The organism is Brevundimonas sp. (assembly GCF_013912065.1).
Taxonomy (GTDB): domain Bacteria; phylum Pseudomonadota; class Alphaproteobacteria; order Caulobacterales; family Caulobacteraceae; genus Brevundimonas.
Genome location: NZ_JACESA010000004.1, coordinates 1 through 112,604 on the forward strand (window position 1 = coordinate 1; position 112,604 = coordinate 112,604).

The 112,604-nt window shown below is 66.8% G+C and carries 108 protein-coding genes and 4 tRNA genes (1 of these 112 running past the window's edge); 37 read left to right on the forward strand and 75 right to left on the reverse strand.

The annotated features are described in order from the left end of the window. Positions 1–81: 81 nt before the first annotated feature. Positions 82–1,401 carry a hypothetical protein gene (locus tag H2037_RS04410; protein WP_292118245.1) on the forward strand — a complete coding sequence of 440 codons (1,320 nt, stop codon included), beginning with the start codon at positions 82–84 and terminating at the stop codon, positions 1,399–1,401. Between the two features lie 4 nt (positions 1,402–1,405). Here H2037_RS04410 and H2037_RS04415 read toward each other — a convergent pair whose 3' ends face one another. The 4 genes from H2037_RS04415 to tpiA all read right to left on the reverse strand — a co-directional run bounded on the left by H2037_RS04415 (position 1,406) and on the right by tpiA (position 4,688). Beyond that, positions 1,406–1,564: a hypothetical protein gene (locus H2037_RS04415; protein WP_292118248.1), complete on the reverse strand. Its 159-nt coding sequence runs from the start codon at positions 1,562–1,564 to the stop codon at positions 1,406–1,408. A gap of 101 nt (positions 1,565–1,665) precedes the next feature. Further along, positions 1,666–3,318: a CTP synthase gene (locus H2037_RS04420; RefSeq protein ID WP_292118250.1), complete on the reverse strand. Its 1,653-nt coding sequence runs from the start codon at positions 3,316–3,318 to the stop codon at positions 1,666–1,668. Positions 3,319–3,440: 122 nt separating this feature from the next. After that, positions 3,441–3,863: a preprotein translocase subunit SecG gene (gene secG, locus H2037_RS04425; protein WP_292118252.1), complete on the reverse strand. Its 423-nt coding sequence runs from the start codon at positions 3,861–3,863 to the stop codon at positions 3,441–3,443. 78 nt (positions 3,864–3,941) lie between these two features. Continuing rightward, entirely contained in the window at positions 3,942–4,688 is a 747-nt protein-coding gene (tpiA, locus tag H2037_RS04430; protein WP_292118255.1) for a triose-phosphate isomerase, read from the reverse strand. 139 nt (positions 4,689–4,827) lie between these two features. Here tpiA and H2037_RS04435 point away from each other — a divergent pair, with 139 nt between their 5' ends. Continuing rightward, complete coding sequence (locus H2037_RS04435) at positions 4,828–6,735, forward strand: peptidylprolyl isomerase (protein WP_292118258.1); 1,908 nt, start codon at positions 4,828–4,830, stop codon at positions 6,733–6,735. Next, positions 6,732–8,249, forward strand: coding sequence for an anthranilate synthase component I (gene trpE / locus H2037_RS04440; protein ID WP_292118261.1), 1,518 nt, complete (start codon positions 6,732–6,734; stop codon positions 8,247–8,249). Before H2037_RS04435 ends, trpE begins: the two co-directional genes overlap by 4 nt. A gap of 8 nt (positions 8,250–8,257) precedes the next feature. Here the strand turns inward: trpE and H2037_RS04445 are convergent, their stop codons facing one another. Next, positions 8,258–8,464 (reverse strand): peptidoglycan-binding protein, encoded by a 207-nt coding sequence (locus H2037_RS04445; RefSeq protein WP_292118265.1) that lies wholly within the window; start codon positions 8,462–8,464, stop codon positions 8,258–8,260. 87 nt (positions 8,465–8,551) lie between these two features. Here H2037_RS04445 and H2037_RS04450 point away from each other — a divergent pair, with 87 nt between their 5' ends. The 4 genes from H2037_RS04450 (at position 8,552) to lexA (ending at position 11,801) form a co-directional block, all read left to right on the forward strand. Continuing rightward, positions 8,552–9,142, forward strand: a complete 591-nt coding sequence (locus H2037_RS04450) for an aminodeoxychorismate/anthranilate synthase component II (protein ID WP_292118269.1) — start codon at positions 8,552–8,554, stop codon at positions 9,140–9,142. A gap of 2 nt (positions 9,143–9,144) precedes the next feature. After that, positions 9,145–10,182: an anthranilate phosphoribosyltransferase gene (gene trpD / locus H2037_RS04455; protein WP_292118272.1), complete on the forward strand. Its 1,038-nt coding sequence runs from the start codon at positions 9,145–9,147 to the stop codon at positions 10,180–10,182. Next, on the forward strand, positions 10,179–10,985 hold the full coding sequence (trpC, locus tag H2037_RS04460; protein WP_292118274.1) for an indole-3-glycerol phosphate synthase TrpC: 807 nt from the start codon (positions 10,179–10,181) through the stop codon (positions 10,983–10,985). Before trpD ends, trpC begins: the two co-directional genes overlap by 4 nt. A 120-nt stretch (positions 10,986–11,105) precedes the next feature. Next, complete coding sequence (gene lexA, locus H2037_RS04465) at positions 11,106–11,801, forward strand: transcriptional repressor LexA (protein ID WP_292118277.1); 696 nt, start codon at positions 11,106–11,108, stop codon at positions 11,799–11,801. Here the strand turns inward: lexA and H2037_RS04470 are convergent. Beyond that, positions 11,782–13,899, reverse strand: a complete 2,118-nt coding sequence (locus H2037_RS04470) for a ComEC/Rec2 family competence protein (protein WP_292118282.1) — start codon at positions 13,897–13,899, stop codon at positions 11,782–11,784. The genes lexA and H2037_RS04470 overlap by 20 nt on opposite strands. 67 nt (positions 13,900–13,966) lie before the next feature. On the opposite strand from H2037_RS04470, the gene gltX reads away from it, so the two are divergent. Then, positions 13,967–15,382 carry a glutamate--tRNA ligase gene (gene gltX, locus H2037_RS04475; protein WP_292118285.1) on the forward strand — a complete coding sequence of 472 codons (1,416 nt, stop codon included), beginning with the start codon at positions 13,967–13,969 and terminating at the stop codon, positions 15,380–15,382. 66 nt (positions 15,383–15,448) lie between these two features. After that, positions 15,449–16,750, forward strand: a complete 1,302-nt coding sequence (gene gltA / locus H2037_RS04480) for a citrate synthase (RefSeq protein ID WP_292118287.1) — start codon at positions 15,449–15,451, stop codon at positions 16,748–16,750. Positions 16,751–16,815: 65 nt separating this feature from the next. Here gltA and H2037_RS04485 read toward each other — a convergent pair whose 3' ends face one another. The 18 genes from H2037_RS04485 to H2037_RS04570 form a co-directional block, all read right to left on the reverse strand. Further along, positions 16,816–17,886: an FUSC family protein gene (locus H2037_RS04485; protein ID WP_292118291.1), complete on the reverse strand. Its 1,071-nt coding sequence runs from the start codon at positions 17,884–17,886 to the stop codon at positions 16,816–16,818. Beyond that, positions 17,811–18,509 carry an alpha/beta hydrolase gene (locus tag H2037_RS04490; protein WP_292118294.1) on the reverse strand — a complete coding sequence of 233 codons (699 nt, stop codon included), beginning with the start codon at positions 18,507–18,509 and terminating at the stop codon, positions 17,811–17,813. Before H2037_RS04490 ends, H2037_RS04485 begins: the two co-directional genes overlap by 76 nt. 3 nt (positions 18,510–18,512) lie before the next feature. Further along, positions 18,513–19,694 (reverse strand): lipid-A-disaccharide synthase, encoded by a 1,182-nt coding sequence (gene lpxB, locus H2037_RS04495; RefSeq protein ID WP_292118297.1) that lies wholly within the window; start codon positions 19,692–19,694, stop codon positions 18,513–18,515. Beyond that, positions 19,691–20,542: a UDP-2,3-diacylglucosamine diphosphatase LpxI gene (gene lpxI, locus H2037_RS04500; protein ID WP_292118298.1), complete on the reverse strand. Its 852-nt coding sequence runs from the start codon at positions 20,540–20,542 to the stop codon at positions 19,691–19,693. Before lpxI ends, lpxB begins: the two co-directional genes overlap by 4 nt. Continuing rightward, on the reverse strand, positions 20,539–21,327 hold the full coding sequence (gene lpxA / locus H2037_RS04505; protein WP_292118300.1) for an acyl-ACP--UDP-N-acetylglucosamine O-acyltransferase: 789 nt from the start codon (positions 21,325–21,327) through the stop codon (positions 20,539–20,541). The genes lpxI and lpxA overlap by 4 nt, the downstream gene beginning before the upstream one ends. Continuing rightward, entirely contained in the window at positions 21,327–21,791 is a 465-nt protein-coding gene (fabZ, locus tag H2037_RS04510; RefSeq protein ID WP_292118303.1) for a 3-hydroxyacyl-ACP dehydratase FabZ, read from the reverse strand. Before fabZ ends, lpxA begins: the two co-directional genes overlap by 1 nt. Before the next feature lie 2 nt (positions 21,792–21,793). After that, the gene (gene lpxD, locus H2037_RS04515; RefSeq protein ID WP_292118306.1) at positions 21,794–22,807 is read right to left on the reverse strand and encodes a UDP-3-O-(3-hydroxymyristoyl)glucosamine N-acyltransferase; all 1,014 of its coding nucleotides are present in this window, start codon (positions 22,805–22,807) and stop codon (positions 21,794–21,796) included. Positions 22,808–22,814: 7 nt separating this feature from the next. After that, positions 22,815–23,420 carry an OmpH family outer membrane protein gene (locus H2037_RS04520; protein WP_292118307.1) on the reverse strand — a complete coding sequence of 202 codons (606 nt, stop codon included), beginning with the start codon at positions 23,418–23,420 and terminating at the stop codon, positions 22,815–22,817. A 36-nt stretch (positions 23,421–23,456) separates the two neighbouring features. After that, on the reverse strand, positions 23,457–25,862 hold the full coding sequence (gene bamA, locus H2037_RS04525) for an outer membrane protein assembly factor BamA (protein ID WP_292118310.1): 2,406 nt from the start codon (positions 25,860–25,862) through the stop codon (positions 23,457–23,459). A gap of 29 nt (positions 25,863–25,891) precedes the next feature. After that, on the reverse strand, positions 25,892–27,109 hold the full coding sequence (locus H2037_RS04530; RefSeq protein ID WP_292118747.1) for a M50 family metallopeptidase: 1,218 nt from the start codon (positions 27,107–27,109) through the stop codon (positions 25,892–25,894). A gap of 23 nt (positions 27,110–27,132) precedes the next feature. Next, on the reverse strand, positions 27,133–28,329 hold the full coding sequence (gene dxr, locus H2037_RS04535; protein ID WP_292118312.1) for a 1-deoxy-D-xylulose-5-phosphate reductoisomerase: 1,197 nt from the start codon (positions 28,327–28,329) through the stop codon (positions 27,133–27,135). After that, positions 28,326–29,147 (reverse strand): phosphatidate cytidylyltransferase, encoded by an 822-nt coding sequence (locus H2037_RS04540; RefSeq protein WP_292118314.1) that lies wholly within the window; start codon positions 29,145–29,147, stop codon positions 28,326–28,328. Before H2037_RS04540 ends, dxr begins: the two co-directional genes overlap by 4 nt. Next, on the reverse strand, positions 29,147–29,905 hold the full coding sequence (uppS, locus tag H2037_RS04545) for a polyprenyl diphosphate synthase (RefSeq protein WP_292118317.1): 759 nt from the start codon (positions 29,903–29,905) through the stop codon (positions 29,147–29,149). The genes H2037_RS04540 and uppS overlap by 1 nt, the downstream gene beginning before the upstream one ends. A 38-nt stretch (positions 29,906–29,943) precedes the next feature. Then, positions 29,944–30,501: a ribosome recycling factor gene (frr, locus tag H2037_RS04550; RefSeq protein ID WP_292118319.1), complete on the reverse strand. Its 558-nt coding sequence runs from the start codon at positions 30,499–30,501 to the stop codon at positions 29,944–29,946. 40 nt (positions 30,502–30,541) lie between these two features. Beyond that, positions 30,542–31,276: a UMP kinase gene (gene pyrH, locus H2037_RS04555; protein WP_292118320.1), complete on the reverse strand. Its 735-nt coding sequence runs from the start codon at positions 31,274–31,276 to the stop codon at positions 30,542–30,544. Between the two features lie 125 nt (positions 31,277–31,401). Then, a complete protein-coding gene (gene tsf, locus H2037_RS04560) occupies positions 31,402–32,343 on the reverse strand; it encodes a translation elongation factor Ts (RefSeq protein WP_292118322.1) in 942 nt (313 codons plus the stop codon). 148 nt (positions 32,344–32,491) lie between these two features. Next, complete coding sequence (gene rpsB, locus H2037_RS04565; protein ID WP_292118323.1) at positions 32,492–33,376, reverse strand: 30S ribosomal protein S2; 885 nt, start codon at positions 33,374–33,376, stop codon at positions 32,492–32,494. A gap of 225 nt (positions 33,377–33,601) precedes the next feature. Next, positions 33,602–34,195: a DUF4142 domain-containing protein gene (locus H2037_RS04570; RefSeq protein WP_292118325.1), complete on the reverse strand. Its 594-nt coding sequence runs from the start codon at positions 34,193–34,195 to the stop codon at positions 33,602–33,604. A 151-nt stretch (positions 34,196–34,346) separates the two neighbouring features. Between H2037_RS04570 and H2037_RS04575 the strand changes: the two genes are divergently transcribed. Both H2037_RS04575 and H2037_RS04580 read left to right on the forward strand, forming a co-directional pair. Continuing rightward, positions 34,347–35,051, forward strand: coding sequence for a hypothetical protein (locus H2037_RS04575; protein WP_292118327.1), 705 nt, complete (start codon positions 34,347–34,349; stop codon positions 35,049–35,051). After that, positions 35,048–35,866, forward strand: a complete 819-nt coding sequence (locus H2037_RS04580; RefSeq protein WP_292118329.1) for a M23 family metallopeptidase — start codon at positions 35,048–35,050, stop codon at positions 35,864–35,866. Before H2037_RS04575 ends, H2037_RS04580 begins: the two co-directional genes overlap by 4 nt. A 10-nt stretch (positions 35,867–35,876) precedes the next feature. Here H2037_RS04580 and H2037_RS04585 read toward each other — a convergent pair whose 3' ends face one another. Next, the gene (locus H2037_RS04585) at positions 35,877–36,392 is read right to left on the reverse strand and encodes a DUF3224 domain-containing protein (protein WP_292118330.1); all 516 of its coding nucleotides are present in this window, start codon (positions 36,390–36,392) and stop codon (positions 35,877–35,879) included. After that, on the reverse strand, positions 36,392–39,850 hold the full coding sequence (gene dnaE, locus H2037_RS04590) for a DNA polymerase III subunit alpha (RefSeq protein ID WP_292118332.1): 3,459 nt from the start codon (positions 39,848–39,850) through the stop codon (positions 36,392–36,394). Before dnaE ends, H2037_RS04585 begins: the two co-directional genes overlap by 1 nt. A gap of 372 nt (positions 39,851–40,222) precedes the next feature. Between dnaE and msrA the strand changes: the two genes are divergently transcribed. Then, complete coding sequence (msrA, locus tag H2037_RS04595; protein WP_292118334.1) at positions 40,223–40,840, forward strand: peptide-methionine (S)-S-oxide reductase MsrA; 618 nt, start codon at positions 40,223–40,225, stop codon at positions 40,838–40,840. 37 nt (positions 40,841–40,877) lie between these two features. On the opposite strand, the gene H2037_RS04600 is transcribed toward msrA, so the two are convergent. From H2037_RS04600 to H2037_RS04615, 4 genes are all read right to left on the reverse strand, one after another. Next, positions 40,878–41,579, reverse strand: a complete 702-nt coding sequence (locus tag H2037_RS04600) for an ABC transporter ATP-binding protein (RefSeq protein WP_292118335.1) — start codon at positions 41,577–41,579, stop codon at positions 40,878–40,880. After that, complete coding sequence (locus H2037_RS04605) at positions 41,572–42,858, reverse strand: lipoprotein-releasing ABC transporter permease subunit (RefSeq protein ID WP_292118357.1); 1,287 nt, start codon at positions 42,856–42,858, stop codon at positions 41,572–41,574. The genes H2037_RS04600 and H2037_RS04605 overlap by 8 nt, the downstream gene beginning before the upstream one ends. Beyond that, positions 42,855–44,171 carry a proline--tRNA ligase gene (proS, locus tag H2037_RS04610; RefSeq protein ID WP_292118359.1) on the reverse strand — a complete coding sequence of 439 codons (1,317 nt, stop codon included), beginning with the start codon at positions 44,169–44,171 and terminating at the stop codon, positions 42,855–42,857. Before proS ends, H2037_RS04605 begins: the two co-directional genes overlap by 4 nt. Positions 44,172–44,247: 76 nt before the next feature. Then, entirely contained in the window at positions 44,248–44,514 is a 267-nt protein-coding gene (locus H2037_RS04615; RefSeq protein ID WP_292118362.1) for a DUF1467 family protein, read from the reverse strand. A gap of 76 nt (positions 44,515–44,590) precedes the next feature. On the opposite strand from H2037_RS04615, the gene H2037_RS04620 reads away from it, so the two are divergent. After that, entirely contained in the window at positions 44,591–44,944 is a 354-nt protein-coding gene (locus tag H2037_RS04620) for an isomerase (protein WP_292118365.1), read from the forward strand. A 25-nt stretch (positions 44,945–44,969) separates the two neighbouring features. Here the strand turns inward: H2037_RS04620 and H2037_RS04625 are convergent, their stop codons facing one another. The 21 genes from H2037_RS04625 to H2037_RS04725 form a co-directional block, all read right to left on the reverse strand. Beyond that, positions 44,970–45,308, reverse strand: coding sequence for a DUF3088 family protein (locus H2037_RS04625; protein ID WP_292118367.1), 339 nt, complete (start codon positions 45,306–45,308; stop codon positions 44,970–44,972). Positions 45,309–45,418: 110 nt separating this feature from the next. Beyond that, complete coding sequence (locus H2037_RS04630) at positions 45,419–47,092, reverse strand: ribonuclease J (RefSeq protein WP_292118368.1); 1,674 nt, start codon at positions 47,090–47,092, stop codon at positions 45,419–45,421. Further along, positions 47,093–47,872: a type III pantothenate kinase gene (locus H2037_RS04635; RefSeq protein WP_292118749.1), complete on the reverse strand. Its 780-nt coding sequence runs from the start codon at positions 47,870–47,872 to the stop codon at positions 47,093–47,095. Then, the gene (locus tag H2037_RS04640) at positions 47,869–48,633 is read right to left on the reverse strand and encodes a biotin--[acetyl-CoA-carboxylase] ligase (RefSeq protein WP_292118371.1); all 765 of its coding nucleotides are present in this window, start codon (positions 48,631–48,633) and stop codon (positions 47,869–47,871) included. The genes H2037_RS04635 and H2037_RS04640 overlap by 4 nt, the downstream gene beginning before the upstream one ends. A gap of 4 nt (positions 48,634–48,637) precedes the next feature. Continuing rightward, positions 48,638–50,080 (reverse strand): NADH-quinone oxidoreductase subunit NuoN, encoded by a 1,443-nt coding sequence (nuoN, locus tag H2037_RS04645; protein ID WP_292118374.1) that lies wholly within the window; start codon positions 50,078–50,080, stop codon positions 48,638–48,640. Positions 50,081–50,088: 8 nt separating this feature from the next. Next, positions 50,089–51,573, reverse strand: coding sequence for an NADH-quinone oxidoreductase subunit M (locus tag H2037_RS04650; protein ID WP_292118376.1), 1,485 nt, complete (start codon positions 51,571–51,573; stop codon positions 50,089–50,091). 4 nt (positions 51,574–51,577) lie between these two features. Continuing rightward, positions 51,578–53,704: an NADH-quinone oxidoreductase subunit L gene (gene nuoL / locus H2037_RS04655; protein ID WP_292118377.1), complete on the reverse strand. Its 2,127-nt coding sequence runs from the start codon at positions 53,702–53,704 to the stop codon at positions 51,578–51,580. A 2-nt stretch (positions 53,705–53,706) separates the two neighbouring features. Beyond that, positions 53,707–54,015, reverse strand: coding sequence for an NADH-quinone oxidoreductase subunit NuoK (nuoK, locus tag H2037_RS04660; RefSeq protein ID WP_292118378.1), 309 nt, complete (start codon positions 54,013–54,015; stop codon positions 53,707–53,709). Then, positions 54,015–54,641 carry an NADH-quinone oxidoreductase subunit J gene (locus H2037_RS04665; RefSeq protein WP_292118380.1) on the reverse strand — a complete coding sequence of 209 codons (627 nt, stop codon included), beginning with the start codon at positions 54,639–54,641 and terminating at the stop codon, positions 54,015–54,017. The genes nuoK and H2037_RS04665 overlap by 1 nt, the downstream gene beginning before the upstream one ends. A gap of 74 nt (positions 54,642–54,715) precedes the next feature. Further along, a complete protein-coding gene (nuoI, locus tag H2037_RS04670) occupies positions 54,716–55,207 on the reverse strand; it encodes an NADH-quinone oxidoreductase subunit NuoI (RefSeq protein WP_292118382.1) in 492 nt (163 codons plus the stop codon). Beyond that, positions 55,207–55,419, reverse strand: a complete 213-nt coding sequence (locus H2037_RS04675) for a hypothetical protein (RefSeq protein WP_292118384.1) — start codon at positions 55,417–55,419, stop codon at positions 55,207–55,209. Before H2037_RS04675 ends, nuoI begins: the two co-directional genes overlap by 1 nt. Continuing rightward, complete coding sequence (gene nuoH / locus H2037_RS04680) at positions 55,419–56,498, reverse strand: NADH-quinone oxidoreductase subunit NuoH (protein WP_292118386.1); 1,080 nt, start codon at positions 56,496–56,498, stop codon at positions 55,419–55,421. The genes H2037_RS04675 and nuoH overlap by 1 nt, the downstream gene beginning before the upstream one ends. 3 nt (positions 56,499–56,501) lie before the next feature. After that, a complete protein-coding gene (nuoG, locus tag H2037_RS04685; protein WP_292118388.1) occupies positions 56,502–58,547 on the reverse strand; it encodes an NADH-quinone oxidoreductase subunit NuoG in 2,046 nt (681 codons plus the stop codon). Further along, positions 58,547–59,041 carry a hypothetical protein gene (locus H2037_RS04690; RefSeq protein WP_292118390.1) on the reverse strand — a complete coding sequence of 165 codons (495 nt, stop codon included), beginning with the start codon at positions 59,039–59,041 and terminating at the stop codon, positions 58,547–58,549. Before H2037_RS04690 ends, nuoG begins: the two co-directional genes overlap by 1 nt. Then, positions 59,041–60,354 (reverse strand): NADH-quinone oxidoreductase subunit NuoF, encoded by a 1,314-nt coding sequence (gene nuoF, locus H2037_RS04695; protein ID WP_292118393.1) that lies wholly within the window; start codon positions 60,352–60,354, stop codon positions 59,041–59,043. Before nuoF ends, H2037_RS04690 begins: the two co-directional genes overlap by 1 nt. Positions 60,355–60,747: 393 nt before the next feature. After that, the gene (locus H2037_RS04700) at positions 60,748–61,029 is read right to left on the reverse strand and encodes a hypothetical protein (protein ID WP_292118396.1); all 282 of its coding nucleotides are present in this window, start codon (positions 61,027–61,029) and stop codon (positions 60,748–60,750) included. Beyond that, a complete protein-coding gene (gene nuoE, locus H2037_RS04705) occupies positions 61,029–61,706 on the reverse strand; it encodes an NADH-quinone oxidoreductase subunit NuoE (RefSeq protein ID WP_292118399.1) in 678 nt (225 codons plus the stop codon). Before nuoE ends, H2037_RS04700 begins: the two co-directional genes overlap by 1 nt. Then, complete coding sequence (locus H2037_RS04710; protein WP_292118752.1) at positions 61,703–62,917, reverse strand: NADH-quinone oxidoreductase subunit D; 1,215 nt, start codon at positions 62,915–62,917, stop codon at positions 61,703–61,705. The genes nuoE and H2037_RS04710 overlap by 4 nt, the downstream gene beginning before the upstream one ends. A 62-nt stretch (positions 62,918–62,979) precedes the next feature. Then, positions 62,980–63,609 carry an NADH-quinone oxidoreductase subunit C gene (locus H2037_RS04715; RefSeq protein WP_292118402.1) on the reverse strand — a complete coding sequence of 210 codons (630 nt, stop codon included), beginning with the start codon at positions 63,607–63,609 and terminating at the stop codon, positions 62,980–62,982. After that, positions 63,606–64,229 (reverse strand): NADH-quinone oxidoreductase subunit B, encoded by a 624-nt coding sequence (locus tag H2037_RS04720; protein WP_292118405.1) that lies wholly within the window; start codon positions 64,227–64,229, stop codon positions 63,606–63,608. The genes H2037_RS04715 and H2037_RS04720 overlap by 4 nt, the downstream gene beginning before the upstream one ends. Next, the gene (locus H2037_RS04725) at positions 64,199–64,576 is read right to left on the reverse strand and encodes an NADH-quinone oxidoreductase subunit A (protein WP_292118408.1); all 378 of its coding nucleotides are present in this window, start codon (positions 64,574–64,576) and stop codon (positions 64,199–64,201) included. Before H2037_RS04725 ends, H2037_RS04720 begins: the two co-directional genes overlap by 31 nt. Before the next feature lie 432 nt (positions 64,577–65,008). Between H2037_RS04725 and H2037_RS04730 the strand changes: the two genes are divergently transcribed. Together H2037_RS04730 and H2037_RS04735 are read left to right on the forward strand one after the other, a co-directional pair. After that, a tRNA-Asp gene (locus tag H2037_RS04730) sits at positions 65,009–65,085 on the forward strand. Between the two features lie 78 nt (positions 65,086–65,163). Further along, positions 65,164–65,240, forward strand: a tRNA-Asp gene (locus tag H2037_RS04735). Between the two features lie 60 nt (positions 65,241–65,300). Here the strand turns inward: H2037_RS04735 and H2037_RS04740 are convergent. Next, entirely contained in the window at positions 65,301–66,551 is a 1,251-nt protein-coding gene (locus H2037_RS04740; protein WP_292118411.1) for a glycosyltransferase, read from the reverse strand. 325 nt (positions 66,552–66,876) lie between these two features. On the opposite strand from H2037_RS04740, the gene H2037_RS04745 reads away from it, so the two are divergent. Continuing rightward, positions 66,877–70,170 (forward strand): autotransporter outer membrane beta-barrel domain-containing protein, encoded by a 3,294-nt coding sequence (locus H2037_RS04745; RefSeq protein WP_292118414.1) that lies wholly within the window; start codon positions 66,877–66,879, stop codon positions 70,168–70,170. A gap of 58 nt (positions 70,171–70,228) precedes the next feature. On the opposite strand, the gene H2037_RS04750 is transcribed toward H2037_RS04745, so the two are convergent. From H2037_RS04750 to clpX, 4 genes are all read right to left on the reverse strand, one after another. After that, positions 70,229–70,305, reverse strand: a tRNA-Val gene (locus H2037_RS04750). 33 nt (positions 70,306–70,338) lie between these two features. Then, complete coding sequence (locus H2037_RS04755; protein ID WP_292118417.1) at positions 70,339–70,614, reverse strand: HU family DNA-binding protein; 276 nt, start codon at positions 70,612–70,614, stop codon at positions 70,339–70,341. A gap of 109 nt (positions 70,615–70,723) precedes the next feature. Beyond that, positions 70,724–73,120, reverse strand: a complete 2,397-nt coding sequence (lon, locus tag H2037_RS04760) for an endopeptidase La (protein WP_292118420.1) — start codon at positions 73,118–73,120, stop codon at positions 70,724–70,726. 285 nt (positions 73,121–73,405) lie between these two features. After that, positions 73,406–74,674, reverse strand: coding sequence for an ATP-dependent Clp protease ATP-binding subunit ClpX (gene clpX / locus H2037_RS04765; protein WP_292118423.1), 1,269 nt, complete (start codon positions 74,672–74,674; stop codon positions 73,406–73,408). Between the two features lie 194 nt (positions 74,675–74,868). Between clpX and H2037_RS04770 the strand changes: the two genes are divergently transcribed. Then, the gene (locus H2037_RS04770) at positions 74,869–75,528 is read left to right on the forward strand and encodes an HAD-IB family hydrolase (protein WP_292118426.1); all 660 of its coding nucleotides are present in this window, start codon (positions 74,869–74,871) and stop codon (positions 75,526–75,528) included. Positions 75,529–75,533: 5 nt separating this feature from the next. On the opposite strand, the gene H2037_RS04775 is transcribed toward H2037_RS04770, so the two are convergent. From H2037_RS04775 to tig, 4 genes are all read right to left on the reverse strand, one after another. Beyond that, on the reverse strand, positions 75,534–75,854 hold the full coding sequence (locus H2037_RS04775; RefSeq protein WP_292118428.1) for a hypothetical protein: 321 nt from the start codon (positions 75,852–75,854) through the stop codon (positions 75,534–75,536). Between the two features lie 72 nt (positions 75,855–75,926). After that, positions 75,927–76,574: an ATP-dependent Clp protease proteolytic subunit gene (locus H2037_RS04780; protein ID WP_292118430.1), complete on the reverse strand. Its 648-nt coding sequence runs from the start codon at positions 76,572–76,574 to the stop codon at positions 75,927–75,929. A gap of 101 nt (positions 76,575–76,675) precedes the next feature. Then, positions 76,676–77,620 carry a hypothetical protein gene (locus H2037_RS04785; protein ID WP_292118432.1) on the reverse strand — a complete coding sequence of 315 codons (945 nt, stop codon included), beginning with the start codon at positions 77,618–77,620 and terminating at the stop codon, positions 76,676–76,678. A 108-nt stretch (positions 77,621–77,728) separates the two neighbouring features. Further along, positions 77,729–79,072 (reverse strand): trigger factor, encoded by a 1,344-nt coding sequence (gene tig / locus H2037_RS04790; RefSeq protein WP_292118433.1) that lies wholly within the window; start codon positions 79,070–79,072, stop codon positions 77,729–77,731. A gap of 191 nt (positions 79,073–79,263) precedes the next feature. Here tig and H2037_RS04795 point away from each other — a divergent pair, with 191 nt between their 5' ends. Continuing rightward, on the forward strand, positions 79,264–79,965 hold the full coding sequence (locus H2037_RS04795; RefSeq protein ID WP_292118436.1) for an MBL fold metallo-hydrolase: 702 nt from the start codon (positions 79,264–79,266) through the stop codon (positions 79,963–79,965). Between the two features lie 11 nt (positions 79,966–79,976). On the opposite strand, the gene H2037_RS04800 is transcribed toward H2037_RS04795, so the two are convergent. Continuing rightward, positions 79,977–80,270 (reverse strand): hypothetical protein, encoded by a 294-nt coding sequence (locus H2037_RS04800; RefSeq protein WP_292118438.1) that lies wholly within the window; start codon positions 80,268–80,270, stop codon positions 79,977–79,979. Positions 80,271–80,368: 98 nt separating this feature from the next. Here H2037_RS04800 and H2037_RS04805 point away from each other — a divergent pair, with 98 nt between their 5' ends. Together H2037_RS04805 and H2037_RS04810 are read left to right on the forward strand one after the other, a co-directional pair. Then, the gene (locus H2037_RS04805; RefSeq protein WP_292118440.1) at positions 80,369–80,545 is read left to right on the forward strand and encodes a hypothetical protein; all 177 of its coding nucleotides are present in this window, start codon (positions 80,369–80,371) and stop codon (positions 80,543–80,545) included. A 117-nt stretch (positions 80,546–80,662) separates the two neighbouring features. Then, positions 80,663–80,887, forward strand: coding sequence for a general stress protein (locus H2037_RS04810; RefSeq protein WP_292118442.1), 225 nt, complete (start codon positions 80,663–80,665; stop codon positions 80,885–80,887). Between the two features lie 77 nt (positions 80,888–80,964). On the opposite strand, the gene map is transcribed toward H2037_RS04810, so the two are convergent. The 8 genes from map to H2037_RS04850 all read right to left on the reverse strand — a co-directional run bounded on the left by map (position 80,965) and on the right by H2037_RS04850 (position 90,250). After that, on the reverse strand, positions 80,965–81,744 hold the full coding sequence (map, locus tag H2037_RS04815; protein ID WP_292118443.1) for a type I methionyl aminopeptidase: 780 nt from the start codon (positions 81,742–81,744) through the stop codon (positions 80,965–80,967). Then, positions 81,741–81,950 (reverse strand): ParD-like family protein, encoded by a 210-nt coding sequence (locus tag H2037_RS04820; protein ID WP_292118445.1) that lies wholly within the window; start codon positions 81,948–81,950, stop codon positions 81,741–81,743. The genes map and H2037_RS04820 overlap by 4 nt, the downstream gene beginning before the upstream one ends. An 81-nt stretch (positions 81,951–82,031) precedes the next feature. Then, on the reverse strand, positions 82,032–84,191 hold the full coding sequence (gene egtB, locus H2037_RS04825) for an ergothioneine biosynthesis protein EgtB (protein ID WP_292118449.1): 2,160 nt from the start codon (positions 84,189–84,191) through the stop codon (positions 82,032–82,034). A 116-nt stretch (positions 84,192–84,307) separates the two neighbouring features. Next, positions 84,308–85,519: an acyl-CoA dehydrogenase family protein gene (locus tag H2037_RS04830; RefSeq protein ID WP_292118452.1), complete on the reverse strand. Its 1,212-nt coding sequence runs from the start codon at positions 85,517–85,519 to the stop codon at positions 84,308–84,310. A gap of 101 nt (positions 85,520–85,620) precedes the next feature. Next, entirely contained in the window at positions 85,621–85,926 is a 306-nt protein-coding gene (locus H2037_RS04835) for an SCP2 sterol-binding domain-containing protein (RefSeq protein ID WP_135195860.1), read from the reverse strand. A gap of 266 nt (positions 85,927–86,192) precedes the next feature. Continuing rightward, positions 86,193–86,477 (reverse strand): SemiSWEET transporter, encoded by a 285-nt coding sequence (locus H2037_RS04840; protein ID WP_292118456.1) that lies wholly within the window; start codon positions 86,475–86,477, stop codon positions 86,193–86,195. 69 nt (positions 86,478–86,546) lie between these two features. Then, the gene (locus H2037_RS04845; protein ID WP_292118459.1) at positions 86,547–88,052 is read right to left on the reverse strand and encodes an amidase; all 1,506 of its coding nucleotides are present in this window, start codon (positions 88,050–88,052) and stop codon (positions 86,547–86,549) included. Beyond that, positions 87,989–90,250 carry a S9 family peptidase gene (locus H2037_RS04850; protein ID WP_292118461.1) on the reverse strand — a complete coding sequence of 754 codons (2,262 nt, stop codon included), beginning with the start codon at positions 90,248–90,250 and terminating at the stop codon, positions 87,989–87,991. Before H2037_RS04850 ends, H2037_RS04845 begins: the two co-directional genes overlap by 64 nt. 108 nt (positions 90,251–90,358) lie before the next feature. On the opposite strand from H2037_RS04850, the gene H2037_RS04855 reads away from it, so the two are divergent. Together H2037_RS04855 and H2037_RS04860 are read left to right on the forward strand one after the other, a co-directional pair. Then, positions 90,359–91,186 (forward strand): ferredoxin--NADP reductase, encoded by an 828-nt coding sequence (locus H2037_RS04855; RefSeq protein ID WP_292118464.1) that lies wholly within the window; start codon positions 90,359–90,361, stop codon positions 91,184–91,186. 40 nt (positions 91,187–91,226) lie between these two features. Further along, positions 91,227–91,559: a chorismate mutase gene (locus H2037_RS04860; protein WP_292118466.1), complete on the forward strand. Its 333-nt coding sequence runs from the start codon at positions 91,227–91,229 to the stop codon at positions 91,557–91,559. On the opposite strand, the gene H2037_RS04865 is transcribed toward H2037_RS04860, so the two are convergent. Together H2037_RS04865 and H2037_RS04870 are read right to left on the reverse strand one after the other, a co-directional pair. After that, positions 91,556–91,909 carry an Hpt domain-containing protein gene (locus H2037_RS04865; protein ID WP_292118469.1) on the reverse strand — a complete coding sequence of 118 codons (354 nt, stop codon included), beginning with the start codon at positions 91,907–91,909 and terminating at the stop codon, positions 91,556–91,558. The genes H2037_RS04860 and H2037_RS04865 overlap by 4 nt on opposite strands. After that, the gene (locus tag H2037_RS04870; protein WP_292118472.1) at positions 91,909–93,321 is read right to left on the reverse strand and encodes an amino acid permease; all 1,413 of its coding nucleotides are present in this window, start codon (positions 93,319–93,321) and stop codon (positions 91,909–91,911) included. The genes H2037_RS04865 and H2037_RS04870 overlap by 1 nt, the downstream gene beginning before the upstream one ends. Before the next feature lie 157 nt (positions 93,322–93,478). Here H2037_RS04870 and H2037_RS04875 point away from each other — a divergent pair. The 3 genes from H2037_RS04875 to H2037_RS04885 all read left to right on the forward strand — a co-directional run bounded on the left by H2037_RS04875 (position 93,479) and on the right by H2037_RS04885 (position 98,084). Continuing rightward, a tRNA-Lys gene (locus H2037_RS04875) sits at positions 93,479–93,554 on the forward strand. Positions 93,555–93,817: 263 nt separating this feature from the next. Continuing rightward, positions 93,818–94,024, forward strand: a complete 207-nt coding sequence (locus tag H2037_RS04880) for a helix-turn-helix domain-containing protein (protein ID WP_292118474.1) — start codon at positions 93,818–93,820, stop codon at positions 94,022–94,024. Between the two features lie 94 nt (positions 94,025–94,118). Further along, the gene (locus tag H2037_RS04885) at positions 94,119–98,084 is read left to right on the forward strand and encodes a hypothetical protein (protein ID WP_292118476.1); all 3,966 of its coding nucleotides are present in this window, start codon (positions 94,119–94,121) and stop codon (positions 98,082–98,084) included. A 76-nt stretch (positions 98,085–98,160) separates the two neighbouring features. On the opposite strand, the gene H2037_RS04890 is transcribed toward H2037_RS04885, so the two are convergent. Together H2037_RS04890 and H2037_RS04895 are read right to left on the reverse strand one after the other, a co-directional pair. Continuing rightward, positions 98,161–98,850 (reverse strand): aspartate/glutamate racemase family protein, encoded by a 690-nt coding sequence (locus tag H2037_RS04890; RefSeq protein WP_292118478.1) that lies wholly within the window; start codon positions 98,848–98,850, stop codon positions 98,161–98,163. 107 nt (positions 98,851–98,957) lie between these two features. Next, positions 98,958–99,548: a cytochrome b gene (locus H2037_RS04895; protein WP_292118480.1), complete on the reverse strand. Its 591-nt coding sequence runs from the start codon at positions 99,546–99,548 to the stop codon at positions 98,958–98,960. 214 nt (positions 99,549–99,762) lie between these two features. Here H2037_RS04895 and H2037_RS04900 point away from each other — a divergent pair, with 214 nt between their 5' ends. From H2037_RS04900 to H2037_RS04950, 11 genes are all read left to right on the forward strand, one after another. Further along, the gene (locus tag H2037_RS04900) at positions 99,763–100,164 is read left to right on the forward strand and encodes a hypothetical protein (RefSeq protein ID WP_292118482.1); all 402 of its coding nucleotides are present in this window, start codon (positions 99,763–99,765) and stop codon (positions 100,162–100,164) included. Between the two features lie 103 nt (positions 100,165–100,267). Next, the gene (locus tag H2037_RS04905) at positions 100,268–100,453 is read left to right on the forward strand and encodes a DUF1289 domain-containing protein (RefSeq protein ID WP_292118485.1); all 186 of its coding nucleotides are present in this window, start codon (positions 100,268–100,270) and stop codon (positions 100,451–100,453) included. 36 nt (positions 100,454–100,489) lie between these two features. Next, positions 100,490–100,762 carry a metal/formaldehyde-sensitive transcriptional repressor gene (locus H2037_RS04910; protein ID WP_292118486.1) on the forward strand — a complete coding sequence of 91 codons (273 nt, stop codon included), beginning with the start codon at positions 100,490–100,492 and terminating at the stop codon, positions 100,760–100,762. After that, positions 100,759–101,706 carry a CDF family Co(II)/Ni(II) efflux transporter DmeF gene (gene dmeF, locus H2037_RS04915; RefSeq protein WP_292118488.1) on the forward strand — a complete coding sequence of 316 codons (948 nt, stop codon included), beginning with the start codon at positions 100,759–100,761 and terminating at the stop codon, positions 101,704–101,706. The genes H2037_RS04910 and dmeF overlap by 4 nt, the downstream gene beginning before the upstream one ends. A gap of 71 nt (positions 101,707–101,777) precedes the next feature. Next, on the forward strand, positions 101,778–102,212 hold the full coding sequence (locus tag H2037_RS04920; protein WP_292118489.1) for a hypothetical protein: 435 nt from the start codon (positions 101,778–101,780) through the stop codon (positions 102,210–102,212). A 59-nt stretch (positions 102,213–102,271) separates the two neighbouring features. Then, positions 102,272–103,591 carry a TolC family protein gene (locus tag H2037_RS04925; protein ID WP_292118491.1) on the forward strand — a complete coding sequence of 440 codons (1,320 nt, stop codon included), beginning with the start codon at positions 102,272–102,274 and terminating at the stop codon, positions 103,589–103,591. Continuing rightward, positions 103,588–104,853, forward strand: coding sequence for an HlyD family efflux transporter periplasmic adaptor subunit (locus H2037_RS04930; RefSeq protein WP_292118494.1), 1,266 nt, complete (start codon positions 103,588–103,590; stop codon positions 104,851–104,853). The genes H2037_RS04925 and H2037_RS04930 overlap by 4 nt, the downstream gene beginning before the upstream one ends. A gap of 14 nt (positions 104,854–104,867) precedes the next feature. Then, positions 104,868–108,053: a CusA/CzcA family heavy metal efflux RND transporter gene (locus H2037_RS04935; RefSeq protein ID WP_292118497.1), complete on the forward strand. Its 3,186-nt coding sequence runs from the start codon at positions 104,868–104,870 to the stop codon at positions 108,051–108,053. After that, a complete protein-coding gene (locus H2037_RS04940; RefSeq protein ID WP_292118500.1) occupies positions 108,053–109,222 on the forward strand; it encodes an acyltransferase in 1,170 nt (389 codons plus the stop codon). The genes H2037_RS04935 and H2037_RS04940 overlap by 1 nt, the downstream gene beginning before the upstream one ends. A gap of 74 nt (positions 109,223–109,296) precedes the next feature. Next, positions 109,297–109,950 (forward strand): HupE/UreJ family protein, encoded by a 654-nt coding sequence (locus tag H2037_RS04945; protein WP_365833210.1) that lies wholly within the window; start codon positions 109,297–109,299, stop codon positions 109,948–109,950. A 13-nt stretch (positions 109,951–109,963) separates the two neighbouring features. Beyond that, positions 109,964–110,635 (forward strand): transmembrane anchor protein, encoded by a 672-nt coding sequence (locus H2037_RS04950; RefSeq protein WP_292118506.1) that lies wholly within the window; start codon positions 109,964–109,966, stop codon positions 110,633–110,635. Between the two features lie 75 nt (positions 110,636–110,710). Here H2037_RS04950 and H2037_RS04955 read toward each other — a convergent pair whose 3' ends face one another. After that, complete coding sequence (locus tag H2037_RS04955; protein WP_292118509.1) at positions 110,711–112,045, reverse strand: MFS transporter; 1,335 nt, start codon at positions 112,043–112,045, stop codon at positions 110,711–110,713. A gap of 136 nt (positions 112,046–112,181) precedes the next feature. Between H2037_RS04955 and H2037_RS04960 the strand changes: the two genes are divergently transcribed. After that, the gene (locus H2037_RS04960; RefSeq protein ID WP_292118511.1) at positions 112,182–112,580 is read left to right on the forward strand and encodes a MerC family mercury resistance protein; all 399 of its coding nucleotides are present in this window, start codon (positions 112,182–112,184) and stop codon (positions 112,578–112,580) included. Here H2037_RS04960 and H2037_RS04965 read toward each other — a convergent pair. Beyond that, on the reverse strand, positions 112,577–112,604 hold the 3' portion of the coding sequence (locus H2037_RS04965; RefSeq protein ID WP_292118515.1) for a hypothetical protein. It continues 383 nt past the right edge of the window; only the last 28 of its 411 coding nucleotides appear in the window; the start codon falls outside the window, past its right edge; the stop codon is at positions 112,577–112,579. The genes H2037_RS04960 and H2037_RS04965 overlap by 4 nt on opposite strands.

The following is a 112,604-nucleotide window of genomic DNA, read 5'->3' on the forward strand; positions in this document are numbered from 1 at the left end:
GCCATGAAGGCCTCCTTGAATGATCGTGACTGAGGGCGCCCCTCGCGGCGCCCTCAGTCACGATCATTCAAGGAGGCCTTCATGGCTCCCCGCATCCTCGTCGGCGCCTGCGCCGGCGTCTCCCTGCTCGCCCCGAACCTCGTCCTAGCCCAGGCCGCCTCAGCGCAGGACCACTCCCACCACCAGACAGCCGATCCACACGCCGGCCATGACATGCCTGCCACTCCGCACGCTATGACCAGCCCCTACGGCCCCTGGCCCATGAGCCGGGACGCCTCGGGCACCAGCTGGCAGCCCGACTCGGGCGAACACGCCGGCATCCACACCGTCCGGGGCGACTGGACCGTCATGACCCACGCCCTGCTCAACCTGACTTACGACAGTCAGTCCGGCCCCCGCGGCGGCGACAAGACCTTCGTCTCGGGCATGCTGATGACCACCGCCCGCCGCGACTTCGACGACGGCTCGACCCTGAACCTGCGGGCCATGCTCAGCCCCGACCCGCTGATGGGCAAGTCCGGCTATCCCCTGCTGCTGGCGGCGGGCGAGACGGCGAACGGCGTCGATCCCCTGGTCGATCGCCAGCATCCGCACGACTTTTTCATGGAGCTATCGGCCAGCTATTCGAAGCGCCTGTCCGAAAAAGACAGCCTCTACGGCTACATCGGCCTGCCCGGCGAGCCTGCCTTCGGCCCGCCCGCCTTCATGCACCGGATGAGCGCCATGGACAGTCCCGAGGCGCCGATCACCCACCACTGGCTCGACTCGACCCATATCGTCTTCGGCGTCACCACCCTGGGCTGGGCCCACGACCGGTTCAAGATCGAGGCCTCGGCCTTCAAGGGCCGGGAACCGGACGAGGAACGCTGGAACATCGATCAGCCCCGTCTGGACAGCTGGTCGGTGCGCGGGGCCTGGAACCCGACCGCCGACTGGTCCCTTCAGGTCTCCTACGCCGATGTCTCGGCCCCGGAACAGCTCGAACCGGACGAGGACGAGACCAAATGGTCGGCCAGCGCCATCCACACCCGACGCCTGGGCGATGCCGGCTGGTGGTCGTCGACCCTGGCCTGGGGCCGCAAGACCAATGATCACGACGAATCCAAGGACGGCTGGCTGCTGGAATCCGCCGTCCATCCGAACGACCGCTGGACTGTCTTCGCCCGCGCCGAACGGATCGAGACGGACGAACTGGCCCCCGGCGTCGGCGGCGGGCACGGAGAACTCCATACGGTCAGCAAGGCCTCGGTCGGGGCGGTGCGCGACTGGCGGCTGGCTGAACACGTGAGGTTCGGCCTAGGCGCCCTTTATGCGATGAACCGCGTGCCGGACGCGCTGGAGTCCCTGTACGGCGGGGATCCGGACGGCGGGATGATCTTCATCCGCCTGAAGATCGACTGAAGCCTCAGGCCCGCCCGGTTTCGGCCGGGTGGGCCGACGGGGCGTCCATGCCGCGGGCGACCCCGTAGCCGAGCGCCGCCATGCCGAACACGAGCCCCAGGCCGCCGGCGATGAGCACCACGCGAAAATGCCGGTGCAAGTGATAGAGCAGCTCGCCGATCATCGACGGTCCATCCTGTCGGATCGTCCCATTTCGATCCGTTCCAGGCATTTTACTGCAAAACCGACGCCTGACGGAATCGCAGGTCCGTGAACGCGGTTTGATCAGACCAGCCGGCTCTGGACCAAGGCCGCTTCGATGAAGCTGGCGAACAGCGGGTGGGGCGCGAAAGGCCGGCTCTTCAGCTCGGGGTGATACTGGACGCCGATGAACCAGGGATGGTCCGGCCGCTCCACCGTCTCGGGCAGGACGCCGTCGGGCGACAGGCCGGCGAAGACCAGGCCAGCCTTGGACTCGATCGCCTCGCGATAGTTGATATTGACCTCGTAGCGGTGGCGGTGCCGCTCGCTGATGGCGGTCGAACCATAGATTTCGGCGATCTTGGACCCGGCCGTCAGGGTCGAGTCATAGGCGCCCAGCCGCATGGTGCCCCCCAGGTCGCCGCCCTGCTGGCGCAGGACGCGCTGATTGCCTTGGGTCCATTCGGTCATCAGGCCCACGACCGGTTCTGCGGTCGGACCGAACTCCGTCGACGAAGCCTTGGGATAGCCGGCCAGGTTCCGTGCCGCCTCGATCACCGCCATCTGCATGCCGAAACAGATGCCGAAATAGGGGATGTTGCGCTCGCGGGCGAAGCGAGCCGCCTCGATCTTGCCCTCCGAGCCCCGCTCGCCGAAGCCGCCGGGCACCAGCACCGCGTGGGCGTCCTGCAGCCGCTCCTCGCAGGCTTCCGGATCGCCCTCGAAGGTGTCGGCCTCGACCCAGTCGATATTGACCTTGACGTTATTGGCCACGCCGCCGTGATGCAGGGCCTCGATCAGGGACTTATAGGCGTCCTTCAGCACAGTGTACTTGCCGACGACCGCGATGGTGACTTCGCCGTCGGGATGCAGGCGACGGCGGGCGATCTCCTGCCAGCGCGACAGGTCGGGTTCGGGCGCGTCCTCGATGCCGAAATGGGCCAGGACTTCGCGGTCCAGACCTTCGCGGTGATAGTCCAGAGGCACGGCATAGATGTCGGCCGAGTCCATCGCCTGGATCACGCCGCTTTCGCGGACGTTGCAGAACTGGCCGATCTTGCGCTTCTCCTCGGCCGGGATCGGCTGTTCGCAGCGGCACAGGAGGATGTCCGGCTGGATGCCGATGGAGCGCAGCTCCTTGACCGAATGCTGGGTCGGCTTGGTCTTCATCTCGCCGGCCGTCTTGATGAAGGGCAGCAGGGTCAGGTGGACGAAGCAGGACCGGCCGCGCGGCAGGTCCTGGCCCAGTTGGCGGATGGCTTCGAAGAAGGGCAGACCCTCGATGTCGCCGACGGTGCCGCCGATCTCGACCAGCACGAAGTCGACGTCCTCGCCGTCGTCGGTCAGGGCCGGCGTCAGGCAGAAGGACTTGATCTGGTCGGTGACGTGCGGAATGACCTGGACAGTCGCACCCAGATAATCCCCGCGCCGCTCTTTCTCCAGGATGGTCGAATAGATACGACCGGTGGTGATATTGTCCGACTTGGCCGCAGACACCCCGGTGAACCGCTCATAGTGGCCCAGGTCCAGGTCGGTCTCGGCGCCGTCGTCGGTCACGAAGACCTCGCCGTGCTGATACGGGCTCATCGTGCCGGGATCGACGTTCAGATAGGGGTCGAGCTTGCGCAGGCGGACCTTGTAGCCGCGCGCCTGCAGCAGAGCGCCGAGAGCGGCGGAGGCGAGGCCTTTTCCTAGCGAGGAAACCACGCCGCCGGTGATGAACACATAGCGAGCCATGGGCGGACACCTTACTCCATGATTCGCGTGCGACGCATGGCCCGCCGCGAATCGAACTGTTGATCAAAAGAAGAAAGCGCGCCCTGCGGCGCGCTTTCGGAAGTCGGTCGTGTCGCCCGCCGTTACTGGGCGGGCTGCTGGGCCGGCGCCGGCGCGGCGGTCACACTGGCCTCGAGGTCGTCCAGCGAAGGCGCCGCCGGCTGGGCCGGAGCGGCCGGCTGCTGCTGGGCCGGTTGCTGCTGCTGGGTCTGCGGCGTGGTGGCCAGCGAACCCACGGCGTCGGCGTCGATTATCGACACCGAGGCGCGGTCCATATTGCCGACGACCGTCAGGACGATGGTCAGGCCGAACAGCAGAGCCGCCAGGACCCAGGTCACCTTGGTCAAAAGATTGCCGGCGCCCCGCGCCGTCATGAAGCCCGAAGGTCCGCCGCCCATGCCAAGGGCGCCGCCCTCGGACCGCTGCAGCAGCACGACGCCCGTCAGGGAGACGGCGACCAGGATGATGGCGACGAGCAGGATGGTCTGGAGCATGGCGTCATTCATGTGGGCGCGGAGCTGCGCCGATCAAGCGGGGGCGTCTATCACCGAAGCGGCCGGGGGGCAAACCTCAAGCCGCGCCGGTCAGGCGGCGCGAATGATCTTCAGAAAATCCTCGGCCAACAGCGAGGCGCCGCCGACCAGGGCCCCGCCCACTTCCGGCGTGGTCAGAATCTCGGCCGCATTGTCCGGCTTGACCGAGCCGCCGTACAGGATCGGCGCGCGCCGGGCGGCCTCGCCCAGCCGTTTGACGATGGCGGCGCGCACGGCGGCGTGGACCTCGGCGATCTGTTCCAGGGTCGGCGTCAGACCGGTGCCGATGGCCCAGACCGGCTCATAGGCGACGGCGAAGGGCCGTTCGGACAAGCCGTCCGGCAGAGAACCCTCGACCTGGGCGCTGACCACGCTGACGGCCTGGCCCGCCTCGCGCTGCTCCAAGGTTTCGCCGACGCAAATGATCGGTTCGAGGCCGGCCGCGATCGCGGCCTCGGCCTTGGCCGCCACCAGGGCGTCGGTTTCGCCAAAGGCCGCCCGCCGCTCCGAATGGCCCAGGATCACCAAGGTGGCGCCGGCGTCGGCCAGCATTTCCGCCGACACCGAACCGGTGAAGGCGCCGGACGCCTTTTCGTGACAATCCTGCCCGCCCAGTTCGACCCTGCCCCCCGCCAGGGCCGCCCGCATACGGTCCGTCAGGGTCGCGGGAGGACAAAGGGCGATGCGGCACATGGGCGATGCGTCCACCGCTTCCTTCAGGGCCAGGGCCTCCGACACGGCGGCTGAAACGCCGTGCATTTTCCAATTGCCGACAATGAACTTCACGGATTGTTTCATCGGGCCTGTCTAGGGGCCAGAAACCGTCAAGCCAAGGGGGGCGCCGCAATCTGGACATCAAGCCGTCCTTGCGGGAGCGCGCCTGCCCCGACTATACGCCGCTGATACGCCGACGTCGGCGCCTATACCGGGTTCTCGAATGATCACCGCCTTTCGCGCCTTCTCGCGTTCCAAGTGGGCCGCCGGCCTCCTCGTCCTGATCGCGATCAGCTTCGTGGTCGTCGGCGCGCGCATGGACGTGTTCGCCAACCTGGGCCCCAGGCACGTGATCGACGCCGGCGATCGTTCGATGAACGAGGCCGAGTTCAGCGCCGCCTTCGGCCGTGTGCGCGAGAACATCCAGCAACAGGCCGGCCGTCCCGTCACCAACGAAGATCTGATCGCCGAGAACATCCACACCCGTTTCCTGGACAGCCAGACCGAACAGCTGGGCTTCGTGAACTGGGCCTGGAAGGCCGGCATCCGCCCCGGCAAGGAGCTGATCGTCAAGCAGATCCGCCAGGTCCCGGCCTTCTTCAACTCGGTCACCCGCGAGTTCGACCAGCAGGCCTATGAAAGCGCCCTGGCCCAGCAGAGCCTGACCCCCGCCATGCTGGAGCAGGACCTGCGAGACCAATACACGACCGAACATTTCGGCTCCGCCATCTTCGCCGGCGCCCGCGCGCCGCGCATCTACGGCGCCCTGCTCGCCGGCGCCGCTTTCGAAACCCGCGACGGCCGCTGGTTCGAGGTCACGCCGGCCATGGTCGGCGAGGTCCCGGCGCCGACGGACGCCCAGTTGAACGCCTTCATCCAGGAGAACGCGGAGCGTCTGCGCGCCCCCGAGTTCCGCATGGTCTCGGTCGTTCTCTTCAGCCCCGATCCGAGCGCGGTCCCCACCGTCTCCGAGGACCAGATCCGTGAGCGTTTCGAGTTCAAGAAGGACAGCCTGGGCCGCCCCGAGACCCGCACCTTCGTCACCCTGACGGCGCCCAGCCGCGACGTCGCCCAGAAGATCGCCGCCGCCCTGCGCGCCGGTCAGTCGCCGGCCGACGTGGGCCGCGCCAACAGCATCCAGCCCGCCAACTTCGACGCCACGCCGCGCAGCGCCATCGGCGACGCCGCCACCGCCGCGGCCGTCTTCGGCCTGCAGGCCAACCAGGTGTCGGACCCGATCCAGGCCGGCGTCGGCTTCGCCGTCGCCAAGGTCACCGCCATCCAGCCGGCCCAACCGGCCACGCTCGAGGCCGCCCGCGATCAGATCGTCCAGGAGCTTCGGGCCGAGGACGTGAAGGGCCAGACCTACGCCAAGGTCGAGAAGTACGAAGCCGCCCGCACGGCTGGCAAGAATCTGGCGGACGCCGCACGCGAGGCCGGCGGCCGCGTCGTCGATCTGCCGCCCTTCACCCAAGACGGCAAACTGCCGAACGGCCAGGCCCTGAACGCCCCGCCCCAGGTCTTCGAAACGGCCTGGAGCCTGACCAAGGGCGGCGAAAGCGACGTGATCGACGCCGGCCAGGGCCAGTATTTCGCGGTCCGCGTGAACGACATCCGTCCGTCGGCCCTGCCGAACCTCGCCGAGGTGCGCGCGCCCCTGACCGCCCAGTGGACCCAGCGCGAAATCTCGCGCCGCCTATCCGCCAAGGCCGAGGAACTGGCCGGCCGCGTCCGCCAGGGCGAGGACATCGCCGCCGTGGCCCGTTCGGTCAACGCGCCCCTGACGGTTCGCACCGGCGTCGTCCGCGACCAGGCCACCCAACAGTCGCTGGGCGACGGCGTGCTCCAGGGCCTGTTCGGCCAGGGCAAGGGCCAGGTCTTCTCCCAGCCCGGCGAGGGCGGCTTCCTGGTGGGACGGGTCGACAATATCCACGCCGCCAACCCGACGGTCGCCGGGCCGCTGGCTGAGCAGGCTCGCCCGCGCATCACCCAGGAACTGGTTCAGGCCATGGTCCAGGCTGAAATGACGGCCGGCGCCCAACGCTCCAAGGCCAAGAACGACGTGGGTCTGGCGCGTCAGGCCCTGGGCCTGTCCGCCGAGCCGACGGCGCCCGCCGCCCCGGCCCAATGACCCTGACGGACGATCTCGCGCCCGATTTCGACGCCTTCGCCGCCGGCCTTTCGGCCGGTCGGCCGCAGGTCGTGGTGCGCCGCCTGATCGACGACCTGGAGACGCCGGTCTCGGCCTATCTGAAACTGGGTCGCGACCGTCCCTACGCCTGCCTGCTGGAGTCCGTCGAAGGCGGCGCCGTCAAGGGCCGCTATTCGATCCTGACGCTGGATCCTGACGTCGTCTGGCGCTGTCGCTCGAATACAGCAGAGCTGGCGCGCGGTCCGGCCCTGGCCGAGGGGCGGTTCACGCCCGAGACCCTGCCCACGCTCCAGTCGCTTCGCGCCCTGATCGCCGCGTCCAAGTTTGACCTGCCCGACGGTCTGCCGCCTATGGCCGCCGGACTGTTCGGCGTGTTCGGCTATGACATGGTGCGTCTGCTGGAGCCGCTGGGCGAGCCCAATCCGGATCCGCTGGACCTGCCGGATGCGGTCCTGACGCGACCGTCGTTGGTCGCCATCTTCGATTCGGTGCGTCACGAGATCGTGCTGGTGGCCGCCGCCTATCCGGACGCGGGCGCCGCGCCGCGCGAGGCCTTCGACGCCGCCGTGGCCCGACTGGATGCGTTCGAAACCGCACTGCGCGAGCCCCTGCCGACGCGCCCGGCCCCTCGCCCGACCCCGGCGCCGGAGTTCGTCTCTCCGGTGGACGAGGCCGGCTTCGGCGACATGGTCGCCCGGGCCAAGGACTATATTTCGGCCGGCGACATCTTCCAGGTCGTGCTCAGCCACCGCTTCTCCGCGCCCTGGACCGAAGACCCCTTCGCCTTCTACAGGTCGCTGCGTCGCCAGAACCCGTCGCCCTACCTGTTCTATCTGAACTTCGAGGGCTTCCAGCTGGCCGGGTCCAGCCCGGAAATCCTGGTCCGGCTCAAGGACGGCGAAGTCACCATCCGCCCGCTGGCGGGAACCCGGATGCGCGGCGCCACGCCCGAGGCGGACAGGGCGCTGGAAGTCGAACTTCTGGCCGATCCCAAGGAACGGGCCGAACATCTGATGCTGCTGGACCTGGGCCGCAACGACGTCGGCCGTGTCGCCGCGCCGGGGACGGTCGAAGTCACGGAAAGCTTCGTCGTCGAACGCTACAGCCAGGTCATGCACATCGTCTCCAATGTGCGCGGCAAGGCCGACCCGAAACTGGACGCCGTCGACACCCTGCTGGCCGCCCTTCCCGCCGGCACCCTGTCGGGCGCGCCCAAGGTGCGGGCCATGGAAGTGATCGACGAACTGGAGACCGAAAAGCGCGGCGTCGGCTACGGCGGCGGCGTCGGCTATATTTCGGCCGGGGGCGAGGCGGACATCTGCATCACCCTGCGCACCGCCCTGTTCGCGGACGATAAGATCTTCGTCCAGGCCGGCGCCGGCGTGGTGGCCGACAGCGACCCGGCAGCCGAATACGCCGAAACCCGGCACAAGGCGCGCGCCCCCATGCGGGCCGCCGACGACGCCTGGCGCTTCCGCACCGGCAATCGCTAGCCAAAAGCCTAAGGCAGGCGCGTCACGGCCGGTTCGTCGAACTGGACACCCGGCCCGATCACCACGACCCCGGCCATGATCACCGCCGCCGTCGCCGCCAGGGCGGCGGCGCCCAGGGCCGCGAACGGACTGATGGGCTGCGGCTCGACCACGACCAGCTTCGCCTTGGCGGCGGCGATCTTGTCGGCGATGTCTTTTTCAGCGGCGAGTTTCACGCCCCTCCATGCCCCCGGCAGTGTTAAGATGCGCTTTAGCGACGCAGATGCTTGGCGCGGCCGTCGGTCGCGCCTAGAAGCCGAGACATGATACTCGTCGTCGATAACTACGACAGCTTTACCTATAACCTCGTCCACTACCTCGCGGAGTTGGGCGCGCCGACCCATGTGGTGCGCAACGACGACCTGACGGCGGACGAGGCCTGGGCGCTGAACCCCGCCGCGGTCCTGCTGTCGCCGGGCCCATGCGCCCCCGACCAGGCCGGCGTCTGCCTGCCCCTGATCCAGACCGCCCCGGCCTCCATGCCGATTCTCGGCGTCTGCCTGGGCCACCAGGCGATCGGCCAGGCCTTCGGCGGCGAGGTGATCCGCGCCAAGACCCTGATGCACGGCAAGACCTCGCCGATCCTGCACGAGGGCCACAGCGTCTTCGCGGGCCTGCCCTCGCCCTTCACCGCCACCCGCTATCATTCGCTGGCCGTGAAGCGCGAAACCCTGCCCGATTGCCTGGAGGTCACGTCCTGGACCGCCGACGGCGAGATCATGGGTCTGCGGCACCGCGACCGCCCGATCCACGGCGTCCAGTTCCACCCGGAATCCATCGCCACCGAACACGGCCACGACATGCTGGCCAACTTCCTCGAGATCGCCGGCGTGAAGCGCCTCGCGGCCGCCTGATCGTGGCAGACGGATTCAAGCCGATCCTCGCCCGGCTGGTCGAGGGCCATCCGCTGACGTCCGAACAGGCGCACGACTTCTTCGCCGCCTGTCTGCGTGGCGAGCCGGCCCCGTCCCAGGTCGCCGCCGCCGTCACCGCCCTGCGCATGCGGGGCGAGACGGTCGACGAGATCGCCGCCTTCGCCCAGGCCATGCGCGAGGCCGCCCTGACGCTGGACCATCCGTACGAGGTAATCGACACCTGCGGCACCGGCGGCGACGGCCAGCACACCTATAATATCTCCACCGCCGCCGCCCTGGTCCTGGCCGGCGCGGGGGTGAAGGTCGCCAAACACGGCAATCGGGCCATGTCGTCGCGATCCGGCTCGTCCGACGTCCTGTCGATCCTGGGCGTCAATCTGGCGGCTTCCCCGGCTCAGCAGCGCAAGGCGCTGGACGAAGCCGGTATCTGCTTCCTGTTCGCCCCCGCCTATCACGCGGCCATGCGCCACGTCGGGCCGGTGCGGGCCGAGATCGGTTTCCGTACGGTTTTCAACCTGCTGGGGCCGCTTTCGAACCCCGCCTCGGCGAAGCGTCAGGTGATGGGCGTCTATGATCCCCGCCTGCTGGAGCCGCTGGTCGAGGTGCTGGGGCGTCTGGGCGCCACCCGGGCCTGGACCGTGCACGGCCAGGGCCTGGACGAACTGGCCACCTCCGGCCCCACCGAGGTCGCGGAATGGAAGGACGGCGCCGTCCGCCGCTTCCAGGTCATGCCAGAAGACGCCGGTCTGGACCGCGCGCCGATCGAGGCCATTCGAGGCGGAGACGCCGAGGACAACGCCGTCGCCCTGCGCGCCCTGCTGGAGGGCCAGGCCGGCCCCTACCGCGACATCGTCGTGCTGAACGCCGCCGCGGCCCTGGTGGTGTCGGATCGGGCGGCGGACCTGGCCGAGGGCGCCCGCCTCGCCGCCGCCGCCATCGACGACGGGCGGGCCGCCCAGGCGCTGGCGCGCCTGGCCCGCATCACCTCCACGCCGCTGGACATGGAAGACGACGCATGACCGACGTTCTGGACCGTATCGCCGCCTACAAGCGCGAGGACGTCGCCGCACGCAAGGCCGCGACGTCTCAGGACGCCGTTGAAGCCCTGGCGCGGACGGCCTCGGCCCCGCGCGGCTTCCGCGCCGCCCTGGATCGCACCGTCGAGGAGACCGGCCGCCCCGCCCTGATCGCCGAGATCAAGAAGGCCAGCCCGTCCAAGGGCCTGATCCGCGCCGACTTCGACCCGACCGCCCTGGCCCTGGCCTATCAGGCCGGGGGCGCATCCTGTCTGTCGGTCCTGACCGACGGCCCCAGCTTCCAGGGCGACGACGCCTATCTGGGCCAGGCCCGCAACGCGGTCGCCCTGCCCTGCCTGCGCAAGGACTTCCTGGTCGATCCCTGGCAGGTGGCCGAGAGCCGGGCACTGGGCGCCGACTGCATCCTGATCATCCTGGCCATGATCGACGATCGACTGGCCGCCGAACTGCTGTCCGAGGCCGAGCGGTTCGGCATGGACACCTTGATCGAAACCCATGACGAGGCCGAGATGGCCCGCGCCTGCGCGCTGGTCTCGGACCGGGGCGACGCCCTGGTAGGCATCAACAACCGGTCCCTGCGCACCTTCGAGGTCGATCTGGAGGTCACCGAACGGCTGGCGATGCTCAGCCCCGTCCGCGCCCTGCTGGTGGCCGAAAGCGGCATATTCACGCCCGAGGACGTCGCCCGCGTCTCCGCCGCCCATGCCCAGGCCATACTGGTCGGCGAGAGCCTGATGCGTCAGCCCGATGTCGAGGCCGCCACCCGCGCCCTTCTGGCGGTCTGATCTCGTATTCCGACACGGAAGCGACGCCGTTAAGTTGACATTAGGAAGGAACACTTACAGAACATCGTCAATGTTCACGGCCCGTTCCGATTCGAGGAAGGGGCTTACGAGGGCCTGGCGATGCTCACGCGCAAGCAGCACGAACTGCTGATGTTCATCCACGAACGGATTCAGGAGACCGGCGTCTCCCCGTCCTTCGACGAGATGAAGGAGGCGCTGGATCTGGCGTCCAAGTCGGGCATTCACCGGCTGATCACGGCGCTGGAGGAACGGGGCTTTATCCGCCGCCTCGCCCACCGCGCCCGGGCGCTGGAAGTGACCAAACTGCCCGAACAGGCGACGGCGGGCGCGCCGCGCGGCCGGGCCGGCTTCAAGCCTGACGTGATCGAGGGCGGGGGCGTCCCGCGCGCCTCGGTTTCCGCCGCCAACGACACCCGCGAGCTGCCCCTGCTGGGCAAGATCGCCGCCGGCACCCCCATCGCCGCCATCCAGCACGAGCAGGACCGACTGTCGGTGCCGGAATCCATGCTGGGCAAGGGCGACCACTATGTCCTCGAGATCGAGGGCGATTCCATGATCGAAGCCGGCATTCTGAACGGCGACCTGGTGGTGATCCGCCGGGGCGACACGGCGACCAACGGCGAGATCGTCGTCGCCCTGGTCGAGGGCGAGGAAGCCACGCTGAAACGGCTGCGCCGCAAGGGCGGCTCCATCGCCCTGGAGCCTGCCAACCGCAACTACGAGACCCGCATCTTCGGCCCCGACCAGGTCGAGGTCCAGGGCAAGCTGGTCGGCCTCATGCGCCGCTATCACTGACGTCCGGGTCCGACTGGCGCGTCCAAGGCCGGTCCCCCCGCACGTCGCTCGTCCAGACCGCGCGCCATCGGTCTTCCTCGGCCGAGGCGTCGCGCCACAGCTCCACCGCCCCGCCCCGCGCGAAATCGACGCCGTCGAGGACCAGCCGTCCGTCGCATGACGGGGGCAGATTCCCGACGACGGCCCTCACGCTGACGACCGGGGCAGCCCGGCACAGCGTCTCCATCTGATCGGGGTTCGGCGCGCGCCTGCCCCACCAAAGGGCGACCGGGCCTGCGTCATGGCTTTCAGGACGGCACGAGAACCGGTCGCACAGCCAGCCGGCCTCGGTTCGATCCGTCATCGCCAATCCCCTTCGTCGCGACCACAGATCGACGGCGAACTCGCGCACGCCGGGCCGGACCACCACCGCCGTCGCCTCGCGGTGAAAGGCGGCGTTGGTCCCCTCGTCCCCGATCCACAGATCGGGCGTCGGCGCGCGAGGCCAGATCAGCACCGCCGCCGCCAGAGGGACGCCCAGCCAGCGCAGGCGCCCCCGCCACAGGCAGACGAACAGAATCCCTAGAAAGGCGATGGGCAGGACATGGTCGGGCGCGCTGGCGACCGTCCGCACGGCGCCCGGCAGGCCGGCGGTCCATCCGCCGATGGCCAGCATCAGATCGACGCCCCAGCCCGCCACCGCCAGAAACGGCCCGCCCAGCCCCAGCGGCTCCAGCGCCGCTCCCAGGGCCAGGGCCGGCATCAGGATGAAGTCCGCGACCGGCGCCGTGCCCAGATTGGCCAGCAGACCGTACATGGCGGTGCGATTGAAATGCTGCATGGCGAACGGCCCCGTCGCCAGTCCGGCGACGACGCTGGCTGCCACCGCCGCCGTCAGCCAGCCGCCGAATCTCTGAACCGCCACGATGGGCCAGGGCGCCGAGATTTCGCGTATCCGCCGAGGCCAGGCTTCCACCAGGGCGACCAGGGCCGCCGTGGCGGCGAACGACATCTGGAAACCGGGCGTGACGATGGCCTCGGGCTGGATCAACAGGACGACGAAGGCCGCGACCGCCAGGCCGTGCATGGTCACCGCCTGTCGGTCCAGCAGTATGGCCAGAAAGGCGATGGAGGCGGTGATGGCCGCCCGCTCGGCCGGAGGCGGCGCGCCAGACACGACCAGATAGACGCCGATCGCCGTCAAGCCCGCCAGAGCGGCGACCTTCTTTCCCGGAACCCGCAGGGCCAACCAGGGCCAGGCCGCGACGCCCAGCCGGACCGCGAAGAAGACGAATCCCCCGACGATGGCCATGTGCAGGCCGGACACCGACAGGATGTGCGCCAGACCGGAATCGCGCATCAGGTCCATGTCCGTCGGGCTGATCCAGGTCTCGTGGCTGGTGGTCATGGCCGCCGCGATCCCGCCGGTCCGCTCCCCCAGCCGCGCCACGATCCGTTCGGCCAGAGCATAGCGGGCGCTGTTCACCGCCATCGCCAACCGCAGCCGCCAGGGCGCGGGCGGCAAGTCGATCCGTCGCGTCTCCCCCAGGGCGAAGGCCACCCCGCCCAGCCCCTGGAAATAGGCGTTCCGTCCGAAATCATAGGCGCCGGGGCTGGCCGGGGCGGGCGGCGGATTCTGGATGGCGAACAGGCGGATCGCCTCGCCGGGCCTCGGCGGTTCGCCCCGCACCGTGGCCCTGAGCCGCACCGGCGTCTGTGCCGGCGCGAGACCCCGGATCCAGACCGGGGCGACGACGACCCGCGCGCCTCTTTGGCCCGGTCCGTCCACATCCTCGACCCAGGCCTCGATCACCGTCGGTTCGCCGAGGGCCGGCGCGATTGGGGCGGCGATCATCTCGGTGCGCAGCTTGGCCGCCGCCAGACCACTGGCCAGACAGGCCAGCATCATCAGAGGCCAGGTCAGGGAACGTCGCCCGCCCCGTCGCCTCGCCGCCAGCCAGACCGCCACGCAGGCGACCGCCGCCAGCAGCAGCGGCCACAGGGCCGGTTCGGACCGCAGCGAGAAATAGACCGCCCCGCACGCGCCGAAAGCGACCGGCGCCCACAGTCGCCATCGCAGGCCTTGGGCGGCCGCCTCCTCGACCAACCAGGCGCTCAATCGTGCGCCGGGGGTAGGTTTTGCCGTGTCGGGGCGTATAAGGGCCTCGCTTACGGACCCCTCCCCCATGACCTTGCCTTCTTCGACTGTCGTCACCCGCTTCGCCCCCTCGCCCACAGGCTATCTGCATATCGGCGGGGCGAGAACCGCCTTGTTCAACTGGCTATACGCCAAGAGACACGCGGGGCGTTTCCTGATCCGGGTCGAGGACACCGACCGCGAACGCTCCACCGACGAGGCGGTCAAGGCCATCTTCGACGGTCTGAGCTGGCTGGAGTTGTTCGCCGACGAGGAACCGGTCTTCCAGTTCAGCCGCGCCGACCGCCATCGCGAGGTGGTCGATCAGTTGCTTGAGACAGGCCACGCCTACCGCGACTTCACCTCCGCCGAGGAGACCGGCCGTCTGCGCGACGAGGCCAAGGCCGAAAAACGCGCCTTCGAATCGCCGTGGCGCGACCGGACCCCGACCGTCGACGACCTGGCCCTGCCCCACGTCGTCCGCTTCCGTCGTCCGCATTCGACCACAGTCACCGTCGCGGACGAGGTCCAGGGATCGGTCAGTTGGTCGACCGACGACCTGGACGACCTGGTCCTGCTGCGTTCGGACGGGGCGCCGACCTATAATCTGGCCGTGGTCGTCGACGACCACGACATGGGCGTGACCCATGTCATTCGGGGTGACGATCACCTGAACAACGCCGCCCGACAGAGCCTGATCTATGACGCCCTGGGCTGGACCCGGCCGACCTTCGCCCACATCCCGCTGATCCACGGCCCCGACGGCGCCAAGCTGTCGAAGCGGCACGGCGCCCAGGCCGTGCACGAATACGCCGAGATGGGCTATCTGGCCGAGGCCATGCGCAACTATCTGGCGCGTCTGGGCTGGGCCCACGGCGACGACGAACTGTTCAGCGACGCCCAGGCCGTCGAATGGTTCGACCTGTCCGGCATCGGCAAGGCGCCCGCCCGGCTGGACTTCGACAAACTGGCCCATGTCAATTCGCACTGGCTGCGCCTCGCCGACGACGAACGCCTCGCCAAACTGACCCTGGACGTCCACCTGTCGCGGGGCCGCGCTATCGAAGAGGCGGACGAGGCGAAACTTCAGCGCGCCATGCCCTTCGTCAAGGACCGGGCCAAGACCGTGCTGGACCTCGCCGATCAGACTGAATTCGTCCTGAAGTCCCGCCCTCTCGCCCTGGACGACAAGGCGCGCGGCCTGCTGTCCGGCGAGACCCTGGACCGCCTGGGCCGGCTGCGCGACCGTCTGAGCCTGTTCCAGTCCTGGGACGTCTTCGCCCTCGAAGCCGAACTCAAAAGCTTCGCCGAATCCGAAGAGGTCGGGTTCGGCAAGATCGGGCCGCCTATGCGCGCGGCCCTTACCGCAGGGTCAAGTTCACCCGATATCGCACGAACTTTGTCCGCACTTGGCCCCGACGAAAGTCTCGGGCGCTTGGATGATGCGCTGCAACAGACTAAGTGATCTCCCACAAACCAAAAAGCGGCCGACGCCTCCCCGCGCCTGGACGTGTGATGCAAAGGGGCATTCATGACTGAACAAGCCAAACCCACCGGCTCGGCGACCCTGTCCTTCGAGGGCAAGACCATCGACCTCCCGGTCCTTTCGGGCTCCACCGGCCCGGACGTCATCGACATCCGCAAAATGTACGCGGGTACGGGCGCCTTCACCTTCGACCCCGGTTTCACCTCCACGGCGGCGTGTGAATCGGCCCTGACCTATATCGACGGCGACGCGGGCGTGCTGCTGCACCGCGGCTACCCGATCGACCAGCTGGCGTCGCAATCGAACTTCATCGAGGTCTGCCACCTGCTGCTGCACGGCGAACTGCCGACCGCCGCTCAGTACGAGAAGTTCGAAAACAGCATCACCATGCACACGATGCTGCATGCCCAGTTCGACCGCTTTTTCGAAGGCTTCCGCCGCGACGCTCACCCGATGGCGATCATGGTCGGCACCGTCGGCGCCCTGTCGGCCTTCTATCACGACAGCCTGGACATCCATGATCCGGTGCAGCGCGACATATCGGCCATCCGCCTGATCGCCAAGATGCCGACCATCGCGGCCCGGGCCTACAAATACCACATCGGCCAGCCGTTCGTGTCGCCGCGCAACGACCTGTCCTATGCCGAGAACTTCCTGCGCATGTGCTTCGCCGTGCCGGCCGAGGACTATCACGTCGATCCGGCCCTGGTGCGCGCCATGGACCGCATCTTCACCCTGCACGCCGACCACGAGCAGAACGCCTCGACCTCGACCGTCCGTCTGGCCGGTTCGTCGGGCGCCAATCCGTTCGCCTGTATCGCCGCCGGCATCGCCTGCCTGTGGGGCCCGTCGCACGGGGGCGCCAACGAAGAGGCGCTGACCATGCTGAAGCAGATCGGCACCCCGGAAAACATCCCGGAGTTCATCCAGGGCGTGAAGGACCGCAAGTACAAGCTGATGGGCTTCGGCCACCGCGTGTACAAGAACTACGACCCGCGCGCCAAGGTCATGCAGCAGTCGGCCTATGAAGTCCTAGCCGCCACGGGCCGCGAGAACGACCCGCTGTTCCTGGTCGCCAAGGAGCTTGAGAAGGTCGCCCTGAACGACGAATACTTCACCTCGCGCAAGCTGTTCCCGAACGTCGACTTCTATTCGGGCATCACCCTGTCGGCGATGGGCTTCCCGACCACCATGTTCACCGTCCTGTTCGCCCTGGCCCGCACCGTGGGCTGGATCGCGCAGTGGCAGGAAATGATGGCGGATCCGTCGCAGAAGATCGGCCGCCCGCGTCAGCTCTACACCGGCCCGACCGAGCGCGACTATGTGCCGATCGAACAGCGCGGCTGATCGACGGCCTCAAGGCTGAGAAATGCAGAACGCCGGGGCGCAATCCCCGGCGTTTTTGTTTGGGCTCAGATCAGTTTCAGATCGGCGAACCGCTCGGCCAGATCGTCCAGGTCGCGGTGCATGTGGGCCAGGCCTATGGCGGCGGCCCCCAGGGCCATGTCGTCGTCCTCGACGGCCATCGACAGGGCCAGGGTCTGATCGACAGGTCCCATCGGCTCCACCGCCCGCCCCTGCGACAGGGCTTCCAGCCTTTCGACCGCGCGCGCGGCGTCCTTCGACCAGGGGCCTAGACGGGGGCCGGCGCCCTCGGACTGAAAGCCGCGTCCCAGGATGACGATGTCGCTGCGCACCCGCCAGAAGGCGCGGGCCAGGGCGGCCCGATCCGCCGTCTCGCGCTGGGGTCCCGCCAGGTCGATGACGTTCTTGGCCGCCTGTCCCAGGGCGTCCAGCCGACGTTTCAGATCGGCGTGCCAGCGGCTGATCTCCGTCGCGTCGGCGGGATCGCCCCGCGACACCAGGGCCAGCAGTACGGCCGCCTCCCCGGCCGCTTCGCGGGCCTGTATCTGGAACGCCTGGCGGGCGTGGCGTGGGAACAGGGCCAGGATGGCGACCACGCCCACGCCGCTGCCGACCAGGATCTCCATCACCCGGTCCAGGGCCAGCGAGGCCGGCCCCTCGGTTCCCGTGCCGCCGGCGATGACGATGGTCGCCGTCACCGGCGCGACCTTCAGCCACGGGCGGCCGGTTCCAAGGAAGGCCAGGGCCGCCGTCGAGATGGCGATGCCCAGGGCCATGCTCTCCATGCCGGGCGGGCGCACGAAGGCCACGACCGCGCCGACCAGGGCTCCGCTCACCGTGCCTATGGCCCGATCACGCGCCACGTTCAGCACGCCGCCGCCGACGCTGGCCTGGATGACCACGATGGCGGAGATCACGCTCCAATAGGGGTGCGGCAGTCCCAAGATCGTCGCCAGATAAAGGGCGGCCATGGCCCCGGCCGCCATCTGGAGCGCGGCCCGGACTTCGGCGGCCCGCCGGGGACTGAGCGCCCGCGCCACCGTCAGGTTCGCCGCATCCAGCGGTCCAGCGCCGCGCTGACCAGCTCCGGCGCCTCTATGGGCGTCAGATGGCCGCAACCGGGCGCCACGACCAGTTCGGCGTCCCACGCCAGATCCGCCATCTCGCGATGACCGGCCAGGGGCGTGATCCCGTCGAGCTCGCCGCACAGCACCAGGACGGGCCGGGTGAAGGCGCGCAACGCCGCCTCGCCGTCCGTGCGCGCCAATCCGTTCTGACGCAGGAAGACCTCCAGACCCAAACGCTGGGTCATGGCGCGAACCCGTCCGGTCATTTCGGGATCCCGCGCATGGTCGGGGCTCATATAGGCCCGCATCATCCGGTCGCCCATGCCGTGGAACCGGCCCGGCGCATGGGCCAGCTGATTCAGAGCCGAACGCTCGGCCGCCTTCTGAGGCGTGTCCGCATGGATCGACGTATCCAGCAGGGCCAGGCGTTCGACGCGATCCGGCGCCTGTCTCAACATCTCCTGGGCCACATAGCCGCCCATCGAAAAACCGGCGAGCGAGAAGCGCTCCGGCGCGAGGGCGAAGACGGTCTCGGCCAGAACCGCCATGGTCTCGCCCTGGGTGATGTCGGCGACGCGGACGTCATAGACGGGCGACAGGGCCGCCGCCTGATCGCGCCACAGGTCGGCGTCGTTGAGCAGCCCCGGGATCAGAACCAGACAGGGGCGTTCCATGGATCAGCCCCTCGCCCCGTCCTGCGTCTTGGCGGCGATCACCCGCAACACGGCGTCGGCGGCAAGCTCCGACGGGTCCGGCCCGCCGCGCCCCATCAGGTCCAGCGCCGCCGTCTGACGCCGCGCCTGTTCGGCGGCGGCCTGCGGATCGTTCAGCAACCGCCCGACCGTCTGGGCCAGAACCTCTGGGGACGCCGCGTCCTGGATGAACTCGGGCGCGATCCGCTCGTCGGCGGCGATGTTGAACAGGGTGATGTGCTTGGCCGTCACCACCCGCTTCATCAACTGATAGCTGAGGGCGCCGATCCGGTAGGCGATGACCATGGGCGTCCCGGCCAGGGCCAATTCGGTCGAGACCGTGCCGCTGGTGGCCAGGGCGGCGGTGGCGGCGCGCATGGCGTCGTATTTCTCGGCCTCGTCGACCAGATGAACCCGGAAGGGCCAGGCCGCGACCCGGCCCGCGACGTCCTGAGCCACGGTGCCGGCGGCCGCCACGGCCACCTCTAGCGTCGGGTCCTCGTTCTTCAGCCGTCGAACCGCCGCCTCATAGACCGGCGTCATCCGCGCGATCTCGGCGGGGCGGCTGCCCGGCAGGACCAGCAGCAGTTTCGCGTCGGCGGCGATGCCGCGCCGCGCGCGGAAGGCCGCGCCGTCCGCGCCCTCCATGTCCACATGCAGGGCCGAGGACCCGACGACGGTCGTCGGCAGGCCCGCGCGCTCGAACCAGGGCGCATCGAAGGCGTAGAGGGCCAGCAGATGATCCACCGCCCGCGCCAGGGTCCTGGCGCGGCTGGGCCTCGACGCCCAGACCTGCGGCCCGACATATTTGATCAGGGGCAGGCCCGGCCTGGCGGCGCGGATCGCCTCCGCCACCCGGATTGTGAAGCCCCAGCTGTCGATCAGGACGACGGCGTCCGGCTGTTCCCGCGCGGCCAGGGCCGCAGTCTCCGCGACGCGTCGCTTGACCATGCCATAGGCGCGCAGGCCCTCGATCCAGCCCAGGATCGACAGTTCGGCGATGTCGAACGGACTGACCACTCCCTCGGCCGCCATGCGGGGGCCGCCGATCCCGACAAAGATCACCGCCTCGCCCAGCCGTTTTCGCAGGGCCTGCGCCAGGCCGGCGCCCAGGGCGTCGCCCGACGCCTCGGCTGCGATCAGCATGATCTTCAACGGACGGCTCATCGGTCTTCGCCCCAGACGAACAGACCCAGACGGTCCGCGGCCGCCACTATAGCCGGCCGGTCGATCAGGATCAGCCGTCCCGTCACCCCGCCTATGCCGGCCAGCCCGGCCGCCGCCGCCAGTTCGACGGTGCGGGGTCCGATCACCGGCATGTCGACCCGCAGATCCTGAATCGGCTTGGGCGCCTTGCCTAGGGCGCCCTTGCGGGAGGCGGCGGAGCCACGCAGGTCGGCGGGCAGGCTCGCCACCCGGCTCAACATGGCGTCGGTGCCCTCCTGGGCCTCGACCGCGAGGACCAGGCCGTCGCAAACCACAGCGCCCTGGCCGATATCCAGTTCACCCGATTTTTCCGCGACGTGTAGCGCCTTCTTGAGGTCGGACACCTGCTCCGGCGTCGGCCACACGGCGCCCAGGGCGCCCTGCGGCAGGGTCTCTCCACCCAGAATATCGTCGGCTCCCTCGACGGCGAACCCCTCGGCTTCGAACACCGCCAGAATCTTGCGCAACAGGGCGTCGTCGCCCTTGGCCGCCGCCGCCACAATGCCGGGCAGCAGGGTCGCGCCCTTCAGGTCGGGCTTCAAAGTCTTGAAGTCGGGCCGATTGACGATTCCCGCCAGACAGACGGTCGTGCAGGCCTCGGTCTTCAGCGCCTTCAATATGGCCCCGATCTGAGCCATGCCGAACTCCGCGCCGGGCCAGCGGATCAGATGCGGGTCGGCGAAGCCCGCCAGCCGCACCACGAAGATCGGACGCCCCTCGGCGTCACACCGCGCCGCCACCGCCGCCGGCAGGTCGCCGCCGCCGGCGATCAGACCCAGCTTGCCAACAGATCCGCCAGCGCCGGTCATTCCGCGTTCGGCAGACACAGCGGGCGCCGTCCGCCGTCGCGGATGAAGGCGATGATCTCCATGATCTCGGGCAGGTCGGCATAGCGTTCGGCGACGCCGTCGATCCGCCCGGCGAACTCGCCCTCGCCCTCGAACAGGTCGCGATAGGCGGCCAGCAGCCGCCGCACCTGGTCCTTGCCGTACCCCTTGCGCTTCAGCCCGATCAGGTTCAGCCCGCGCAGCCGCGCGTGATTGCCCCAGGCCGAACCATAGGGGATGACGTCGCGGGTCACGGCCGCCAGCCCGCCGATGATCGCGCCCTGGCCCACCCGGCCGTTCTGGTGCACGGCGCACAGCCCGCCCAGGAAGACCTTGTCGCCGACCTGGGCATGGCCGCCCAGGGTGGCGTTATTGGCCATGACGACATTGTTGCCGACCACGCAGTCGTGGCCCACATGGGCGCCGGTCATGAACAGGTTGTTGGACCCAATCACCGTCACGCCCACGCCCTGCGGCGTGCCCCGGTTGAAGGTGCAGTGCTCGCGGATCAGATTGTTCTCGCCAATCTCCAGCCGCACCGGCTCGCCCTTGTAGCCGTTGTGCTGCGGGTCGCCGCCGATGACGGCGAACGGATGGATGACCGTCCCGGCGCCGACCGTCGTGTCCTGCTGAACCACCACATGGCTGACCAGGCGTACGCCCTGGGCCAGAACCACGTTTGGACCGACGACGCACCAGGGCCCGACCTCGACCCCGTCGGCCAGGGTGGCGGAGGCGTCGACGAGGGCGGTCGGGTGAACGGTCATCAGGCTGCGGGCTCCGGTACGGTGACGACCATGGCCATGAATTCGGCCTCGGCGGCCAGCTTGCCGTCGATGAAGGTCTCGCCGCGGAACTTGTAGGCGTCGCCCCGGGCCTTGATCACCTTGACCTCCATGCGCAACTGGTCGCCCGGCCGCGCGGGCTTTCTGAAGCGCACGCCGTCGATCGACATGAACATGATGACCTTGTCGGCCACGGCGACGTCCAGGGTCTTGGACATCAGGAGAGCGCCCGTCTGGGCCATGGCCTCGACGATCAGCACGCCCGGCATCACCGGATCGATCGGGAAGTGACCGGGGAAGAAGGGCTCGTTGTGACTGACGTTCTTGATGCCGACGATGGAGGTCCGGGGCACGAAGTCCTCGGCCTTGTCCACCAGCAGGAAGGGATAACGGTGCGGCAGCCGCCGCATCACCTCGGCGTAGTCGATCTTGCCGTCTTCGTTCATCCCTATGATTCCTTCGGGGCCTTCTTTGAAGAGGCCTGTTTGGCGAGCCAGATGGTCTCGCGCAAGAACTGTCGGATCGGACGGGCCGGATAACCGGACCAGGTCTCGCCCGCCGGAATATTCGCCAGCACCCCGGCGCCGGCCGCGACCCGCGCGCCCTCGCCGATGGTGATGTGATCGCCGACGCCGGCCTTGCCGCCAAAGATGACATTGTCCCCGACCGTGACGGATCCCGAGATTCCGGTATTGGCCACCAGCAGGCAGTTGCGGCCGATGACGCAGTTGTGGCCCACCATGACCAGATTATCGATCTTGGTGTTCTCACCGATCAGCGTATCGCCGTAAGCGCCGCGATCGATGCAGCTGTTGGCGCCGACCGTGACCCCGTCCTGCAAGATGACGCGGCCTAACTGAGGGATGTCCATGATCCCGCCGGATGCGCCGGTGGCGCCGAAGCCCGCCTCGCCGATCCGAGCTCCCGCATACAGTTTCACCCGGTCGCCAATCAGGGCGAAACCGACGGTGACATTGGAGCCGATCACGCAGTCGCGGCCGATCTGGACGCCCGGACCGATGACGGTGTTGGCGCAGATCCGCGTGCCCCGTCCGATACGGACGCCCTGGCCCAGCACCACGCCTGGCTCTACGACGACGCTGTCGTCCTCGGCCGCCTCGGACGCGGAAATGGCGTGGTCCAGCGTGACGGGTCGGTGCAGCAGCAGGGAAGCCATCGCCCAGGCGGCCTGGGGCGTCCGCGATATGATGACAGCGGCGTCGGCGGGAGCGGATGCAGCCGCCTCGGCCGGAACGATCACGCAGCCGGCCTGGGTCTCCGCTAGGGCGGCGGCGAACTTGCGGTCGCCCAAAAACGCGATCGCGCCCCGGTCCGCGGAGGACAGGGGCGCGACGGAGGCGATGATCCGATCCCCGCCCCTCTCGACCTCGCCTCCGATCTTGGCCGCCAGATCGGCGACGGACAGGGGCGCGAGGGTTTCGAAGAAGCGGGGATCGGGCATGTGGACCTTAGTTGGCGGCGGCCGGCTGTTGCGACTGCTGGGCCGGAACCGCCATGCGGTTGAACGACAGGGTCGGCAGAGCCGTGTTCAGGCGCTGAATCGCGGCGTCCGTCAGGTCCATGGCTGGGTTCATCATGAAGACGCTTTCGCGGTCCAGCAGCAGGCCGCAGCCCCGCTCCTGATACAGCGCAGTCAGGATCGGCGACACGGCTTCGGTGATGGCCTGACGCTGCATGGCCAGGGTGTAGCGCAGTTCGTTCTCGCGCGTGGCTTCCAACTGCTGGGCCTCCTGGGCGCGCTGCTGCAGGGCCTGGCGGCGCTGTTGCAGATCGGCGGCCGGCAGGCTGGCGCCCGAGGTCTGGAGCTGCTGGGCTTCGGCTTGCAACGACGTGGCGTAGGGTTGCAGTTCACCCTGAACTTCCTGGGCGAGTTGCTGCATGCGCGTCTCGACGGCCTGGCCGGCGGCCGACTGGGCCAGCAGGCGGGCGTTGTAATAGACGCAGACGCCCGGAATGACCGGACCCGGATTTTGCGGCGCTGCGGCCTGCTGGGCCGATGCAGCGGTGGCGACCAACGAGGCGGCGGCCGTGGCGGCGATGATCAGAGCTTTCATGGGTATTCCTCGTGCGAGCGCTTTTGCGTCGCTTCCTTAGAACTGGGTGGAGGTCGAGAAGCGGAAGGATTCCGTCTTGTCGTAGTCTTCCTTGGACAGGACCTTTGAGATGTCGAACCGGATCGGACCCATCGGCGACTTCCAGTGAATGCTGACGCCCGCTGAAGCCCGCAGCGACAACTCGTCGGCGATGCTCGTGTCCTCGGTGCCGGTGGAGGTCAGCTTATACCGATCATCCAGCACGCCCAAGGTGCCGACGTCGGCGAACAGCGAGGTCTTGATGCCGTACTGCTCGGGCAGATAGTTCGGCACGGTCAGTTCAACTGTGCCGATGGCGTAGAAATTGCCGCCCAGGGAGTCGGTCGTATCCAGATCGCGCGGCCCCATGCCGGCGGTCTCGAAGCCGCGGAAGCTGTTGCCGCCCTTGAAGAAGCGGTCGTTGATCCGGATCGGATCGCCGTTCCAGCCGCTGATATAGCCGGTGGACCCCTGGACGCTGACGACCCAGCGCGGCGTGAGACCATAATACCAGGCCGCGTCGGCCTCGGTCTTCGCATAGTTCACGTCGCCGCCGACGCCCGCGAAGTCCTGGCGCAACGAACCGGACCAGCCGCGCGTCGGCCGGATCGGATCGTTGGTGTAGTTCATCTGCAGCGTATAGCCGACCGACGAGTTCAGATAGCTGCCGACCTGATCGCACAGCGCCGAAGACCCGCTGCCGGTGGTGCTGCAGTAGCCGTCCGGAACGATGATCTCGTCCGACTTGAGGAAGTAGCGGGTGCTGAGCAGCATATTGCCGTTCAGCGGATAGGACAGGCGCAGCCCGCCGCCGGTCGAACGGTAGTCGTAGGACGAATAATCGCTCAGATCATAGCGCGAGTGGAACAGGTCCCAGCCCGCGCGCAGGTCGCGGCCCAGGAACTTCGGCTCGGTGAAGCGGAAATCGACCTGCTGGCGCAGCGAACCCCATTCCATCCGCGCCACCACATTCTGGCCCCGACCGCGGAAGTTCCTTTCGGAAATCCCCAGGTTGACGGTGAAGGAATCGACGGAGCTGAAGCCGGCGCCGACCGAAAGTTCGCCGGTCGGTTGTTCCTCGACATTGACGTTGATGACCGAGCGATCCGGCGCGCTGCCGCGCGTTTCCTCGATCTTGACGTCCTTGAAGAAGCCAAGGGCGCGGAGGTTGTTGCGCGACCGTTCCATCAGGGCGCGATTGAAGGCGTCGCCTTCCGTCAGCATCAGTTCGCGGCGGATGACCGGATCGACTGTGCGGGTATTGCCGATCACATTGATGCGGTCGATGTAGACCCGCTGCCCTTCCGAGACGTTGAAGGTCACGTCGACCGTGTCGGTCTCCGGGTTGGCGCGATAGGTTGGATTGATCTCGACGAAGGCGTAGCCGGCCGAACCGGCCGCGAAGGTCAGGGCGTCGACCGCCTGTTCGATCTTGTCGCTCTCATAGAGCTGGCCTTCGCGGATCGGCACCAGAGCCTTCAGGAACTGGGCGTTTAGCCGGTCATTCTCGGTGATGACGTCGACCTTGCCGAAATTGTACTTGTCCCCTTCGTTCAGGGTCAAGGTCAGCTGGAAGGCCTGATCGTCGGGCTGGAGTTCGGCCACCGACGAGATGATGCGGAAGTCATAATAGCCGCGGTTCGTATAGAATTTGCGCAACTGCTCCTGGTCGTAATCCAGGCGATTGGGATCATAGTTGTCGTTGCTGGAAAAGAACTTCCACCACTGCGACCGCTCGGTCACCATGACGTCCCGGACGTCGCCGTCCGAGAAGGCCTGGTTGCCCAGGATGTTGATCGCGCTGATCCCGGTCTGGGGCCCTTCGTTGATCTCGAAGATCACGTCGACGCGGTTCTGCTCCAGCTGAACCAGTTTCGGGGTCACGGTGGCCGAGATACGGCCCTGGAGGCGATACAGTTCGACGATGGAGCCGACGTCTTCCTGGACCTTGGCGCGGGTGTAGATGCCGCGCGGCTGCAAGGTGACCTCCTTGGTCAGCTTGTCCATCGTCATGGCCTTGTTGCCCTCGAACACCACCTGGTTGATGATCGGGTTCTCGACGATCTGAACGATCAGATCGCCGTTCTGGACGCCCAATTGCACGTCGGCGAACAGGCCGGTGCGGGACAGGGTGCGGACCGCGACGTCCAGCACCGCCGCGTCGACCGTGTCGCCGGGGCGGATCGGCAGATAGGACAGCACTGTCGTCTGGTCGATCCGCTGAGCGCCCTGCACCAGGATGCGGTTGATCGTCAGGGACTGAGCCGGAGCCACCTCGACGCGCGGCGGTTCTTCGCCGGCCGCCTCGGGAGCCGGCGCCGTCTGCGCCAGGGCGGGTGCGCCGAGACCGGCGGCGACGACCAGCGCCAGGAGGCTGGAACGGGCGCTCAGTCGGACGGCGGCGCGAGAATTCATGTCGTTCATTCTGAAAACCATCGGGGGCTGGCGTCGGCTCACGAGACGAGCCCGCCGAGGAATTGGAAGAGGTTGAGCTTCTGTAGGTCGTTCCACGTCGCGAACAACATAAATCCCGCCAGAAGCGCAAGACCTGCGCGATAGCCCATCTCCTGATACCGCGCCGCAACGGGCCGCCGCGCCACGGCTTCGTAGCCGTAGAAAAGCAGATGGCCGCCGTCCAGCACAGGAATGGGCAGCAGATTTAGAAAGCCGATTCCGATCGAAAGTATGGCGGCGAAGCTTGTGAGCGTGAGCAGAAGATTGATCGCAATGGCCTGAGGCGCCGGATTGGCCTCCACCGCCGCGGTGGTCAGGGACCCGGTCGCCTTGGCGATGCCGAGGGGGCCGCTGAACTGATCGCCGGACTCGCGCCCGGTGATCAACCGGCCGAGATAGGTCAGGGTCGAACCGATGACATTGCCCGTCTGGCGTACGCTTTCCACCACGGCGTCGACCGGGCCGTAACGAACATGGCGCACGTCCGCGGCCGTCGAACCAAGGGCCAGGCCGATCCGACCGACCTTCACGCGGCCGGCGATGGGATCGTTTTCCTCCCGGCGCTCCGGCGTCGCGACCAGTTCGACGACCCGGCTTCCGCGTTCGACGGTGAAACGAACGGGATCGCCGGTGGACAGCATGACGGTCTGGGTCACCTCCCCGCCGTCGTCGATGGTCTTGCCGTTGACGCCCGTAATCAGGTCGCCGACCTGGAATCCTGCAGCGGCCGCAGGGGAACCGGCCTGGACCTGGGCCACGCGGGCCGGTCGGATCTGCTGCCCGACGGCCATGAAGAGGATCGAGAAGATGGTGATCGCCAGGATGAAGTTGGCGACGGGTCCGGCGGCGACGATCAACGCCCGCTGCCACACCGGCTTGAAGTGGAAATAATCGCGTTCGGCCCCGGGTCCGCCTTCGGCGATCACCCTCTGGCGCAGTTCGGCCAGGCCCGCCTGATCCGGCACGCTGGAGGCGTCGAGATCACCCGAGAATTTGACATAGCCGCCCAGCGGCATCCAGCCGAACCGCCATTCGATGCCGTGCCGGTCGGTCTTGCTGAAGATGGCTTTGCCGAAGCCGATGGCGAACCGGTCCACCTTCACGCCAAAGGCGCGGGCGACCAGGAAGTGACCCAGCTCATGGATGGTGACGATGAAGGTCAGCACCAGCAGGAACGGCACGATATAGATCAGGATCTGACCCAGGGCGCCCAGCATGTTCAATCGTCTCCCCTGGCCGATCAGGCCGCGTTCGCCAGTCCGGCGATAATGGATCCGGCTATCCTTCGCGCCTCCGCATCGACCTCGAGGGCCGCGCCACAGGCGTCTCCAGAGCCGAAAGCCGTCCCCGCTTTCGTCGCACGCTCAAGGGTTTCGGCGACGACTGCGGCAATATTGAGAAAGCCCAGCTTGCGGTCAAGAAATGCGAAGGCCGCGACCTCGTTCGCGGCGTTGAACACGGCCGGCGCCGCGCCCCCCATCTTCAGCGCCTGACGCGCCAGTTCCAGCGCCGGGAAGCGCGCCAGATCTGGCGCCTCGAACGTCAGCCGGCCCAGGGCCGCCAGGTCCAGTTTCGGCGCGGGCCAGGCGATCCGTTCGGGCCAGGCCAGTGCGCAGGCGATCGGGGTGCGCATGTCGGGCGGCCCCATCTGGGCCAGGGTCGAACCATCCACATATTCCACCAGGCTGTGGATGATCGATTCCGGATGGACCACCACATCGATCTGATCGACGGGCATGGCGAACAGATAGGCCGCCTCGATCATCTCCAGGCCCTTGTTGGCCATGGTGGCGCTGTCGACTGATATCTTGGCGCCCATGCTCCAGTTCGGGTGGGCCACGGCCTGTTCCGGCGTGATGGCGGTCATCTGCTCGCGCGGGGTCTGCCGGAACGGGCCGCCCGACGCGGTCAGCACCAGTTTAGACACCTGTTCCGGCGCCTTTGCCGGAAAGACCTGGAAGATGGCGGAATGTTCGGAATCGACGGGGATCAGCCGACCCCCTGCCCGCCCGACCCGATCGATCAGGGCGGCGCCGCAGCAGACCAGGCTCTCCTTGTTGGCCAGGGCCAGGATGGCGCCGGTGTCGGCGGCCGCCCAGGCCGACTTCAAACCCGCCGCCCCGACGATGGAGGCCATGATCCAGTCGGTCGGTCGCGTCGCCGCCTCGACAATGGCGTTCTCGCCCGCCGCGGCCTCGACGCCGGTGCCGGCCAGGGCGTCGCGCAGGTCGTCCAGCCTGTTGGGGTCGGCGGTCACGGCCAGCCGGGGCTTCCAGCGTCGCGCCTGTTCCGCCAGTTTCGCGATATTGGCGCCCCCCGTCAGGGCTTCGACCTCGAAGGCGCCCGTGCCCGACGCGGTCGCCTGATCCATCAGGTCCAGGGTCGAGGAGCCGACCGAACCGGTCGAGCCCAGAACCGTGACGCGACGACGGATCAAGACACACCCCGTTCGAGCAGGACCACCAACAGACGGCCCGCCGCCACCACCACGACCGCGAACATCAGACCGTCTACCCGATCCAGCAGGCCGCCGTGGCCGGGAATCGTGTTGCCGGCGTCCTTGACCCCGAACCGTCGTTTCAGGCCCGACTCCCACAGATCCCCGCCCATGGTCGCCAGGGCCGCAGCCAGCCCCAGGAAGGCGCCCCAGAAGACGGTCAGAGGCCCCATGTCGAACCAGGCGGTCATCGCGGCGCCGGCGATGGCCCCCGCCACGATGCCGCCGATGAAGCCGGACCAGGTCTTGTTGGGCGAATAGCTGGGCCACAGCTTGGGTCCGCCGAAGGTCGAACCGGCCAGATAGGCCAGGATGTCGGCCGACCAGGTCACGGCGAAGACCAGGGCCGTCCAATGCAGTCCTACCGTGCTGTCCACGTCGCGCAGCCAGATCAGCAGCACCGACGGCCAGCCCAGATAGAGCACTCCATAGGCCGCATCCACGGCCTGCTGTCCCCGGCTGCGGGCGAACAGCGCCGCCCCGGCGGCCCCGAACACCAGCATGACGAAAGCCACCGACATCGCGCCGAAATAGGCGCTGACGACCGCCGCCACGACGGCCAGACTGACGGCCCCGCCGATCAGGCGCGGCGCGCGCGGCGCGCTCATCGCCCCCCATTCGAAAGCCAGGACGACGCTCGCGGCGACGATCAGCCCCAAGAACCAGACGCCGCCGATCCAGGTCGCGGCGACCGCCGCCGGCGCCAGTACGGCGGCCGAAGCCGCCCTCAGCGCGATGTCACGTCCCTTGACCGCCATCAGGCAGACGCGCGCGCGGGCGCGGCCTCGCGCCCGCCGTAGCGACGCTCGCGCTGGGCGAAGACGGCGACCGCCTCTCCCAACGCTTCCGGCCCATAGTCCGGCCACAGAACATCCTGGAACACCAGTTCGGCATAGGCGGCTTCCCACAGGAGGAAGTTCGACAGTCGCTGTTCGCCCGAGGTGCGCACGATCAGGTCCAGCGGCGGCGATCCGGCCGTGGCCAGACCCGAAGCGAAAGTCTCTTCGGTCAGCGGCTCCACCGTCTCGCCCGCCAGCATCCGCTCCATGTGCCGACGCGCGGCGTCGACCAGATCGGCCCGGCCGCCGTAGTTGAAGGCCACCTGCAGGATGAATTTGTCGTTGTGAGCGGTCTGGGCCTCGGCCTTGTCGATGATGGCGGCGATGTCCGTCGGCAGTCCCTCGCGGCGGCCCAGGATGCGCAGGCGGACCCCCGCCTTCTCCAGCCGCGCCAGGTCGCTGGCCACATAGGTGCGCACCAGCCCCATCAGGTCCGAAACCTCGTCGGCCGGGCGGCTCCAGTTCTCGGTCGAGAAGCCGAAGACGGTCAGGCAGCGGATGCCGAAATCGGGCGCCGCCTGGATGGTCCGCTTCAGCGCCTGAACGCCCTCGCGGTGCCCCAGGGCGCGCGGCAGGCCGCGCGCCTTCGCCCAACGGCCATTGCCGTCCATGATGATGGCGACGTGTCGCGGTCCGTCCGGACGCGAGCCTGAAGGCGCGGCGCTGTCTGCCGTCATTCTGTCGTTCGATCCCATCAGGCCCTAGCCGATCCGCCTCAGACCTGCATGATCTCTTGTTCCTTGGTCTTCAAGGTCTCGTCGATACGCTTGATGGCCGCGTCCGTTTCTTTCTGGACCTCGGTTTCCATCTTCTTCTGTTCGTCCTGGCTGATCTCGCCCGCCTTCTCGGCCTTCTTCAGGTCGTCGTTGGCGTCGCGGCGGACGTTGCGCACGGCGATCTTCTGCTGTTCGGCGTATTTGCCGGCCAGCTTGACCAGATCCTTGCGGCGCTCCTCGGTCAGCGGCGGGACTGGGATGCGCAGCATCTGTCCATCGACGATCGGGTTCAGGCCCAGGTTGGCGTTGCGAATGGCTTTCTCGACCGCAATCACCATGGCCTTGTCCCAGACGCTGACGGTGATCATGCGCGGCTCGGGCACGCTGATGGCCGCCACCGCAGTCAGGGGCGATGCCGAGCCGTAAGCCTCGACCCGCACGGGCTCCAGCAGGCCGGCGTTGGCCCGTCCGGTGCGCAGGCCGCTGAATTCTTCCTTCAGGGCGGCGACCGACTTCTCCATGCGGTCGCGATAGGTCTTAACGTCAGGCTTGGCCATGGGCTTGGTCTCTCTCGTCTTTTACTGGTCGTCCGAACAATCAGCCGCGATCCTGGATGATCGTGCAGGTGCCTTCGCCCGTCAGGGCCCGGCGCAGCGAATCGTCTTCCCGGATCGAGAAGACGACGATGGGAATGCCGGTGTCGCGCATCATGGCGATGGCGGAGGCGTCCATGACCCGTAGGTCCTTGGCCAGGACTTCCTGGTAGGTCAGGGTGTCATAACGGGTGGCGTCCGGGTCCTTCTTGGGGTCGGCGGTATAGACGCCGTCCACGCTGGTGCCCTTCAGCAGGGCGTCGCAGCCCATTTCGGCGGCGCGCAGGGCGGCGCCCGAATCCGTGGTGAAGAAGGGCGCGCCGACGCCGGCGGCGAAGATCACCACACGGCCCTTCTCGAGGTGACGCAGGGCGCGGCGGCGGATGTAGGGTTCGGCGATGGCCGCCATCGGAATGGCGCTCTGCACCCGGGTCGAGACGCCGATCTTCTCCAGCGCCGACTGCATGGCCAATGCGTTCATGATGGTGGCCAGCATGCCCATATAGTCGGCCTGGGCGCGTTCCATGCCCGCCGCCGCCTTGGACAGGCCGCGGAAGATGTTGCCGCCGCCGATGACCAGGCAGATCTCGACGCCCTCGGCGGCGACCTGGGCCACGGCCTTGGCGACGGTGTCGACGGTCTTCATGTCGACGCCGAAGGACTGATCGCCCATCAGCACCTCGCCGGAAACCTTCAGCAGAACGCGTTTATAGCGGAAATTCGAGGGGGCGTCGGGCATGCGGGAGGGTCCGTTGTCTGCGGCGCCGTTGAATCAGGCGACTTCTTATAGACGAAGGGCGCGCCAGCCATCAAAGCCGAACGCGCCCTTCTGATAGAAAACCCTCACGAATGAGGGGATGAGGCTTAGTTTCCGCCCATCATCGAGGCGACTTCGGCCGCGAAATCGGGGCCTTCGACCTTCTCGACGCCTTCACCCAGGGCCAGGCGCACGAAGCCGGCCAGGTGCAGGTTGGAGGAGCCCAGTTCCTTGGCCGAGTTGGCGACCAGCTGTTCGATGGTCACGTCCGGGTCCATGACGAACGGTTGCTTCGACAGCACCACGTCCTTCTGGAACTTGTTGATCTGGCCTTCCACGATCTTGGCGATCATGGCTTCCGGACGGCCTTCTTCCTTGGCCTTTTCGGTCAGGACGGTGCGTTCCTTCTCGATGGCGGCCGGGTCCAGGTCGTCGGTGTTCAGCGACAGCGGGGCGGTCGCGGCGACGTGCATGGCGATCTTGCGGCCCAGTTCGCGCAGAGCGGTCTTGTCGCCCTCGCCTTCCAGGGCGACCAGCACGCCGATACGGCCCACGCCCGGCGACACCGCGTTGTGGACATAGGTCGAGACGACGCCTTCCGACACCGACAGGCGGGCGGCGCGACGCAGCTGCATGTTCTCGCCGATGGTGGCGATCATGTTCGTCACTTCGTCCTGGACCGTCTTGCCGGCTTCCAGTTCTGCGCCGTGCAGGGCATCGACCGAATGGTGGTCCAGACCCAGCTGGGCGAACGACTTGGCGGCGTTCTGGAACAGTTCGTTACGGGCGACGAAGTCGGTTTCGGCGTTGAACTCGATGGCGGCGGCGACTTCGCCCTTGCCGTCTTCCTTGGACGCCACGGCGACCAGGCCTTCGGCGGCGACGCGGTCAGCCTTCTTAGCGGCCTTGGACAGGCCCTTGGCGCGCAGCCAGTCGATCGCTGCTTCGATATTGCCGTCGTTTTCGACCAGCGCCTTCTTGCAGTCCATCATGCCGACGCCCGAACGCTCGCGAAGTTCCTTCACGAGGGCGGCAGTGATCTCGGCCATGTTATTCTCCTTGGGGGATTTCGTATGTGGGAACGGCCGGGCTGATTTAGCCCGGCCGTGTGTCAGTTCAAAGCACGGCCTTCAGAATGACGCTCAAGTCACGAGCCGCCGCGCGGCAAGCCTAGCGTCAAGGAATGGCCGGCAGGCGTTAGCCTGCAGCCTGTTCGGTCTCGACCGCATCCAGAGCTTCGGTGTTGGCCGAGGTGTCGTCCGAGGCCAGCAGTTCGGCAGCGACTTCTTCCGTGCCGGCCGGAGCGGCGTCAGCTTCGACCGGGGTCGAGGCTTCACGCAGCATCGGCTCGATCGGAGCTTCCGAAGCGCCCAGGTCGATGCCCGAGGCCGAGGCGCCGGCGGCCAGGCCGTCCAGGACGGCGTCGGCGATCAGGTCGCAGTAGGTCTGGATGGCGCGGGCGGCGTCGTCGTTGCCCGGGACCGGATAGGTGATGCCGTCCGGGTCCGAGTTGGTGTCCAGGATGGCGATGATCGGGATATTCAGCTTGCGGGCTTCCTGGATCGCGATCGCTTCCTTGTTGGTGTCGATCACGAACATGATGTCCGGAATCGAACCCATGTCCTTGATGCCGCCCAGCGACAGCTCCAGCTTGTCCTTCTCGCGCTGCAGGTTCAGCAGTTCCTTCTTGACGCGGCCTTCGCCGCCGTTCTCCAGGATGCCTTCCAGTTCGCGCAGGCGGGCGATCGAACCCGAGACGGTGCGCCAGTTGGTCAGGGTGCCGCCCAGCCAGCGATTGTTCATATAGTATTGGGCGCAGCGCTTGGCGGCTTCGGCGACCGGGTCGGCGGCCTGACGCTTGGTGCCGACGAACAGGACGCGACCGCCTTTGGCGGCGACTTCGCGCACGGCCACCAGAGCCTGGTGGAACAGCGGCATCGTCTGCGACAGGTCGATGATGTGGATGTTCGAGCGCGAGCCGAAGATGTAGCGGTCCATCTTCGGGTTCCAGCGGTGCGTCTGGTGGCCGAAGTGGGCGCCCGCTTCCAGCAGGGTGCGCATAGAGAATTCAGGCAGAGCCATGATCGTTAAGTCCTTTTTCCGATCGAACGTGGCGCGGGGATTAAAGGTCTGACGACCCTCGGAATGGAGCGGATCGGGATGTCTCCCCGAAACGCGCCTCGCCCGCGTTGCGAAGTGCGCGGGCCGTTTAGGCGGGATCGGCCGCAATAGCAAGCGTCGCGTCGGAAATGACGAAGGGCGGCCCCTCTCGGGACCGCCCTTCGCCGACCAGATGACCGACCGGTCTTACATCGCATTGACCAGGGCCTGGGCCCGATCACGGTGGGTGGTGATGGTCGGGATCAGTTCCCGCGCCAGGCCCGCCAGGGCCGGAGCGTCCGAGTTGTCCGAGAAACCGTTGAGCAGGGTCAGGGTCTCGTTATGGGCCGCGACCTGCTGGTCCAGATAGACCTTGTTGAAGTCGCCCGGCGTGGCGGCGTTCAGATTGTCGATCATGCCCTTGCGACGTTCGTCCAGCATGGTGGGAACGGTCACGTCAGGCGCGGCCGTCGAAACGGTCGACTTCAGCTTTTCGCCAGCGGCGGTGTGGTCCTTTTCGATCATGGCCGCCAAAGCCTTGACGTCGGCGTTGTTCGACCTGGTGGACGCGATCCGCGCCGCCTCGATCTCATACATGTTGCCAATCGCCAGGTTGGTGACGAAGCCTTCGACGGTGTTGGCGCCCAGCGTCATGGCCGAGGTCTGACCGACGACGCCCGACGCGGCGTCCTGGGTCGCGTTGACGGCTTCGCTCGCGTTCTGTCCAGCCGTATCGTCGCCCTGGTTACAGGCGGCCAGAAGGGCCAGCGACGCGGCGCCGGCGATGAGGATGTTTTTCATTGGAACAGTCTCCCTGTGGACTGCCAGAACCCATCGCGGAACCGTGAGGTTCCGAAAAATCATAAGCTTAGCCTTAAGCGGCCCAGACGGTGATCGGCCCTCGGAATTCGACGACCGTTGATATATATTAAGATAAACGGGGGACAGGGGCATGGCGTGGAAAGCCGGACTTGGCGCGATCGTAGCGGCTGCGGCCGTGGGCGCGGGCGTGGCCTGGACCCAGGTTCAGCCTCAGCAGACGCCGTCCGCGGCCCCGATCGGCCCTACGCCTTCTGAGATCCCCCTCGCGCCTAGCCGCGCGAGCCAGGCCGCCCTCGCCCAGGCGCGCCAGGATCCCCTGGCCGCCCGCCTTCGCGGCGTCCTTCGTCAGGATCGCGCGACGGCGTCGATCCTGACGCAGATCGAGGCCTCCCCCGTTCCCGTGCTCGGTCCCGCCGATCCCGCGCTGCTGCGGACCGCCCGCTACTATCCCGGCGACCGCCAGTATACGCTGGTGGTCCGCCGAGACGGCCTGATCATCGAAATTTTCGGATCGACCCGGGCGCTACGATCCCCGACCGGGGCCTCGCCCCCGACGTCTTCACCGACCTCGGCGACGCGGGCCACGGCGACGCCGAGAACACTCGCGCGCGCAGTCGCCCCCGTCGAGGCCGCCCGCGCCCAGGCAGCCGAGCGCGGTCTGTCGCAGATCCTGGTGGAACAGACGGAATATGGCGTCGATGTCGCCTTCGTCCGTTTTGGCGCGGCCTACAACCTGACCCTGGTCTGCGACGCCATGGGGCCGCCGAACTGTACGGAAGCCGCCGCCGTCGGCCTCGCCGCCTCGCTGCAACTGCTCGGCGGAGGGGGACAGTGAAACACTTCGCCCTGCCCGCCCTTTTGCTTCTGGCGGCCTGTTCCCCGACCGGATGCGGCCAGACGCCCTCGACGCCGCCCCCGCCTCAGCCGGCCGATCCCGCCCAGCCGGGCGCACCGGCCCCGGTTCCCGAGCCCGAAGCTCCGCCGACGCCGCCCGTGCCCGAACCCGTGACCTGGCCGCATGAGCCGGGCGGCGCCCTCTATCCCGGCTCAGGCTCCGGCGCGACCGACCTGACCGTGTGGGCGCCCGGCATGCGCTTCCCCATGGAGGCGGCTCCGGCCTTCGCCAACTCGCAGGTCTACGGCTATGGCGGCTATCAGGCGCCGGGGCCTGGCGGGCAGTGCGACAGCCGCAACTACGACTACCCGTGGCGCGATAACTTCTGCGAAACCCGGTCCTGGACCAACGGCATGTGTCCCAGCGGCAAGGGGCATCAGGGTCAGGACATCCGCCCCGCGACCTGCGTGAAGAAGGTCCACTGGGTCGTCGCCGCCGAGTCCGGCACGGTGACCTCGATCGGCAGCTATACGGTCTTCATCCAGGGGGCCAGCGGGCGGATCTATCGCTATCTGCACATGGACATGCCGGGGGTCCGCGCCCTGATCCACGAAGGTCAGGCGGTCACCCGGGGCCAGCACATCGGCAAGGTCTCGGCCGATTTCGGGGGCAATGCGACGACGATCCATCTGCATTTCGAGATGAAGGCCCCGGTGACGTCCGGCGGGTCGACGGCGGTGATCTTCGTGCCGGTCTATTCAAGTCTGGTCGACAGCTACGGCAGGCTGCTGAACGCCCCGCCCGGCGACGCCTGACCGGGCGGCGTCACGCTTCCGGCAGGCTGTATTCGAGGTCGTAGCGGTGTTCGCCGTCCGCGATGGTCAGGTGGAAGACCCCGCTGATCCCCGCCAGTTCGCCCTCGCCCGAGCCGGGGACGATGGTGATCAGCAGCTCCTGCGCGCCCGCATCCATGATCCCGCGATGGACCAGGGAGAAGGCGCCGTGACGTCCGCCCAGCGTCCCCGTCACCCGCTCCATGGCGACATAGGCGCCGTCCGAGCCGGTCCGGAGCGCCAGCATTTCGCCGAGACCGCGTCCTTCGAGCCCGCCCTGGAAGGTCTTGCTGAGCTGCATCCGGCCGTGGGCGTCGGCGGGGGCGTCGGTGGCGGGCGGGACCGGGGTGATCTGGACCTCGAAGGTTCCGACGGCGTGGGACATGAAGGAGCTCCGGTTCGGGACGGACTGGCCCGCAGCAGATTGGGTTGCAGCCGATTGGGCTGCGGCTTGAGAGACGTCGAACGGCGACATCAGCAGAATGCCGGACAGCAGAGCGCCGATCATCACGCCTCCTCCAGCATCAGCACGCCCGGCGCCGACTTCAGCGCGCCGCGCAGGGCGCCGTCCAGGCGGTAGCGGCCCGGCAGTTTCAGCTCGACCTCCTGGCGGCCGTCCAGCGAGGCGATGAGGGAGATTTCGCCCCCCTTGCCGATGGCGCCGGAGCGGGCGCGTTCGAGCCGGGCCTTCAGCGCCTCGGCGTCGGCGGTGCGCGCCGAGACATGGACCCGCAGGCCGATGTTGGCGTCGTCCAGCAGATTGTCCATCCGCGCGGCGTCGTCGCCGAAGAAGCGCACCTCGCCTTCCGACGCCTTCGCGCGGACCCGGACCATGACCGTGGCGCCGGGCTCCAGCACCTCGCGGCATTTGCGCAGCTGTTCGGGGGGGAACAGGCATTCGAACTCGCCGGTCGGGTCCGAGAAGGTGACGAAGGCGAACTTCTCGCCGGTCTTGGCGCTGGCCCGTTCCTGTCGGCGGCGCACCACCCCGGCCATCTGGAAAGCCTCGTGGCCGGACTCGGCCAGGGGAATGGCTTCGGCGACGAAGGTGACGCGCTTGCGCTTCAGGGCCGAGGTCATGTCGTCGAGCGGGTGGCCTGACAGATAGAAGCCGACGGCGGCCAGCTCGTGATCCAGCCGCTCAGGCCCGACCCAGGGGTCCACGCTCTTCAGGCGGGGGCGTCCGACGTGGGCCTGATCTCCGCCGAACAGGCTGACCTGAGACGAGGCGCGCTCGGCCGCCACGCTCTGGCAATAGGCCATCAGCACATCGGCCTGTTCGACCAGCTGGCGGCGGTTGGGATGGATGCTGTCGAAGGCGCCGGCCTTGGCCAGACCCTCCAGCGCCCGCTTGTTGACGCTGCGGGGATCGACCCGTTCCAGGAAGTCGAAGATGTCGGCGAAACGGCCGCCGGTCTCGCGCACCTCGATTACGTGTTTCATCGCCTCGAGGCCCACGTTGCGGATGGCGCCGAGGGCGTAGAGGACCGAGCCCTGGGTCTCGTCCCAGGCAACGTCGAAGTCGGCCGAGGAGCGGTTGAGGTCGGGCGGCAGGACCGGCACGTCGAACCGTTTGGCGTCCTGGTAGAAGACCGCCAGCTTGTCGGTGTTCGACAGGTCCAGGCTCATGGAAGCCGCGAAGAATTCGACCGGATGATTGGCCTTCAGCCAGCCCGTCTGGAAGGAGATCAGGGCGTAGGCGGCGGCGTGCGACTTGTTGAAACCATAGCCGGCGAACTTGGCCACCAGGTCGAAGATGGAGCCGGACTGGGTTTCGGGAACGGCCTTTTCGAGGGCGCCCTTGATGAAGCGCGCCCGCTGGAAGTCCATCTCCTCCTTCTTCTTCTTGCCCATGGCGCGACGCAGCAGGTCGGCTTCGCCCAGGCTGTAGCCGGCCAGGATCTGGGCGATCTTCATCACCTGTTCCTGGTAGATGATGACCCCATAGGTCTCGGTCAGCACCTCTTTCAGACTGGGGTGCAGATAATCGACCTCGGCCCGACCGAATTTGCGGTCGATATAGGTGTCGATCATCTCCATCGGCCCCGGCCGATAGAGGGAGATCAGGGCGGTGACCTCCTCGATCGAGCCGCAGCGCATCTTGCGCAGGGTGTCGCGCATGCCCTGGGATTCCAGCTGGAACACCCCGACCGTCTGGCCCGAGGCCATCAGTTCATAGGTGCGGGCGTCGTCCAGCGGCAGCTGGTTCCAGACCGGGGCGGCCCCGCGCCGCGACAGATAGCCGTGGGCCCGGTCCAAGGTGGTCAGGGTCTTCAGGCCCAGGAAGTCGAACTTGACCAACCCCGCCGGCTCGACCCATTTCATGTTGAACTGGGACGCCGGAATGGTGGAGCGCGGGTCCTGATACAAGGGCACCAGTTCGACCAAGGGCCGGTCGCCGATGACGATGCCGGCCGCGTGGGTCGAGGCGTTGCGATACAGCCCCTCCAGTTCCAGCGCCGTTTCCAGCAGGGTGCGAACCGCCAGCTCGGCGTCCCTCGCCTCTTTCAGGCGCGGCTCAAGGTCGATGGCCTGGGCCAGGGTGACGGGCGCGGCCGGATTGTTCGGCACCATCTTGCAGAGCCGGTCCACCTGACCCAGCGGCATCTGCAACACCCGGCCGACGTCGCGCAGCACGGCCCGCGCCTGGAGCGTGCCGAAGGTGATGATCTGGGCCACCCGGTCCTTGCCGTAGTGGGCCTGGACATAGTCGATCACCTCTTCGCGCCGCTCCTGGCAGAAGTCGATGTCGAAGTCGGGCATGGAGACCCGTTCGGGGTTCAGGAACCGCTCGAACAGCAGGCCGAACCGCAGCGGGTCCAGATCGGTGATGGTCAGGGACCAGGCCACCAGCGAGCCGGCCCCGGAGCCCCGTCCCGGGCCGACCGGGATCCCGTGTTCCTTGGCCCATTTGATGAAGTCGGACACGATCAGGAAATAGCCGGGGAAGCCCATCTGCTGGATGATGCCCACCTCCCACTCCAGGCGCGCCCAGTATTCCTCGACCGGCACGGCGGGCGGCGCCTCGGTCAGGCGGACCTTCAGGCCCTCGCGCGCCTGATAGGCCAGTTCGTCGGCCTCGGACCGTCCCGCCCCGGTATCGAAGCGCGGCAGAATGGGCGCGTGGGTCTTGACCAGGAAGGCGCAGCGGCGGGCGATGTCGATGGTGCTGTCGCAGGCCTCGGGCAGGTCGGCGAACAGGTCGCGCATGACGGCCGCCGACTTGAACCAGTGCTCCCCGGTGATGCGGCGGCGGTCTTCCTGGCCGGTGAAGGCGCCGTCGGCGATGCACAGCAGGGCGTCGTGCGACTTGGCCTGGGCCGCCTTGGCGTAATAGACGTCGTTGGTGGCGACCAGGGGGACGTCATGGGCGTAGGCCCATTCGACCAGCCCCGGCTCGGCTCGCTTCTCGTCGTCCAGGCCGTGGCGCTGAAGCTCGACATAGAAGCGGTCCCCGAAGACCGACTTCATCGTCTCCAAAGCGGCTGCGGCCTCGGCCGTCTTGCCCTGGGCGAACAGGGGGTCGACCGGACCGTCGGGACCGCCCGACAGCAGGATCAGACCTTCGCACCGCGCCGCGACCTGACCCCAGGCCACGCCCGGCTCGGCCATCTCGCCCGCGTCCAGATAGGCCGAGGATGACAGGGCGCACAGATTGCGCCATCCGGCCTCGTTCTGGACCAGAAGGACCACGGTCGGGGTCTTGGCCCAGCGGGGCGTCTGGCGCCCGCCGATGTCGAACACCGGCAGGGCGCAGGCGACGATCGGCTGGACGCCCGCGTCCCGGGTGTACTGGCTGAACTCGAGCGCGCCGAACAGATTGGTCCGGTCCGCGATGGCCACCGCCGGCATGCCCGCGTCCGCAGCCATCTTGCCGATCTTGCCCGCCTTGATCGCGCCTTCCAGCAGCGAATAGGCCGAGCGGACCCGCAGATGGACGAAACCCTGACCTTCTGCCCCGCTCACCCGTCCACTCCTTCAGCTTGACTGCAGATTAGACCCCGACTCGGTCAGCGCACCAATGGCGCCCAGCGCCTTGGCGCTAAAACAGGGTGACAAGGCGCCAAACGTGCCAAAGGCGCCGAACCTGCTTGTCAGACCGAGGTGACCATCAGGGCCGCCTGCCAGGCCATCCAGACGAAGCCGCCGCACGATGCAAGCGACAGCAGATCTCTCATCAAACGCGGCATGGTCTTATCCCCAGGTCGATCAATGTTCCTGACTTGTTCTATGTTCCCTCATTGTTCTCGTCAACCCCCGTTGTTAGCCCCAGGCGGGGCAGGCTTGAAACCAATCGATCCGCCCCATCGTATGGCCTTGGAGAAAGGGAGATGTCCCATGTCAAAGACCCGCACCTTCGCCACCGCCCTGGCCCTGTCGTTGATCGCCGGCCTGTCGCCGCTAGGCAGCGCCGGCGCGCAGAACCAACCCGCTACCCAGACCGCGATCTTCGCCGGCGGCTGTTTCTGGTCCGAGGAGAAGGCTTTCGACGGCCTGCCCGGCGTCTATTCGGCGGTGTCGGGCTTCGTCGGCGGCCATACGGCCAATCCGACCTATTATCAGGTGGTGCGCGGCGGAACCGGCCATATGGAGGCGGTTCAGGTGACCTTCGACCCGACCGTGGTCAGCTATCGCGCCCTGGTGGACCGCTACTGGCGCACCATCGATCCGACCGACCCGGACGGGCAGTTCTGCGACCAGGGGCCGTCGTACCGGACGGCGGTCTTCGCCACGGCGGATCAGCGTGCGGCCGCTGTGGCCTCGCGCGACGCGGCGATGCGGGTCCTGCGCAAGAGCTTCACCACCCCGGTCGTCGGCGTCCAGCGCTTCTGGCCTGCCGGTCAGGAACACCAGGACTACGCCCGCCGCAACCACGCCCATTACGAAGCCTATCGTCAGGGCTGCCGCCGACCGCAAAGCCTGCGCGCCATCTGGGGCGACGCCGCAGTCAGCTGAGGCGAGTATTCAGCAGGCCTGACTCAATAAGCCTGGCTCAATACGCTTGGCTTTCGGCCGCCCGTTCTTCCAGATGACCGTCCTTCAGGGCGAAGACGCGGTCCATGTGGCCGGCCAGCTCCATGTTGTGGGTGGCGATCAGGGCGGCGACGCCCGTGGTCTTGGCCAGGTCGCGCAGGGATTCGAACACCGACTGGCTGGTCGTCGGGTCGAGGTTTCCGGTCGGTTCGTCGGCCAGCAGCAGGCGCGGGCGATTGGCCAGGGCGCGGGCGATGGCGACCCGCTGCTTCTCGCCGCCGGACAGTTGCGCCGGCTGGTGGGTCAGGCGCTCGCCCAGGCCAAGGGCGGTCAGGGTCTCCTCCGCCTGGGCGCGGGCCTTGGCGAGGCTGAGGCCCGCGATGCGCATCGGCAGGGCGACATTGTCGCGGGCGTCGAACTCGGCCAGCAGATGGTGAAACTGATAGACGAAGCCGATGCGCGACAGGCGCAGACGGGTGCGGGCGCGCTCGTCCAGATCCCCCACCATCTCGCCGTCGATGGCGACCGTGCCTTCGGTCGGCTTTTCCAGCAGGCCGGCGGCGTGCAGCAGGCTGGACTTGCCCGAGCCGGACGGACCGATCAGGCCGACAATCTCGCCCGGCATGACGTCCAGATCGACGCCCTTCAGCACGGTCAGGCCGCCGTTGGCGGTGTCATAGGTGCGGGTCAGGCCGCGCACCGACAGGATGGGACTACTCATAGCGGAGCGCCTCCACCGGATCGATGCGAGAGGCCGTCCAGGACGGCGGCAGGCTGGCGACACAGCTCATGCCGAACGACAGCAAGGCCACCCAGGTCACGTCCATGGGATCGACCAGGGCCGGGATGGCGTCCAGCTGATAGACGTCGGCATTGAACAGCTGGACCCCCAGCACCGCCTCGATGGCGTGCTGGATGGCGCCGATGTTCCAGCAAAACAGCAGGCCCAGGGCCAGGCCCGCCAGAGTGCCCGCCACGCCGATCATGGCGCCGGACATGAAGAAGATGCGCAGGATGGCCGAGGGGCTAGCGCCGACGGTGCGCAGGATGGCGATGTCGCGCGTCTTGTTCTTCACCAGCATGACGATGCCGGAGATGATGTTCATGGCGGCGATGGCGACGACCAGGCCCAGGATGATGCTCATGGCCACCCGCTCGACCCGCAGGGCGCCGTAGAAGGCGGCGAGCCGCTCGCGCCAGTCGCTGACGATCGCGCCCGGTCCAGCGGCGTCGTGGATGGCCGGGGTCAGTTCGCCGACCTGGTCGGGATCGTCGACCTTGATCTCGATGGCGTCCCAGACCCCCTCCTTGCCGAAGAACAGCTGCTGCTGCTCCAGCGGCATGAACAGGAAGGCGCGGTCGAAGTCGGCGGTGCCAGAACGGAACAGGCCGCCGACGAAATAGGTTTTCTCCAGCCCGCCCAGATTGCCGAAGGCGCTATCGGCGCCCGTCGGGGAATAGAGGGTGACGGGGTCGCCCACCCGCAGGCCGAGGGAGTTGGCCAGGGCCGCGCCCATCAGGATGCGGTCGCCGCCGTAGTCGCCCTGGCCGAAATTGGCCCGTTCCTGCGGCGTCAGGCTGTCGAACACGTATTTGGTGGTGGCCAGGTCCTGAGGCCGTACGCCGCGGACCATGGCGCCCGTGGTGAAGTTGCCGACCCGGACCAGGCTCTGGCTCTCATTCAGGGGGGTGACGCTGACCACCCCGGGCACGTCGGCGATCCGCTTCAGGGCGGCGTCGCGGCCTTCCGAGGTCAGGACCGGGCCCTGCACGTACATGTGGCCGTTGAACGACAGCATCCGGCCCAGCAGTTCGGAGCGGAAGCCGGCCATGATGCTCATCACGCTGATCAGGACGGCAACGGCCAGCATGATGCCGATGAAGCTGATCACGGCGATGGTGGCGACCCCGCCCTCCTTGCGCTTGGCGCGCAGGTAGCGGAGGGCCAGGCCGATCTCCCACGCGGAGAAGGCGCCGGAAGGACGGGACGGCAGGTTCAAGCAGTCAACCTTTCGATGGCTTCGGCCAGGGGCACGGAGACCTTCTCGCCGGTGGCGCGGCGCTTCAGCTCGACAACGCCGTCGGCCAGGCCCTTGGGACCGATGGTCAGCTGCCAGGGCACGCCGATCAGGTCGGCGGTGGCGAACTTGCCGCCCGGCCGTTCGTCGGTGTCGTCATACAGCACGTCCTTGCCCAGTTTTTCCAGCTGGGCCACCGCGTCCTCGCAGGCGGCGGAGACGGCTTCGTCATTGGCGCGCAGATTGATCACGACCACGTCGAACGGGGCCACAGCGTCGGGCCAGATGATGCCGCCCTCGTCGTGGCTGGCCTCGATGATGGCGCCCAGGAGGCGCGACACGCCGACGCCATAGCTGCCCATGTGGACATTGGCGTCCTGACCGTCCGGCCCGGCGACCTTGGCCTTCATCGGGGCCGAGTATTTCTCGCCGAAATAGAAGATGTGGCCGACCTCGATGCCGCGCGCCGACAGGCGGTCGCCCTCGGCGGTCTCGGCCTCGAAGCGGGCTTCGTCGTGCATTTCCTCGGTCGCGGCGTAGAGCGCGGTTCGCTGATCAACGATTGACTGAAGATCGTCCCAGTCCACGTCCGCGCCCGGCGCCGGCATTTCCACCAGGGCCTTGTCGCAGAAGACGGCGCTTTCACCCGTTTCGGCCAGGACGATGAATTCGTGGCTCAGGTCGCCGCCGATGGGGCCGGTGTCGGCGCGCATCGGCACGGCCTTCAGACCCATGCGGGCGAAGGTGTTCAGATAGGCCACGAACATCCGATTATAGGCCTTGCGGGCCGAGGCCTCGTCGACGTCGAACGAATAGGCGTCCTTCATCAGGAACTCGCGGCCGCGCATGACGCCGAACCTGGGGCGGCGCTCGTCGCGGAACTTCCACTGGATGTGAAACAGGTTCAGCGGCAGCGACTTGTAGGACTTCACATAGGCGCGGAAGATGTCGGTGATCATCTCCTCGTTGGTCGGGCCGTACAGCAGTTCGCGCTCGTGCCGGTCGGTGATGCGCAGCATCTCGGGGCCGTAGGCGTCGTAACGGCCGCTCTCGCGCCACAGGTCCGCCAGTTGCAGGGTCGGCATCAGCAGTTCGATCGCGCCGGCCCGCTGCTGCTCTTCCCGGACGATCTGCTCGATCTTGCGCAGCACCCGCAGGCCCAGCGGCAGCCAGGCGTAGATGCCGGCGGCCTCCTGCTTGATCATGCCGGCGCGCAGCATCAGCTGGTGCGAAACGATCTGGGCGTCCGAAGGGGCTTCCTTCAGCGTGGGCAGGAAAAAGCGCGACAGGCGCATGATGGGGAATCCTAGGCGTAGAGACAGACCAAGGCTTTAGCCGCTGGACCGGGGCGAAAGCTAGGCCGGATCGGGATTAGACGGCGGGCGCGCGCGAGAAGTCCGGCAGGGGCAGCCAGCCGGTGAAGATCAGCACCATGACGAAGGCCCAGACGATGGCCGCGACCCAGGTGGTGGTGATGAATTTGCGCTTCAGGTTCGGCGTGGTCGGCGCCCCCCACTGGGCGCCGTCGGTCGGCGGCTCGTGGGTCTCGCGCGAGGTTCCCAGCGGCAAAACGCCGAACAGCACCGTCCACCAGACGATGATATAGATGCCGACCATGGTGGCGGGGCCGATGGGCATGAGACCTCCTGTCCGAACTTTGGCGTCCGGTTGAAACCGGTCTAGAGGATCATCCTCCCCTCGACGAGTCCACGCCATGCCGCAGATCACCCTGGAATACACCCGTCACCTGGCCGACGCCGACTGGAAGGCTGTCGCCCTGGATATCCATGCGGCGGCTGTCGAAATCGCCGGCGCCGCCCTGTCGGCCTGCAAGACCCGGCTGATCGCCCTGGACCATGTCGTCATCGCCGACGATACGCCCCAGACCGCGATGCTGGCCTGCCGCATCGGCCTGATGCCGGGACGCACGTCGGAGCAGAAGATCGCGCTCAGCGAAAAGGTGCTCGAAATCCTGACCGCCGCCCTGCCCGGCACGACCGGCAAGGTCGAGGTGTCGGCCGAGGTGTTCGAACTGAACGAGACCTATCGCAAGGCCACGCTCGGCTGAACGCGACATCGGGGATGACCGCGCTTCAGGGATGCGGGCGACCGACGCCGTAGCGGGCCGCCAGATAGGGGGCGATGGCGTGGTCCTGGAGGAAGCGCCGACCGGTCGTTTCGCTGATCTTGGCCTCGGGCCAGTCCAGTTCGCCGTCGAGGATCAGGATGGGGCAGCTTTGATACGCCTCGCCCACCTCGGCGATGACCGACGGGCGCGGCCGGGGGTGGTCCAGATAGATCACCTCAAGGGCGTCCCGTAGCTGCGGATAGAAGGCCAGCACGCCCTCCACATAGGCCCCGGCGGGGCAGAACCACGGTCCGCCCTGGTCGTCGCGCCAGTCGGGATTCAGCAGGAAGAGTCGTTCGGTCATGGACGAGATATAGCCGAACTCGGACAGGGGTCGCGACCAATCCAATTTCGGCGCCCCTCCCAATCCCGTCACCCTCGGGACAAGCCCGAGGGTGACGGGATGGGTACACCTTAAACCCGTAGGACGACCGTCTCGACGATCGGGCGGCGGTCCCAGATCTGCTGGCTGGCCTTCTTCAGCACGCGGGCGACGGCCTGTTCGATGACCATTTCGTCGTCCAGCGCCTCGCCCTTCAAGCTCTTGACCACCTGTTCGACGCGCTCGGCCAGATTGTCCAGGGCGTCGCCCAGCGGCGTCGAGATGTCGCCGGGCAGGCCGACGCTGCGGATGTCGATGTCGCTGGCGATGAGGCCGCGCTTGTCCAGGGCGAAGCTGACGATCAGCACGCCGTTGGTCGAGGCGTGGCGACGCTCCTTCAGGGCTTCGCCCTGTTCCGTCACCAGCATGCCGCCGTCGACATAGAGACGGCCGTTCGGCACCTCGTCGATGATCTTGGCCGGTCCGGGGGCCAGGCGCACCATGTCGCCGTTGCGCGGGGTGACGGTTTCCTTGACGCCGACGTCCTTGGCCAGGTTGGCGTGTTCCAGCAGGAAGCGGCGCACGCCGTGGGTCGGCACCGCGATCTGCGGCCGGGCCCATTCGTACATCTGCTTCAGTTCGTCACGGCAAGGGTGGCCCGAGACGTGGATGCCGGGATGGTCCTTCTCGGTATAGAGGCGCACGCCCCGATCCGCGAGCCGGTCCTGCAGATTGCCGATAGCCAGTTCGTTGCCGGGGATCTGGCGCGACGAGAAGATGCAGTGGTCGCCCAGGCCCAGTTTGACGACCGGATGGGTGCCGTCGGCGACGCGCGACAGGGCCGCGCGCGCCTCGCCCTGGCTGCCGGTGCACAGATAAAGGATCTGGTCGGCGGGCCAGACGCGGGCTTCTTCGTCCGACAGGAAGGGTTTCACGTCCTGCAGCATGCCGACGTGTTTGGCCGCCGCCGTGATCCGGTGCATCGACCGGCCGGCCAGGCAGACGCGACGTCCGCAGGCCTCGGCGGCGCGGATGACGCTGTCCATGCGCGCGACGTTGGAGGCGAAACAGCCGACGGCGACCCGGCCCTTCAGGCTGGCGATCAGTTTGGCGATGGCCACGGCGACATCGCCCTCGGACCCGGCCACGCCCGGCACGAAGACATTGGTCGAATCGCAGACCATGGCCAGCACGCCCTCGTCGCCCAGGGCGCGGATGGCGGGGGCGTCGGTCTTGGTCCCGATCACCGGCTGGTCGTCGATCTTCCAGTCGCCGGTGTGGAACACCAGGCCCAGGGGGGTGTCGATGGCCAGGCCGCTGGGCTCGGCGATCGAGTGGGTCATGTTGACGAAGGTGACGCCGAACGAGCCGATGTCGACCGTCCCGCCCAGCGGAACCTCGATCAGTTCGACCTCGTCCAGAATGCCGCGTTCGCGCAGCTTGTCGCGGATCAGATAGGCGGTGAAGGGGGTCGCATAGACCGGCGCCTTCAGGCGCGGCCACAGCCAGCCCAGCGCACCGATATGGTCCTCGTGCGCATGGGTCAGGACGATGCCCTTGATGGTCTCGCCCTCCAGATAGGAGGGGTCGGGCACGATCACGTCCACGCCGGGCGTCGACAGGTCGCCGAAGGTGACGCCGACATCGACGATCAGCCATTCACGATTAGCCTCAGGTCCGAAACCATAGGCGTTCAGGTTCATACCGACCTCGTCCGAGCCGCCCAGCGGCAGGAAAACGAGTTCGTCTTGGTTTTGCTTTTTCATTCAGTCAGTCAAATGGGCGTTACGACGCCAGATTTCGAGGAGGCCGCGGATAGTTAAATCGGGATCGAAGTGATCGATGCTGTCGGTCGCGCCTTCGAACAGGCTGGCGACGCCGCCGGTGCCGATGACGGTCATGGGCCGCGCCCACTCCGCCTTGATGCGCCCGACCAGGCCTTCGATCAATGAGATATAGCCCCAGAAGACGCCGGACTGCATCGCCTCGACCGTGCCCCGGCCGATGACGTGTTCCGGGCGCTGAATGGCGATGCGCGGCAGTTTGGCCGCCGCCTCGTGCAGGGCCTGAAGCGACAGATTGATGCCGGGCGCGATCAGGCCGCCCTCGAAGGCGCCGTCTTCGGCGACGATGTCGAAGGTGGTCGCCGTGCCGCTGTCGATGACGATCAGGTCGCCGGGATAGACCAGCTTGGCCCCGATGGCGTTGACCAGACGGTCGGCCCCCGCCTCGCTGGGCTTGGCGATGCGGACGTCGATGCCCAGTTCGGCGTTCTCGCCGATCACCAGGGGTTCGATGTTCAGATAGCGCCGCGCCAGATTGCGCAGGTTGAAGATCGACTGGGGCACGACGCTGGAGATGATGCAGCCGGTCAGGGCGGCGAACTCCAGCCCCTTCATCGACAGCAACTGGTTCAGCCAGACGGCGTATTCGTCGGCGGTGCGGCTGGCCTCGGTGGCGGCGCGCCATTGGGCGATCCATTCGGACCCGTCATGGACCGCGAACAGCGTATTGGTGTTGCCCTGTTCGATCGCCAGCAGCATCAGACGGCCCTGCCCTGTGCGCCTTGGCCGAAGAAGACGTCGCCGGCCGAGATCAGCCGTACCGAACCATCGGCCAGACGCAGGCGCAGCGCGCCGTCGGGCTCCACGCCCTCGGCCATGCCTTCCAGGGTCTCGTTGTCCAGACGCGCGACGCAGGGGCCGTTCAGCCCGGTCAGGCGGCTGGTCCAGGCGTCCAGCACGGGCTCGAAGCCGAGCGTCTGCCAACGACCCCACCAGACGGCGAAGGTCTCGGCCAGGATCTCGGCGGCGGCCTCGATGGGGGGCACATAGGCCAGGTCGGCCCGCAAGCGGGCGGAGACCGAGGTGGCGCCGCTCTCGGTGTCGTCAGGGGCATGGGCCAGGTTCACGCCGATGCCGACGGCCAGCCACAGGTCGCCGTTCGCATGGGCGCCGGACTCGACCAGGATGCCCGACACCTTGACCCCGTCCAGCAGGACGTCGTTGGGCCATTTGATCGTCACCAGGGCCGGCGAGACGAAGACATCCAGCAGGTCGGCGACCGCCAGAGCCGCGACGAAAGTGGCCTGGGCCGCCTCGGCCGCCAACTTGGGCGTGGTGATCAGCAGGGTAGCCGCCAGGTTGCCCTGTTCGGTGTCCCACTTGCGGCCCCGCCGCCCGCGCCCGGCGGTCTGGCGCCGCGCCACGATCCAGCGCGGGCCGGCCTCCCCGGCCTCGGCGAGACGACGGGCCTCGGCGTTGGTCGAGTCGATCTCGTCGAGAATGACCAGGGGGACAGGCGTCAAAGCCCTAACCGTTCCCGAAGCCGGCGCTCGCAACCTTGGTCAGCGGCTCCAGCCAGGTCAGACCCACGATCACCAGCGGGAAGGCGAAGGCGGCCGAGGCCCAGCCGATCAGGCTGGTTTCCGGCGAGGCCTTGTCGGTCTTGATCTCGTCGGCCGACGCGTCGAACCACATCAGCTTGATGATCCGCAGATAATAGAAGGCGGCGACGACCGAGGCGACCAGACCGGCGGCGGCGACCGGCCACAGGCCGGCGTCCGCGGCGGCGCCGAAGACATAATACTTGCCCCAGAAGCCCGAGAACGGGGGCATGCCCAGGACCGACAGCGACAGGATGGTCAGGGCGATGGCCGTAACCGGACGGTCCTTCTTCAGCCCCGCCAGATCGGCGATGCGACGGATCGGGCGGCCCGACTTGGACAGGGACAGCAGGATGGCGAAGAAGCCCAGCTGGTCGACGACATACAGGGTCATGAACATCAGCATGGCCTGCAGGCCCTCGCTGGTGCCGGCGGCGATGCCCAGCAGGGCGTAGCCGATGTTGGCGATCGACGAATAGGCCAGCAGGCGCTGGATGTCCTTCTGCACCAGACCGCCGAAGGCGCCGACGACGAAGCTGAGCAACGAGATGGCGACCAGGACCTGGGACCACTGGGCGTGGGCCTGGCCGAAGCCGCCCTCGAGAGCGCGGGCGATCAGGACCATGGCGGCGACCTTGGGAGCCGTGGCGAACAGGGCCACGACCGGGGTCGGGGCGCCCTCATAGACATCGGGCGTCCACATGTGGAAGGGCGCAGCCGAGACCTTGAACGCCAGGCCGCAGATCAGGAAGACCAGGCCGAAGATCAGGCCCGGACTCGGATGGTCGGCGGCGAAGGCGGCGATGTCCTCGAACCGCATCGAGCCGGCGAAACCGTAGATCAGGCTGGCGCCGTACAGCAGCAGGCCCGAAGACAGGGCGCCGAGGACGAAATACTTCAGGCCCGCTTCCGACGCCTTGACGTCGTCGCGGTGGAAGGCGGCGAGGACATACAGGGCCAGCGAATGCAGCTCGATCCCGACATACATGGAGATCAGGTCGCCCGAGGACGCCATCATCCCCATCCCGACCGAAGCCAGGACGATCAGGACCGGATATTCGAACTTGGCGATATGGGTCCGCTTCATCCAGCCGTCGCCGAGGATGATGGCCACGGCGGCGGACAGATAGATGACGCTCTTGCCGTAGATGGCCAGGGGATCGGCCACATAGGCGCCGTTGAAGGCGACGCCCCACGGGCCGGTGAAGGCGATGACGGCGGCAGCGATCAGCAGCAGGACCGACAGGATGGACACCAGCCGGGCGCTCTTGTCGCCGATGAAGGCGCCGACCATCAGCAGGACCAGGGCGCCGCCCGCGAGGGTCAGCTCCGAGGCGGCGAGATGCAGGGCGGAGGACAGATCAGGCATGCTTGGTCTCACCCGCCGATCGCGGCGCGATAGGCGCTGGTCAGGGCCTCGACGGCGGGCCCGGTGTAATCGAGGACGGCGGCCGGATAGACCCCCAGCCAGATGGTGCCGATGATCAGGGGCACGAACAGAAGCAGTTCGCGCTTGTCGATATCGGCGATGGTCTGAAGCTTCGGATTGGTGATCTCGCCGAACATGACCGCGCGGTACAGGGTCAGGGCGTAGACCGCCGAGAAGATCACGCCCGAAGCCGCCACCAGGGCCGCCCAGGTCGAGGCCTGATAGGCGCCGGTCATGGTCAGGACCTCGCCGATGAAGCCCGAGGTGCCCGGCAGGCCGACGTTGGCCATGGTGAACATCAGGAAGATGGCGGCGTACCAGGGCATCCGCGACGTCAGGCCGCCGTAGAAGGCGATCTCACGCGTGTGCATCCGGTCGTAGACGACGCCGACACACAGGAACAGCGCGCCCGAGATCAGGCCGTGGCTGATCATCTGGAACACCGCGCCCTGCATGCCCTGGTCGTTGCCCGAGAAGATGCCCAGGGTCACGAAGCCCATGTGGGCGACCGACGAATAGGCGATCAGCTTCTTGATGTCCGTCTGACGCCAGGCGACCAGCGACGTATAGACGATGGCGATCACCGACAGGGTGAAGACCAGCGGGCGGAACATTTCGGACGCGACCGGGAACATGGGCACGTTGAACAGGATGAAGCCGTAACCGCCCAGCTTCAGCAGGATGCCGGCCAGGATGACCGAGCCCGCCGTCGGCGCCTGGACGTGGGCGTCGGGCAGCCAGGTGTGGACCGGCCACATCGGCATCTTCACCGCGAAGGAGGCGAAGAAGGCCAGCCACAGCAGGGGCTGAACGCTCGGGCTGAAGGCGTATTGCTTCAGCTCGGGGATGCTGGTGGTGCCGGCGGTGTGCGACATCCACAGCATGGCCAGCAGCATCAGCACCGACCCGAGCAGGGTGTAGAGGAAGAACTTGTAGGCGGCGTAGATCCGGTTGGCGCCGCCCCAGATGCCGATGATCAGGAACATAGGCACCAGGGTGCCTTCGAAGAAGATGTAGAAGAGATACAGGTCCAGCGCCGTGAAGACGCCGATGACCAGGGTCTCCAGCACCAGGAAGGCGATCATATATTCGACGACGCGCGTCTCGATCGACTTCCAGCTGGCCAGGATGCAGATCGGCATCAGGAGGGCCGTCAGCACGACGAACAGGATCGAGATCCCGTCGACGCCCAGATGATAGCTGGCCCCGGCGAACCAGGGGACCATTTCGACGAACTGATAGGCCGGGCTCGACGGATCGAAGCCGGCGACCAGCGCGACCGACACGCCCAGCACCGCCAGGGTGGTGATCAGGGCGATCCAGCGCGCGGCCGGTGCGGCGGCGTCCTGGCTCTTGGACGCCAGCCGGACGAGCAGGATCGCCAGGGCGCCGACCAGCGGCAGGAATGTAACGAGGCTCAGAATGTAGGGCACGGGCTCAGGCTCCCCACGCGAGGATGGCGAAGGTGAGCAGACCGGCCACCCCGAGCAGCATCACGAAGGCATAATGATAGACATAGCCGGACTGGAGCTTGCCCAGTCGCGCGGCCGATTTCAGCGACGCCCAGGCGGCGCCGTTCGGGCCGAGGCCGTCGATGATCTTGACGTCGACGATCTTCCAGAAGGCGTCGCCGATGGCCTTGAAGCCGCGGACGAAGACGAAGTCGTACAGCTCGTCGAAATACCACTTGTTATACAGGAAGCGGTAGATCGCCCCGTCCCGCTCGGCCATGCGGCGGCCCATGCCTTCGCGGGCGACGTAGATCCAGTAGGCGAAGGCCGTGCCGATCAGCGTCAGGATCAGCGGCGACCATTTCACCCAGGTCGGGACGTCATGGCTTTCATGCAGCACATGGTTGTGCGCGCCGGTGAAGATGGCTCCGCGCCAGAACTCGCCCTCGTGGTGGCCGATGAAGTGCGGCGCGAAGATGAAGCCGGCGGCGACGGCGCCGATCGACAGCAGGATCAGCGGGATCAGCATGACCAGCGGGCTCTCGTGCGGATGCAGCGGACCGTGGTGGCCATGATCGTCGTGCGCGTGATCGTCATGGGCGTGAGCAGCATGAGCGGGGGCGGCGTGGCCGTCGTCATGCGCGTCCGGCAGCGGTTCGGAATGGGTTTCCAGCTGGGCGTCGGTGGCGTGATCGTCGACGTGGTGCGCGCCCTCTTCCTTCCACACGGGCTTGTTGTGGAAGGTCATGAAGACCAGACGCCAGGAATAATAGGCGGTCAGGCCGGCGGCGATGATGCCCACGAAGAAGGCGAACAGGCCGATCGCGCTGTGGCCGCTGGCGGCCGAGGCATAGGCGCTCTCGATGATCGAGTCCTTGGAGTAGAAGCCGGCGAAGCCGCCGACGCCGGGGATGCCCAGGCCGGTTATGGCGATGGTGCCGATGGTCATGACCGCATAGGTGACCGGCAGCAGCTTCCACAGGCCGCCCATCTTCCGCATGTCCTGCTCGTGATGCATGCCATGGATCACCGAACCGGCGCCCAGGAACAGCAGGGCCTTGAAGAAGGCGTGGGTGAACAAGTGGAACATGGCCGCCTGATAGGCGCCGACGCCCGCCGCGAAGAACATATAGCCCAGCTGCGAACAGGTCGAATAGGCGATGACCCGTTTGATGTCGTTCTGGGTCAGGCCGATCGTGGCGGCGAACAGGGCCGTGATCGCGCCGATGATGGCGATGATCTGCGACGCGCCCGGCGCGTATTCATAGATCGGCGACAGCAGGCAGACCATATAGACGCCCGCGGTCACCATGGTGGCGGCGTGGATCAGGGCCGAGACCGGGGTCGGGCCTTCCATCGCGTCGGGCAGCCAGGTGTGGAGGAAGAACTGGGCCGACTTGCCCATGGCGCCGATGAACAGCAGGAAGCCGGCCAGGTCGAGCGCGGACCACTGGACGCCCAGGAACTCCCACGTCGTGCCGGCCCGCTCGCCGATTATCGGGAACAGTTCGGCGAACTCGATCGTGCCGTACATCCAGAAGATGGTGATGATGCCCAGGACGAAGCCGAAGTCGCCGACGCGGTTCACGACGAAGGCCTTGATGGCGGCGGCGCTGGCGGTCGGCTTCTTGAACCAGAAGCCGATCAGCAGATAGGAGGCCAGACCCACGCCTTCCCAGCCAAAGAAGATCTGCATGAAGTCGGCGGCCGTCACCAGCGCCAGCATCATGAAGGTGAACAGGGACAGATAGGAGAAGAAGCGCGGCCGGCTGTCGTCCTCGGACATATAGCCCCAGGAATACAGGTGAACCAGCGACGAGACGCTGGTGACCACGATCAGCATGGTCGCCGACAGGGCGTCGATGCGGATCGACCAGGCCGACTGGAAGTCGCCCACATTGATGAAGGGCGCCAGACGGATGGTGAAGGGCTCAAGATGGCCCCAGGTCCATTGTCCGAACACGGTCCAGGCGACGGCGCACGAGAAGAACAGCAGGCCGGTCGTGACGGTCTGCGACGGAATATCGCCGATCCGGCGTCCGAAGAAGCCGGCGACGGCCGCGCCCAGCAGCGGGGCGAAGATCCCGAGAATGATCAGGGTGTGGAAAGTCACGCTCAGCCCTTCATCACGGAGGCGTCGTCGACCGCGATGTCGCCGCGGTTACGGAAGAAGGTCACCAGGATGGCCAGGCCGACGGCGGCCTCGGCCGCCGCGACGGTCAGGACGAACATGGCCATGATCTGCCCCGACACCTCGTTCAGGTAGGTCGAGAAGGCGACGAAGTTGATGTTCACGGCCAGCAGGATCAGCTCGATCGACATCAGGATGATGATGACGTTCTTGCGGTTCACGAAGATGCCGAAGACGCCGATCGTGAACAGGATCGCCGCCACGCTCAGATAATGGATGAGACCGATGTCCATCAGAGAAGCTCCTCGGGCGAGACGCCCTGCCCGGTCTGGACCGACTTGATCTCCATCGCCTTGGCGGCAGAGCGGTTGACCTGGTCGGTGATGTTCTGGCGCTTGATGTGCGGCTTGTGGCGCAGGGTCAGGGTGATGGCCCCGATCATGGCGATCAGCAGCACGATCCCGGCGGCCTGGAAGAAGTAGATATAGTCGGTGTAGAGCACCCGGCCGATCGCCTCGATATTGCTCATGTCGGCGTCGGGCGCGCCCGGCGCGGCCAGACCGGCGGTCGCGCCGCCCTGGATCACCGCGCTGGAGACCACGATCATCTCGACCAGCAGGACCGCCGCGATGACCGCCCCGATCGGCAGGTAGCGGGCGTAACCCTCGCGCAGCTTCAGGAAGTCGACGTCCAGCATCATGACGACGAACAGGAACAGCACCGCCACCGCGCCGACGTAGACGACGACCAGCAGCATGGCGAGGAACTCCGCGCCGAGCAGGACAAACAGACCCGCCGCCGAGAAGAAGGCCAGGATCAACCACAGCACGCTGTGCACCGGATTGCGCGCGGTCACGACCAGGAGGCCGGACACCACAGCGGTCGCCGCCAGCAGATAGAAGGCTATGCCTTGCAGCATGTCGGGACGAAGCCCCTTTCGTATCGGCCGCGACCCCGTTTGGGAATCGCCGACCCGTTCAAGCGAGAAGCGCCTTAGCGGTAAGGCGCGTCGAGTTCCAGATTCTTGGCGATCTGCCGTTCCCAGCGATCCCCGTTGTCGAGCAGTCGGGCCTTGTCAAACAGCAGCTCCTCGCGCGTTTCCACGGCGAATTCGGAGTTGGGGCCTTCGACGATGGCGTCCACCGGGCAGGCCTCCTGGCACAGGCCGCAGTAGATACATTTGACCATGTCGATGTCGTACCGGGTCGTGCGGCGGCTGCCGTCGGCGCGCGGTTCGGCCTCGATGGTGATGGCCTGGGCCGGGCAGATGGCCTCACACAGCTTGCAGGCGATGCAGCGTTCCTCGCCGTTCGCATAGCGACGCAGCACATGCTCGCCGCGGAAACGGGGCGACTGCGGGTTCCGCTCGAACGGATAGTTCACGGTCGCCTTGGGGCGGGCCATGTACTTCAGGGTCAGGCCGATGGCGCCGATGGCGTCTAGCATCATCGCGCCCTTGGCGGCCTGGGCGATACGAGTGAACATCAGAAGCGATCCTCTGGCGCCGGGGCGCCGTTGGTTGAAGTCTGGGCGGGCGCGGTCGCCGACGGGGCCTGTTGGGCCTGGTCGTCACGCCATTCGCGCTCGATGCGCGCCTGACGCCGTTCCCACTGATAGGTGGACTCGGGCATGCGGGTGTCGGGCGCGCAGGCGCCCAGCATCACCATCAGACCCAGCCCGGCGACGACGGCCTTCATCACGCGCCCACCATGAAGACGCGCCAGCCGGCGGTGATGACCACGGCGACCAGCGAGGCCGGCAGGAAGATCTTCCAGCCCAGGCGCATCAGCTGGTCATAGCGATAGCGGGGCACGAAGGCCTTCACCAGGGCGATGGCCAGGAACCAGAACACCGTCTTGGTGATGAAGGTCAGCAGATAGATCGTATAGGCGATCCAGGCCGGCAGGCCGTCCAGCGTCTCCTGCGACAGGAAGCCGGGGTTCCAGCCGCCAAAGAACAGGATGCTGACCATCGCCGACATGAAGACGATGTTGACGTACTCGCCCATCATGAACAGCAGATAGGTGGTCGAGCTGTATTCGACCTGATAGCCGGCGACGAGTTCGGATTCGGCTTCCGGCAGGTCGAACGGCGGGCGGTTGGTTTCCGCCAGGGCCGAGATGAAGAAGACCATAGACATCGGGAACATGACGAGGATCAGGGGCCAGGTGCCCTGCCCGCCGCCGAAGGCGTACCAGTTCCAGAAAAAGCCGCTCTGGCTCTCGACGATCTGTGACAGATTCATCGTCCCGGCCAGCAGGATGACATTGATGATGATCAGGCCCAGCGAGACCTCATAGGACACCATCTGCGCCGCCGACCGCAGCGAACCCAGGAACGGATACTTCGAGTTCGAAGCCCAGCCGCCCATGATGATGCCGTACACGCCCAGCGACGAGATCGCGAAGACATAGAGGATGCCGACGTTCAGGTCGGACACCACCCAGCCGGGCGCGAACGGGATAACGGCCCAGGCCATGAAGGCCAGGATGACGGTGATGATCGGCGCCAGGATGAAGACCGCCTTGTCGGCGCCGGAGGGGATGACCACCTCCTTCAGCACGAACTTCAGCATGTCGGCGAACGACTGCAGCAGGCCGAAGGGACCGACGACGTTCGGTCCCTTGCGCATCTGCACCGAGGCCCAGACCTTGCGGTCGGCCAGCAGCAGGAAGGCGACGGCGAGCAGCACGCAGACGGTGATCAGCAGGACCTGACCGAGGGTGATCAGCGTCCAGCCGCCGGGGGTGGCCCAGAAAGAAACAGCAGCGTCCATGACTTACTCCGCCGCCATCGCGACCGGGGCGATCCGCAGGGCGGACAGCTCGGCCATGGTCGCGCTGGCGCGCGCGATCGGGTTGGAAAGATAGGGGTCGGTCACGACCGAGGCGAAGACCCGGTCGCCCAGGTCGCCCTTGGCGCCCAGTTTCGACGGATCGAACGCGGTCGGGGCCGGCAGATAGTCGATCCGGCCGAAGGTCGGATGATCGGCCATCAGCCTGGTCCGCAACTGGTCCAGGGTGTCGTAAGCCAGGGTCTGGTCGACGCGGGCCGACAGGGCGCGAATGATGGCCCAGTCTTCCTTGGCCTCGCCCTTCGGGAAGACCACGCGTTCGGCCATCTGCACCCGGCCTTCGGTATTGACGTACAGGCCGGCCTTCTCGGTATAGGCGGCGCCGGGCAGGATGACGTCAGCGCCGTGCGCGCCCCGGTCGCCGTGGCTGCCCAGATAGACGCGGAAGGCGTTGGAGCCGGTCGGATCGACCTCGTCGGCGCCCAGCAGGAACAGAACGTCCAGAGCGCCCGGCCTCAGCATCTCCGACACCGTCAGACCGCCCTCGGCAGGCACGAAGCCCATGTCCAGACCGGCGACGCGCGCGGCGGCGTGGTGCAGGACGTTGAAACCGTTCCAACCGTCGGCGATCACGCCGACCTTCTTGGCCAGGGCGCCCAGGGCGTTCAGGACGGCCGGGCCGTCCTCGCCGATCAAGGCGCCGGAGCCGACGATGATCGCCGGGCGCTCGGCCTTGGTCAGGAAGTCCAGCGCCGACTTGGGCAGCTTGGCCAGGGTCTTCGAACCGGCGCCCAGATAGGCGTAGTCGAAGGTCAGGTCGATCTGTTCGCCGATGACGCCGATCTCGACCCCGCCCTTGATCCAGCTCTTGCGCAGGCGGGCGTTCAGCAGCGGCGCCTCGACGCGCGGGTTGGCGCCCACGATCAGGATGGCGTCAGCCTTTTCAATACCTTCCAGGCCGGAGTTGAACAGCCAGCTCTCACGCGGGCCATAGCCCAGAGCGGCGCCGTCCTGGCGGCAGTCGGTGTTCTTGGAGCCCAGGGCGCGGAACAGGTCCAGCGTCGCCTTCATCGACTCGGCGTCCTGCAGGTCGCCGGCGATGACGCCGATGCGATCGGCGGGCGCGGCCTTCAGCTTGGCGGCGACGGCGTCCAGCGCCTCGTTCCAGGTCGCCGCGCGCAGCTTGCCGTTCTCGCGGATCCACGGGCGATCCAGGCGGCGCGCGGTCAGGCCGTCGACGACATAGCGGCTCTTGTCGGACAGCCACTCCTCGTTGATGCCTTCGTTCACGCGCGGCAGAACCCGCATGACCTCGGAGCCGCGGAAGTCGGCGCGGATGTTCGAGCCCAGGGCGTCCATGACGTCGATGGTCTCGGTCTTCTTCAGTTCCCACGGACGATAGTGGTACTGCCAGGGACGGTGCGTCAGGGCGCCGACCGGGCACAGGTCGTTGACATTGCCCGACAGTTCCGAGGCGACCGACTTCTCGAGATAGGTGGTGATCTCGGCGTCCTCGCCGCGCGAGATCATGCCGATGTCCGGCACGCCGGCGACCTCGGTGATGAAGCGGACGCAGCGCGTGCACTGGATGCAGCGCGTCATGAAGGTCTTGATGGTCGGCCCCATGGCCTTTTCCTCGACCGCGCGCTTGTTCTCGGCATAGCGAGAGCCGTCGCGGCCGTAACCCATCGACTGGTCCTGCAGGTCGCACTCGCCGCCCTGGTCGCAGATCGGGCAATCCAGCGGGTGGTTGATGAGCAGGAACTCCATCACGCCTTCGCGGGCCTTACGGACCATCGGCGTGTCGGTGAAAATCTCTTGACCTTCGGCGGCCGGAAGCGCGCACGAGGCCTGGGGCTTCGGCGGTCCGGGCTTCACCTCGACCAGGCACATCCGGCAGTTGCCGGCGATGGACAGGCGTTCGTGGTAGCAGAAGCGTGGAATTTCCTGTCCGGCGCGCTCGGCGACCTGGAGCACGGTCATCCCGGGCTCGAACTCGGTTTCAACGCCGTTGACCTTGGCGATAGGCATCAGCGGGCCTCTTCTTCAGCGGGAACGGCCAGTTCGGCCTGTTCCGTCGTCCCATCCGGGAGCGTCTGGGTGATGGTGATCGCCTGACCGTCCATGACGTAGCGGATCACCGGATCGTCCGACTGGTTCATCCAGCGAACGAGGCTTTCATCGGGCAGATCGAGCGGTTTCCACACGATCAGATCTTTCTCGACGCGGCAGTCGGCGCGCATCCGGCCGCCGTCGACCGGGGCGCGCCACGAGGCGTGGACCACGCCGCCCTCGACGCCGTCGACGTCGATCGCCATCGGCGGCTGGCCGTGGATCGCGGCCAGACCGGCGCGGCAGACGCGACGCAGGTCGGCGGGGGTCAGAACCTCGGGCGCCGTCTTGACCGCGTCGGAGGTCTTGACCTCGGTCGCCGCGATCTCCACCGGACGCGGCGCAGCCTCACGCTCGCCGCAGGCGGCGAGAGCGAAGGCTCCGATCACGATGGCGGACGACAGGCGCATCATTACTCCGCGGCGATGGCGTGGCCGGCGAAGTTCGCGCGGCGGCTGCGGTAGTTGGCGATACGCTCTTCGATCTCGTGGCGGAAGTGACGGATCAGGCCCTGAACCGGCCAGGCGGCCGCGTCGCCCAGGGCGCAGATGGTGTGGCCCTCGACCTGACCGGCGACGTCCAGCAGCAGGTCGATCTCCGACGGATCGGCCTCGCCCACCGACATCCGCTCCAGCACGCGCCACATCCAGCCGGTGCCTTCACGGCACGGCGTACACTGGCCGCAGCTCTCATGCTTGTAGAAATAGCTGATGCGGGCGATGGCCTTCACCAGGTCGGTGGAGTTGTCCATCACGATGACGGCGGCGGTGCCGAGGCCCGAGCGCATGTCGCGCAGGCTGTCGAAGTCCATCAGCGCCGTCTCGGACATCTCGCGGGTGATCAGCGGCACGGACGAACCGCCGGGGATCACGGCCTTGAGGTTGTCCCAACCGCCGCGCACGCCGCCGCAATGTTCTTCCAGCAGCTGACGCAGCGGGATCGACATGGCCTCTTCGACCACGCAGGGCGCGTTCACATGGCCGGAGATAGCCATCAGCTTGGTGCCGGTGTTGTTCGGCCGACCGAAGCCCGCGAACCAGTCGGCGCCGCGACGCAGGATCGTGCCGACGACGGCGATGGACTCGACGTTGTTCACCGTGGTGGGGCAGCCGTACAGGCCCGCGCCGGCCGGGAACGGCGGCTTCAGGCGGGGCTGGCCCTTCTTGCCTTCCAGCGATTCCAGCAGGGCGGTCTCTTCGCCGCAGATATAGGCGCCGGCGCCGTGGTGGATATAGACGTCGAAGTCCCAGCCGTGGACGTTGTCCTTGCCGATCAGACGGGCCTCATAGGCCTGTTTGACCGCCGCCTCCATCCGCTCGCGTTCCAGCACATATTCGCCGCGCAGATAGATGTAGCAGGCGTGGGCCTGCATGGCGAAGGAGGCGATCAGGCAGCCTTCGATCAGCAGTTGGGGATCATGACGCATGATCTCCCGGTCCTTGCAGGTGCCGGGTTCGGATTCGTCGGCGTTGACGACCAGGTAGTGAGGGCGATCCTTCACTTCCTTGGGCATGAACGACCATTTCAGACCGGTCGAGAAGCCGGCGCCGCCGCGGCCGCGCAGACCCGAGGCCTTGACGTTGTTGATGATCCAGTCGCGACCAAGGTCCAGCATGTCCTTGGTGGCGTTCCAGGCGCCGCGCTTCTTCGCCCCGTCCAGCGTCCAGTCCTGGAAGCCGTACAGATTGGTGAAGATCCGGTCCTTGTCTTCGAGAATACCGACCATCAGGCTGCTCCTGCGTCTGCGCCGACGGGGGGGACCGAGAGCGGACTGGCGTTCGAGGCCGAGATCGCGCTGGCCGGGTGGCGGCTGACGAGGTTCAGGGCTGGGGGAGTTACGCGTTTCGGAAGCATCAGCGGGACCGGGTGAAGGCGTAGAAGAGGCGGTCGCGGGGGCGACCGAAGGCGAGGTTCGTGGCGTTTCCGCCGAGACGGGACCGGCGCTCAGCGACAGGCTGGCGGCGCCGGCCAGATTGACCAGCAATCGGCCCGTGCCGGAGGGGCTCCACCCTCCCCGGCCGCGTTTGGGCGACCCGCGCCCCTTGCGTCTGCGATCCATCGACATGGCGCCCCCCGGCACGCTGCATCGAATTCATGGAACCATAATAGATCGACGGCGTCATGACGACGCGCCCTGCAACTCGCGCATCCGGCGTTTGTGGTGCCGATTGCGGGTGTAGATGGCGCCGAGGACGCAGGCCCAGCCGAAACCGAGCATGACGTAGGAGACGGTGAAGGCCCATTCGCCCAGGCCTGCCGTCCCCTGGCGGGTCAGCAGGATCAGCATGGCGGCGCCGACCACGAGCGCGAGCCCGCCCGCGCGCAGGGGGCGCGCGACCATGCGCAGCTCCTTGCGGTACGCGGCGCGGCCTTCGTCGGTCTCCAGGTCGGGTGCGGACATCAGGCCGGAGCCTTCTCGACCGGCGCCGGATCGCTGTTGGGCAGTTTGGCGATCGGCTGGGCGGCCGAGCCGTCGTAGAGTTTCGGATCCAGCAGGGTCTTGGCCCCGCCGGCCGGCTCCGACGTCGCCCGGCCCTGATAGGAACCAGCCTTCGGCGACTTGCCGGCGGCGAAGTCGTCGATGATCTGGCCGATGGTCTCAGGCGTCAGGTCTTCGAAATAATAGTCGTTGATCTGGGCCATCGGCGCATTGGAGCAGGCGCCCAGGCATTCGACTTCCTGCCAGGTGAAGCGGCCGTCGGCGGACAAATGGTCCTTGGGACCAATCTTCTCCTTGCAGACCTTCATCAGCTCATTGGCGCCGCGCAGCATGCACGGGGTGGTGCCGCAGACCTGGATCAGGGCGGTCTTGCCGACCGGTTCCAGCATGAACATGGTGTAGAAGGTCGCGACCTCCAGCACCCGGATGAAGGGCATGCCCAGCAGTTCGCCGATGGCGCGGATGGCGGGCTCCGAGACCCAACCCTCCTGCTTCTGGACCAGCCACAGAATCGGGATCACCGCCGACTGACGGCGGGCCTCGGGATACTTCTTGATCCACCACTCGGCCTTGGCCGTGGTGTCGGCCGAAAAGGCGAAGGAGGCCGGTTGTTCCTTGGCGAGACGACGAACGCTCATCGGTCCACTTCTCCGAAAACGATGTCGAGCGAGCCCAGGATGGCGGAGACGTCGGCCAGCTGGTGGCCGCGGTTCATCCAGTCCATCGCCTGCAGGTGACGGAAGCCCGGCGCCGAGATCTTGACGCGATAGGGTTTGTTGGTGCCGTCAGACACCAGATAGACGCCGAACTCGCCCTTGGGCGCTTCGACCGCCGCATAGACCTCGCCCTCGGGCGTCCGGAAGCCTTCGGTATAGAGCTTGAAGTGGTGGATCAGGGATTCCATCGACCGCTTCATCTCGCCGCGACGCGGCGGAACGATCTTGTTGTCCTCGATCATGACCGGCTCGCCGGGACAGTTGCGCAGCTTGTGGATGCACTGCTCCATGATCCGCACCGACTGCTTCATCTCCTCGATGCGGCAGAGATAACGATCCCAGCAGTCGCCGTTCTTGCCGACCGGAACGTCGAACTCCAGCTCGGCGTAGCATTCATAGGGCTGCGACTTGCGCAGATCCCAGGCGATGTCCGAGCCGCGCAGCATGACGCCGGTGAAGGCCCAGGCCAGGGCCTGTTCCTTGGACACCACGCCGATGTCGACGTTGCGCTGCTTGAAGATGCGGTTCTCGGTGACCAGGTTCTCGATATCGGTCAGAATCCTCGGGAACTCCTGGCACCAGCGGCCGATGTCGTCGATCAGGTCCATCGGCAGGTCCTGGTGGACGCCGCCGGGCCGGAAATAGTTGGCGTGCAGACGCGCGCCGCAGGCCCGCTCGTAGAAGACCATCAGCTTCTCGCGCTCTTCATGGCCCCACAGCGGGGGCGTCAGGGCGCCGACGTCCATGGCCTGCATGGTCGCGTTCAGCAGGTGGTTCCCGATCCGGCCGATTTCCGAATAGAGGACGCGGATCAGCTGGGCCCGATACGGGACCTCGACGCCGAGCAGCTTCTCGATGGCCAGGCAGAAGGCGTGTTCCTGGTTCATCGGCGAGACGTAGTCGAGGCGATCCAGATAGGGCACGTTCTGCAGATAGGTGCGCGCCTCCATCAGCTTCTCGGTGCCGCGGTGCAGCAGGCCGATATGCGGATCGACGCGTTCGACGATCTCGCCGTCCAGTTCCAGCACCAGGCGCAGCACGCCGTGCGCGGCCGGGTGTTGCGGACCGAAGTTGATGGTGAACTTGCGGTCGTCCATGTCCTTGGCGTGGTCGGTGCGATGATCGACCGGCATGTCCTCGAACGGATCGACGCCGCCGCCGTTAGCGGGCGCGGGAATGCGGACTGCGTCGGCCATCAGCCCTTAACTCCAGCCTTTTCGTCGCCGGGAAGCACGGGCGCCGGGTAGTCGGCGCCTTCCCAGGGCGACAGGAAGTCGAACGTGCGGAATTCCTGCGTCAGCTTGACCGGCTCATAGACCACCCGCTTCTGCTCTTCGTCGTAGCGGACCTCGACGTAGCCCGTCATCGGGAAGTCCTTGCGGAGGGGGTGCCCCTCGAAACCATAGTCGGTCAGCAGCCGGCGCATGTCCGGGTGGCCCGAAAAGATCACGCCGTACATGTCGTAGGCTTCGCGCTCGAACCAGCCGGCGGACGGATAGACCTCCGACACGGTGGCGACGGGCTGGATTTCATCGGTCACGACCTTGACGCGGACGCGGGCGTTCCGGGTCAGCGACAGCAGATGATAGACGACCTCGAACCGCTCCTCGCGATCCGGATAGTCGGCGCCGCAGACGTCCAGCAGCTGCTGGAAGCCGAAACGGTCGCGCAGCGCGGTCATCACCTCGACGATCCGCTCGCGCGGCGCCAGCAGGGTCAGTTCGCCGAACGCGACCTGCGCCTCGACACCGAGCGCGCCGACCAGTTCGGCGCCCATGGGCGTCAGCGCGGCCTCGAACTGGGCCTGAACAGCCAGAGAGCTCATCGGTCGATGGTCCCCGTGCGACGGATCTTCTTCTGCAACTGCAGCAGCCCGTACAGCAGGGCCTCCGCCGTCGGCGGGCAGCCCGGCACATAAACGTCCACCGGCACCACGCGATCGCAACCGCGAACGACGCTGTAGCTGTAATGATAATAGCCGCCGCCGTTGGCGCAGCTGCCCATCGACAGGACGTAGCGGGGATCCGGCATCTGGTCGTAGACCTTGCGGAGGGCCGGAGCCATCTTGTTGGTCAGGGTGCCGGCGACGATCATCAGGTCCGAGTGACGCGGGCTGCCGCGCGGGGCCATGCCGAAGCGTTCGACATCGAAGCGGGGCATCGACATCTGGATCATCTCGACGGCGCAACAGGCCAGGCCGAAGGTCATCCACATCAGCGAGCCGGTGCGCGCCCAGGTGATGACATCGTCCAGGGAGGCGGTCAGGAAGCCGCGCTCGCCCAGTTCGGTGTTCACGGCCTCGAAGAACTTGTCGTGGATCTTGGGGTCATACCCCTCGACCATCGACCGAGCGGCCGAATTGGCCGGGACCAGCCCGCCGGTCGAAACGCCGCCCAGCGGCGAGGAAGGCGCGATCACTCCCATTCCAGAGCTCCCTTCTTCCATTCGTAGATGAAGCCGATGGTGAGGACGCCGAGGAAGACCATCATCGACCAGAAGGCGAAGACCATGCTCGCATGGGACAGGTCGAACATCGACACCGCCCAGGGGAACAGGAAGGCGACTTCCAGATCGAAGATGATGAACAGGATCGACACGAGATAGAATCGGACGTCGAACTTCATCCGCGCGTCGTCGAAGGCGTTGAACCCGCATTCATAGGCGGACAGCTTCTCCGCATCGGGGCTCTTGGGGGCCAGCAGCAGCGGCAGGGCGATGAAGAGCACGCCGATGAAGGCGGCTATGCCGGCGAAGATCAGCACGGGCAGATATTCAAGAAGAAATGCGTTCATTCAAAGAACCTCGGCCGCCGGGGAGAGGCGGGATTCGGGGCTTCTTAGACCCAACGTTCGCGCGGTTCAAACCCCTGCGGACATTGGTTTTTCATTGAGAACGGATCGCAAGTTTTCGAGCCATATGCCGCAAGCGCAGAGCTTGCCGTCCCGCCTGTCGTTCGGCCTTGGCGGCGCCTTGAATTCCTGACCGAAAGTCTTGTGGATGAGCGTCGCTGACCGAGGCTCCGAACACTGTAGAGCGGATGGGGAATCGCCTCCCCGATCCGGTAATCCCGTTCCCGTGGCTGATTGGCGGCCTGGTCCAGCCGAGTCTGCTTGGCGCCGACGCGGCAAGCGCGATCTTTCTCGGAAAAGGCCGCTTGACGCGCTGGGTCAGCCCGCCTAAACGACGCCCCTCGCCGGGGCGCACAGCCGCTTCGGCCGGGAAACGCGGGTGTAGCTCAGTTGGTTAGAGTGCCGGCCTGTCACGCCGGAGGTCGCGGGTTCGAGCCCCGTCACTCGCGCCACTCTCTAGAAATAGAAGAGTGGCGCACACCGCCTTCCCTCATAGTTTTCGAAACAACTCAAAAGTTTCGACCTGGTACGCGGGTGTAGCTCAGTTGGTTAGAGTGCCGGCCTGTCACGCCGGAGGTCGCGGGTTCGAGCCCCGTCACTCGCGCCACTTCTTCTAACCGAGAAGTGGCGCGCCGCCCCCCGCAGGGCCTGCCTCGATATTTCGAACTCAGTGAACGGCGAAGGCTTCGTCAGGTTGGACGAAGGCGGCGTCGCCAGTCAGCTCGCCATACAACATGCACAGATCCTCGAATACGCGGTTCCAGGCGAACTGGTTGACTGCCTTCTCGCGCGCCGCCCGACCGATGGCTTCTATGTCGCGCGCGAACAGGGCCTCGATCGCCTGGGCGTAGTCGCCGGGGTCGGCGCTGGCCGCCAGCTGGCCAACCGTCTCATCGACCGTTTCGGCCACGCCGCCGGCGTTGACGCCGACCACGGGCCGTCCGCAGGCCATGGCCTCAAGCACGATCAGTCCGAACGGCTCCTTGTCGTTGGCGTGGACGAAGGCGTCGCAGCTGGCGATGATCTTGGCGACCGCCCGGGGATCCTTTTCATAGGGCATCGAGATCACGCGATCCTCGACCGGCATGCCCGAGCCGGCGCCGACCAGCACCAGATGATAGGGGGCGCCCAGCTTCTGGACCGCCTCGATCAGGATATCGACATTCTTTTCCTTGGCTGGACGACCGGCGAAACACAGAAGGCGGGCGTCATCGCCCAGGCCCAGCGTCTTAAGCAGCCATTGTCGGTCGCGTCGCTCGGGCCGGAAGGTGTCGATCTCCACGCCCAACGGCCGGATGACGATATTGTTCACCCCGGCCTCTTCAAGACGGCGCGCGATGAACCGGCTGGGCGAGACGACGCGGTCGAACTGCGAGAACAGCCGCGCCCAGCGTTTCTCGACCGGCTTCTTGGCCCATTCGCCGAAATGCAGGGCTGCGAGACTGGCCGGGTCAGAATGGCAGAAGCCGACGACCGGGCATCCGACCCTCTGTCCGGCCTCCAGCGCGCCCTGCCCTGGCGTATAGGGATCGCCCGCCTCGATGATCGACGGCTTCATCGCCGCCGCCCAGGCGCTCCAGCGCTTCACTGAACTGGGCCAGCGATAGCCGTCGCCGAAGGGCAGCTTGGTGGCCCGCAGTTGCACCACCCCGTCAGCCCGCGCCCTGTGCCGGGCGCCCGGCACGATCAGGGAATGGCTGACGCCCGGTCGGTTCGTCTCGATCCAGGCCTTCTTGGATAGAAGATAACGCTTCACCCCGCCCGAGCGGGGCGCATACAGCATCGTGGTGTCCACCAGCCGGGGCCGGTCGTCCATCGAAGCCAGCTTCAGGGCGCGCAATGTATCGGCGACCTCGACGTCCAGCCCCGGAATCAGCCGGAGTTCGCTTTCGTGAACGTCGAGATCGGTCAGTGTCATGAAGAGGTTCTCGCCTGGTCTGGGCTCGCAAACGCCGGAGGGCGCGGATTGGATGCGTCATCGGGGAACGCGTTCGACCTTCCCAACCGCCCCTAAACCTCACGGCGGCAAAGCTCAACACTTCTATCGAAAAACCTTCCGAACCCGCCACAAGGCGTCGCAAAATCAGCAACTTGACTGGAAGACGGTTCCGACACCGATCAGCAACATGGCTGACATGGCCTTGCATTCGCCTCAAATTCGATAAACTTGGGGAAGGCTGGCGCGGACCCTGCTAAGGGTCGCCCGCTTCGTGATCGCGTGACCACCAGGGGTTTTCTACCGAATGCGTATTCTGCTCGCGACCGCCGTGGCGATCGCCCCCTTGCTGGCCGTAACGGGCGCTCAGGCCGAGATCGTCGTCTCGACGGCACGCACCACGCCAATCCAGACCTCCAACGCCACGGGCACGGCGGCCGACAATGTGCGGATCGCCAGCGGCGGCTCGATCGCCGTCACCTCGGGCACGGCGATGACGCTGGATTCCAACAATACGCTCGACATCGACAGCGGCGGTTCGATCACCATGGCCAAGTCGGCCGACGGCGCGACCGGCGTCCTGGTGAACGGCGGCAATACGGGATCGCTGGCCATGGGCGGCGTCATCTCCGTGACCGACTCGCTCGAGGACGCTGACTACAAGGACACTGACGGCGACGGCGACATCGATGGGCCGTTCGCGACCGGAACCGGCCGCTATGGGGTTCGCGTCGTCGGCGCCTCGCCTTTCAACGGGAACATCACCATCGAATCGTCCGGCTCGGTGACGGTCGAGGGCAACAATAGCTATGGGCTGTCGGTCGAGACCGGGCTGAACGGCCGCTTGCAAAGCCTCGGCACAGTCCGGATGCTGGGCGACGGCACGGTGGGCGTCCGCACAACTGCGCCCGTGACCGGCAATGTCGATCTGGCCGGCGCCATCACGGCCACCGGCGCCGGCGCCACCGGCGTGTCCATCGAAGGCGCCGTCGGCGGCGCATTGAAGATTCACTCGGCCGTGACCTCCACAGGCTATCGGTACACCACCGCGCCGTCGGCGAAACCGACCAGCGGCACGGTATCCGACAGCGCCCTGTACCTCGAAGACCTGGACGCCGACGATCTGTTGCAAGGCGGTCCCGCCGTTCGTGTGGCGGCCGACATCGGCGGAGGTATCCTTCTGGATACCGGCCCGAGCTATGGCGCAGACGGAATCGAAGGCGACGACGACAAGGATGGCGTCAAGAACGGCGATGAGGACAACGACGGCGATGGCGTCAAGAACCGTGACGACACGGACCGCGACGGCGACGGCGTGCCGGACACCAGCGAAACGACCGCCTCCCTGACCTCGTTGGGAGGCGCTCCGGCGTTGTTGATCGGCTCCACCGCCAACAGCGTCACCCTGGGCGCGGTGGGCACGGGCGACGCCGCCTACGGCCTGATCAATCGAGGCAGCATAACCGGTTCCGGCGTTTACGCCGGCGTGGAAGCGCGCGCCTTGCAATTGGGCGTCGACGGCGGACAGGCCGTGACGGTCGCCGGCGGCGTCCGAAACGAAGGCACGATCTCCGCATCGGCGTCCAAGGCGGACGCAAGCGCCATCTGGATCGGCGCCGACGTCAGCGCCCCGACCCTGTACAACAGCGGCACGATCCAGACAGGGGTCTCCGGCAATACGGCCAATACGTCCACGGCGGTGCTGATCGGCGCCGGCGCCAATCTGCCGTCGATGACCAATGTCGGCGTCATCACCGCAGCCTTCACGGGCAACCACGGCGACGCCGTCGCGGTCAGGGACGCCTCCGGCACCTTGACCCAGTTCACCAACGCCGGAACCATCGCGGTCGGCATAACGCCGGACACGACCGATGACACGCCCCTGGACGGCGAGGCCATCGCTATCGACCTGTCCGCCAACACGACCGGCGTCACCCTGCGCCAGTATGGAATCGTTGCGAGCTCCGACAGCACGGCGACCGACAGCGACGACGATGGCGTCCCTGACAACGCCGAGCCCGCGATCATCGGCGATATCCGTCTCGGCTCGGGCGACGACGCCCTGAACGTCGAAAACGGCACCATCATCGGCGATATCTCGTTCGGGGGCGGCGCCGACGCCCTGAACATCAGCGGCGGGGCCGCCGTTTCGGGCGCCATCACCAACGCGGCGGGGCTGAGCGTCAATGTGGCCAACGGCTCGCTGTTCGCGAACCAGACGACCGCCACGGACATCGCCAGCCTCAATGTCGGCGCGGACGGCACCCTGGTCGTCACGGTCGATCCGGCCGCGAACACCGGCGGCGGGTTCAACGTCAGCGGCGCGGCCAATATCGCGACCGGCGCCGCCCTCGGCGTGCGCTTCGCCTCGCTGCTGCAGGAGCCCGCCCGTTTCGACGTGATCAACGCCGATTCGCTGACCGTCGGCACGATCGACCAGACGCTGCTGGGCGAGAATTCCCCCTATCTCTACGTGGTCGAGGCCGGGGCGGACACGGCCGCCGGCCAAGTCTATATCGACGCCCGTCGGCGTACAGCCCAGGAAGCCGATCTCATCCCGGTCGAGGCCTCGGCGTTCGACGCCGTCTATGCCGCCCTGGGCGACAATCAGACGCTGCAGAACCTGTTCCTGAGCCAGACGAACCGCGACGACTTCATCGACGTCTACGAACAGATGCTGCCGGACCACTCGGGCGGCCCGCTGATGTCACTGGCGGCCGGCGTCGACGCCGTGACCCGCGCCCTGACCGGCCGCAACGCCTCGGCCGCCCCCGGCGAGACCAGCGCCTGGTTGCAGGAGATCAACTTCTACGCCGACAAGGACAAGACCGATTCCTACGGCTTCCGCTCAGAAGGTTTCGGCGTGGCGGGCGGCGTCGAAAAGGGCACCAGCGTCGGCGCCTTCGGCCTCACCGCCGCCTTCACTTCGTCGGACATCGAGGATCCCGAATCCCAAGCCGAGGAGGTCCTGTCCGCCAACCTGCTGGAACTGGGTCTCTACTGGCGCGCCCAGGGTCAGTACTGGACGACCTGGGCGCGGGCGGCTGGCGGCTACGCCAGCTTCAGCGCCGACCGGTCCCTGGTCGCCGACGGCGTCTATCTGAACAACACCTCCGACTGGCATGGCTGGACTGCGGCAGCCGCAGGCGGCGCCTCTTATGAACGCAACTATGGACGACTGAACGTCCGCCCAGAGGTCTATGCCGAGTTCTTCCACCTGTCGGAGAACGCACGTTCGGAATCGGGCGGCGGCGACGGCTTCGATCTGGATATCGACTCGCGCGACAGCCACATCTTCTCGGCGGTGGCGGCGATGAACATCGGCTACGGCTTCGGCAAGGACGGCTGGGTTCGGCCTGAACTGCGAATCGGCTACCGCCAGAACCTGTCGGTCGACGCCGGCGAGACCATCGCCCGCTTCGCCAGCGGCGGCCCGGACTTCGTCCTGTCGCCCGACTCCGTCGATGGTGGCGGCCTGGTCCTGGGCTTCCGCCTGAACCTGGGCAACGAGCTGGGCATGCTGTCGCTGACGGGCGATGCTGAACTGCTCGAGGACTACGTCCGCTACTCACTACTGCTGCGAGCCAGCTTCCGCTTCTGATCCAGCGAACATCCTGAAATGACGAAGGCCGCCGGATCGCTCCGGCGGCCTTTTTCTATGGTAGGCGGCGACGGGTTCGAACCGCCGACCCTCTCGGTGTAAACGAGATGCTCTGACCAGCTGAGCTAGCCGCCCGTAAACCGGAGCCGGGCTTATGCCCTTTGGGCTTCAGCCGTTCAAGGCGCTTTTCAAACCCTCGCCGGGGCGAAAGCGCGCGGTGCGGGAGGCGGCGCGGGCGACGGCCTCGCCAGTCTGTGGATTGCGCGCCACCCCCGCCTTGCGATCGACGGGCGTGAAACTGCCGAAACCGATCAGCTTGACGTCCCTGCCCTGCGACAAGGCCTCCACCACGCCGTCCGTGAAGGCTTCCAGCGCCGTCTTCGCCTGGTCGCGACTGATGCTCGCGGCCTGGGCCATGCGCCCGATGAGTTCGGCTTTGGTCATGTCATCCTCCCAAGCAAGCCAATAAAGGGCGGATCGCGGCTCGCGTCAAAAGCGAAAACGCCGCCGACGGAGCGGTCGGCGGCGTTTTCCCCTCGACTTAGGTCGGGTGTCAGTGGCTGACGGGCGCCGAAACACCGTCGATGGGCGGCAGAGGGGTCGGCAGAGGCTCGGCGGCCTCGTCCCACTCGACCGGCGTAAGCGTGCCGACGAGAGCCCATTTCAGCGCCTCGTCCGCCGTGGAGATCGGCACGATCTCCAGCGCCGACTTGACGTTGTCCGGCACCTCGGCGAGGTCCTTCTCGTTCTCCTGCGGGATCAGCACCGTCTTGACGCCTGAGCGCAGGGCGGCGAGCAGTTTCTCCTTCAGCCCGCCGATGGCGGTGACCCGGCCGCGCAGGGTGATCTCGCCGGTCATGGCGATGTCCTTGCGGATCGGAATACCCGTCAGGACCGAGACCATGGCCACAGTCATGGCGACACCGGCGGACGGACCGTCCTTGGGCGTAGCGCCGTCCGGCACGTGGACGTGGATGTCGGTCTTCTCGAACACCGGCGGCTTGACGCCGAAGGCCAGAGCCCGCGAGCGGACGTAGGAGGCGGCCGCCGAGATCGACTCTTTCATCACATCCTTCAGGTTGCCGGTCACGGTCATGCGGCCGCGGCCCGGCATCTTGATGGCCTCAATGGTCAGGATGTCGCCGCCGAACTCGGTCCAGGCCAGGCCGGTGACGATGCCGACCTGATCCTCCTCGTCCGTCTCGCCATAGCGGAACTTCTTAACGCCCGCATAGTCGGCCAGCTTGTCCGCATCGACGGTGATCGAGGCGACCTTGGTCTTGGCCATCTCACGCACGGCCTTGCGGGCCAGGCCGCCCAGGGCCCGCTCCAGCGAGCGCACCCCGGCCTCACGGGTGTAGTAGCGGATCAGGTCGCGGATCGTGTCTTCCGGAATGATCAGCTCGCCCGGCTTCAGACCATGGTCGGTCAGTTGTTTGGGCAGGACGTGACGTTTGGCGATCTCGACCTTCTCGTCCTCAGTGTAGCCCGAGACGCGGATGATCTCCATCCGGTCCATCAGCGGCTGCGGCATGTTCAGGCTGTTGGCCGTCGTCACGAACATGACCTGGGACAGGTCGTAGTCCACCTCGAGATAGTGGTCGCCGAAGGTCGAGTTCTGGGCCGGATCCAGCACCTCAAGCAGGGCCGAAGACGGGTCGCCGCGCCAGTCGGCGCCCAGCTTGTCGATCTCGTCCAGCAGGACGAAGGCGTTGGTCGTCTTGGCCTTCTTCATCGACTGGATGATCTTGCCGGGCATGGAGCCGATATAGGTCCGGCGGTGGCCGCGGATCTCGCTTTCGTCACGAACGCCGCCCAGGGACATGCGGACATATTCACGCCCGGTAGCCTTGGCGATCGACTTGGCCAGCGAGGTCTTGCCGACGCCGGGAGGGCCAACGAGGCACAGGATCGGCCCTTTCAGGCTGCCGGTACGGGCCTGAACGGCCAGATATTCGACGATCCGTTCCTTGACCTTCTCCAGGCCGAAGTGATCCTCCTCGAGGATCTCCTCCGCCTTGGCCAGGTCGATCGGCTTCTGTTTGGCCTTGCCCCACGGCACGGACAGCAGCCAGTCGAGATAGTTGCGCACCACGGTCGATTCCGCCGACATCGGCGACATGTTGCGCAGCTTCTTGACCTCGGCCTCGGCCTTGGTGCGGGCTTCCTTGGACAGGCGCGTCTTACGGATGCGCTTCTCCAGATCCATGATCTCGTCGCGAGCGTCGTCGGTCTCGCCCAGCTCGCGCTGGATCGCCTTCATCTGCTCGTTCAGATAGTATTCGCGCTGGGTCTTCTCCATCTGGCGCTTCACGCGCGAGCGGATCTTCTTCTCGACCTGCAGGACGGAAATCTCGCCCTCCATCAGACCATAGACCTTCTCCAGCCGCTTGGGCACGTCGATGGTTTCCAGCAGGCCCTGCTTGTCGGCGATCTTGACCGACAGATGGGCGGCGACCGAGTCCGCCAGCTTGGAGGCGTCGGTGATCTGGGGAATGGAACTGAGGGCCTCGGGCGGGACCTTCTTGTTCAGCTTCACATAGTTTTCGAACTGTTCGACCACGGCGCGCAGCATGGCTTCGGCCTGGGAAGGGTCCCCGGCCTCGTCCTCGATCTCGACAGCTTCGGCTTCGAAATACTCGGTGCGGTCGGTGAAACGGGTCAGGCGCGCGCGGCCCTTGCCCTCGACCAGGACCTTGACGGTGCCGTCGGGCAGTTTCAGCAGTTGCAGCACGGTGGCCAGCACGCCGATGGGATAGATGGCGTCGGGCGACGGATCGTCGTCGACGGAGTTCTTCTGGGTCGCCAGAAGGATTTGCTTCTCGCCCTTCATGATCTCGTCGAGAGCCTTCACCGACTTCTCGCGGCCCACGAAGAGCGGCACGACCATATGCGGAAAGACCACGATGTCTCTCAACGGCAGGACGGGCAGGATCTTGGGTTCAGTCATGATGCTTACTCCTGGGCCATTGATGATCGCCGGCCCGCCGCCACGGTCGCTCGGGCAAGAGGCCCGACCAGCGCATGACGACCCGTCGATTCCGACGGCGTTCGGATGAGTATGTGGTTTGAAAGACCCAAGGTTCAAGCGTGACCGCTGAACGGCCCACACCTGCGTGGTTTGGGCGCATCGCCGGAAGATCGCACAGCCTGGTGAAGCCGACGATGCAAGGCATGAAAAAGGCCGAAGAGGTCGCCCTCCCCGGCCCTTGTCGGTCTAAGGCTCGGCTATCCGTCAGGCGGCGCCGTCGGCCTTCTTCTTGGAGGCTTCGGAATAGATCAGCAGGGGCTGGGCCTTGCCGTCGATGACCTCGGCGTTGACCACCACTTCCTCGACGCCTTCGAAGGTCGGCAGTTCGAACATGGTTTCGAGCAGGATGCCTTCCAGGATCGAGCGCAGGCCGCGCGCGCCGGTCTTGCGGGTGATGGCCTTCTTGGCGACGGCGATCAGGGCGTCGTCAGTGAACGTCAGTTCGACATTCTCCATCTCGAACAGGCGCTTGTACTGTTTGACCAGGGCGTTCTTCGGCTCGGTCAGGATGGTGACCAAGGCCGCTTCGTCCAGATCCTCCAGCGTCGCCAGAACGGGCAGACGGCCGATGAACTCGGGAATCAGGCCGAACCGCATCAGGTCGTCGGGCTCGACATTCTTCAGGATGTCGCCGGTGCGGCGCTCGTCGATTTCCTTGACCTTGGCGCCGAAGCCGATCGAGGCCCCCTCGCCGCGCGCCGAGATCACCTTTTCCAGGCCGGCGAAGGCGCCGCCGACGATGAACAGGATGTTGGCGGTGTCGACCTGCAGGAACTCCTGCTGCGGGTGCTTGCGGCCGCCTTGCGGAGGCACCGAGGCGACGGTGCCTTCCATGATCTTCAGCAGGGCCTGCTGCACGCCCTCGCCCGAGACGTCGCGGGTAATCGAGGGATTGTCCGACTTGCGGCTGATCTTGTCGATCTCATCGATATAGACGATGCCGCGCTGGGCCCGCTCGACGTTGTAATCCGAGGCCTGGAGCAGTTTCAGGATGATGTTCTCGACATCCTCGCCCACATAACCGGCTTCGGTCAGGGTCGTGGCGTCGGCCATGGTGAAGGGCACGTCGATGATGCGGGCCAGGGTCTGGGCCAGCAGCGTCTTGCCCGAACCGGTCGGGCCGATCAGCATGATGTTCGACTTGGCCAGTTCGACGTCGTTGTTCTTCGTCGCGTGGTTCAGGCGCTTGTAGTGGTTGTGAACGGCGACCGAGAGGACCTTCTTGGCGTGCGACTGGCCGATGACGTAATCGTCCAGGACGTCGCGAATCTCCTTGGGCGTAGGCACGCCGTCGGTCGTCTTCTTGAAACCGATCTTGTGCTCTTCGCGGATGATGTCCATGCACAGTTCGACGCATTCATCGCAGATGAAGACGGTCGGGCCCGCGATGAGTTTGCGGACCTCGTGCTGGCTCTTTCCGCAGAACGAGCAGTAGAGGGTGCTTTTGGCGTCAGAGCCTGCTGCTTTGGTCATAGACCCTTATCTCACTCCCGCGGAGCGGACCGAAATGGCCCGAAACGCGCTTCCTCGACGTTGATTCCAGCATTCTGGACGCAAAGGTCTTCAAAAAATGACAATCACCCATCCCACGTTCGACGACAACCCCGAAGGCGGTGGGGGATTGTTGCAGTGCGTGGATGGATCAGTGTCGATGGGGATCAAGGCGAATGTCTGACATGGGAAGCCTGCAGGATTTACGCCAGTCCCGGATCAAGTCTGGACAGGAACGCCAGCCGATCGTGGCCTTTGACTTCGACGGCACCTTGACGATTCGCGACAGCTTCACCGAATTCCTGCGCTGGCGCGCCGGTCCGGGCGGCTGGGCCCTGGGCCTGGTCAAGCTGGCGCCTGCAGTAGCTGCCTATGCCCGGGATCGAGACCGGGGCCGGATCAAGGCGGCGTCGGTCAAGGAGTTCCTGCTGGGCGTGGAACGGCGGACGCTGGAGGCGGACGCCGAGGGGTTCGCGGATCGGATCTGGAGCCGATTCATGCGGCCCGATGCGCTCAAGGTCTGGAACGACTGGGGCGAACGCGGCGCCCATCGCGTAATCGTGACCGCCTCGCCCGAGACGACCGTGGCGCCCTTCGCCCGAAAACTGGGCGCCGAGGCCCTGCTGGGCACGCCCCTGGTGTTCGACGCCGATGATCGTGTGACCGGCGCCTTCGCCACGCCCAACTGCCGCGGTGAGGAGAAGGTGCGTCGGCTGAGGGCCGTCTATGGCGACGACCTGGTTCTGGCGGCCGCCTATGGCGACACCTCGGGCGACACCGAGATGTTGGCCCTCGCGGAGGAAAAGGGGTTCCGGGTGTTCACCGGACGGCCCTGAATGGACTACCGGCCGTCTGCGTCTACGTCGAACACCACGGCCTTGCCGCGCGATGTCGGATCCCAGCCCGCCTCCATGGCCGAGGCCACCGCGTTGCGGACGGCGTCGACATTGACCCGCTGTTTCTCGACGTCCGGCCGCCCGTTGGGGCGCAGCGGCGGGGGAAACTGGACGATGGCCTCGCGCTTGAAGTCCACATGGCGCAGGGACACGGCCATGCCTTCCCATTCCTTGCCGCCCTTGGGCTGGGGCTGGCGACGGATTTCCCAGGCATAGGTCTCGCCTTCGACCTCGACCGTGCCGCTGCTGTCTCGTGTGAATTGCATGGCGGCCTGATAGCACAAAAGAAAAAGGGCGCACCGTCGGCGCGCCCTTTTCGCTTTCAGAACTGAATTGGATCAGGCGCCGGGCGTCTTGACGCCGTCGGCGTCCGCCTGTTCGCGGCGGTCATAGACGTGGTCGACGATGCCCCAGGCCTTGGACTCTTCCGCGCTCATGAAATGGTCGCGGTCCAGGGTCTTCTCGACCTCTTCATAGGTCCGGCCGGTGTGGTGGACGTAGATCTCGTTCAGACGGCGCTTGGTGTAGCGGATGTCCTCGGCGTGACGCTCGATGTCCGAAGCCTGGCCGCGGAAGCCGCCCGAGGGTTGGTGCACCATGATCCGCGCGTTGGGCAGGGCGATCCGCTGGCCCGCCTCCCCAGCCGTCAGGATCAGCGAGCCGGCCGAAGCGGCCATTCCCATGACCACGGTCGAGACCGGGCTCTTGATGTATTGCATGGTGTCGTAGATCGCGAGCGCCGAGGTCACCTGACCGCCGGGGCTGTTGATGTACATCGAGATTTCCTTCTTCGGATTTTCCGATTCCAGGAACAGCAGCTGGGCGCAGATCAACGACGCCATCGTGTCCTCGAAAGGCCCCGTCAGGAAGATGATCCGCTCGCGCAGCAGGCGCGAGAAGATGTCGAAGGAGCGCTCGCCCCGGCTGGATTGCTCCACCACCATGGGGACGAGATTCATGTTCATCAGTTCGATCGGATCGCGCATGGAGGCCTTCTCGGGATGCAATGGGCGCGATTCAGACCGCGCCCTTCGTCCTAGCATATCGCGTCCGCAGAGCATCGGCGCAAGACGGGCGACCGAGCGACCTATTGCGGAGTGTCGCCTGAAGCCTGATCTGAGACGGGGGCTTCATCCGCCCTGTCGCGTTCCTGCTGCCGGCGCGCCATGGAGTGGAGGACGCCATTCTCCTGCTGCTCAGCGCTGAAGCGGTCGGTGGGGGCCGAATAGAGGGCGGCCAGATAGTCCTTGTCCCATTGGCTCAGACCGTCGATCTCACTTGGGGTGTTGAACAGATTCATCACCGTCGATTGGGCGCTTAGATCCGCCGACGGGTCGATCTGAGCAAGAGAAACCATGGAGACATAGTCCGCCAACACACCGAACGGCGCACCGTTGGTTCGGCTCATGTCCACGATGACGATGGTCCAGGCCATGTCGTAACGCACGTTGGAGCGCAGACGCGATCCGTCGCGTACGACGACCTGCTGGGGGTCGTCGCCACGCAACGTGATCGCGAGTTCACCAGTGTCAGTCGTCACCGGCATCGTCACGTTCCACCACCGAACCGGCGCGCCCGAGTTCTGGAAATCCGCAAGGGCGTCTCGCGACAGGTTCGTGTGATTGATCGCCGGTCGGAAGCCCAGACCGACCTCCTTGACCAGCTTCTTCGCCAACGCCGGACCGTCGGTGGTGGCCAGTATGATGACGTTCGGCTTGCAGTCGGGGCCGCCGACATCTGCGCCCGCGTCGAGTGCATTGGCTGCGATGCGATCAATGACGAACTGGGCGAATCGCGGCTGCATGTTGGTCATGCTGATGCAGACCGGCTGATTCCAACGCGCTAGGCGCGTCCCGCGAGGCGGCTCGCCCACTTCCTCGATATAGCTGCGCGCCGCCTCTTCTATGCGGCGCCCCTCGACGATGATCGCGTCGAGCTCCGCGGGCGCACCAGCATCAACCGGCGTTTGCGGCGCGGCTTGCGGAGAGGCGAACAACAGGGCGGTGGAAACCAGGGCTGCGATCATGGTCACGAATAGGCCTCCGACAACCGCTCGATGCAAAAAAGGCCCGCTACGCGGGCCCTTTTCATCTATCCTTCTCCGCAGCGATTGGACAGTGACTCTTCCGTAAGAAGGAAGTTACGCCTCTTCGTCTTCCTTCAGCAGCTCTTCCTTGGTGATCGGCGTGTCGGTCACCTCGGCCAGGCCGACGATCAGGTCGACGACCTTTTCCTCGTAGATCGGGGCGCGCATCTGGGCGGCGGCGTTGGGGTTCTGGCGGTAGAAGTTCAGGACGGCCTGTTCCTGGCCCGGATAGTTGCGGGCTTCCTGCAGCAGGGCGGCGTTCAGCTCCTGGTCGGTGACCTGGACATTATTGGCGCGACCGATTTCGGCCAGGACCAGGCCCAGACGGACGCGGCGCTCGGCGATCTTGCGGTATTCGGCCTTCAGGTCTTCGTCGGACTTGGCGGCGTCCTCTTCGGGCAGACGGCCGGCGGCCTTGTCGGCCTCGACCTGTTGCCAGATGCCGTCGAACTCGGCCTCGACCATCTTCGGCGGCAGCGGGAAGTCATGGGCCGTGTCCAGCTGGTCCAGCAGGGCGCGCTTCAGCTTGAAACGGGCCGCGCCGGCATATTGCTGGTTCAGGTTCTGGCTCAGCAGTTCCTTCAGCTTGTCGAGCGATTCCAGACCGATGCGCTTGGCGAAGTCTTCGTCGACCTTGGCTTCGACCTCGGCCTTGATGGCCTTCACCTTGACGTCGAAGGTGGCCAGTTTGCCGGCCAGGTGGGCGGCCTGATAGTTTTCCGGGAAGGTGACCTCGATGGTCTTCTCTTCACCGACCTTGGCGCCGGTCAGCTGCTCTTCGAAGCCGGGGATGAAGCGGCCCGAGCCTATGACCAGGTCCGCGTCCTCGGCGGCGCCGCCGTCGAAGGGTTCGCCGTCCAGCTTGCCCAGGAAGTCGATGGTTAGTTGGTCGCCCTCGGCGGCCTTAACGGTCTTGCCCTTCTTGTCCTCGTAGGACTTGGCCTGGCCGGCCAGCTCGGTCAGGGCCTCGTCCAGATCGGCGTCCGAGGCTTCGTAGGTCGGGCGTTCCAGCTTCAGGGTCTTAGGATCGATCGGGGTGAAGTCCGGCATGATCTCCAGGGCCATTTCGTAGGCCAGGTCTTCCTGACCGGCCATGACCTTGTCCATGTCGGAGGTCAGCTTCATCTCGGCCGGGGCGGCCGGACGGATCTTGGCGTCGTCCAGGGCCTTCTGGCTGGTCTCGTTCAGCTCGGCGTTGATGATTTCGCCCATGAACTCACGGCCGAAGGTCTTCTTGACGTGGGCGACCGGCACCTTGCCCGGACGGAAGCCTTTCAGCTTCACCTGCGGGGCGACTTCCTTGACGCGGGCTTCGAGCTTCTCGTTCAGCTCCGCGACGGGGATGGTGACCGCGAGCACGCGGCTGAGGCCTTCGTTCGACTTTTCGACGACTTGCATGGTCGGGATTTCTGACGCTCTGGGGCGCGTGAGCCTGAGAAAGGCCGGCGCGGAATGGATAAAGCAAGAAGGCCGCCCCGTTAGGAGCGGCGCCTCGAAGCCCGCCCTTATGTCGAGAAGGGCTCCAAAGGTCAACGCGAGCGTGGCGCCGAGCGGTGGTTTCGCGCCGGATCGACGGTTATGTAGGGGGTATGAGCCAGCCCGCCTCCCCCATCGGCGTTTTCGTAACGCCCGTAACCCCGCTTCAGCAGAACTGCACCACCGTCTGGTGCACCGCGACCAACAAGGCGGCGGTCATCGATCCGGGGGGCGGGGTCGATGCGATTCTGGGCGAGGTGGAGAGGCGCGGCCTGACGCTGGATCAGATCTGGATCACCCACGGTCATCTGGACCATGCCGGCGGCGCGGCCGAAATGCAGGAGAAGACCGGGGTTTCGATCACCGGGCCGCAGAAGGCCGATCAGTTCTGGATCGACCGTATCGTCGAGAGCGGCCAGATGTACGGCCTTCCCGACGCCCGCCCCTTCGTCCCCGACCGCTGGCTGGAGGACGGCGACACGGTGAGCCTGGGCGAAACCACCTGGGAAGTTCGTCACTGCCCCGGCCATACGCCGGGTCATGTCATCTTCTTCAACCGGGCCGCGCGGTTCGCCCAGGTTGGGGACGTGCTGTTCAAGGGGTCTGTCGGCCGCACTGATTTTCCGATGAGCGACCCGCCTGCCCTGATCCGCGCCGTGGTCGAGAAGCTTTGGCCCCTCGGTGACGACGTCACCTTCGTGCCCGGCCACGGGCCGATCTCGACCTTCGGCGAGGAGCGGCGAACCAATCCCTTCGTCTCGGACGCGGCCCTGCGGGGCACGCCGATGACTCGGCAGCCGACGGGACCGGCCTGAGCCGCCGTCGGTCAGCGGCGAAGCAGCATCCCGATAATCACGCCGAGGCCGAGGGCGTAGAGGGTCGTCTCCATCGGACGATCCCGGATGCCGTCACGGGTCGTTGCCACCCGATCCGAGAACTTCTGTCGGATCATCTCGGCGTCTTCCCGAACCGCCTGGCGCAGGGACAGCGAGTCTTCAAAATTTCGGGCTTCGCCAGCAGCGATGATTTCGTCGGCCTGACGGTCCAGTCGCTGGGTCAGGTCCTTGTCCTCCAGGACAATGTCGTCGGGCGAAGGCGGGGCTATGGGGGTCTGGGTCATAGGGGGCTCCGGGTTCGGACAATGAACCGGCGCGGCGCCCTCCGGTTCCCTCTGAACATCGGTCTCCGCGCCGCGTTGTACCGTGACAGGAGAACCCCATGACCTTCACCGATCCGACACCGTCCGAAACGCCGCAGCCCCTCATTCCTTCCGAGATCCCGCCCGAGCCGTCGCCGCAGCCCGAACTCGACCCGTCCGATACGCCACAGGAGGTTCCGCCCATGGAACCGGGCGGCGGCGGAGAAGGTGATTCCCGCCCTTACGGCGCTGCGTGAAGTCAAGCCACGAAGACGTTCAGACCCGTGACAGTAAAACGAAGTTCCCGACGGAACCGTCACCGAGTCACAGGGTTCATTCCGGCAAGCGCAACGGCAGCACTGAAAGGAACACCGATGGACAGCCAGCCCACGCGACCCTCCGGCGTTTCCAAGCGAGGCTTCGCCTCGATGGATCCCGAACGTCAGCGCGAGATCGCGCGAAAAGGCGGGGCCAGCGTCCCGAGTGAGAAGAGAAGCTTCTCCCAAGACCGTAGCCTGGCCGCCCAGGCCGGGCGGAAAGGCGGCGAGGCGTCGCACGGCGCCAAGAAGGACGCGCCCTCTTCTGGCGAAGCTGAATAGGCTTTTACGAAGCTGGTCCAGCAAGGGCGGGGTGTCAGTCGACGCCCCGCCCTTTCATTTTGGCCAGGCCTCTTGCCTCAGACGATGTGGGCGGCGGCTCGGGTCTCTTCAGGACGAAGCGTCAGGACCTGCACCCCGTCCTTGGTGACAGCCACGGTGTGCTCGAACTGGGCGGACAATTGAGCGTCCAACGTAACAACCGTCCATCCATCCGCCTTTGTCCTGACAGTCCGCCGACCCTGGTTCAACATGGGCTCGATGGTGAACACCATCCCCTCACGCAGCACGAGGCCCGTTCCCGGCTTTCCAAAATGCAGAACCTGAGGCGCTTCGTGCATCTCGCGTCCGATGCCGTGGCCGCAATAGTCGCGGACCACCGAATAGCCGTTGCGCTTTGCGTGCCGCTCGATGGCGAAGCCGATATCGCCCAGCGCGGCGCCCGGCCGGACCGCCTGGATTCCCTTCCACATCGCAACATAGGCTGTATCGACAAGCCGGCGAGCGGAAGGCGCTACGTCTCCGATCAGATAGGTCTTGCTGGAGTCGGCGATATAGCCGTTCTTTTCCAGCGTGATGTCGAAGTTGACGATGTCGCCGTCCTGGAGAATCTCGTCCCTGGACGGGACGCCATGACAGACCACCTCGTTTCGCGAACTGTTCAGGACGAAGCCGTAGCCGTACTGGCCCTTGCTGGCGGGACGGGCCTCAAGCTGATCGACAATGAAGGCCTCGACCCGGTTATTGACCTCGAGCGTGCTCATGCCGATGAGTTGCAGTTCATCCAGGCGAGCGAAAACCGAGGCGAGCAGCCGGCCCGACTCCGCCATCAGCGCAACCTCGGCCGGCGTCTTCGTCATGCCGCGCCAGCGAGCTCAGACGCATCTACGCCTGCGGTTTTCAACTCGCGCGCGACCAATTCCTGGAAGCTGAGGCCGGGGTTCAACTCGCACAGCATGCCGATCTTGATCCAGAAAGCAGCCTGGGCGTTGACCGACCGAAAAGAGGCCTTGCTCGCCCGGCGAAGCTGGTCATGCAGCTCATCTTCGATATTGACGATCCCCACGGCGCCTCGCTGGAATATATGATTTATATATATTCCATACATTCAGACCGGACGCGCGGCAAGGCTGTCGGCGGTAAGCGGCTAGGCCCTCAACAGCGCCAGGGCCACGCTGGGAGCGGGTGAGATGTCGAACTGGACAAGGGACCAGCCGGAGGCGGTCGCCAGAGCCTCGACCGACGCCTGAGTGAATTTGCGAGAGCTTTCGGTGTGGATGGTCTCGCCGGCGATGAAGCTGAAGGTACGGTCTCCGACGTGGGCGGTGGTCGGTCGCGTCGCCTGGAGGTGCATCTCCATCCGCGCCTGATCCGGGTTCCAGACGGCGCGGTGGGCGAAGGCGTCCAGATCGAAGTCGGCGTCGAGTTCGGCGTTGGCGCGGACCAGGACGTTCAGGTTGAAGGCGGCGGTGACGCCCTGGCTGTCGTCATAGGCGGCGACCAGGGTCGCTGGGTCCTTGACCAGATCGACGCCGAGGATGAACAGCGCCCCCTCCCCCAGCATACGCCGGGCCGAGGCCAGGAAGCGCTCGGCCTCCTCAGGCTCCAGATTGCCGATGGTCGAACCAGGGAAGAAGCCGATGCGGCGGCCGGCGGGCAGATGGTCCGGCAGGGGCGCCAGATGTTCGAAATCCCCCAACAGGGGCTCGACCCGCAGGCCCGGATAGTCGGCGCGCAGACGGGCGGCGGCGTCCGCCAGGGCGGTCTCGCTGATGTCCAGCGGCACATAGGCGCCGAGGTCCGGCGCGGCGTCCAGCAGCAGACGGGTCTTCTCGCTGGCGCCCGAACCGAACTCCACCAAGACGGCGTTGGGGCCGAAGTCGGCGGTCAGGGCGGCGGCGCTCGCCTTCAGCAGGGCCGTCTCCTGCCGCGTCGGATAATATTCCGGCAGGGCGGTGATCTCCTCGAACAACCGCGACCCCACGGCATCGTAGAACCACTTGGGCGGCAGGGTCTTCTGGTCGCGCGACAGACCTTCGACGAGATCGTGCCGGAAGGCGGCGGTCTGGGCGTCCTCATCGGGCGCGGCGCGGCGGCGCGGGGCGTCTTCGGCCAGTCTCAGACCCATGAAGGCCCACCTTTGGTTAGGATAGAAGAAGTTGCGATAGGTGACGCGCGCATGGCCGGCCGGCGTGGCGAAGGCGCCGCCGCGCAGAACCATCTGATTGGACATGAACTTGCCGTTGTACTCGGCGGCCGTGCCGGAGGTCGGCTGGAAGCCGGGATAGGGGCCATAGGCGCTTGACGTCCACTGCCAGACCTCGCCCCACAGGTTGGAGAAGACGTTGGGAGCCGTTGTCGCCGCATGTTCCCATTCCGCCTCGGACGGCAGGCGTTTGCCGGCCCAGCGGGCATAGGCGTCGGCCTCGTAGAAGCTGACGTGGCGCACGGGGGCGGACGGATTGACGGGCGCGCGGCCGGTCAGGCTCATGACCGTCCAGCCGTCGCCGTCGCGACGCCAGTACAGGGGGGCGGTCCAGCCCTCGGCCTTGACCGTCGCCCAGCCGTCTGACAGCCAAAGGTCGGCGCGGGAATAGCCGCCATCGGCGATGAAGTCAGTCCAGTCGCCGTTGGTCACCAGATCGGCGGCCAGAGCGAACGGCTCCAGCCAAGCCCGGTGGCCGGGTCCTTCATTGTCGAAGGCGAAGCCCGCTCCATCGTGGCCGACCGAGACCAAACCTCCGTCGAACCTTACCGCACCACCGAGTTGCGTTTCGAGCGGCCGGGCGCGCGGCTCGCTCGCATAGGCGGCTGGGTCCAGCGGCGATCGCGACATCAGGTTCAGCAGGTCCATCAGGAAAAGCTCCTGATGTTGCTGGTCGTGGTGCAGGCCCAGTTCGAACAGATAGCGCTGAAGACCGCTGGACGGTCCCTGCGCCAGCCAGGCGGCCATACGCCGGTCGATCTCGCGCCTATAGGCCAGAACCTCTTCGACGGAAGGCCGGGTCATCAGGCCGCGCTGTGCGCGCGGCACCCGCTCGCCCAGGGCTTCGTAGTAGGAGTTGAACAGTTGCTGGAAGCGCGGATCGACGGGCTGATAGTCGGGGTCAGCCGACAGGATCATCGCCTCGAAAAACCAGCTGGTGTGGGCCAGATGCCATTTGCCGGGGCTGCAGTCGGGCATCGACTGGGCCGACAGATCCTCCACGGACAGGCCCTCGGCCAAGGCCGGCATGGCGTCCCGAACGGCCCTGAACCGCGCCACGTCGGACGCCGCCCGCCTGTCGGGCTCAAAGCGAGCATTCATGTCAGCAGATCCGTCCCGCCAGCCCAGAGCCCCGACCGGGCGTCGCGTCCTTCATGGAGAGCGAACGTCACGCCAAGGTCGAGGTTCCCGAGGAGATAGGAGGCGTAACAGCGAATTCAACGCACCGGCTTGCCGCCATGTTTTGCGTATTCCAGCCGGGCGATGGTGCGGTTGTGAACCTCGTCCGGGCCGTCGGCGATACGCAGGGTGCGCACCGTCGCATACAACTCGGCGAGAGGCGTATCGGCCGAAACGCCGGCGCCGCCGAACGCCTGGATGGCGTCGTCTATGACCTGAAGCGCCATACGCGGCGCCGCGACCTTGATCTGGGCGATCTCGGAGCGGGCGTTCTTGGCCCCCGCCTCGTCCATCATCCAGGCGGCCTTCAGCACCAGCAGGCGGCACATCTCGATATTGGTGCGGGCGTCGGCGACGCGCTGTTCCCACACCGAATGTTCGGCCAGCTGCTTCCTGAAGGCGGTACGGTTCAGCAGACGCGTCACCATCAGCTCCAGCGCCCGTTCCGCCGCGCCGATCACGCGCATACAGTGGTGGATACGGCCGGGGCCGAGGCGCCCTTGTGCGATCTCGAACCCCCTGCCCTCGCCGGCGATCAGGTTTTCGACCGGGACGCGGACATTCTCCAGCACCACCTCGGCATGGCCGATGGGCCGTTCGTCATAGCCGAAGACCGACAACATCCGCTCGACGCGGAAGCCGGGGGTGTCGACCGGCACGATCACCTGCGACTGCTGGGCGTGGGTCGCGGCGTCGAAGTCGGTCTTGCCCATGACGATGGTCATGGCGACGTTCGGATGCGCCATGTTGGTCGACCACCATTTGCGGCCGTTGATGACATAGTGGTCGCCGTCGCGCTCGATCCGGGTCTGGATATTGGTGGCGTCGGACGAGGCGACCTCGGGCTCGGTCATCAGGAAGGCCGAGCGGATCTCGCCGGCCATCAGCGGCTTCAGCCAGCGGGCCTGCTGTTCGGCGTTCCCGTACATGTGCAACACTTCCATGTTGCCGGTGTCGGGCGCATTGCAGTTGAACACCTCCGACGACCACAGATGGGCGCCCATCATCTCGGCCAGCGGGGCGTAGTCGAGGTTGGTCAAACCGGCGCCGTGCTCTCCCGGCAGGAACATGTTCCACAGGCCGGCTTCGCGGGCCGCGGCCTTCATCGCCTCCATAACCGGCGGCTGGCGGTCGGGGTTTTCGCGCACCTGGGCGAAATACTCCGCCTCGCGCGGGATGACCTGTTCGTCGAGGAAACGCCGCACGCGGGCGTGCCAGTCCAGGGCGCGGTCGGAATGTCTGAAGTCCATGTCGTTTCCTCTTATGTTTCGCGCCTCTGACGGGCGCTGAATACGAAAACGGCGCGGCCCCTGGGGAGCCGCGCCGCGATCAACTATTGCTCAGCTTGCCATCAGCGCTTCAGCAGCGGGGCCAGCTTCTGGGCGATCATCATATCGCCGGCGATTTTCAGCTTGCCCTGCATGAAGGCCATCATCGGGTCCAGCTTGCCTTCCGACAGGGCCATGAAGTCGTCCCACTTCATCGAGACGGTGGCGTCGGCGGGCTTGTCTTCGTTCGTCACCGTGTTCGGCACCGAGGCGCCGTCGATGTAGATCTTGCCTTCGTCGCCGAGGTCGAGCTTCACGGTCTTGCCCAGACCGGAGTTGTCGCCGACGGCGCCGCGGATGTGTTCGGTGACTTGAGCGAGATCAGGCATTGGGCGTCTCCCATAGGACGGTTGAGCCTCTGCCCTAGCGCGCGGCGGGCGAGGCGCCAAGATCACGTCGGGTAAAGCTGTCGTCACTTGTCGTCGGACGATCGAGAATAAAGGCTGGCCAGACTCAGGGCGGCCATGAAGAAGACGAAGGCCGCGACGATGGCGGCGACGAAGGGCACGGCGTCTTGGGGCATAGGAATTCTCCTCTGCCGCCGATCTTGCGCCGACTTCAGCCACCCGCCTTGATCGGGATCAAATCACCTGAGTCACCCTTGGGCCTCGGGATCGCCGTCCCGGAACCGCCATTTCATCGCCAGGACGGCAGAGGCCATCACCAGGGCGCAGGCGTTGGCGACGGTCACCGGCCAGGCCTCGGTCATTACGCCATAAACCACCCACAGGGCGAAACAGGTCACGGTCAGGGAATAGGTCTTCAGACTGACCGACGAGGCGTCGCGTTCCTTCCAGATCTTGATCGCCTGGGGCGCGAAACTTGTGACCGAACAGACGGCTGCGGCCGAGCCGACGATGTTGGCGATCAGGTCGCTCACAAGCAGGACCTTCGCGGCCCTGATCCGAAGATTTCACGCATGCCGCACTCCCGCGCGACCGCTCCGGTTTCAGGGCCGGGATGCAGACGGCGGTCGCCGCGCCTGCGTCGCCTGTTCGAAGGCGTAACCGAGGGAAAGGATGCGCGCGTCATCCCATTTTCCACCAATAAAGCTGAGGCCTACGGGCATGCCCTGATCGAAGCCCATAGGGACGGTCAGGTGCGGATAACCGGCGACGGCGGCCAGACGGCTGGCCGATCCCTGCATGTCGTCGTCGTCCTCGGGATCATTGGTCCAGGCGCGCGAGGTGGTGGGGGCGACCAGAGCGGCCAGGTCGTGATCGCTCATTAGCCGGTCGATCCCCTCGGCCCCCGCCAGCTTCAGAGAGGTGGCGCGGGCCTCCACATAGTCGGGATCGTCCAGTCCTCCCATAGCCTGCGCCTCTTCGAAGATGTCCTGGCCGAACAGCACCGTCTCGCGCGGTTCGGCGGCGTTGAAGGCGATGACGTCGGCCAGGGTGCGGGTGCGGACCTGGGCCGGGTCGGTCGAGGCCAGATAGGCGTTCAGATCGTGCTTCAGCTCGTAAAGCAGCACCTTGAACTCGGCCTCGCCCAGGGCCCGACCGTCCGGACCTTCAGGCAGATCGACCAGCACGGCGCCGGCGTCACGCAGAGCCTGGAGGTTCTGTTCGAACACCGCTTGGGTCTCGGGCGAATAGTTCTTCAGAAACCGCATCACCCCGATGCGAGCGCCCCGCAGCGAGCCGGCGTCCAGGGCAGCGACATAGTCGGTCTTGCGGGCGTCAGCCTCGACCGTGGCGGGATCGATCGGGTCGGAGCCGGCGATGACCGTCAGCACCCGCGCGGCGTCACGAACCGTCGCCGTCATCGGCCCCGCCGTGTCCTGGGAATGGCTGATCGGCACGATGTGGGTGCGCGACACCAGGCCGACACTCGGCTTGAATCCGACGATTCCGTTCACCGAAGCGGGACAGGTGATCGACCCGTCAGTCTCGGTGCCGATGGCCGCGGGCGCCAGCCCCAGGGCCACCGCCGCGCCGCTTCCGGACGAGGAACCGCACGGAGTGCGGGCGGGATCATAGGGGTTGAGGGTCTGGCCGCCGACCGCGCTCCACCCGCTGATCGAGTCCGATGATCGGATATTGGCCCATTCCGACAAATTGGTCTTGCCCACGATCACGGCCCCGCCGGCGCGCAGCCGGGCGACCAGGGGGGCGTCGCGGCCGGGTGTATTGGCGATCAGGGCCAGAGACCCGGCGGTCGTCGGCATGTCCGCCGTCTCGATATTGTCCTTCAGCAGGATCGGCATGCCGGACACGGCGGAGACGCGGCCGCTGGTCGGCGAAACGTCGGTCCAGCGCAGCACCGCATGGGCGCTGTCGTTCAGGCGACCGGCCTCGACCACCGCCGAGGCGATCGGATAGCCGCTTGTTTCTCCGCCCGCCCCGGCCGCGCATCCCGTCAGGGACAGGGCGGCCGCGGCGGCGAGGATCAGTCGGTGGACGCCGACCGGGTTCCGATCGTGCGATCGAGGAAGTCGAGATAGGTGCGCCATTGCTGAAGTTGCCTCGGTTCGCCGCGGACGCCGTGCCGCTGGCCGGGATAGAGCATCATCTCGAACGGCGTGCTCTTGGCTTGGAGGGCGTCGATCACGCGGGTGGCGTTGCCGAAGATGACATTGTCGTCGGCCATGCCGTGCAGAAGCAGCAGACGGCCCGTCAGATCGTCAAGGCGCGGCAGGACGTCGGTGGCGGCATAGCCTTCCGGATTGTCCTGGGGCGTCGACATATAGCGTTCGGTGTAGTGGGTGTCGTAGAGGCTCCACTCCGTCGGCGCCGCCCCGGCCAGGGCCGAGGCCAGACCAGCGTCCGGATCGGTCAGGGTCAGCAGGCTGAGGAAGCCGCCGAAGCTCCAGCCCATGACCGCGATATGGTCAGGATCGACATACGGAAGGGTCTTCAACCATTTGGCGGCCTGGGCCTGATCCTCGACCGCAGGAAGGCCCAGGCGACGATAGATGCTGGTCTCGAAGGCCTGCGACCGGTCGCCTTCGCCCCGATTGTCGACGCGGAAGACGATATAGCCGGCCTCGGTCAGCAACTGGTTGGTCAGGGGTTGCCAGCTCTTCTGCACCCCCGCGCCCGTGCCAGGACCGCCATAGACCTGCATCACCACCGGATACTTCTTGGATGGATCGAAGTCCGGCGGGGTGGTCATGCGCCAGACCAGGGTCTGGTCATGGCTTTGCATCGTGCCGAACTGGGGCGTGCGCAGGCGCGGGACATAGGGGGCGAAGGGGTGGTCGGCGTCGAGCCGGTTTTCCTCGATCCAGCGCACCCGCGCGCCGTCGATCCGGTACAGGGCCGACTGGGGCGGGGTCGCGGGATCGGAATAGTTGCCGACATAGGCCGTCGCCGGGCCGTTCACTGACACGTTCCACCAGCCGCCGGCGGGCGTCACCGCCACCGGATCGACCGTGCGGTTCAGGCTGGCGCGGAACATTTGTTGTTCGATCGGCAGTTCCTCGCCGTCACGCATCGAGGCGGTGAAATAGACCTCCCCAGTCTGTTCGTTGACTCCGTCCAGATGTTTGACCGGATAGTCGCCGCGCGTGATGGCCCTCAGACGCCGGCCGTTGCGGTCGTACAGATACAGATGCCGCCAACCCGAGTCCTCGTTCGACCAGATGAAGCGGCCGTCCGACAGGACGCGGAAATCATTGTTCAAATCGACCCAGGCCTCGGCTTTCTGGCTCAGGATCACGCGCGAGGCGCCGGTGGTCGGATCGACGCTGAGCAAGTCCAGTGTCTTCTGGTCGCGCGACTGGCGCTGGACGTACAGGGTCTTGCCGTCCTCGGCCCAGTTCACCCGCGCCAGATAGATGTCGGTGTCGGCGCCCATATCCACCTTGACCCGACGTCCCGCCTCGCGGTCCTGAACATACAGTTCCACGACGGCGTTGGGGCGACCGGCGCGGGGATAGCGTTGCTCGACCATGGTCGCGCCGTCCCCGGTGATCTCGAAACGAGGAACGACGTCGACGGGGCTTTCGTCCACGCGGGTCAGGGCGATGTAGCGTTCATCGGGGCTCCACCAGTAGCCGGTGTCGCGGTCCATCTCCTCCTGGGCGATGAACTCGGCCGTGGCCCAGGTGATCAGACCGGCGCCGTCGTCGGTGATGGGCGTCTCCCGGCCCGTGGCCAGGTCATAGACAACCAGGTTCTGGTCGCGGACGTATGAGACATAACTGCCCTTGGGCGAGACCTTGGCGTCGATCTCGTCGGCGGGGGTCTCGGTCAGGCGACGCACCTTGCCGTCGACGCGATTGGCCAGGAAGATATCGCCCTCCAGCGGGGCCAGGATGTAGCGCCCCTGCTGGTCCCAGGAATATTCGACCACGCCGCGGGCGCTGATCCGCATCCGCTCGCGCCGGGCCTTCTCGGCCTCCGACAGTTCGCCGGCGTCGGGCACGAGGGCGCGGGCGTCGATCAGCTTGTAGGGCTCGCCCTCGCCGGTGGGGGCGGCCCACAGGTCCTGGACATCCACATTGTCTTCGCGCGAACGCAGGAAGGCGACCAGCTGGCCGTCCGGCGACAGGCTGACCCCCTTGGCCACCGGGCCGTTCAGGCTGGGGCTGGAGAAGACGCGCTCGGGCGTCAGGATGTTGGAGGGCGTTTCCTGGGCCCAAGCTTGGCTTAGGGAGGCCGAACCGGCCGACAGGAGGATGGTCGAAGCGAGAAGAACTGTGCGCATGGTCGGCGACGCTAGCGGCGCTTCTGCAAGCCGTCACGAGGAAATGTGGCCGCTCGACAAACGGCTTTTTCTTCCCTGCGAAGGGTTCTCAGCTTAGAGAGGGCCACGATGACCGACGCCGCCCTCTCCCCCGCCGCCGCCAAGGCTCCTGGCAAGCCCAGCCCGTTCAACGAACTGGAGGTTCTGTGGGTCCGCCACTGGACCGACAGCCTGTTCAGCTTCGGCGTCCGGCGACCCGAGGACTTCCGCTTCCGCTCGGGCGAGTTCGTGATGATCGGCCTGCCGGGTCAAGACGGGGGCAAACCCGTGCTGCGCGCCTATTCCATCGCCAGCCCCTGCTGGGCCGAGGAACTGGAGTTCTTCTCCATCAAGGTCGCCGACGGCCCGCTGACCTCGCGCCTGCAGAAGATCCAGCCCGGGGACACGGTGCTGATGGGCAAGAAGCCGACCGGGACCCTGGTGCTGGACGCCCTCACCGGCGGCGAGCGGCTGTTCCTGATCGGCACCGGCACGGGCCTGGCGCCCTGGCTCAGCGTGGCGCGCGACCCAGAGACCTATTCCCGCTTCGGCCATGTCTATGTGATCCATACGGTGCGCGGCGTCGCCGACCTGGCCTATCGCGACTTCTTCAGCCGCGAGATCCACGAGGATCCGCTGATCGGCGACGAAGCGAAGGCTCAGCTGACCTATTATCCGACGGTCACGCGCGAAGACTTTGAAAATCCAGGCCGGATCACCGACCGGATCAAGTCGGGCGACTTCTTCCGCGACCTGGGACTGCCCGAGGGGTTCGATCCGGCGCGCGACCGGGCCATGCTGTGCGGCTCCATGGCCATGATCAAGGAAGTCGGCGAACTGCTGGAAACCTATGGGCTGAAGGAAGGCTCGAACGCCGAACCGGCCGACTATGTGCTGGAACGCGCCTTCGTCGGTTGACGACTTGGCTTGGGCCGCCTGACGGGCTAACCCGGCACCCATGTCGAAGCCTGCCCTTGTCGCCGTCGATCCCCGGGTCGATCCCGCCGAATGCCAGTCCATGGCCGAGGTCCGCCAGGGCGTCGACGCCCTGGACCGCGCCCTGGTCGCCCTGATGGCTGAACGCCAGCGCTATATGGACGCCGCCGCGCGCATTAAGCCTGATCGCGACGCCGTGTTCGACCAGGCCCGGATCGATGATGTCGTGGCCAAGGTCCTCACCGCCGCCGAGGCGCATCACCTGTCGCCCGATATCGCCGAACCGGTCTGGCGCCTGCTGATCGACCGATGCATCGCCCACGAGTTCGCCGCCTACGACCGGACTCGGCGCTAGCCTCTCAAGCCTCTGAGCATCAGTTCGTGGCGATAGGCGGCGACGTCGGCCAAGGCCGCGTCCAGAGCCGTGCGGACACGCTCCAAAGCCGGCGCCGTCAGCGCCTGATCCATGGTCTCCGCCTCGGCGCAGATCGCCGCCAGTTCGCCGGCGCCTATGCCCGCCGCCGCGCCCCGGATCGTGTGGACCCCGTCGCGCCAGCCGTCGGTCCTGGGGTCCAGTAATGCGGCCCAGAGGCCGGCCTGTTCGACGAACAGGCCCAGCACCTCTTCCGATATGCCCGTATCGCCGCCGGTCATCCCCTCCAGCACGCTGAAGTCAACGGCGCCGCTGAGGTCGCGGCGGGCCATCAGGCGGCCTCTTCTTCGCCCTTGGCCAGGCGAGAGTGTTTGGACGACCACAGCAGATAGATGGCCACGCCGATCAGATTCCAGATCAGGAAACCGACCTGGGTCACGCCCTTGAGGCTGAAGAAGAAGACGATGCAGCCGATGATGCTGATCGCGCCGACGACGGGCCACAACGGCGCCTTGAACACCCGCTTGCGGCCGGGTTCGCGGATCCGCAGCACGATCAGACACAGGCCCACCGAACAGAAGGCCGCCAGAGTGCCGGCGTTGGCGAGCGACGCCAGTTCGTCCAGCGGCAGCAGGCCGGCCAGGATCGCGACCACCACCGCGGTGAAGACCGTAACCACCGCCGGCACGCCGCGCGACGACACCTTGGCCAGACGGCGCGGCAACAGGCCGTCGCGGGCCATGCCCAGGAAGATGCGGCTCTGGCCGAACAGAAAGGCCAGCAGCACGGTCGGCAGGGCGATCACCGCAGCAGCAGCGATCCACTGGGCCGCCGTCACCTGCCCCATCTGGCGCAGGATCAGGGCCAGGGGCTCGGGGCTGTCCGCGAAATCGGCGACCGGCCGGGCGCCGATCGCGGCGGCGGCGACGACCAGATAGAGGGCCGTGCAGATCAGCATCGAACCGACGATGCCGATGGCCAGGTCGCGCTCAGGCTTCTTGGTCTCTTCCGCCGCCGTCGAGATCGCGTCGAAGCCGTAGAAGGCGAAAAAGATGATAGCCGCCGCCGCCATGACCCCCGTCTGGACAAAGGGCGCGCCGAAGCCGTTGGGCATGAAAGGCGTGAAATGCTCGGGTTTGAAAGCCGGCAGAGCGATGGCGACGAAGACGACCAGAGCGGCGATCTTGATCACGACAAGCACGGCGTTCAGCGTGGCGCTCTCCCGGGTGCCCAGCAGCAGCAGGCCGGTGACCACGCCGATGATGGCCACGGCCGGCAGATTGACGACGCCCCCCGCATGCGGCCCAGCGACCAGGGCCACCGGCAGATCGACGCCCAGGCCGCTCAGGAAACCGACGGCGTAGCCGGACCAACCCACCGCCACGGCGCTGACAACCAGCGAGTATTCAAGGATCAGGCTCCAGCCCACGACCCAGGCGATCCCTTCGCCCAGCACGGCATACGAATAGGTATAGGCGCTGCCCGCCGCCGGCATCATCGTCGACAGTTCGGCATAGGCCAGGGCGGCGCAGGCGCAGACCAGACCCGCTAGGCCGAAACTGATCAGAACCGCAGGCCCCGCAAGACCCGCCCCGACGCCGATCAGCGTCAGTATGCCCGTGCCGACGATGGCGCCCACGCCCAGCGCCAGCAGGTGCGGCCAGCTCAATGTCGGCTTCAACCGCGGCCCGTCGTGCGGCGCCAGCATGGCGTCGATCGAACGACGCCGTTTCCAAAAGGCCATGAAGCTTGCTCCCCCGCCGCTTTGCGCGGCTGATTCCGTCCGGACCATAGACCGTCAAAGAAAGTTTGCGAAAGCGCTTGCCAACCCCCGAACGGGTGGGTAGTAGGAGCGCCCTTCGGCAGGGCGGTCGCCCGCGCCGGAATGAAGACGATCGGTCGGGTGATTAGCTCAGTCGGTAGAGCAGCTGACTCTTAATCAGCGGGTCCACAGTTCGAACCTGTGATCACCCACCATCGTCCCTTTGATTTCTTTGAAGATTTAGAAAAACCCCTCGGGGCCACCGTTTCTCTGAATCAGAAAAACGGTGAGAAAAACGGTGGGGATCGCAGCCAGCTTTCTGCCGCTTCGTCACTACGGTTGCCAGTGTCGGGCATAAGCAGAATCTATCGTCCGTTTGGGACATGTCCCGGGGACGTACGACCGTGCCATTGCGGGTATCCGCTCATTCGGGGCCGCCGGAGAATCGTCTGCTTTTCGAGCGGAAAGGACAGGAGCGATGACCGACGAGAGTTTCCCGCCGAGGCGTTTCCTGCGGACACCGGAAGCAGGCCGATATCTGGGGCTGTCCGGCCGCACGCTGGAGAAGCACCGGAGCTGCGGCACCGGACCGGTCTATCGAAAACTCGGCGGGCGGGTTGTCTACGCGATCAGCGACCTGTCCGAGTGGGCGGACACCGACGTCAGAACACCCACGCCGATCTGACCTCACGGGTCGGTTCCCAGGTTCCCCGAAGCTGCACGTTGCGGCTGATCGTGCGGCTCCATACATGCTCCGGTTCGGAAAACAGGGCTGGGCCATGAACGAGAAGACGACGAGCGCGCCGGCGGGCCTGGCCGGATACGACTATCAGGTCGACATCTCCATCTACCTCGCGCTTGATCTCATGCTGGTCCAGAAGCGGCTCGACGAAATCACGCTCGAGCCGGCCAACCATGAAGACCTCGCCGCCGATCTGAAGGACGAAACCCAGGTCTCGGCCGCAACCAGCCTCTCCATCGGGGGATACCCCCTCGTCGTCCAGGCCAAGCTGCGCAACGGGGAGCCTTGGTCCGATACCGATATCGAAACGCTTCTCACGAAGGGCAAGGCGCGGAAGTCCCCCAACACGCTCCTGACGGAGAACACGGCCCTCCGATATCTGCTGATCACCAGTGCTGCCACAAAGGGGGTCGCGCGTGATCTGCGGACCGGTGCGGTCGCGGCGAACTGGCCGGCCAAGCTGCCGAAGGGCATTGGATCAAGGCTGCCAGGCCTGGACGGACGGGTTGCGGTGCTCGACGGCCTCGATGAGACGAAACTCGATGGCCAGATCCGCGATGTTCTGCTGACGACCTGCAAGGTCCCGCTGCCCAACATCGTCGACTGCATCAAGGAACTGCGGACCGTCGCCCTTGAACACATGCGGAACGGACCCAGCGTCTGGACCCGAAACGCCGTGGAAAAGACCATCACCGCCTTCGGGGGCTATCTGGCGACGGCCCCAGAGGTCGGACTGTTCGTCAAGCCGACGAACTGGGGCGACTTGCAGAACCAGCTGGCGACCCGCCACGGCGTCATCATCAGCGGCAGCTCGGGCACCGGGAAAACGATGGCCGCTGAAGTTCTGCTCGATGAACTTCGCAGCCGACCGGACGGTGCGTTCAAGGTGATCCGCGTGACGGCCGGACCCGAACAGGTCTGGAACTCGAAAGAGACGGGCCGGGTCGTCTTCATGATCGAGGATCCGTGGGGCAAGTACCGCTATCATCCTGAGCAAGGCGTGTGGAACCGCGACCTCGATCGCATGCTGAACGGGGCGCACGCCGACCGTCAGTTCATCGTCACCACCCGATCCGATGTCTTTAAGGAGAGTGGCGAGCGGCTGGCCGCCCATTGGTTCGTCTCACTGGAGACCCGGCATTATGGCCAACGCGAGCGCTTCCGTTTGTTCGACAACCAGGTCAGGCTGCTGCCCGAGGTCTTGAAGGCCCCGGTCGACGCGCATCGCGACGTGGTCCTGAAGCGGCTCGTGAGTCCGTACGAGATCCAGAAATTCTTTGACGGGCTCGCAGGCGAAATGTCGCCTGACGCGAACCTGCCGACCTTCATTCACCGCTGCATAGACCTTGCCCACTACGACGCGATCGAGAACACGATCGTCGACCAGGTCGAAGCGCGGGACGACGCATTTCCGGCGATCGCCGTGTGGGGCCTGCTGAAAGCGCTACCGCGTCTGTCCTGGGAGGTGGTCCCTCGACTCGCCGAAGCCATCGGCGAAAAGGACCAAGAGCTCGAGGACAAGATCGTTCCGCTGATCCGCTTCATGGCCGCGGGGCGAAACCTGCGTCAGCCGAACGACGTGCTCAGCTACTACCACCCGCGCGTCGAGGCCGGGCTGGAGCGCATCCTTAAGGGCCACAGCGGACGTGCGGCACGCCTTCTGGGAAGCATGGTTGATGTGCTTGTCGCCATCGATGGTGACAGCGACGCGGACTGGGGCCGCGAGGCGGCCGCACGCCTCGTCCAGGGCGCCAGGAACGATCGCGTCAAGGTGACCGTGAGCCCCGACTCCCAGGCCACGCTCGACGCGTTCGTCCGGCGTCGTCTTATCACCCCGTCCGACACGCTTGAGGCCGATCTCAAGCTGGCGGCCGATGTCGGTTCGCCTGACGACACGATCACGCTTTTCGCGGGCTGGGTCGGCGCTCGCGGCGACACCTTCGGTACGCTGCAAAACTGGTTGGAAACGCCGATCAGCCCGACCGACGCGGCGCGCACGGCCGCCGATCCGGATGTGGCGATCGTCGCGGCGCGCTTCGTCCGGGAGACGCTCGCGCGCACAAACGACCACTTCCCCGATGATTTCGCGGCCCGCATCGCGGTAATGGCCGGAGCCCAGACCGATGCATTCCGCGACGCAGCCTTGCGCATGGTCGGCTTTGGGTACGACTTCAACGCTCGTGCGGTCGGGACGGGGGCGCTGGTCGACTTCGCCGGGTTCGAGCCGGTGGTGGACGCCGCGATCGCGGTGAACATCAGCCTGCGCGATGACGACGACACGGTTTGGCTGGAAATCCTCAACGGCGAGCACAGCGAGGGTTATGCCGAACATCTCGCCGACATGCATCATGACGACGGCGACACGGCGGACAGCTTCATCCAGCTCTATGTCGCGGGTTTGCGCCTGCGGTCCGGCTGGAGCGCCATCGTCGCCCGTACCCAATCGCCGGAGTTGCTCTGGGGCTGGATCCAGGTCCTGGGCGCCGACGGCGTCGTGCCGCAACCGGGCGAAATGGTGGGGATCGCCGACGCCGCGCGCGGGCATCGCCACGACGCGCGTTTCTGGGATCTGGCGCGCAAGAAGTGGTCGGCCGACCTGGGGTCCCGCCTTGAAGACTACCTGAAGACGCCCGGGCTGGCCGAGGACACGCGCCACGCCGTCCTGAAGACCATGATCGTGCATCAACCGTCGAACGGCCGGGCGTGGCTCCAGGCCATGGCCGCGGCCGGCGACCTTCAGGGAGTCCTGCGGGCGATGACGGATCTGCGCGCACTGGCGAACGGCTACGACCTGAAATCGGAGGTGGCCGTGTTCGCGGCGGACGCCCCGGGCCATGTCGAGCCCTACGGAGCGTTGGCGCAGGCGGTCCTCGATGAAGCGTCCTACGCGCTGTCGCTGGCGGAAGTCGCTCAGCTGGAAGCGCTCGACGCCGCCGCAAGTCCCGATCTGCAGCTGGCGCGGGCGCGTCTCCTTGCGGCGGCCGGGCGTCCGGTCCGGACCTATGTCGAAAGCCTGCTCGCGACCGCCGGTGATGAAAGTGAGGATATTCAGCGCGCCAGGGCCGCGATTGCGATCGCAATCGCGCAGGGTCTGACGGACATTGTCGAGGGCGGGCTGAAACACCGGTTCGCCGCCGTGCGCCGCGACGCGCTGCGAACGATCGCCGACGGTCTCGCCGCACCCCTGCCCGCCCACATCCTGGCGCTGGCGCATGACAAGGGGAGCGGGGTGCGTGAGGCGCTTGTCGAGATCCTCAAGACCAAGCCTGACGCCAGCCACCAACCGACGCTCATCGGTCTGACCTCGGACACCTGGGCCCGTGCGGAAATCTACTACGGCGACGAGGCGAGCTACCCCATCGCGACCGGGGCGGCGGAGCTGCTCCGCGACCAGGCTCCGCTTTTCGCCGATGCCATCGACACCCTGATGGCGCGGGCTGCTGCCACCAGCGACCCCGATCTGCGCAACGCACTCCTGCTGGCCGTGGCCAAGCAGGGCGACATCGCGGGACGCGACCGACTGGCGGACCTGGCGCTTGAGGTCGGACGTCCCGGCCTGCACGCGGCCGCCGCCGAGGCCCTCTTCCTCGCCGGCGACCGGTCGGCTGTCCGCGCCTCCCGGTTCGAGCCGCATCTCCGCGCCGGGCGAGCGGCGCCGGTCGTCATCTCCATGGCGCTGGCGGTCGGTGCGACAGGGGAAAAGGCCGCCACCCTGACGCTCGCCCGCACCCTGCGCATGGATCCGGATCGATCCGCCCTTGTGGTCCCGCTGCTGTTTGGCGCGATCTGGGGTGAGGAGGGACTGTACGATGCGATCGCTGCGCTCCTGCCTCAGGATATCCGAGACGGTCTCACGGGCGCCTTCAGCGACCAGGGCCTCGCCCCGCGAACGCTCATGGACGCATTGGGCGACTTCAGAATTCGCGAGGCGGTGATGAAACGCCTGCGCCAATTCTTCGAGCCCAAGCCGAAGGATATCCCCCCGCCGCGCCAACCTGCCTAGCGGACGACGCCGTGGGGCGCGCCGCACGTTTCGGTACGAGGACGCCGCGGACGCAAGCGGCCCTGGGCGCGGGCGTTCAGGCCAGGGCGAAATCCACGGCCGCCATCGCGTGGATATCCGTGCTGTCGAAGGCCGGGACCGGACATCCGTCGACGTTCAGGATCATGCCGATCTCGGTGCAACCGAAGATCAGACTGTCGGCGCCGTCCGCCTTCGCCCGTTCCACAAGACCCAGGAGCGCCTGACGTGAGCTGTCCCGAACCACGCCGAGGCAGAGTTCGTTGAAGATAATGTCATGGGTCAGCCCCCGCCCATCGGCGTCGGGGGTCATGACCTCGATGCCGTGCGTCTCCATGCGGGCGGGATAGAAGCCATTCTCCATCGTGTAGCGCGTCGCCAGCAGAAGCGGCTTTCGGCAACCCGCCGCCTTCAGGCGGTCCGCAGTCACATCGACGATATGAAGGAAGGGGACAGTCACCGCCGCCTCCACGGCAGGGGCGACCAGATGCATCGTGACTGCGCACATCATGACGCAATCCACTCCGGCGCGCTCGAGGCCTTGGGCGGCGTTGGCGAGATAGCGCCCCGCGTCATCCCAACGGTCGGACTTCTGCATGTCGACGATGGTCTGGAAATCGACCGAATGAAGGATGAGGTCCGCAGAATGCAGCCCCCCGAGCCGCGCCTTCACCCCCTCGTTGATCTTGCGATAGTACAGCGCCGAGCCCTCGAAGCTCATGCCGCCGATCAAGCCGATTCTACGCATGGTCCTGCACCGTTATTCCGGCCCCGAAAGGCCGCTGCACCCGTCGTGACAGCCCTGCCGCCGCGCTCTGGCGAGTGCGACCGCGGCGGGCAGCCGATCCCTCAGGTTTAGTTCGTCGGTTTGTGTCTGTCTTCACGGCGCGTGAACGGCGGCATGCGGCTGGCGATTGCGCCCCGGTCGAAGACAAGGTGTTTGATGACCGCACCCACATGCAGGATCAGAAGCGCGTAGGTGACCTTCACGAGAAGGACGTGCGTGTCTTCAAAGGCTGCGTGCCCCGCGCGAGGCAGTCCCGGGATAAACGGGAAGCTGAGACCGCCGACGAGCGGAGTGGTCGCGCTCTGGAGTGCGCCGGATCCCGTCGAGATATAGGCCCAGCCGGTGAGGGATAGTCCGATCAGGACGATGTAGAAGGCAGCGTGGTTCAGCCGCGCCAGCCAGCGCTCCCAGGTCGGCGTCTGCGCCGGCCAGGCCGGGGGCGGGTTGACCAGACGCCAGACGAGCCGGCCGACGGTCAGCAACAGGATCGCGAAACCGAGGGTCTTGTGCCAGTTGAACCACTCGGTACGCAGGGCGCCCCGTTCCATGTCCCCGAACGTCCAGCCGACGTAGATCTGCACGAGCAAGAGGATGGCGACGCCCCAATGGAAGATGGCGGCGATCCTCGAGTAACGGTCCGTGTCCCTGCTGCGGCTCATGACATCACCTCTCCTCAATGGTCCCGGTCCGTCGGGGTCAACTTCAGCTGATTCCGTCCCGGCGACGCGCCCGGGGCTGCCCCCTGCGACAAAAGATACTCCGAGGGAGTAATCCGAAATCAGGCGCCGCCAGACGCTGGCGCGTGCCGAAATATACTCTATGGGAGTATCTGTCACTGCCGATTTCGCCAGTGCCCAGAAGGAGACCTATCCGATGAGACTCGCCCCTTCGGCGCTCGCCGCTGCCTGCATCGTCCTGTTCGCGGCGCCGGCGCTCGCCCAGACCGCGCCTGCCGCTCAGCCGGCCCACCCGGCCCATCCGGCCCATCCGACGAGCTCGGGTTCTGCTCCCACCGCCCACGCGCCCCTGCCGGCCGGGCATCCTCCGGTCAGCGCGCACGGCTCCGCCGGCGCCGCCCTGCCCGCCGGCCACCCGCCGGTCACTCCGCATGGAAGCGCGAACGCGCCTGCGAGCCACGGCGCCGGGGCTCACGGCCAGGCCGGCCACGGCGCGGCCCATCCGACCGCACCGCTCCCGGAAGGCCATCCGCCCGTTTCCGACGCGCCGGCCGCCCATCCGCAAGGGACGATGCCGTCGCGGACCACCCCGCAGTAGGCCGTCCGTCCCGCTCTTGAAAATATACTGGTAGGGAGTATATGAGCCGCGGTCGAGTTTGTGCGCCCTCCCCTGCACGACGGCTCGACCGCGGACCACTCCAGTGAAGACACCCTGTATCGACATCTGCGTTTTCGATTCCACGACCGGCTGGTGTGTCGGATGCGGCCGAACCCGCCCGGAAGTCGCGCAATGGCGCAAGCTCACCCCGTTTCGCCGCAAGGCGGTTGAACGCGAGCTTCCACGCCGGATGGCCGCGCTGGGTGCGAAATCCGCGACGGCGGACTAATGAAGCGCGAACGTCGTCTCTCCAAGGATTCCCGCCATGGCTCACATCGCCGCCGACAAACCCAAGCTGCTCGCGCGGGTCCGCCGTATCAACGGTCAGGTCAGCGCGCTTGAGCGCGCGATCAATGAGGATGTCGATTGCATCGCCGTCCTCCAGCAGGCCGCCGCCGTTCGCGGCGCCCTCGGCGGTCTCGTCGAGGCGCTGATCCTTCAGCATCTCGAGCACCACGTGGCCGCACCTCATCTTGACGAAGCCGAGCGCCGCAAGGGCGCTGACGAGCTGATATCCATCATCGGACGCTATAAATGACCTTCCCGCCAGCCCCGGCAGCTCACGACCATGTCTTCCTGGCCGCGAACCACGACGAGAACGCCCGTCGCACCTTGATCGTGGTCATCCTGACGGCCGTGATGATGGTCGGCGAAATCGTCGCCGGGGTGCTGACGGGGTCCATGGCGCTGCTCGCCGACGGCATCCACATGCTGACCCATGCCGGAGCGTTGGGCGTCGCGGCTCTTGCCTATGCCTATGCGCGGCGTCACGCCCATGATCGTCGCTACAGCTTCGGAACCGGCAAGGTGGGCGATCTGGCGGGCTTCGCTTCGGCGCTCGTCCTCGGCCTGTTCGCCATCGGCATCGGCGTGGAATCGGTCCGCCGCCTGTTCGAGCCGACGTCGGTTCTCTTCGGCGAGGCCGCGATCGTCGCGGTCATCGGCCTGGCGGTGAATGTGGTGAGCGCCCTGCTTCTTTCGGGCGGCCACCACCACGGTCACCATCACGGCGACCACGACCATCACCACCACGACCATGGCCATGGCCATGGCGGCGACAACAACCTGCGCTCCGCCTATCTCCACGTCCTGGCCGACGCCCTGACCTCGGTGCTCGCCATCATCGCCCTGCTCTCGGGCCGCTACCTCGGGTGGACCTGGCTGGACCCGATCATGGGCCTGGTGGGCGCCGCGGTGATCGCCAAATGGTCGTGGGGCCTCATGCGCGATACCGCCGCCGTCCTGCTGGACCGGACGGACGAGCATGTCGCCGAGGAAACGCGCGAAGCGATCGAGACGCCGGGCGACGCGGCGATCCGCGACCTGCACATCTGGCGCATCGGTCCCGACGCCCACGCAGCGATCATCAGCGTCTCCGCAACGGGCGTGACCCTGGACGCGCTGCGCGCGCGGCTCGTCCCCGTGCATGAACTGAAGCATGTCACGATCGAGATCGAGACCGCCGAGGCGCTCGCCGCCTGAGGTGCGACACTTTCCGTGTTGAAGGAATCATCGCCTTCCCGATAGTGGGGGGGGAGTTCGGGAACAACCACTTGCTGCGTCTTCTGCGCCAGATCTGCATCGGCCTGACCGTGACCTTGATGGTCGCGGTGCAGGGCTTTGCCTTGCGCGACGCCCAGCACCGGCTCGAACATGCGGTGCAGTTTCCCGGCGTCGACTATGTGGATGTGGCTGTCATCGCCTCCGGGCCCGACCACGATCACGACCATGGGCACAGCCACGATGAAGGCGGTCCGGTCGCGGACTTCGAGACCGCTTTCGACGGAGCGACCGACGGGGACGAGATGCCGGTCGTACCGCATCATCACCACTCCGGCGGGGGCGAAATCCACCTGGCGCTCGCTGGCCCGCCCTACCCGCCCTCTCTGCATAAGACAGACGGAGGCGCGCTGACCCCGGCGCGCGACGCCCTGCTTGCGGGCACACGCCCGGAAAGACCCCTCGACCCTCCCAAACAGCGCGCCTGATCACCTGAAAGTTGATCTTGCGCGGCTGCGGCCGCGCGCGCCCTGTTTGGAGAATTTCCTTGAACCACCCTGCATCCGGCCTCGCCGGACGGCGGGTGCGCGCCACAGCTGCGTCTGTGCTCGCACTCGCCCTGGGGGCGACGCTCGCCCCTGCATCGGCGTACGCCCAGACGTCGCCGACCTCCCCGTCTGTCGCCCAACCCGCGACGCTCACCTTGCGCGACGCCCTGTCCCTCGCCGCCCAGGCCGATCCTGCCCGGCCGGGTCTCGCGGCGCGGCAACGCGCGGCGGAAGCCGGTGTTCGCCAGGCTGACGTCCGGCCCAATCCGACGCTCGGCCTCATGGTCGAGAACCTCCCGACGCTCGGCGGCGGCGACATCCTGAACCGTACGGAGACCACGCTCACCTACGAGCAACGCCTCGAGCGTGGCGGCGACCGGCCGGCCCGGACGGCCCTGGCTCGGGCGGAAGGCGACCTCGTCGTCGCCGAAGCCGAGGTCGCCCTGCTCGATCGCCTCGAACAGGTTCAGCGCGCCTGGGCCGAAGCCCTCGCGGCCGAAGCTGCGGTGGAGATCGCCCGCGAGCGTCTGGACCTTGCCGAGGCCTTCTCTACGGAGGTCCTGCGTCGGGTCGGCGCCGCACGCGACCCGCTGTTCGCAGGCGCCCGGGCCGAGGCCGAACTGGCCCAGGCCCAGATCGATTTCGACCAGGCCGAGATCACCGCACGGCTGACGCGCGCGAACCTGAGCCTGTTCTGGGGCGGTCGATCCGACTTCACCCTGGGCTCAAGCCTGTTCGAAGACACTTCCGCCTCAAGGCTGGAGGCCGGACCGGTGGCCCCGGTCGATCTCGCCGTCTTCACCGCACGGCGCCTCATCGCCGACGCCCAGGTGCGCGTCGAGGAAGCGCGCGCCGTCGCCGATCCGACGGTACAGGTCGGCGTCCGCCACATCTGGGACAATGAGGTCGCCCTGGTGTTCGGCGGCTCGATCCCCTTGCAGCGCTATGATCGCAATCAGGGCGCTATCGACCGCGCTCGCGCCGAAGGGGTCGCCGCCCAGGCGGACAGCCGGGCGTTCGCGGCCGAGCGGGAGCGGGAGATTCTCCGTCTCCAGGTGCAGCTCGCCGCGCGGGCGAGCGAGGTCCGACGGATCTCCGAAGAGACCATCCCCCAGGCCGAGCGCGCCGTGCGGCTGGTCCGGGACGGCTTCGCGAGAGGGGGCTTCACCTACAACGACGTGATGTCCGCCCAGACCGCCCTGCTGCAGGCGCGAGCCCGGCGCGTCTCGGTCCTGCAAGAATTTCACAACGACCGCGCGCGCCTCGAGCGCCTGACGGGCGCACACGCCGATCTCGTCGGTCTGGAGATCCAACCATGAAGAAAACCTATCCGATCCGCCGCGCCTCCGGGGCGGCGATCTCCAGTCTCGCCCTGCTTCTGGCCGCCTGCGGCCAGGGCGGCGCCGCGCCCGAGAAAGGCGCCGAGGCTGAAGCGGCGGCCGCCGCCGACTATGAGCGCGGTCCGCATAACGGCCGCATGCTCAGGGACGGCGACTTCGCCCTTGAGGTCACCATCTATGAGGACGGTCCGGAGCCCATCTTCCGGCTCTATCCGTATCTGAACGACAAGCCGGTCGCCCCCGGAGAGGTCCAGGCGGCAATGGCCCTCACCCGGCTCGGGCCGTCCGTCGATCGCTTCGCCTTCACGGCGGAGAATGACTACCTCACCAGCCCGGGCGTCGTCACCGAGCCGCACTCCTTCGACGTCGCCGTCAATGCGACGCATCAGGGCCGCCGCTCGAACTGGACCTACCAGTCCTATGAGGGACGGACGACCATCGCCGCCGCCGCGGCTCAAGCCGGGGGCGTGAAGACCGAACAGGTCGGCAGGGCCACCCTGGGCGAGACCCTGTCGCTGAGCGGCCGGGTCGAGATCAAGCCGGAAGGCATGGCCGAGGTCCACGCCCGCTATCCGGGCCGGATCGTCTCGCTGAACGTCGAGCTCGGCCAGCGGGTGAGCCGCGGCCAGGTCCTCGCGCGCGTTGAATCAAGCGAGAGCCTGCAGACCTACACCGTGACCGCGCCGATCTCGGGCGTGATCACCGTGAAGAACGCCAACCCGGGCCAGATCACGGGCAACGGCCAGCCGATGCTGGAGATCGGCGACCCGACGCAGCTGCACGCGGAGTTCTTCCTCTATCCGCGCGACGCGGAACGCGTGCGGGTGGGCCAGAGGGTCGAGGTCCGCAGCCTTGCCGGCGACCACCGCGCGACCGCCACCATCGAAGCGATCCTTCCGGCGGCGGACGTGCTGAGCCAGACCCTGGTGGCGCATGTGCATCTGCCCGTTCAGGCCGGGGCCTGGCGCCCTGGACTGGGGGTGTCCGGAGAGGTGCAGATCGGCGCGGGAGACGTGCCGCTGGCCGTTCGCACGCGCGCGCTCCAGCCCTTCCGGGACTTCACCGTCGTCTACGCCAAGGTCGGCGACACCTATGAGGTGCGCATGCTCGATCTCGGTCGCAGGACCGATGAATGGACTGAGGTTCTGGGCGGTATCGAACCGGGCACGACCTACGTCACTGACGGCGCCTTCCTGATCCGCGCGGACATCGACAAGTCCGGCGCGAGCCACGACCACTAGGCGGAGCGCGAACCATGCTTGAACGCATCATCGCGTCGTCGATCCGCTTCCGCTGGGTCGTCCTCGCCTTCGTCTTTCTGGCCTGCGTGGTCGGCGTCTGGAGCTACCAGCGCCTGCCGATCGACGCGACGCCGGACATCACCAACGTCCAGGTCCAGATCAACACCGAGGCTCCTGGCTATTCTCCGCTCGAAGCCGAGCAACGGATCACCTTCCCGGTCGAGACCGCCATCGCGGGCATACCGGGCCTGTCCTACACGCGCTCGATCTCGCGTTACGGCCTGAGCCAGGTGACCGTCGTCTTCGAGGACGGCACGGACATCTACCGCGCCCGACAGCTGGTCAATGAGCGTCTGCAAAGCGCCCTCAGCCAACTGCCGCCGGGCTCTTCGCCCGAGCTCGGCCCCATTGCGACGGGTCTGGGCGAGATCTTCATGTACACGATCGAGGCCGAGCCCAACGCCCGCAAGCCCGACGGTACGGCCTATACGCCTGAAGATCTGCGCACGCTGCAGGACTGGGTCATCCGTCCGCAGATGCGCAACACGCCCGGCGTCACCGAGGTCAACACCATCGGCGGCTTCGAGCGGCAGTATCACGTCACGCCCAACCCCGACCGTCTGGCCGCCTTCGGCGTCACCATGGCGGACGTCGTGTCGGCGCTGGAGCGCAACAACGCCAACGTCGGCGCCGGCTATGTCGAGCGATACGGCGAACAATGGCTGATCCGCGTTCCCGGCCAGGCCTCCACGCCTGAAGACCTCTCCAACATTGTCATCACCACCCGAGGCGGCGTTCCGATCCGGATCGCAGAGGTCGCGGATGTCGGCGTCGGTGAGGAACTACGGACCGGCGCGGCGACAGAGGACGGCCGCGAGACGGTTCTGGCCACTGTCCTGATGCTGGCGGGTGAAAACAGCCGGGTGGTCGCGCAGGCCGCCTCCGCCCGCCTGGAGGAGGCCGCCAAGGCGCTGCCCGCCGGCGTCATCGCGCGCCCCGTCTATGACCGGACCGATCTCGTCGAGCGTGCGATCAAGACGGTCGCCAAGAACCTCGCGGAAGGGGCCCTGCTGGTCATCGTCGTGCTGTTCCTGCTGCTCGGGAACATCCGCGCCGCCCTGATCACGGCTGCGGTCATTCCGGTGACCATGCTGATGACCATGACGGGGATGGTGAGGACCGGCGTCTCGGGCAATCTGATGAGCCTCGGCGCCCTGGACTTCGGTCTCATCGTCGATGGCGCCGTCATCATCGTCGAGAACTGCCTGCGCCGCTTCTCGGAGGCCCAGCATCGCCTCGGCCGACTGCTGACGCGGGAGGAACGGTTCGAGCTGGCGTCCTCGGCGTCCAGCGAGGTCATCCGGCCGTCGCTCTTCGGCATCCTGATCATCACGCTCGTCTATGTCCCGATCTTCGCCCTAGAAGGGGTGGAAGGGAAGATGTTCCACCCGATGGCGCTCACCGTCGTGATCGCCCTGACCTGCGCCCTGCTGTTGTCGCTGACCTTCGTGCCCGCCGCGGTGGCCATGTTCGTCACCGGAAAGGTCCAGGAGAAGGATCCCTTCCTGATGCGCTGGGCCCGTGTCGGCTATCAGCCGGCGCTGGACTTCGCCCTGCGCACCCGGACACTCATGGTGGGCGGCGCCGTGGCCCTGGTCGCGCTCGCCCTGTTCGGCGCATCGCGGATGGGTTCGGAGTTCGTGCCCAATCTGGATGAGGGCGACATCGCCCTTCACGCCCTGCGTATTCCGGGCACCAGCCTGGGGCAGGCGATCGAGATGCAGACGGCTCTGGAAGCCCGCATCGCGCAGTTTCCGGAAGTCGAGCGCGTGGTGGCCAAGATCGGTACGGCGGAGGTCGCAACCGACCCGATGCCGCCCTCCGTGGCGGACACCTACGTCCTGCTCAAGGATCGCAAGGACTGGCCGGACCCCCGCAAGCCGAAGACGCAGCTCGTGGCGGAGATGGAGGAAGCGGTCGCCGCCATTCCGGGCTCGAACTATGAGTTCACCCAGCCCATCCAGATGCGTTTCAACGAACTCCTTTCGGGGGTGCGCGCCGACGTGGCCATCAAGGTCCATGGCGATGATCTGGACCAGCTGGTCGAGCTCGGCTCGCAAATCCAGGAAATCGTCGCGGGGATCCCCGGTTCGGCCGATCCGCAGGCGGAGCAGGTCACCGGCCTCCCGATTCTGCAGATCACGCCGGACCGGGCGGCCATCGCCCGCCTCGGCCTCAGCATGGAGGACGTCCAGTCCGTCATCGCCACGTCCATGGGCGGCACGACGGCGGGTCAGATCTTCGAGGGCGACCGCCGTTTCGACATCGTCGTCCGGCTTCCCGAGGATCTGCGCCGCAACACGGACGCCATCGGCCGGCTGCAGATCCCCCTGCCCGGCGCGGAAGGCGTGTCGCGCGGGTTCGTCCCCCTCAGCGAGATCGCCACGATCGCGCTGGAGACCGGCCCGAACCAGATCAGCCGCGAGGACGGCAAACGCCGCATCGTGGTGACCACCAATGTTCGGGGTCGGGATCTCGGTTCGTTCATCGGCGAGACCCGCGAGCGGGTCGAACGGGAAGTCCAGCTTCCGGAAGGCTACTGGGTCACCTACGGCGGGACGTTCGAGCAGCTGATCTCGGCCGCCAACCGTCTGCAGCTGGTGGTCCCGGCGGTCCTGCTGCTGATCTTCGGCCTGCTGTTCGCCCTGTTCCGTTCAGTGAAGGACAGCGCCATCGTCTTCTCCGGCGTGCCTCTGGCGCTCACCGGCGGGGTCGCGGCCCTGGCCCTGCGGGGTCTGCCGCTTTCCATCTCGGCGGGCGTCGGCTTCATCGCCCTGTCCGGCGTGGCCGTCCTGAACGGCCTGGTGATGGTGACCTTCATCCGGTCGCTGATCCAGCAGGGCAGGCCCGTCCCCGAGGCCATCCGCGAAGGCGCCCTGACCCGGCTTCGGCCGGTTCTGATGACGGCCCTGGTGGCCAGTCTCGGGTTCGTCCCGATGGCTGTGAACGTCGGAGCCGGCGCCGAGGTCCAGCGTCCGCTGGCGACGGTCGTCATCGGCGGGATCATCTCGTCGACGATCCTGACCCTGCTGGTCCTGCCGGCGCTTTACAGCCTCGTCCACGGCCGTGAGCGCCCCACGGACGGCGCGCCCCGCACCTCGTGGATGGATCGTCTGCCGTTCCGGAAACGGAGCGTCTGATGGGCCCCGCTCTTCCCCGGAAGAGCGGGAGCGGCGCCGACGCGGTCCCCAACGCGTCGGCGCCGGCCTTCCCGAGCCGGCTGCCGGCCCTGACCGGCATCCGGTTCTGGCTCGCCCTCGGCGTCGTGCTCTTCCACTACCAGCTGAACATGGTCCCCGAGGGCGGGACGGGCATCGCGCTGATCGAACGCGCGCGCCTCGCGGTCGATTTCTTCTTCATCCTGTCGGGTTTCATCCTGGCCCACGTCTACGGGCGTCAGGTGCGGAGCGGGACCTACAATCACAAGCGCTTCCTCATCGCGCGGCTGGCCCGGATCTATCCGGCCCACCTCGCCATGATGGTCGTGATGGCGATCATCGTCCTCGTCGCGATCGCGCTGGGGCAGCCGTTCGCGAATGACAGCTACTCCCTGCCGGGCTTCCTGTCCGCGCTGTTCCTGACCCACGCCTGGTTCCCGGCCACCGTCCCCAACGAGTGGAACGGGCCGTCGTGGTCGCTTTCCGCTGAATGGGCCGCCTATCTGGCCTTCCCCGTGTTCGCCTACATCGGACTGAAGGCGGGCCGCCGGCCCTGGGTGACGATCGCTCTGTCCGTCGGCCTGTTCCTGTTGATCGACGGCGTTTACCGCTGGGTCTTCAAGGATCAGCTGACCCACGCCGAACTGGTGCTCGGGGTGCTGAGGATCATTCCCGAGTTTCTGTTCGGGATCGGCCTCTACCAGCTCGGCAGCCGCATCCGGTGCGGTCGGCGGACCGCGACGCTCGCCGCGATCGGCTCGCTCGCCGCGCTGCTTTGCCTGATGGCGATCAGCGCCGACGAGCGGTTGATCGTGGCGATGTCGGGCGCCGTCATTCTCGGCCTCGCCCTGTGGGATCGGGCCGAGGACGACAGCGTCTTCAACCACCCGCTGCTGCTGGAGGCCGGCGAAGCCTCCTACGCCCTGTACCTCGTCCATCTGCCGCTTCTGATCATCTGGAAGAACGGCATGGCGATGCTGGGCGGCATCGACAGCACCTACCGGATGTCCGCGTCCGAAGCGGCTCTTCTGCTGGCGCTCACTGTCGCCTGCGCCTTCGCGCTGCACGCCTTCTGGGAGCGTCCGGCGCGCGCCCTGGTCCGCAGCCTTTTCCTTACCCCCTCCCCCAAACCTGAGAGAGGTCAATCATGACGTCTACCCTGCGCCGCGACTCCTGGTCGTGGCTCCGATCCCCCTGGACGGCGCTGCTTCTCGTGCTCGGCTTCATGCTGCTCGACGGCGCCTTCAGCCAGGCCCTGGCCCACGGCGTCGCCGAGGGCGACAAGGGCTACATCCAGGAGACCTCCGGCTTCCTGTTCTGGCCCTTCGTCTATCTGGGGGCCAAGCACATGGTCACCGGCTACGACCACCTGCTGTTCCTCTTCGGGGTGATCTTCTTCCTCTACAAGATGAAGGACATCTCGATCTATGTGACGCTGTTCGCCATCGGCCACTCGTCCACGCTTCTGCTGGGCGTCCTGACCGACATCAGTGTGTCCAGCTACATCGTGGACGCCATCATCGGTCTGTCGGTCGTCTACAAGGCGCTCGACAACATGGGCGGCTTCCAGCGCTGGTTCGGCTTCCAGCCCTCCACCAAGGCAGCGACCCTGATCTTCGGCCTGTTCCACGGCTTCGGTCTGGCGACCAAGCTGCAGGACTTCCAGATGTCGCCTGACGGCCTGCTCGGCAATCTGATCGCCTTCAACATCGGGGTGGAGGCCGGACAGCTTCTGGCCCTCGGCGGCATCCTCATCCTGATGGGCTTCTGGCGCCGGTCGAACAGCTTCTGGAAGCACGCCTACCTGACCAACGCCGTGGTGATGTGCCTCGGCTTCATTCTGACGGGCTACCAGCTCGTCGGCTTCTTCGTCATGTGATCGGAGCCCCTCCATGTACAACGCAAACCGACCCACCCGCGACCAGCTGCCGACCACGGCGGAGCTTCTGAAATCCACCGGCATCGCCGCCGTCGTCGCCGGGGCCATTCTGGTCACCGTCGTGCTGCCGGCCGAATATGGCGTCGACCCGACCCGCATCGGCTCGGTCTTTGGCCTGACCGAAATGGGTCAGCTGAAACGCCAGCTCGCCCTCGAGGCCGAAGCGGATGCTGCGGCGGACGCCGCCGCCGGTCAGACCTCGGGCGTCGCCGCCGCCCCGCCCCTGCCCGCCGCCCCGGCCCCGGCCCCGGCGGGAACGCCAGCCGCGCCGATCGCTCAGCCCGTCACGGCGGATGCCGCAGCGGCCGGCGTCCGCTCGGACGAAACCGTGATCGAATTGGCCCCCAATCAGGGCGCCGAGCTGAAGATGGATATGGCCGAGGGCGCCAAGGTCCGCTTCACCTGGACCAGCAACGGCGGGGCCGTGAACTACGACACCCACGCCGACCGTCCGGGCCTTCGCTACCACGGCTATGGCAAGGGAACGGACCTGCAGCAGTCGGGTGAACTGACGGCCGCCTTCACCGGCAGCCACGGCTGGTTCTGGCGCAACCGCACGGGCCAGACGGTGACCATCACCGTCCGGACGGAAGGCGCCTATACCGAGATCAAGCGGGTGGTCTGACCCGTTTGACGATCAGCCGCCGCCAGTCGGCTGGTCAGATGGCGGGGCGCGGAACCCCCCTGCAGCGCCCCGCCATCACTTATCGTCCCGATCCGGCCAACGCGGATGCTCATCGTCGATCACGACGGGATGGGCGTGCCACCGCGAACGGGAATGCGGACGGTCTCCCTCGGCCAGATGGGGATGATCCGCATCCAGCTCGTCATGAGCGTGGGCCAGATTGGCCGGGTCGTACTTCGGCCAGACGACGAGGGCGAGAACCACGCCCACCGCGCAGAGCGCCGCCAGAACCAGGAAGGCCGCCCGCGGATCCGCTTCGGCGGAGACCAGGCCCGCGACGGGGTAGGCGATCAACCAGCAGGCATGGGACAGGGCGAACTGGGCGGCGAACAGGGAGGGCCGGTCCGCACCCGTCGAAGAGCGCCGCAGCGCACGGCCCGCGGGAGTGATCGTCAGCGAATAGCCGAACCCCATCACGATCCACAGGCCGATGAGGATCGCATAGGTCGTCGCCGCGAAGGCGCCCAGCAGCAGCACTCCTGTCATGACCGCCGCGCCGGCGATCATCGCGGTCCGGTCGGTCACCCGTTCAAGCACCTTCGGGAGCGCCAGAGCCGCGGTCATCGACCCGCCCCCGAACGCCGCCAAGGCCCAGGCCGTCGCCTGTTGCGACAGGCCGAAGCTGCTCTGGACGAGAACCACCGTATTCACGAACACCATGGCCCCGCCGGCCGCCGTGGCGAGGCCGACCGCCAGGAGCCCTCTCAGTCTCGGGGTCAGGGCGAACAACCGGACGCCGCCGGTCAGCCGCCGCATGAACGGCAGAGGCGCCGCCCCCGAAGCGCGTGGCAGCACGGCCCGGATCACGAAGGCTGCGGAGAGCGCGAACCCGAGCGCGGTGCCGAGGAACAGATTGTTGTAGCTGATGAAGGCCAGCAGCAGAGCCGCCAGAACGGGGCTCGCCACGCTTTCCAGATCCGCCGCGAGACGCGAGAGCGACAGCGCCTTGGTATACTCCCCCTCGTCTTCCAGCAGGTCGGGGATCATCGCCTGGAAGGCCGGAGTGAAGGCGGCCGAGGCCGTGTAGAGCACCGCCATCAGCGCATACACCTGCCAGGCCGCGCCGACGAACGGCAGGGTGATCGCCACGCCCGCCCTGACCACATCCAGCGAGACCAGCAGGGTCTTGCGCGGCAGTCGGGCCGCGATTGCGCTCGCGAAGGGCGCTACGGCGATATAGGCGACCATCTTGATCGACAGCGCCGCCCCGAGGATTTCCCCGGCGCTGGCGCCGGCCAGATCGTGCGCCAGCAGGCCGAGCGCGACGGTCGCCATGCCCGTCCCCAGGAGCGCCGAGACCTGGGCGATGAAGAGGCGGCGGTAGGCCGGATTGGACAAGGGAGAGAACATCGTGGGGTCGCCTCGATCATATACTCCGGGAGAGTACCGGACATGTGGTCCGCTTTCCGCGTCATTTCCAGCCGTCGAGAGCGGCCGGGTCGATATTTCGCTGGAGCGCCGACGCGTTACAAGATAACATACTTGTATGCCCTCCCCCGGCTCCAGCCTTGATCGCACCCGCCAGGCCGACCTCATCGGCGCTGGCCTGTCCGTCGCCTGCGTGGTCCACTGCCTGTCCAGCGTGGGCGTGCTCAGCCTCCTGCCCGTGGCGGGGCTCGCCGGTGGCGAATGGCTTCACTGGACCCTCGCAGCCATCGCGGCGGTCGCGGCCTGGGTCGCCCTCGTCAGACCGCGCGTCGCGGCGCCGACCGCCCTTCGTCTGCTGGCCGGGCTCGGCATCGCCGCCCTCATCGCCGGCGCGGCGGAACTGCCCACCGCCGGGAGCGCGCCCTTCGCCACGATCGCCGGCGGGGTGAGCCTGGTTCTCGCCCATCTGCTCAATCTCGCGCGCATGAACCGGGCGCGGCCGCTCCAGCCGGTCTAGCGCGCGCTCGCCGCCTTGGCCGGG

Coding starts and splice junctions, on each gene's coding strand:
- lpxD (WP_292118306.1), bottom strand. CDS start 22,807: ATGCCCGATCCCCGCTTCTTCGAAACCCTCGCGCCCCTGTCCGTCGCC.
- H2037_RS04700 (WP_292118396.1), bottom strand. CDS start 61,029: ATGTCCGCACCCGACCTGGAGACCGACGAAGGCCGCGCCGCGTACCGC.
- trpC (WP_292118274.1), top strand. CDS start 10,179: ATGACCGACGTTCTGGACCGTATCGCCGCCTACAAGCGCGAGGACGTC.
- H2037_RS04720 (WP_292118405.1), bottom strand. CDS start 64,229: ATGGAAGAAGGGAGCTCTGGAATGGGAGTGATCGCGCCTTCCTCGCCG.
- H2037_RS04805 (WP_292118440.1), top strand. CDS start 80,369: ATGACCTTCACCGATCCGACACCGTCCGAAACGCCGCAGCCCCTCATT.
- fabZ (WP_292118303.1), bottom strand. CDS start 21,791: ATGAACGAAGACGGCAAGATCGACTACGCCGAGGTGATGCGGCGGCTG.
- H2037_RS04855 (WP_292118464.1), top strand. CDS start 90,359: ATGACCGACGCCGCCCTCTCCCCCGCCGCCGCCAAGGCTCCTGGCAAG.
- H2037_RS04665 (WP_292118380.1), bottom strand. CDS start 54,641: ATGCTGCAAGGCATAGCCTTCTATCTGCTGGCGGCGACCGCTGTGGTG.
- H2037_RS04710 (WP_292118752.1), bottom strand. CDS start 62,917: ATGCCGGTCGATCATCGCACCGACCACGCCAAGGACATGGACGACCGC.
- H2037_RS04540 (WP_292118314.1), bottom strand. CDS start 29,147: ATGGCGGTCAAGGGACGTGACATCGCGCTGAGGGCGGCTTCGGCCGCC.
- H2037_RS04450 (WP_292118269.1), top strand. CDS start 8,552: ATGATACTCGTCGTCGATAACTACGACAGCTTTACCTATAACCTCGTC.
- H2037_RS04740 (WP_292118411.1), bottom strand. CDS start 66,551: ATGACACTGACCGATCTCGACGTTCACGAAAGCGAACTCCGGCTGATT.
- H2037_RS04850 (WP_292118461.1), bottom strand. CDS start 90,250: ATGCGCACAGTTCTTCTCGCTTCGACCATCCTCCTGTCGGCCGGTTCG.
- nuoE (WP_292118399.1), bottom strand. CDS start 61,706: ATGAGCGTTCGTCGTCTCGCCAAGGAACAACCGGCCTCCTTCGCCTTT.
- H2037_RS04830 (WP_292118452.1), bottom strand. CDS start 85,519: ATGGACTTCAGACATTCCGACCGCGCCCTGGACTGGCACGCCCGCGTG.
- H2037_RS04490 (WP_292118294.1), bottom strand. CDS start 18,509: ATGGAACGCCCCTGTCTGGTTCTGATCCCGGGGCTGCTCAACGACGCC.
- H2037_RS04800 (WP_292118438.1), bottom strand. CDS start 80,270: ATGACCCAGACCCCCATAGCCCCGCCTTCGCCCGACGACATTGTCCTG.
- H2037_RS04630 (WP_292118368.1), bottom strand. CDS start 47,092: ATGAAAAAGCAAAACCAAGACGAACTCGTTTTCCTGCCGCTGGGCGGC.
- lpxI (WP_292118298.1), bottom strand. CDS start 20,542: ATGACCGGCGCTGGCGGATCTGTTGGCAAGCTGGGTCTGATCGCCGGC.
- H2037_RS04940 (WP_292118500.1), top strand. CDS start 108,053: ATGGGCCCCGCTCTTCCCCGGAAGAGCGGGAGCGGCGCCGACGCGGTC.
- dmeF (WP_292118488.1), top strand. CDS start 100,759: ATGACCTTCCCGCCAGCCCCGGCAGCTCACGACCATGTCTTCCTGGCC.
- clpX (WP_292118423.1), bottom strand. CDS start 74,674: ATGACCAAAGCAGCAGGCTCTGACGCCAAAAGCACCCTCTACTGCTCG.
- msrA (WP_292118334.1), top strand. CDS start 40,223: ATGTCAAAGACCCGCACCTTCGCCACCGCCCTGGCCCTGTCGTTGATC.
- H2037_RS04690 (WP_292118390.1), bottom strand. CDS start 59,041: ATGATGCGCCTGTCGTCCGCCATCGTGATCGGAGCCTTCGCTCTCGCC.
- nuoF (WP_292118393.1), bottom strand. CDS start 60,354: ATGGTCGGTATTCTCGAAGACAAGGACCGGATCTTCACCAATCTGTAC.
- tpiA (WP_292118255.1), bottom strand. CDS start 4,688: ATGAAACAATCCGTGAAGTTCATTGTCGGCAATTGGAAAATGCACGGC.
- H2037_RS04870 (WP_292118472.1), bottom strand. CDS start 93,321: ATGGCCTTTTGGAAACGGCGTCGTTCGATCGACGCCATGCTGGCGCCG.
- H2037_RS04835 (WP_135195860.1), bottom strand. CDS start 85,926: ATGCCTGATCTCGCTCAAGTCACCGAACACATCCGCGGCGCCGTCGGC.
- lpxA (WP_292118300.1), bottom strand. CDS start 21,327: ATGACCGTTCACCCGACCGCCCTCGTCGACGCCTCCGCCACCCTGGCC.
- egtB (WP_292118449.1), bottom strand. CDS start 84,191: ATGAATGCTCGCTTTGAGCCCGACAGGCGGGCGGCGTCCGACGTGGCG.
- nuoK (WP_292118378.1), bottom strand. CDS start 54,015: ATGGACATCGGTCTCATCCATTATCTGAGCGTGGCGGCGATCCTGTTC.
- H2037_RS04845 (WP_292118459.1), bottom strand. CDS start 88,052: ATGGCGCACCTATCTCGACTTCCTCGATCGCACGATCGGAACCCGGTC.
- H2037_RS04960 (WP_292118511.1), top strand. CDS start 112,182: ATGCCCTCCCCCGGCTCCAGCCTTGATCGCACCCGCCAGGCCGACCTC.
- H2037_RS04410 (WP_292118245.1), top strand. CDS start 82: ATGGCTCCCCGCATCCTCGTCGGCGCCTGCGCCGGCGTCTCCCTGCTC.
- H2037_RS04880 (WP_292118474.1), top strand. CDS start 93,818: ATGACCGACGAGAGTTTCCCGCCGAGGCGTTTCCTGCGGACACCGGAA.
- H2037_RS04415 (WP_292118248.1), bottom strand. CDS start 1,564: ATGATCGGCGAGCTGCTCTATCACTTGCACCGGCATTTTCGCGTGGTG.
- H2037_RS04795 (WP_292118436.1), top strand. CDS start 79,264: ATGAGCCAGCCCGCCTCCCCCATCGGCGTTTTCGTAACGCCCGTAACC.
- H2037_RS04520 (WP_292118307.1), bottom strand. CDS start 23,420: ATGAAAGCTCTGATCATCGCCGCCACGGCCGCCGCCTCGTTGGTCGCC.
- H2037_RS04530 (WP_292118747.1), bottom strand. CDS start 27,109: ATGCTGGGCGCCCTGGGTCAGATCCTGATCTATATCGTGCCGTTCCTG.
- secG (WP_292118252.1), bottom strand. CDS start 3,863: ATGAATGACGCCATGCTCCAGACCATCCTGCTCGTCGCCATCATCCTG.
- H2037_RS04890 (WP_292118478.1), bottom strand. CDS start 98,850: ATGCGTAGAATCGGCTTGATCGGCGGCATGAGCTTCGAGGGCTCGGCG.
- H2037_RS04675 (WP_292118384.1), bottom strand. CDS start 55,419: ATGAAGGCCGTCGTCGCCGGGCTGGGTCTGATGGTGATGCTGGGCGCC.
- trpE (WP_292118261.1), top strand. CDS start 6,732: ATGACCCTGACGGACGATCTCGCGCCCGATTTCGACGCCTTCGCCGCC.
- H2037_RS04910 (WP_292118486.1), top strand. CDS start 100,490: ATGGCTCACATCGCCGCCGACAAACCCAAGCTGCTCGCGCGGGTCCGC.
- tig (WP_292118433.1), bottom strand. CDS start 79,072: ATGCAAGTCGTCGAAAAGTCGAACGAAGGCCTCAGCCGCGTGCTCGCG.
- pyrH (WP_292118320.1), bottom strand. CDS start 31,276: ATGCCCGACGCCCCCTCGAATTTCCGCTATAAACGCGTTCTGCTGAAG.
- lon (WP_292118420.1), bottom strand. CDS start 73,120: ATGACTGAACCCAAGATCCTGCCCGTCCTGCCGTTGAGAGACATCGTG.
- frr (WP_292118319.1), bottom strand. CDS start 30,501: ATGGCCAAGCCTGACGTTAAGACCTATCGCGACCGCATGGAGAAGTCG.
- H2037_RS04570 (WP_292118325.1), bottom strand. CDS start 34,195: ATGAAAAACATCCTCATCGCCGGCGCCGCGTCGCTGGCCCTTCTGGCC.
- nuoH (WP_292118386.1), bottom strand. CDS start 56,498: ATGGACGCTGCTGTTTCTTTCTGGGCCACCCCCGGCGGCTGGACGCTG.
- H2037_RS04585 (WP_292118330.1), bottom strand. CDS start 36,392: ATGATCGGCGCTCTGCTGTCCGGCATTCTGCTGATGTCGCCGTTCGAC.
- tsf (WP_292118322.1), bottom strand. CDS start 32,343: ATGGCCGAGATCACTGCCGCCCTCGTGAAGGAACTTCGCGAGCGTTCG.
- H2037_RS04435 (WP_292118258.1), top strand. CDS start 4,828: ATGATCACCGCCTTTCGCGCCTTCTCGCGTTCCAAGTGGGCCGCCGGC.
- rpsB (WP_292118323.1), bottom strand. CDS start 33,376: ATGGCTCTGCCTGAATTCTCTATGCGCACCCTGCTGGAAGCGGGCGCC.
- proS (WP_292118359.1), bottom strand. CDS start 44,171: ATGCGCCTGTCGCGCTTTTTCCTGCCCACGCTGAAGGAAGCCCCTTCG.
- H2037_RS04600 (WP_292118335.1), bottom strand. CDS start 41,579: ATGAGTAGTCCCATCCTGTCGGTGCGCGGCCTGACCCGCACCTATGAC.
- H2037_RS04895 (WP_292118480.1), bottom strand. CDS start 99,548: ATGAGCCGCAGCAGGGACACGGACCGTTACTCGAGGATCGCCGCCATC.
- lpxB (WP_292118297.1), bottom strand. CDS start 19,694: ATGAGCCGTCCGTTGAAGATCATGCTGATCGCAGCCGAGGCGTCGGGC.
- uppS (WP_292118317.1), bottom strand. CDS start 29,905: ATGACGGCAGACAGCGCCGCGCCTTCAGGCTCGCGTCCGGACGGACCG.
- H2037_RS04615 (WP_292118362.1), bottom strand. CDS start 44,514: ATGCCCATCGGCCCCGCCACCATGGTCGGCATCTATATCATCGTCTGG.
- H2037_RS04950 (WP_292118506.1), top strand. CDS start 109,964: ATGTACAACGCAAACCGACCCACCCGCGACCAGCTGCCGACCACGGCG.
- nuoG (WP_292118388.1), bottom strand. CDS start 58,547: ATGCCTATCGCCAAGGTCAACGGCGTTGAAACCGAGTTCGAGCCCGGG.
- nuoN (WP_292118374.1), bottom strand. CDS start 50,080: ATGCCTGATCTGTCCTCCGCCCTGCATCTCGCCGCCTCGGAGCTGACC.
- H2037_RS04770 (WP_292118426.1), top strand. CDS start 74,869: ATGTCTGACATGGGAAGCCTGCAGGATTTACGCCAGTCCCGGATCAAG.
- H2037_RS04725 (WP_292118408.1), bottom strand. CDS start 64,576: ATGAACGCATTTCTTCTTGAATATCTGCCCGTGCTGATCTTCGCCGGC.
- gltA (WP_292118287.1), top strand. CDS start 15,449: ATGACTGAACAAGCCAAACCCACCGGCTCGGCGACCCTGTCCTTCGAG.
- H2037_RS04755 (WP_292118417.1), bottom strand. CDS start 70,614: ATGACCAAAGCCGAACTCATCGGGCGCATGGCCCAGGCCGCGAGCATC.
- gltX (WP_292118285.1), top strand. CDS start 13,967: ATGACCTTGCCTTCTTCGACTGTCGTCACCCGCTTCGCCCCCTCGCCC.
- H2037_RS04885 (WP_292118476.1), top strand. CDS start 94,119: ATGAACGAGAAGACGACGAGCGCGCCGGCGGGCCTGGCCGGATACGAC.
- map (WP_292118443.1), bottom strand. CDS start 81,744: ATGACGAAGACGCCGGCCGAGGTTGCGCTGATGGCGGAGTCGGGCCGG.
- H2037_RS04780 (WP_292118430.1), bottom strand. CDS start 76,574: ATGCGCGATCCGATCGAACTGATGAACATGAATCTCGTCCCCATGGTG.
- H2037_RS04955 (WP_292118509.1), bottom strand. CDS start 112,045: ATGTTCTCTCCCTTGTCCAATCCGGCCTACCGCCGCCTCTTCATCGCC.
- H2037_RS04775 (WP_292118428.1), bottom strand. CDS start 75,854: ATGCAATTCACACGAGACAGCAGCGGCACGGTCGAGGTCGAAGGCGAG.
- H2037_RS04620 (WP_292118365.1), top strand. CDS start 44,591: ATGCCGCAGATCACCCTGGAATACACCCGTCACCTGGCCGACGCCGAC.
- lexA (WP_292118277.1), top strand. CDS start 11,106: ATGCTCACGCGCAAGCAGCACGAACTGCTGATGTTCATCCACGAACGG.
- H2037_RS04930 (WP_292118494.1), top strand. CDS start 103,588: ATGAAGAAAACCTATCCGATCCGCCGCGCCTCCGGGGCGGCGATCTCC.
- H2037_RS04860 (WP_292118466.1), top strand. CDS start 91,227: ATGTCGAAGCCTGCCCTTGTCGCCGTCGATCCCCGGGTCGATCCCGCC.
- bamA (WP_292118310.1), bottom strand. CDS start 25,862: ATGAACGACATGAATTCTCGCGCCGCCGTCCGACTGAGCGCCCGTTCC.
- H2037_RS04900 (WP_292118482.1), top strand. CDS start 99,763: ATGAGACTCGCCCCTTCGGCGCTCGCCGCTGCCTGCATCGTCCTGTTC.
- nuoI (WP_292118382.1), bottom strand. CDS start 55,207: ATGTTCACTCGTATCGCCCAGGCCGCCAAGGGCGCGATGATGCTAGAC.
- H2037_RS04810 (WP_292118442.1), top strand. CDS start 80,663: ATGGACAGCCAGCCCACGCGACCCTCCGGCGTTTCCAAGCGAGGCTTC.
- H2037_RS04715 (WP_292118402.1), bottom strand. CDS start 63,609: ATGAGCTCTCTGGCTGTTCAGGCCCAGTTCGAGGCCGCGCTGACGCCC.
- H2037_RS04935 (WP_292118497.1), top strand. CDS start 104,868: ATGCTTGAACGCATCATCGCGTCGTCGATCCGCTTCCGCTGGGTCGTC.
- H2037_RS04625 (WP_292118367.1), bottom strand. CDS start 45,308: ATGACCGAACGACTCTTCCTGCTGAATCCCGACTGGCGCGACGACCAG.
- H2037_RS04865 (WP_292118469.1), bottom strand. CDS start 91,909: ATGGCCCGCCGCGACCTCAGCGGCGCCGTTGACTTCAGCGTGCTGGAG.
- H2037_RS04945 (WP_365833210.1), top strand. CDS start 109,297: ATGCTGCTCGACGGCGCCTTCAGCCAGGCCCTGGCCCACGGCGTCGCC.
- H2037_RS04575 (WP_292118327.1), top strand. CDS start 34,347: ATGGCGTGGAAAGCCGGACTTGGCGCGATCGTAGCGGCTGCGGCCGTG.
- H2037_RS04420 (WP_292118250.1), bottom strand. CDS start 3,318: ATGGCTCGCTATGTGTTCATCACCGGCGGCGTGGTTTCCTCGCTAGGA.
- H2037_RS04745 (WP_292118414.1), top strand. CDS start 66,877: ATGCGTATTCTGCTCGCGACCGCCGTGGCGATCGCCCCCTTGCTGGCC.